Source organism: Pseudomonas sp. S5D5 (assembly GCF_003013355.1).
Taxonomy (GTDB): domain Bacteria; phylum Pseudomonadota; class Gammaproteobacteria; order Pseudomonadales; family Pseudomonadaceae; genus Aquipseudomonas; species Aquipseudomonas aylmerensis.
Genome location: NZ_PTEO01000001.1, coordinates 4085026 through 4200368 on the forward strand (window position 1 = coordinate 4085026; position 115343 = coordinate 4200368).

At 63.9% G+C, this 115343-nt stretch carries 81 protein-coding genes and 1 pseudogene (2 of these 82 only partly in view); 34 read left to right on the top strand and 48 right to left on the bottom strand.

The window, feature by feature from the left end; all coding sequences use genetic code 11:
• Positions 1 to 330: the start of an alpha-ketoacid dehydrogenase subunit beta gene (locus tag C9990_RS18635; RefSeq protein WP_065906247.1), read on the bottom strand. It extends 690 nt beyond the left edge of the window; only the first 330 of its 1020 coding nucleotides appear in the window; its start codon is at positions 328 to 330; the stop codon falls past the left edge of the window.
• Positions 331 to 356: 26 nt separating this feature from the next.
• Entirely contained in the window at positions 357 to 1334 is a 978-nt protein-coding gene (locus C9990_RS18640; protein WP_065906245.1) for a thiamine pyrophosphate-dependent dehydrogenase E1 component subunit alpha, read from the bottom strand.
• A 309-nt stretch (positions 1335 to 1643) separates the two neighbouring features.
• On the opposite strand from C9990_RS18640, the gene C9990_RS18645 reads away from it, so the two are divergent.
• The gene (locus tag C9990_RS18645) at positions 1644 to 3503 is read left to right on the top strand and encodes a sigma-54-dependent Fis family transcriptional regulator (RefSeq protein ID WP_106804241.1); all 1860 of its coding nucleotides are present in this window, start codon (positions 1644 to 1646) and stop codon (positions 3501 to 3503) included.
• 866 nt (positions 3504 to 4369) lie between these two features.
• Here C9990_RS18645 and C9990_RS18650 read toward each other — a convergent pair.
• The gene (locus C9990_RS18650; RefSeq protein ID WP_106804242.1) at positions 4370 to 5149 is read right to left on the bottom strand and encodes an acetoin reductase; all 780 of its coding nucleotides are present in this window, start codon (positions 5147 to 5149) and stop codon (positions 4370 to 4372) included.
• A 193-nt stretch (positions 5150 to 5342) separates the two neighbouring features.
• Here C9990_RS18650 and C9990_RS18655 point away from each other — a divergent pair, with 193 nt between their 5' ends.
• Entirely contained in the window at positions 5343 to 7496 is a 2154-nt protein-coding gene (locus C9990_RS18655) for a TonB-dependent siderophore receptor (RefSeq protein WP_106804243.1), read from the top strand.
• Positions 7497 to 7499: 3 nt separating this feature from the next.
• Here the strand turns inward: C9990_RS18655 and C9990_RS18660 are convergent, their stop codons facing one another.
• Both C9990_RS18660 and C9990_RS18665 read right to left on the bottom strand, forming a co-directional pair.
• Positions 7500 to 7937 carry a carboxymuconolactone decarboxylase family protein gene (locus C9990_RS18660; protein ID WP_065906237.1) on the bottom strand — a complete coding sequence of 146 codons (438 nt, stop codon included), beginning with the start codon at positions 7935 to 7937 and terminating at the stop codon, positions 7500 to 7502.
• 122 nt (positions 7938 to 8059) lie between these two features.
• Complete coding sequence (locus tag C9990_RS18665; RefSeq protein WP_106804244.1) at positions 8060 to 8965, bottom strand: LysR family transcriptional regulator; 906 nt, start codon at positions 8963 to 8965, stop codon at positions 8060 to 8062.
• A gap of 214 nt (positions 8966 to 9179) precedes the next feature.
• Here C9990_RS18665 and C9990_RS18670 point away from each other — a divergent pair, with 214 nt between their 5' ends.
• Both C9990_RS18670 and C9990_RS18675 read left to right on the top strand, forming a co-directional pair.
• Positions 9180 to 9578 carry a helix-turn-helix domain-containing protein gene (locus C9990_RS18670; protein ID WP_065906233.1) on the top strand — a complete coding sequence of 133 codons (399 nt, stop codon included), beginning with the start codon at positions 9180 to 9182 and terminating at the stop codon, positions 9576 to 9578.
• A gap of 58 nt (positions 9579 to 9636) precedes the next feature.
• The gene (locus tag C9990_RS18675) at positions 9637 to 12399 is read left to right on the top strand and encodes a winged helix-turn-helix domain-containing protein (protein WP_106804245.1); all 2763 of its coding nucleotides are present in this window, start codon (positions 9637 to 9639) and stop codon (positions 12397 to 12399) included.
• On the opposite strand, the gene C9990_RS18680 is transcribed toward C9990_RS18675, so the two are convergent.
• The gene (locus tag C9990_RS18680) at positions 12346 to 13869 is read right to left on the bottom strand and encodes a winged helix-turn-helix domain-containing protein (RefSeq protein WP_106804246.1); all 1524 of its coding nucleotides are present in this window, start codon (positions 13867 to 13869) and stop codon (positions 12346 to 12348) included. The genes C9990_RS18675 and C9990_RS18680 overlap by 54 nt on opposite strands.
• Positions 13870 to 13964: 95 nt before the next feature.
• On the bottom strand, positions 13965 to 14915 hold the full coding sequence (locus C9990_RS18685; protein WP_106804247.1) for a GlxA family transcriptional regulator: 951 nt from the start codon (positions 14913 to 14915) through the stop codon (positions 13965 to 13967).
• Between the two features lie 181 nt (positions 14916 to 15096).
• Between C9990_RS18685 and C9990_RS18690 the strand changes: the two genes are divergently transcribed.
• On the top strand, positions 15097 to 15819 hold the full coding sequence (locus C9990_RS18690; RefSeq protein WP_106804248.1) for a pirin family protein: 723 nt from the start codon (positions 15097 to 15099) through the stop codon (positions 15817 to 15819).
• 145 nt (positions 15820 to 15964) lie between these two features.
• Positions 15965 to 16429 (top strand): hypothetical protein, encoded by a 465-nt coding sequence (locus tag C9990_RS18695; protein ID WP_106804249.1) that lies wholly within the window; start codon positions 15965 to 15967, stop codon positions 16427 to 16429.
• Between the two features lie 61 nt (positions 16430 to 16490).
• Here C9990_RS18695 and C9990_RS18700 read toward each other — a convergent pair whose 3' ends face one another.
• Positions 16491 to 17495: a quinone oxidoreductase gene (locus C9990_RS18700; protein ID WP_106804250.1), complete on the bottom strand. Its 1005-nt coding sequence runs from the start codon at positions 17493 to 17495 to the stop codon at positions 16491 to 16493.
• Positions 17496 to 17597: 102 nt separating this feature from the next.
• On the opposite strand from C9990_RS18700, the gene C9990_RS18705 reads away from it, so the two are divergent.
• From C9990_RS18705 to C9990_RS18725, 5 genes are all read left to right on the top strand, one after another.
• Positions 17598 to 18461 carry a LysR family transcriptional regulator gene (locus tag C9990_RS18705; protein WP_106804251.1) on the top strand — a complete coding sequence of 288 codons (864 nt, stop codon included), beginning with the start codon at positions 17598 to 17600 and terminating at the stop codon, positions 18459 to 18461.
• A 355-nt stretch (positions 18462 to 18816) separates the two neighbouring features.
• Complete coding sequence (locus C9990_RS18710; protein WP_106804252.1) at positions 18817 to 19542, top strand: winged helix-turn-helix domain-containing protein; 726 nt, start codon at positions 18817 to 18819, stop codon at positions 19540 to 19542.
• On the top strand, positions 19535 to 20239 hold the full coding sequence (locus C9990_RS18715) for a hypothetical protein (RefSeq protein ID WP_106804253.1): 705 nt from the start codon (positions 19535 to 19537) through the stop codon (positions 20237 to 20239). The genes C9990_RS18710 and C9990_RS18715 overlap by 8 nt, the downstream gene beginning before the upstream one ends.
• A 30-nt stretch (positions 20240 to 20269) precedes the next feature.
• Positions 20270 to 20899 carry a winged helix-turn-helix domain-containing protein gene (locus C9990_RS18720; protein ID WP_106804254.1) on the top strand — a complete coding sequence of 210 codons (630 nt, stop codon included), beginning with the start codon at positions 20270 to 20272 and terminating at the stop codon, positions 20897 to 20899.
• Positions 20900 to 21125: 226 nt separating this feature from the next.
• On the top strand, positions 21126 to 22517 hold the full coding sequence (locus C9990_RS18725; RefSeq protein WP_106804255.1) for an undecaprenyl-phosphate glucose phosphotransferase: 1392 nt from the start codon (positions 21126 to 21128) through the stop codon (positions 22515 to 22517).
• A 37-nt stretch (positions 22518 to 22554) separates the two neighbouring features.
• Here the strand turns inward: C9990_RS18725 and C9990_RS18730 are convergent, their stop codons facing one another.
• The 20 genes from C9990_RS18730 to C9990_RS18825 form a co-directional block, all read right to left on the bottom strand.
• Entirely contained in the window at positions 22555 to 24630 is a 2076-nt protein-coding gene (locus C9990_RS18730; RefSeq protein ID WP_106804256.1) for a YjbH domain-containing protein, read from the bottom strand.
• Positions 24627 to 25394, bottom strand: a complete 768-nt coding sequence (locus tag C9990_RS18735) for a capsule biosynthesis GfcC D2 domain-containing protein (RefSeq protein ID WP_106804257.1) — start codon at positions 25392 to 25394, stop codon at positions 24627 to 24629. The genes C9990_RS18730 and C9990_RS18735 overlap by 4 nt, the downstream gene beginning before the upstream one ends.
• Entirely contained in the window at positions 25391 to 26050 is a 660-nt protein-coding gene (locus C9990_RS18740; RefSeq protein WP_106804258.1) for a YjbF family lipoprotein, read from the bottom strand. The genes C9990_RS18735 and C9990_RS18740 overlap by 4 nt, the downstream gene beginning before the upstream one ends.
• Before the next feature lie 12 nt (positions 26051 to 26062).
• On the bottom strand, positions 26063 to 27175 hold the full coding sequence (locus C9990_RS18745; RefSeq protein ID WP_106804259.1) for a polysaccharide biosynthesis/export family protein: 1113 nt from the start codon (positions 27173 to 27175) through the stop codon (positions 26063 to 26065).
• A gap of 87 nt (positions 27176 to 27262) precedes the next feature.
• Complete coding sequence (locus C9990_RS18750) at positions 27263 to 27502, bottom strand: hypothetical protein (RefSeq protein WP_065906202.1); 240 nt, start codon at positions 27500 to 27502, stop codon at positions 27263 to 27265.
• A gap of 180 nt (positions 27503 to 27682) precedes the next feature.
• Positions 27683 to 29092, bottom strand: a complete 1410-nt coding sequence (locus tag C9990_RS18755) for a mannose-1-phosphate guanylyltransferase/mannose-6-phosphate isomerase (protein ID WP_106804260.1) — start codon at positions 29090 to 29092, stop codon at positions 27683 to 27685.
• Between the two features lie 19 nt (positions 29093 to 29111).
• Positions 29112 to 29570 carry a GDP-mannose mannosyl hydrolase gene (locus tag C9990_RS18760; RefSeq protein ID WP_065906198.1) on the bottom strand — a complete coding sequence of 153 codons (459 nt, stop codon included), beginning with the start codon at positions 29568 to 29570 and terminating at the stop codon, positions 29112 to 29114.
• A 5-nt stretch (positions 29571 to 29575) separates the two neighbouring features.
• Entirely contained in the window at positions 29576 to 30784 is a 1209-nt protein-coding gene (locus tag C9990_RS18765) for a glycosyltransferase WbuB (RefSeq protein ID WP_106804261.1), read from the bottom strand.
• Complete coding sequence (locus tag C9990_RS18770) at positions 30784 to 31761, bottom strand: GDP-L-fucose synthase (protein WP_106804262.1); 978 nt, start codon at positions 31759 to 31761, stop codon at positions 30784 to 30786. Before C9990_RS18770 ends, C9990_RS18765 begins: the two co-directional genes overlap by 1 nt.
• 2 nt (positions 31762 to 31763) lie before the next feature.
• Complete coding sequence (gene gmd / locus C9990_RS18775; protein ID WP_065906193.1) at positions 31764 to 32885, bottom strand: GDP-mannose 4,6-dehydratase; 1122 nt, start codon at positions 32883 to 32885, stop codon at positions 31764 to 31766.
• A gap of 69 nt (positions 32886 to 32954) precedes the next feature.
• Positions 32955 to 33890: a glycosyltransferase family 2 protein gene (locus C9990_RS18780; protein WP_106804263.1), complete on the bottom strand. Its 936-nt coding sequence runs from the start codon at positions 33888 to 33890 to the stop codon at positions 32955 to 32957.
• Complete coding sequence (locus C9990_RS18785; protein WP_065906189.1) at positions 33887 to 34456, bottom strand: acetyltransferase; 570 nt, start codon at positions 34454 to 34456, stop codon at positions 33887 to 33889. Before C9990_RS18785 ends, C9990_RS18780 begins: the two co-directional genes overlap by 4 nt.
• A complete protein-coding gene (locus C9990_RS18790) occupies positions 34453 to 35598 on the bottom strand; it encodes a glycosyltransferase (protein WP_106804264.1) in 1146 nt (381 codons plus the stop codon). The genes C9990_RS18785 and C9990_RS18790 overlap by 4 nt, the downstream gene beginning before the upstream one ends.
• A 31-nt stretch (positions 35599 to 35629) precedes the next feature.
• Entirely contained in the window at positions 35630 to 36952 is a 1323-nt protein-coding gene (locus C9990_RS18795; protein WP_106804265.1) for an O-antigen ligase family protein, read from the bottom strand.
• Entirely contained in the window at positions 36930 to 38162 is a 1233-nt protein-coding gene (locus C9990_RS18800) for a glycosyltransferase family 4 protein (protein ID WP_065906183.1), read from the bottom strand. Before C9990_RS18800 ends, C9990_RS18795 begins: the two co-directional genes overlap by 23 nt.
• Before the next feature lies 1 nt (position 38163).
• Positions 38164 to 38757, bottom strand: a complete 594-nt coding sequence (locus C9990_RS32935) for a DapH/DapD/GlmU-related protein (protein ID WP_305887961.1) — start codon at positions 38755 to 38757, stop codon at positions 38164 to 38166.
• Positions 38744 to 40048 carry a lipopolysaccharide biosynthesis protein gene (locus C9990_RS18810; RefSeq protein ID WP_106804266.1) on the bottom strand — a complete coding sequence of 435 codons (1305 nt, stop codon included), beginning with the start codon at positions 40046 to 40048 and terminating at the stop codon, positions 38744 to 38746. The genes C9990_RS32935 and C9990_RS18810 overlap by 14 nt, the downstream gene beginning before the upstream one ends.
• A gap of 8 nt (positions 40049 to 40056) precedes the next feature.
• A complete protein-coding gene (locus C9990_RS18815) occupies positions 40057 to 41394 on the bottom strand; it encodes a UDP-glucose/GDP-mannose dehydrogenase family protein (protein WP_106804267.1) in 1338 nt (445 codons plus the stop codon).
• A 73-nt stretch (positions 41395 to 41467) separates the two neighbouring features.
• Positions 41468 to 43690, bottom strand: a complete 2223-nt coding sequence (locus C9990_RS18820) for a polysaccharide biosynthesis tyrosine autokinase (protein WP_106804268.1) — start codon at positions 43688 to 43690, stop codon at positions 41468 to 41470.
• Between the two features lie 190 nt (positions 43691 to 43880).
• On the bottom strand, positions 43881 to 44321 hold the full coding sequence (locus C9990_RS18825; RefSeq protein ID WP_065906177.1) for a low molecular weight protein-tyrosine-phosphatase: 441 nt from the start codon (positions 44319 to 44321) through the stop codon (positions 43881 to 43883).
• 243 nt (positions 44322 to 44564) lie between these two features.
• Between C9990_RS18825 and C9990_RS18830 the strand changes: the two genes are divergently transcribed.
• Together C9990_RS18830 and C9990_RS18835 are read left to right on the top strand one after the other, a co-directional pair.
• Positions 44565 to 44873 carry a phosphomannomutase gene (locus C9990_RS18830; RefSeq protein WP_226939989.1) on the top strand — a complete coding sequence of 103 codons (309 nt, stop codon included), beginning with the start codon at positions 44565 to 44567 and terminating at the stop codon, positions 44871 to 44873.
• Complete coding sequence (locus C9990_RS18835; RefSeq protein WP_065906175.1) at positions 44870 to 45202, top strand: hypothetical protein; 333 nt, start codon at positions 44870 to 44872, stop codon at positions 45200 to 45202. Before C9990_RS18830 ends, C9990_RS18835 begins: the two co-directional genes overlap by 4 nt.
• Here the strand turns inward: C9990_RS18835 and C9990_RS18840 are convergent.
• The 3 genes and pseudogenes from C9990_RS18840 to C9990_RS18850 all read right to left on the bottom strand — a co-directional run.
• Positions 45154 to 45777 (bottom strand): hypothetical protein, encoded by a 624-nt coding sequence (locus C9990_RS18840; RefSeq protein ID WP_065906174.1) that lies wholly within the window; start codon positions 45775 to 45777, stop codon positions 45154 to 45156. The two genes, C9990_RS18835 and C9990_RS18840, sit on opposite strands and share 49 nt — an antisense overlap.
• Positions 45778 to 45858: 81 nt before the next feature.
• On the bottom strand, positions 45859 to 46617 hold the full coding sequence (locus C9990_RS18845) for an ABC transporter ATP-binding protein (protein WP_065906173.1): 759 nt from the start codon (positions 46615 to 46617) through the stop codon (positions 45859 to 45861).
• Position 46618: 1 nt separating this feature from the next.
• Positions 46619 to 47383, bottom strand: a pseudogene (locus tag C9990_RS18850) (ABC transporter permease); the annotation flags it as partial.
• Positions 47384 to 47713: 330 nt separating this feature from the next.
• Here C9990_RS18850 and C9990_RS18855 point away from each other — a divergent pair.
• A complete protein-coding gene (locus C9990_RS18855; RefSeq protein ID WP_065906169.1) occupies positions 47714 to 48796 on the top strand; it encodes an LLM class flavin-dependent oxidoreductase in 1083 nt (360 codons plus the stop codon).
• A gap of 61 nt (positions 48797 to 48857) precedes the next feature.
• Here C9990_RS18855 and C9990_RS18860 read toward each other — a convergent pair whose 3' ends face one another.
• A complete protein-coding gene (locus tag C9990_RS18860; RefSeq protein WP_065906167.1) occupies positions 48858 to 49652 on the bottom strand; it encodes a class II aldolase/adducin family protein in 795 nt (264 codons plus the stop codon).
• 224 nt (positions 49653 to 49876) lie between these two features.
• Entirely contained in the window at positions 49877 to 50782 is a 906-nt protein-coding gene (locus C9990_RS18865) for a LysR family transcriptional regulator (RefSeq protein ID WP_065906163.1), read from the bottom strand.
• A gap of 213 nt (positions 50783 to 50995) precedes the next feature.
• On the opposite strand from C9990_RS18865, the gene C9990_RS18870 reads away from it, so the two are divergent.
• The 13 genes from C9990_RS18870 to C9990_RS18935 all read left to right on the top strand — a co-directional run bounded on the left by C9990_RS18870 (position 50996) and on the right by C9990_RS18935 (position 65664).
• A complete protein-coding gene (locus C9990_RS18870) occupies positions 50996 to 51607 on the top strand; it encodes a cysteine dioxygenase (RefSeq protein WP_065906162.1) in 612 nt (203 codons plus the stop codon).
• Positions 51604 to 53187: a rhodanese-related sulfurtransferase gene (locus C9990_RS18875; RefSeq protein WP_065906161.1), complete on the top strand. Its 1584-nt coding sequence runs from the start codon at positions 51604 to 51606 to the stop codon at positions 53185 to 53187. Before C9990_RS18870 ends, C9990_RS18875 begins: the two co-directional genes overlap by 4 nt.
• Positions 53188 to 53282: 95 nt before the next feature.
• Positions 53283 to 54113, top strand: coding sequence for a TauD/TfdA family dioxygenase (locus C9990_RS18880; protein WP_065906160.1), 831 nt, complete (start codon positions 53283 to 53285; stop codon positions 54111 to 54113).
• Positions 54114 to 54271: 158 nt separating this feature from the next.
• Positions 54272 to 56725, top strand: a complete 2454-nt coding sequence (locus C9990_RS18885; protein WP_106804269.1) for a TonB-dependent siderophore receptor — start codon at positions 54272 to 54274, stop codon at positions 56723 to 56725.
• 10 nt (positions 56726 to 56735) lie between these two features.
• Positions 56736 to 58265 carry an FAD-dependent oxidoreductase gene (locus C9990_RS18890; RefSeq protein WP_106804270.1) on the top strand — a complete coding sequence of 510 codons (1530 nt, stop codon included), beginning with the start codon at positions 56736 to 56738 and terminating at the stop codon, positions 58263 to 58265.
• Positions 58262 to 58627 carry a ferredoxin family protein gene (locus C9990_RS18895; protein ID WP_065906152.1) on the top strand — a complete coding sequence of 122 codons (366 nt, stop codon included), beginning with the start codon at positions 58262 to 58264 and terminating at the stop codon, positions 58625 to 58627. The genes C9990_RS18890 and C9990_RS18895 overlap by 4 nt, the downstream gene beginning before the upstream one ends.
• Positions 58628 to 58784: 157 nt before the next feature.
• Entirely contained in the window at positions 58785 to 59759 is a 975-nt protein-coding gene (locus C9990_RS18900; protein WP_106804271.1) for an ABC transporter substrate-binding protein, read from the top strand.
• A 12-nt stretch (positions 59760 to 59771) separates the two neighbouring features.
• The gene (locus tag C9990_RS18905; protein WP_106804272.1) at positions 59772 to 61136 is read left to right on the top strand and encodes an LLM class flavin-dependent oxidoreductase; all 1365 of its coding nucleotides are present in this window, start codon (positions 59772 to 59774) and stop codon (positions 61134 to 61136) included.
• Entirely contained in the window at positions 61133 to 61816 is a 684-nt protein-coding gene (locus C9990_RS18910) for a peroxiredoxin-like family protein (protein ID WP_106804273.1), read from the top strand. Before C9990_RS18905 ends, C9990_RS18910 begins: the two co-directional genes overlap by 4 nt.
• Positions 61817 to 61878: 62 nt before the next feature.
• Positions 61879 to 63048 carry an acyl-CoA dehydrogenase family protein gene (locus C9990_RS18915; RefSeq protein WP_106804274.1) on the top strand — a complete coding sequence of 390 codons (1170 nt, stop codon included), beginning with the start codon at positions 61879 to 61881 and terminating at the stop codon, positions 63046 to 63048.
• Entirely contained in the window at positions 63045 to 63992 is a 948-nt protein-coding gene (locus tag C9990_RS18920; RefSeq protein ID WP_106804275.1) for a D-isomer specific 2-hydroxyacid dehydrogenase family protein, read from the top strand. Before C9990_RS18915 ends, C9990_RS18920 begins: the two co-directional genes overlap by 4 nt.
• A gap of 536 nt (positions 63993 to 64528) precedes the next feature.
• Positions 64529 to 64831 (top strand): IS3 family transposase, encoded by a 303-nt coding sequence (locus C9990_RS32820; RefSeq protein ID WP_065899480.1) that lies wholly within the window; start codon positions 64529 to 64531, stop codon positions 64829 to 64831.
• The gene (locus tag C9990_RS18935) at positions 64828 to 65664 is read left to right on the top strand and encodes an IS3 family transposase (protein ID WP_256595084.1); all 837 of its coding nucleotides are present in this window, start codon (positions 64828 to 64830) and stop codon (positions 65662 to 65664) included. The genes C9990_RS32820 and C9990_RS18935 overlap by 4 nt, the downstream gene beginning before the upstream one ends.
• A gap of 761 nt (positions 65665 to 66425) precedes the next feature.
• Here C9990_RS18935 and C9990_RS18945 read toward each other — a convergent pair.
• From C9990_RS18945 to C9990_RS18965, 5 genes are all read right to left on the bottom strand, one after another.
• Positions 66426 to 67199 (bottom strand): energy transducer TonB, encoded by a 774-nt coding sequence (locus tag C9990_RS18945; RefSeq protein ID WP_106804276.1) that lies wholly within the window; start codon positions 67197 to 67199, stop codon positions 66426 to 66428.
• Positions 67196 to 67642 carry a protein TolR gene (gene tolR / locus C9990_RS18950; protein ID WP_065906140.1) on the bottom strand — a complete coding sequence of 149 codons (447 nt, stop codon included), beginning with the start codon at positions 67640 to 67642 and terminating at the stop codon, positions 67196 to 67198. The genes C9990_RS18945 and tolR overlap by 4 nt, the downstream gene beginning before the upstream one ends.
• Positions 67643 to 67657: 15 nt before the next feature.
• Complete coding sequence (gene tolQ, locus C9990_RS18955) at positions 67658 to 68350, bottom strand: protein TolQ (RefSeq protein WP_106804277.1); 693 nt, start codon at positions 68348 to 68350, stop codon at positions 67658 to 67660.
• A gap of 46 nt (positions 68351 to 68396) precedes the next feature.
• Positions 68397 to 70262: a phytase gene (locus C9990_RS18960; RefSeq protein ID WP_106804278.1), complete on the bottom strand. Its 1866-nt coding sequence runs from the start codon at positions 70260 to 70262 to the stop codon at positions 68397 to 68399.
• 75 nt (positions 70263 to 70337) lie between these two features.
• The gene (locus C9990_RS18965; protein WP_106804279.1) at positions 70338 to 72851 is read right to left on the bottom strand and encodes a TonB-dependent receptor; all 2514 of its coding nucleotides are present in this window, start codon (positions 72849 to 72851) and stop codon (positions 70338 to 70340) included.
• A 388-nt stretch (positions 72852 to 73239) separates the two neighbouring features.
• Between C9990_RS18965 and C9990_RS18970 the strand changes: the two genes are divergently transcribed.
• Entirely contained in the window at positions 73240 to 74154 is a 915-nt protein-coding gene (locus C9990_RS18970; RefSeq protein WP_106804280.1) for a GGDEF domain-containing protein, read from the top strand.
• Between the two features lies 1 nt (position 74155).
• Positions 74156 to 75193: an AraC family transcriptional regulator gene (locus C9990_RS18975; RefSeq protein ID WP_106804281.1), complete on the top strand. Its 1038-nt coding sequence runs from the start codon at positions 74156 to 74158 to the stop codon at positions 75191 to 75193.
• Here the strand turns inward: C9990_RS18975 and C9990_RS18980 are convergent.
• The 5 genes from C9990_RS18980 to C9990_RS19005 form a co-directional block, all read right to left on the bottom strand.
• Entirely contained in the window at positions 75180 to 76061 is an 882-nt protein-coding gene (locus tag C9990_RS18980) for a LysR family transcriptional regulator (protein WP_065906129.1), read from the bottom strand. The two genes, C9990_RS18975 and C9990_RS18980, sit on opposite strands and share 14 nt — an antisense overlap.
• 179 nt (positions 76062 to 76240) lie before the next feature.
• Positions 76241 to 76858, bottom strand: coding sequence for an isochorismate family cysteine hydrolase YcaC (gene ycaC / locus C9990_RS18985; protein ID WP_027607149.1), 618 nt, complete (start codon positions 76856 to 76858; stop codon positions 76241 to 76243).
• A 20-nt stretch (positions 76859 to 76878) separates the two neighbouring features.
• A complete protein-coding gene (locus C9990_RS18990; RefSeq protein ID WP_106804282.1) occupies positions 76879 to 78717 on the bottom strand; it encodes an amidohydrolase in 1839 nt (612 codons plus the stop codon).
• The gene (locus tag C9990_RS18995) at positions 78714 to 79304 is read right to left on the bottom strand and encodes an antibiotic biosynthesis monooxygenase (protein WP_065906127.1); all 591 of its coding nucleotides are present in this window, start codon (positions 79302 to 79304) and stop codon (positions 78714 to 78716) included. The genes C9990_RS18990 and C9990_RS18995 overlap by 4 nt, the downstream gene beginning before the upstream one ends.
• Positions 79305 to 80555: 1251 nt before the next feature.
• Positions 80556 to 81026 (bottom strand): Lrp/AsnC family transcriptional regulator, encoded by a 471-nt coding sequence (locus tag C9990_RS19005; protein ID WP_065910374.1) that lies wholly within the window; start codon positions 81024 to 81026, stop codon positions 80556 to 80558.
• A gap of 123 nt (positions 81027 to 81149) precedes the next feature.
• On the opposite strand from C9990_RS19005, the gene C9990_RS19010 reads away from it, so the two are divergent.
• Entirely contained in the window at positions 81150 to 82394 is a 1245-nt protein-coding gene (locus C9990_RS19010; RefSeq protein ID WP_106804283.1) for a methionine gamma-lyase, read from the top strand.
• A 115-nt stretch (positions 82395 to 82509) separates the two neighbouring features.
• Positions 82510 to 83181, top strand: coding sequence for a helix-turn-helix transcriptional regulator (locus C9990_RS19015; RefSeq protein WP_177410338.1), 672 nt, complete (start codon positions 82510 to 82512; stop codon positions 83179 to 83181).
• A 60-nt stretch (positions 83182 to 83241) separates the two neighbouring features.
• Here C9990_RS19015 and C9990_RS19020 read toward each other — a convergent pair whose 3' ends face one another.
• The 5 genes from C9990_RS19020 to C9990_RS19040 all read right to left on the bottom strand — a co-directional run bounded on the left by C9990_RS19020 (position 83242) and on the right by C9990_RS19040 (position 112425).
• Positions 83242 to 85200, bottom strand: coding sequence for a MacB family efflux pump subunit (locus tag C9990_RS19020; RefSeq protein WP_106804285.1), 1959 nt, complete (start codon positions 85198 to 85200; stop codon positions 83242 to 83244).
• Positions 85201 to 85203: 3 nt separating this feature from the next.
• Entirely contained in the window at positions 85204 to 86325 is a 1122-nt protein-coding gene (gene macA, locus C9990_RS19025; RefSeq protein ID WP_065910375.1) for a macrolide transporter subunit MacA, read from the bottom strand.
• A gap of 17 nt (positions 86326 to 86342) precedes the next feature.
• Positions 86343 to 97610 (bottom strand): non-ribosomal peptide synthetase, encoded by an 11268-nt coding sequence (locus tag C9990_RS19030; RefSeq protein ID WP_106804286.1) that lies wholly within the window; start codon positions 97608 to 97610, stop codon positions 86343 to 86345.
• Positions 97607 to 110518: a non-ribosomal peptide synthetase gene (locus C9990_RS19035; RefSeq protein ID WP_106804287.1), complete on the bottom strand. Its 12912-nt coding sequence runs from the start codon at positions 110516 to 110518 to the stop codon at positions 97607 to 97609. Before C9990_RS19035 ends, C9990_RS19030 begins: the two co-directional genes overlap by 4 nt.
• Before the next feature lie 275 nt (positions 110519 to 110793).
• On the bottom strand, positions 110794 to 112425 hold the full coding sequence (locus C9990_RS19040) for a PvdJ/PvdD/PvdP-like protein (RefSeq protein WP_106804288.1): 1632 nt from the start codon (positions 112423 to 112425) through the stop codon (positions 110794 to 110796).
• Between the two features lie 142 nt (positions 112426 to 112567).
• Between C9990_RS19040 and pvdM the strand changes: the two genes are divergently transcribed.
• The 3 genes in view from pvdM to C9990_RS19055 are tightly spaced (at most 34 nt apart) and all read left to right on the top strand, a layout consistent with a single transcriptional unit that may run on beyond the window.
• Positions 112568 to 113917 (top strand): pyoverdine-tailoring dipeptidase-like protein PvdM, encoded by a 1350-nt coding sequence (gene pvdM, locus C9990_RS19045; RefSeq protein ID WP_065910363.1) that lies wholly within the window; start codon positions 112568 to 112570, stop codon positions 113915 to 113917.
• Positions 113918 to 113935: 18 nt separating this feature from the next.
• Positions 113936 to 115207 (top strand): aminotransferase class V-fold PLP-dependent enzyme, encoded by a 1272-nt coding sequence (locus C9990_RS19050; RefSeq protein ID WP_106804289.1) that lies wholly within the window; start codon positions 113936 to 113938, stop codon positions 115205 to 115207.
• Between the two features lie 34 nt (positions 115208 to 115241).
• Positions 115242 to 115343, top strand: partial view of a formylglycine-generating enzyme family protein gene (locus C9990_RS19055; RefSeq protein WP_106804290.1) — the 5' end (the start) only. It continues 771 nt past the right edge of the window; 102 of the gene's 873 nt are visible here — the first part of the coding sequence; the start codon lies at positions 115242 to 115244; the stop codon falls past the right edge of the window.

Below are 115343 nucleotides of genomic sequence, written 5' to 3' on the forward strand. Positions count from 1 at the left end.
CTTGGCGGCCTGGTTGAGCAACTGGTCGAGGCAGCAGCCGATAAAGTCGACGAACATCAATTCGCACACCGGGCGCATCCCACGGGTCGCGGCGCCGACGGCCATGCCCACGTAGCCGACTTCGGACAATGGCGCATCGAGGACCCGCTCGGGAAATTCGGGGTACAGGCCCTTGGTGACCCCCAGCACACCGCCCCAGGCGTCCTGCTCGCCCGGTGAGCCGGTACCGCCGGAGACGTCCTGGCCGATGATGAACACGCTCTGGTCGCGGCGCATTTCCTGGGCCAGGGCTTCGTTGATTGCCTGCTGATAGCTGATTTTGCGAGCCATGAAATTCTCTCCGAGTATTGTTGTTATTAGCGGTAGGCGACGTACACGTCACTCAACAGATCGGCGGCCAGGGGCTTGGGATCGGACTTGGCCAGGCGCACGGCGTCTTCGATCAACTGTGCGACCTCGCCGTCGATACGCTCGAACTGCGCGGCATCGAGCCAGCCTTCGGCGCTGCACCGCTGGCGGAACAACGCCAGGCAATCGTGGGATTCGCGCAGGTTCTTCACTTCATCCGGGCCGCGATAGGTTTGCGCATCGCCCTCGAAGTGGCCGTAGAAACGGCTCAGCTTGACCTCCACCAGCGTCGGCCCCTCGCCCTTGCGTGCCCGCTCCACCGCGACGCCAAGCGCCGCATGCACGGCGAAGAAATCATTGCCATCGACAATCACCCCCGGCATGCCAAAGCCCACGGCGCGCTCGGCAATGTCCTTGCACGCCACCGACCAGCCGGACCCGGTGGCCTCGGCATAGCCGTTGTTCTCGGCGACGAACAGGCACGGCAGTTTCATGATCGCGGCCAGGTTCATGGCCTCGAAGACCGCGCCTTCGTTGGAGCCACCATCGCCAAAAAACGCCACGGCCACGCCTTGGCTGCCCTTGAGCTTGGAGGCCAGCGCCGCGCCTGCGGCCAGCGGTGCACCGGCGCCGACAATGCCGTTGGCGCCGAGCATGCCCTTCTCCTGGTCGGCGATGTGCATGGAGCCGCCCTTGCCGCCGCACACGCCGGTTTTCTTGCCGTAGATCTCGGCCATCATGCCGAACACATCCACGCCCTTGGCGATGCAATGGCCGTGGCCACGGTGGTTGGAGGCGATGCAATCTTCATCGTTGAGGTGGGCCATGACCCCGGCAGCGCTGGCTTCCTGGCCGGCGTACAGGTGCACGAAACCGGGGATCTCGCCGGTGGCGAATTCCACGTGCAAGCGTTCTTCGAAATCACGGATGGTGCGCATCACGGTGTAGGCATGCAGCAATTGATCGGTGGACAGGTGAGTGGACATCTTGTTGTTCTCCAGGTTGTCTCGACACACAAAAGGCTGGCGTCGGCCAGCTGCAAGCGGTTCAGCACAGCCTGTGCCAAGGCGCGAAAAAACCTGGCAAAGCCTTGATCCAGAGCAGTGCCGTGCGGTTGTACCGGGGCGCGATGCCTGCGCAGAATGAGACGCGCCATTGCAGCCTGCAGGCTGCGTCTCAGGCCTGGTGAGACGCTGCGTCTCACGGCCGGCTGTTGGTCAGGCCGCCCTTGTCCGCCTGCGCCCATAGGCGCTTAATGGCCGGCATAACAACAAAGATCGAGAACCGGAGGCCTTATGCTCGCCGCGAACTCCAGAGAGCACGTCGACTGCGTCAGTCGCGTGGTCCGCAATGCCGATCGCCTGCCCCAGGCGCCGGTGCCGTCGCTGATTTTCGACTCCTGGCGCCGCTCCATGGAGCAACATCACCTGGACCCCGGCTCCCTGCAGGGGCCGCGTATCCTCAGCGAACCCCTGCTCAAGGAATGCCGTGAGCGCGCCGAACTGTTCATGCGCATCGCCGGCGAAGCCGTCGGGCAACTGCACCACCGCGTGCGCCACGCCGACTACTGCGTGATGCTCACCGACGCCCAGGGCCAGACCATCGACCACCGCGTGGACACCGCCATTCGCAGCGACTGCCGCAAGGCCGGCCTGTACCTGGGCACGTGCTGGTCGGAAGCCGAAGAAGGCACCTGCGGCGTGGCCACGGTGCTGACCAGCAAGGCGGCGGTCACGGTGCACAAGCGCGATCACTTTCGCGCGGCCTTCATCGACCTGACCTGCTCGGCCGCACCGATGTTCGACCCGCAGGGCAACCTGCTGGGGGTGCTGGATGCCTCGGCGCTCAAGTCCCCGGACGACCGACGCAGCCAGCACCTGGTGCGGCAGATGGTGGCGCAGAGCGCGCAGGCCATCGAAAACGCCTTCTTCATGCACAGCGCTCCCCAGCACTGGGTGCTGCAGGCCCACAGCACGCCGGGCTATGTCGACAGCCAGCCCGACCTGCTGCTGGCCTGGGACCAGGACGGTCGCCTGCAGGCCCTGAACAGCAAGGCACGCCTGGCGCTGCGTCGGCGCTTTGGCCAGGTGCCGGAGCATATCGGCGAGGTATTCGACCTGGATGCCCTGCGTGCAGTCACTGATCAATCGACCCAGCACCTGCAATGGCTGGGCGAACCCGGCGTGCTGCACGTGCGCGTCAACACGCCGCGTCGCACGCCCGCGCGCGCGGTCGCGATCACCCAGGTCGACCCGCGCGTGGATGAACACCTACGCCTGGCGGTGCGGGTCAAGGACCGTAACCTGCCGGTGCTGGTGCAAGGTGAGACCGGTGCCGGCAAGGAAGTCTTCGCGCGCCAATTGCATGAGCGCAGCGCCCGGCGCGAGGGGCCGTTCGTGGCGGTGAACTGCGCGGCGATCCCGGAAAACCTGATCGAAAGCGAGCTGTTCGGCTATGTCGCCGGGGCGTTTACCGGCGCATCCAGCAAGGGCATGCCGGGGCTGTTGGTGCAGGCCGATGGCGGCACGCTGTTCCTCGATGAAATCGGCGACATGCCGCTGGCCCTGCAGACGCGCCTGCTGCGGGTGATGGCCGAAGGTGAAGTGGCGCCCCTGGGTGCGGCGAAAACCCGTGCAGTGGATATCCAGGTGATCTGCGCCAGCCACCGCGACCTGGCGGCACTGGTGAGTGAAGGACGTTTTCGCGAAGACCTGTACTTTCGCCTCGGCTGCGCGCGTTTCTGCCTGCCGCCGCTGCGCGAACGCACCGACAAACTGGCCCTGATCAATCGGCTGCTGGAACAGGAGGCCCGCCACAGTGGCATCGCGGCTGGCATCAGCCAGGCGGCGCTGGAAGTGCTGTTGGGCTACGCCTGGCCGGGCAATGTGCGGCAACTGCGGCACGTGCTGGCGTATGCCTGTGCGGTGTGCGAAGGCGGCATCCTGCAACTGGCGGATTTGCCGGTGGAAGTGCGGGGGGAACAGGTTGCGCTGCAGGCGCAGGTTCAACTGAGCCCCGAGCGCCAGGTGGTGCTGGATGCGCTGATCCGGCATCGCTGGAAGCCATCGCCGACGGCGCAGGCGCTGGGGATCTCACGGGCGACGCTGTACCGCCGCGTCAACCAACTGGGCATCGATATGCCTGGTAAACAGTGAACCTGTGGGAGCGAGTCCGCACAGTGGAATTGTGGCAGGCACAAGATTCAGTCCAGTCCCTCTAAAAACTGTGGGAACTGTGTCAGGCACAAGATTCAGTCCAGTCCCTCCAAAGACTGTTGGAACTGTGCCAGACACAAGATTCAATCCAGCCACAAATAAGTGTGGGAGCTGGCTTGCCTGCGAAGGCGGTGGGTCAACTGCATCATGGTTGACTGACACACCGCTTTCGCGGGCAAGCCCGCTCCCACAATGGAACTGTGTCAGACACAAGAATCAGGCTAGTCCCTCCAAAACTGTGGGAACTGAGCCAGGCACAAGATTCAGTCCAGCCACAAATCAGTGTGGGAGCTGGCTTGCCTGCGATGGCGGTGGGTCAGCTGCATCATGGTTGACTGACACACCGCTTTCGCGGGCAAGCCCGCTCCCACAGTGGAACTGTGTCAGGCACAAGAATTAGGCCAGTCCCTCCAAAACTGTGGGAACTGAGCCAGGCACAAGACTCAGTCCAGCCACAAATCAGTGTGGGAGCTGGCTTGCCTGTGAAGGCGGTGGATCAGCTGCATCAGGGTTGACTGACACACCGCTTTCGCGGGCAAGCCCGCTCCCACAATGGAACTGTGTCAGGCACAGGAATCAGTCCAGCCCTTCCAAAAACTGTGGGAACTGTGTCAGGCACAAGAATCAGGCCAGCCCCGCCAAAAACTCTGGGAACTGAGCCAGGCATAGGATTCAGTCCAGCCACAAATCAGTGTGGGAGCGGGCTTGCTCGCGAAAGCGGTGGATCAGCTGCATCATGGTTGACTGACACTGCGCCTTCGCGAGCAAGCCCGCTCCCACATTTTTGACCGCGTCAGCCAAGCACGTCAGCGGTAGACGAGCCCGCCGTCGATCAACGGGGCTTGGCCGGTCATGTAGTCCGAATCCGGCCCGGCCAGGAAGGCCACCAGCCCGGCAACGTCTTCCGGCGTTTCCGCGCGGCCCAGGGCAATGCCCTCCACGTACTTCTTGTACATCGCGCCGACGTCAGCGCCGGTAATCTCGGCCATGCGCTTGTCGATCTCGACCCACATATCGGTGCCCACCACGCCCGGGCAGTACGCATTGACCGTGATCCCGGCGCTGGCCAATTCCTTTGCCGCCGCCTGGGTCAAGGCGCGCACGGCAAACTTGGTCGCCGAGTACACCCCAAGCAGCGCGAAGCCTTCATGGCCGGCGATGGAGCACGCGTTGATGATCTTGCCTTTCTGCTCAAGCGCCTTGAATTTCTTGCCGGCGGCCTGGATTCCCCACAATACGCCCTGCACGTTGATGCCCAGCGTGCGTTCGACCTGTTCCGGGCTGACGTCCAGCAGCGAATCGATCTGCGCCACCCCGGCGTTGTTGACGATGATGTCGAAGCCACCCAGGGTCTGGTGCGCATGTTCGACGGCGGCCACCACCTGTTCGCGCTTGGACACGTCGGCGACAAACACCGAGGCCTTGCGTCCCAGGGCGACCACTTCAGCAGCTACGGCTTCGAGCTTGGCGCCATTGATGTCCACCAGGGCGATGTCGGCACCGTCCTGTGCCAGGCGCAGGGCGATGGCCCGGCCAATGCCCTGCCCGGCGCCAGTGACCAGCGCGATTTTTCCAGCAATCCCCATGACGATCTCCTGCAATGATGAGAGAAGCCTTGTCTATCGCAGGTCGCCGGGGCGGCTGTCGAGGCGCGCAGCGATTGGCGTGGGGGCTGAGACGGGATGTCTCAGCGTGCGAATCATTCTCGAAAACTTGTAAAAGTACGCACTTATGCCTAGCTTATGCGCCCCCCGCCCTGCGCTTTAAGGCCCTGCCCCCATGGTTTTGCGTTTTCGTCCCGTCGTCACTTCACGTTTTGCCCTCGGCCTGCTGCTCAGTGGCGGCATCGGTCACAGTCTGGCGGCGGAGCTGGAGCTGCCAGCGGTGCAGGTCCAGGGCAAGGATGAGTCCGGCTATCGCGCTGAAACCGCCTCGGTCGGGGGCTTCGACGAGGCGCCGCTGCTGGACACGCCAGCCTCGATCACGGTGATCAACGCCGCGATGATCAAGGACCAGCAGGCGCGCCTGCTCAGTGAAGTGCTGCGCAACGATGCCTCGGTGGGCGACAGCTATGCGCCCATCGGCTACTACGAAAACTTTGTGGTGCGCGGCTTCTCGCTGAATGCCGCCAGCAGCTACAAGATCAACGGGCGCACCATCACCGGCGAGCAGAACGTCGCCCTGGAAAACAAGCAGCAGGTGGAAGTGCTCAAGGGCCTGGCGGGCCTGCAAAGCGGCATCTCCGAGCCCAGCGGCGTGATCAACTACGTGACCAAGCGCCCGGAGGACGTGCGCCAGGTGACGGTGTCCACCGATGATCGCGGCAGCGGTTATATCGCTACCGATGTCGGCGGCTGGTTCGGCAGCGAGCAGCAATTCGGCCTGCGTGCCAACGTCGCCCATGAAGACCTCAATTCCTATGTGGAACACGCCAATGGCCAGCGCGATTTCGTGTCCCTGGCCTTTGACTGGAACATCAGCCCCGACGCCGTGCTACAGCTGGATGCGGAATACCAGGACAAGCAGCAACGCTCGGTGCCCGGCTACCAGTTGCTGGGCGGCACTGAAGTGCCACACGGCGCATCACCGAAAAAGTTGCTCGGGCACCAGAGCGGTTCCAAGCAGGTGGGCATCGATTCACTGAACCTCAACGGCAAGTTCGAATACCGCTTCAGCGACCAGTGGAAAGGCAACCTCAGCGCGGCGCGCAGCAAAGTGGTGATCGATGACTACAGTTCGTTTGCCTATGGCTGCTTCTACGTGACCGATTGCGGCACCGCCTTCTTCAGCCCCACTGGCGACTACGACGTCTACGACTACCGCAGCCCCGACGACACCCGCCGCGACGACGAAGTGCAGGCGGCCATGACCGGGCTGTTCGACACGGGCAGCCTGGGCCATGAACTGACCTTCGGCACCAGCGCCTTTCGCCGGGTGGTCGACAAACGCAAGTCGGTCAACGAATACATCGGCAGCACCAATATCAACGTCGATGCTCCGACGTTCACCCCCACCGACAAGCCGCTCAACGACAGCCATCGCAACCTCGACAGCCGCCAGTACGGCCTGTTCGTCACCGACCGCATCCGCTTCAACGAGCAATGGCAAACCATCCTCGGCGGCCGTGAAGTGCGCCTGGACGAAAAAGCCTTCGACGGGACCACTGGCAACCAGGTTCGCCACACCCAGCAATACGTGTTCCTGCCGCAGGCTTCGTTGATCTACAAGCCGGTCGAAAACATCTCGCTCTACACCAGTTACAGCAAAGGCCTGTCCCTGGGCGGCCAGGCGCCGTGGACAACCACCAACGACGGTGAAACCCTCGCGCCGACCGTTTCGCGCCAGATCGAAGCCGGGGTGAAATACGACTGGCGCCGCATCAGCTTCGCCGCTGCCGTATTCCAGACGCGCCAGGCCTACCAGTACGCCAAGCCGGAAGGCGCCGATCAGTTCATCTATGTGCAACAGGGCGAGCAGAAGAACACCGGGCTGGAGTTGTCGGCCAACGGCTGGGCCACCGACCGTTTGCAGATCGCGACCAGTGTGGCGGCGATTCGCGCGCGGGTGACCGGCAGCGGTACGCCGGAATACGAAGACCACCAGGCGATCAACGTACCCAAGCTGCGCGCCAGTGTGTACGCCGACTATGCGTTGCCGTGGGTGAATGGATTGGCCGTGCTCGGCGGCGTGCAGTACAGCGCCAAGAAGTACGCGAACCGTACCGGGAATGTGGAGGTCGGGGATTATGCGGTGGTCAATGTCGGCAGCCGCTACACCACCAAGGTCGACGGCTACGAGACGGTGTTTCGCCTGAGCGTCGACAACCTGTTCGACAAGCGCTACTGGCGCGACGCGGGCGAGTACATGGGCGATGACTATCTGTTCCAGGGCGCGCCACTGACGGCGCGCCTGAGTGCTTCGGTGAATTTCTAAGGCTTACTTGGGCATCTTGCGAAAACCCACCGCCAGGCGGTTCCAGCTGTTGATGGTGGCGATGGCCACGCTCAGGTCGACCTGCTCCTGAGCGCTGAACTCAGCGGCGAGTGCATTGAAGTCTTCATCCGGCGCGTGGGTCTGGCTGAGCAGGGTCAGGCTTTCGGCCCAGGCCAGTGCGGCGCGCTCACGCGGGGTGAAGAACGGCGTTTCACGCCAGGCCGACACGGTGTACAGGCGACGCTCGGTCTCACCGCCCTTGCGGGCATCGGCGGTGTGCATGTCGAGGCAGAAGGCACAGCCATTGATCTGCGAAACACGCAGGCGGATCAGTTCCAGCAGGGGCAACTCGATGGACAGTTTGCCGACAGCGGCTTCCAGGGCGAGCATGGCTTTCATAGCGTCTGGGGAGGCGGTGTAGAAATCGGTACGCGCTTGCATGGTGGTTCTCCGGAACGGTGGGGGTTGATGGCTAGGTTAGTGACCGGAGGTAGTGGGAGGAATATCCAATTCCGGGGAAGAATGGGTGACCAATTCCTGGTGGGCTGGGCCCACCTCCTCAATCAAGCCCCCGCCATGTGCTCTGAAATCCTCGCCCGCAACCACCGCTCCGCCGGGTCATTGTCATGCACCCCGCTCCACACCATCGACAGCTCCGCTGCCTCTATCGCGAACGGCGGGTCCTCGGCTCGCAGCGACGTGCCCTCGGTCAACGCGCAGGCCGCGTAATCCGGCACTGTCGCGATAATCTGCGTGCCCGCCAACAGCGCGCGCAACCCACTGAACTGCGGCACCGCCAGCACCACCCGGCGGGCCCGGCCGATACGCGCCAGGTCCAGGTCAATGTTGCCGCTCAAATCCCCCGAGAACGACACCATCGCGTGGGGCCGCTCGCAGTAGTCGTCGAGGGTCAGCGGTGCCACGCCGGCGTCGCCGCGCAGCACCTTGCAGGGAATATCGCGCAGCTTCTTGCGCTTGGCATTCGCCGGCAATTCAGTGGTGTAGCTCACCCCCACCGTGATCTCGCCACTGGCCAGCAGCGACGACATCAACAGGTAGTTGGCGCGACGCACCACCACGATGATGCCCGGCGCCTCTTCGCGCAGTTGGCTGAGCAACGGCGGGAACAGGCCGAACTCGGCGTCGTCGGAGAGGCCGATGCGAAACACCGCGCAACTGGTGGAAGGGTCGAAATCCTTGGCACGGCTGACCGCGCCGGAAATAGTGTCCATGGCCGGTTGCAGCTCCTTGAGTATCGCCAGCGCCCGTGGCGTGGGTTCCATGCCCCGGCCGTTGCGCAGCAGCAACGGGTCGTCGAACAGGTCGCGCAGGCGCCCGAGTGCCGCACTGACCGCCGGTTGGCCCATGAAGAGCTTTTCGGCGACGCGGGTCAGGTTCTTCTCGAACATCAGCGCTTCGAAAATCACCAAGAGGTTCATGTCGACGCGGCGCAGGTCGTTGCGGTTCATGGGGCAATCCAAACGGCTGAAAGGCCCACAGATAAGCACGCGAGCCGCCCGTGGTATTGCATGGCTGTGCTGTCTTTTCCGCCGGTTTTTGCCGCCTGAACTGGCAAAATTAACAACGATTAACTCGTCAGCCAGACGGTCCGGCGCCAAGAATGCAGCGGTCTACACTGCATCCATTCACCGGGAACGCTCCCATCGACTGCGGATATCTGTCATGGCCCGACTTGAGTACTGTGCTCCCCGCTTGCCCGCGACCGGCGGCCTCTGCCCCCGGCGCGAACGCATTGCCAAGCAATTGATCCTCGCCAACCTCGGCGAAAGCCTGGCGATTGCCGACCTGGCCCAGGCCTGCGCGCTGTCACGCAGCCATTTCTCCCGTGCGTTCAAGTGCACCACCGGGCTGTCGCCGCAGGAATGGATTCGCCAGCAGCGCATCCAGCGGGCCAAGGAACTGATCACCGGTTCCGCCCTGAGCCTGACGCAGATCAGCCTCGAATGCGGCTTCTGCGACCAGGCGCATTTCTGCCATATGTTCACCCGCAGCGAAGGCGTCAACCCGATGACCTGGCGAAATCACCAATTGCGTCACAAGCCCGACGTGATCGCGGCCTAGTGGTGGCGGCGCACCTGGCCTATGCTGGCCGCTCTCCTTTTTCCGAGCATGGCGCGCCATGAGCGACCCCAGCGACCAGGCCGTACATTTCGGCCCCTACCGCGTCCATCCGCGACAACGCCTGGTGCTGGAGGCCGGCCAGCCATTGCGCCTGGGCCGGCGCGCGCTGGATATCCTGCTGATCCTGCTGGAGCAGGCCGGCAACGTGGTGAGCAAGCAGGCCTTGATCGCCCGGGTCTGGCCGCACAGCGTGGTGGAAGACGGCAACCTGCGGGTGCACATGGCCGCGTTGCGCAAGGCATTGGGGGACGGCCAGGCCGGGCAGCGCTATATCGTCACGGTGGCCCAGCGTGGCTACAGTTTTGTTGCACCACTGAGCATCGAACCGATGACCTTTCCGGCTGATGGCACCCCGCAAGCCCAGGGCCATAACCTGCCACTGCGGCGCACCCGCGTGATCGGCCGCCAGGCCTTGATCGACCGCCTGGTGCAACAGCTGCCGCAGCAGCGCTTTATCACCTTGACCGGCGCCGGCGGCATCGGCAAGACCACCGTCGCGCTGCGCGTGGCCGAACTGCTGATCGGACATTACCGCGACGGCATCCACCTGCTGGACCTGGCGCCCCTCAGCGCACCGGCACTGATCCTGCCCAACCTCGCCGCCCTGCTCGGCCTCACACACGTCGAGCATGAACCCCTGGACACCTTCGCGCACCGCCTGCAGGAACGCCAGTGGCTGCTGGTGATCGACAATTGCGAGCACCTGCTGGACGACATCGCGCTGATCAGCGAAAGCCTGCTGCGCCATGCGCCCCGGCTGCATATCCTGGCCACCAGCCGCGAAGCCCTGCGCGCCGAGGGCGAGTCGGTGCAACGCCTCGACCCCCTGGCCTGCCCGCCTGCCACCGGCAATCGCGCCCAGGCCATGGGCTACCCGGCCCTGCAATTGCTGATCGAGCGGGCCATGTCGCACCAGGACCGCTTTGAGCTGAGCGAAGCCGAACTGCCGTTGGCGATTGATATTTGCCAGCGCCTCGACGGCATCCCGCTGGCAATCGAGTTGGTGGCGGCGCAGATCGAACGCTTCGGCCTGCCGCGCCTGCTGGTGCAGATGGAAGACAACTTCCGCCTGCTGACCCGTGGCCGGCGCAGCGCCCTGCCCCGTCATCAGACCTTGCGCGCCACGCTGGATTGGAGCTTCGACCTGCTGACCGCGTGCGAGCAGGTGTGCCTGCGTCGCCTCGCGGTGTTTCGTGGCGGTTTCAGCCTGGCCAGCGCGGCGGCGGTGATTGCCGGCGAGCAGATTGCACCGGCCGAGGTGCTGGGCTCGATCACCCAGCTGGTGGCCAAATCCTTGCTCAATGTGGAGCCGGGCGATGACGAGATGGTCTATCGCCTGCTGGACATCACCCGTACCTACGCCCTGGAAAAGCTCAGCCTCGCCAACGAGCTGCACGCCACGCGCGAGCGCCATGCGGTGCGCTGCCTGACGCTGATGGAGCAGGCGCAGGACGACTGGGAGTTGATCGCGACCCAACCGTGGCTCGACCGCTACGCGCCGCTGCGCGAAGACGTGCGTGCCGCGCTCGACTGGGGCCTTGCCGAGGGCGGCGAACACCTGCTGGCGATCCGCCTGACGGTCAGCGCCATGCCGCTGTGGCAAGAATTGTCGCTGGTCAGGGAACATGCGATGTATGTCGACAAGGCGCTGGCGCTGATGGCCGAGGCCAGTGCGCCCTGCACGCAATTGACGATGCAGCTGCAATTGGCCCTGGGCAGCCTGTCCTATCACGCGTTAGGCGGCGCACCGCGGACCATCGCCGCGTTTGCCAGCGCCAGGCACCTGGCCGAGGAACGCCAGGACCTCGCCGGCCAATTGCGCGCGGTCTCCGGCCACATGGCGGTCAACCTGTGCGCAGGCCATTATCGCCAGGCACAGGCACTGAGCGTGCAATTCGACCACCTCGACCCGCGCACCGAACCGCTGCTGGAGCTGAGTACCCAGCGCCTGCACGTGCTGGCGCAGCATTACACCGGCAACCAGGCACTCGCCCGGCACACGGCCGAACAGGTCATCCAGCGCATGGCGCACAGCGGCTCGCTGAATCGCTTTGCCTATCGCTTGGGCGTGCAATATGACCAGAGCGTCGCCTCACTGACGGTATTGGCGCGCATCCTGTGGTTGCAGGGTCTTCCCGAGCGCGCCTGGGCCGTGGCCAGCCAGGCGCTGGAGTTGGCGCTGCAGATCAATCACGGCACGTCGATCTGCTACACCCTGGCCCTGGCCGGCGTGGTCATCGCCCGCTACAACGGCGATGACGAGGCGGCGCAGCGCCTGCAGACGCTGCTGCTGGAGCAGTCCCACAAGCATTCGGTGCAGCTGTTCCAGACCTGGGCGGGGCACTACGCCGGGATTCCCGGCCACCAGGACCTGCAGGGCCTGGGGCTGATAGACGACATCCTGATCACGTTCGGCGCGCGTGTCGTCGATGAGCAAGCGTTCGAACGCGCCCGCACGGGGGCAGCCGGCTGGTGCGCCGCCGAAGTGATCCGCGTGCACGCCGAGGGCATGGCCGACACCCGCACCGCCGAAGCGCTGCTGCTCGAAGCCCTCGGCCTGGCTAACCAGCAAGGCGCGCTGGCCTGGGAACTGCGTTGCGCGACCTCATTGGCACAACGCTGGCAGCAGCAAGGTCGCCTGCAGCCTGCGCGCGATCTGCTCGGTTCAGTCTACGGGCGCTTTACCGAAGGCTTTGCCACCCGCGACCTACTGCGCGTACGCCGCCTGCTCGACGAGTTGCAGGACAAACGTCCGGCCTGAAAACGCCCCCAGATAATGCCCATAGCCCTGCTGCAACCGTGCCACCTGCGCCGGATCGCGCAACTGCGCGAGGGCGTAGCTGCGGGTGCTGTTGAGCAAACGATAACGCGCGGGCCCCGGGCCCGGCTCGACGTTCAGCAACGAGGTACTCACCAGTCGCGCCAGCAGGTAAGCAAGGTCGGCGTGTTCCAGCTCGGTGCCAGCGACCAGCACGCTCAAGGACGGCAAGGTCACGGCCATTTTGAACAAGCCCAATTGCAGGAACAGCCAGCGCTCCGGCAGGCTCAGGCGTTCGTAGCTCCAGTCCAGGGCTGCGGCCAGCGATTGGTGGCGCTCCACGGCCGTGCGTCGACCGCGGCTCAGCGTGTGTATGCCGCTGCGCAGCTGCACCTGTAAACCGCGCACACCCAGGGCGTCGACCTGGGCGGCCGCCAGTTCCAGGGCCAGGGGAAGGCCGTCGAGGCGTCGGCAGATGTCGCGCAGGGGTGCCAGGTCCTGGGGGCGCAAATCATAGTCCTGCTGACTGGCACGTACGCGGGCGACGAACAGTTGCACCGCCGGGCAAGCCATCGCGTGGTCGACGCTGCCCAATACCGCCGGTGCAGGCACCGCCAGCGGCGGCACGCGCAGCACCCATTCGCCCGGCACGTGCAAGGCTTCGCGACTGCTGATCAGCACGCTGACCTGCGGCGCCTGCTCGTGCAGCGCGCGCACCAGATGCCGGCAGGCACCCAGCAGCGGGTCAACGCCGTCGAGCACCAGCAATAACTGCCGGCCCGCCAGTTGGCGGCATAATTCGACGGGGCTACGGGTGGGCACCAGGTGCAGCACTGTGGCCAAGTGCTGTAGCAGCATTGTCGGCGCCTGCACGGTGGCGAGGTCCACCCACCACACGCCGGCGCGATAGCGTGGCAATACGCGCTCGGCCAGCGCCAGGGCCAGGGTGCTCTTGCCGACGCCGGCACAGCCGGTGAGGGTCATCAGACGCTGCCCGGACAGGCGCCGCACCAGCACGCCAAGCAATTCATCGCGCCCCATCACCGGGCTGAGCCGCGTCGCCAAATTGTGCCGGGGCAACTGCGACGACAGCTCGCCGTGCACCGGCGCAATGAAACAGTAGCCGCGCTGGGGATCGTTGAGGATGCAGCGTTGCCCGTCGAGGGCACGGCGCAAGGCGGCGATGTGCACGCGCAGGTTGCTTTCCTCGACCACGCTGCACGGCCAGACGCGCTCGATCAGCGTGGCCTTGCTGATGAACTGCCCGGGCGCCTCGAGCAGCACCGCGAGGATATCCAGCGCGCGGCCACCCAAGGGCACCGGCCACCCAGCCTTGCTGAGCAGCCGCTGTTGCCGGTGAAAGGCATAGGCACCGAAACGCACCGTGCCGCTCGCATCCATCGCCTGAAGGTTGTTCATCGCTGTCATCGCGCTGGAACACCCGGCCTTGGGCGTTTGCGCGTCCTGTTCCATGGGCCTGTGGCTATCTTGCCACTTGGCAATGACAGGACAATGCTGGCACGGGGAGCGACACGGACATTCGAGTGCGCGAGACGGACATCCTGGCGCTAACTGAACTGCTGCCGGTATTGGGTCGGGTTGAGACCGAGCTTTTCACTGAACAGAAAACGCATATGCCGCACGCTGCCAAAACCTGCGTGGAAGGCCACGGTCTTCAGCGGCAGGTCGGTGGCCTCCAGCAACTGGCGCGCGCGGTCGATACGCGCGCCCTGCAGGAAGGTCATGGGCGTCATCTGCACCTCCTTGGCAAACAGCCGCGCGAAGTGGCGCGCACTCATGCCCGCCAGCGTGGCCATCGACTCGATGCTGAAGGGCTGGTCCAGGTGGTCGAGTACGTGCTGCTGCACCCGGGTGATCGCGGTTTCCTGGGGCGCGACGGCGGCTGTCATCGGGCTGAACTGGGCCTGGCCTCCCTGGCGCTTCATGACCACCAGCAGCACCTTGGCCACGTCCACCGCGACCTGCTTGCCGTGGTCCTGGGCCACAATCGACAGCGCCAGGTCGATACCGGCCGTGACCCCACCAGAGGTAATCAATCGCCCGTCCTGCAGGTAGATGCGGTCCGTCTCGACGATGGCCTTGGGGAAGGCCATGATCAGGCGCTCGGTGTAGTGCCAATGGGTGGTCACGCGGTGATGATCGAGCAGACCGGCATGCCCCAGCACAAACGCTCCGGTACAGATCGACCCAAAGCGCCGGGCACGCGGCGCGGCCTCTTGCAGCCAGGGCAACAGCGCGGGATGGCATTCGTTATAGGCACCGGGGCCGCCGGGCACCAGCAGCAGGTCGTAGGCCGCGTGCGCCTGGCCCAGCAGGAGGTCGGCCTGCACCACCACCCCATTGGAGGCGCGCAACGGGCCGGGCTCGGTGCCGATGGTGAGTATCTGGTAGTGGTCGGCCGCAGGCAGGTAGCGGTTGGCGATGGAAAACACCTCGAGCGGCCCCGCCATGTCGAGCAGGAGGAAGTCCGGAAACAGCGCCATGGCCACGGTTTTCATCAAGCGGGAGACCTATAAGGAAGGGAAAGCGTCAGCCATTATGGCACGTCGATTACTGTCAACTCCAAGGCGACAGTCATTCAGGATTCATCTCCTTAATGAATCCAACGGTAACCAGTAACCTTCTTCTCAACGCCAGCGCCCTGCATCTCGCAGCCCGCGCTCACTTGAGGACACCACCATGCTGACCCTTCGCAAAGCTTCGGAACGCGGCGCCGCCAATCACGGTTGGTTGAAGTCGTTCCACACCTTTTCGTTCGCCAACTACTGGAACCCCGCCGAGCAAGGTTTTTCCGACCTGCTGGTGATCAACGATGACCGTGTCGCCGCCGGCAAGGGCTTCGGCCAGCACCCGCACCGCGACATGGAGATTTTCTCCTACGTGCTCGAAGGCGCCCTGGAACACAAGGACACCTTGGGTACCGGTTCGGTGATCCGCCCCGGCGATGTGCAATTGATGAGCGCCGGCAGCGGTGTGGCCCACAGCGAGTTCAACCACAGCCAGAGCCGTGGCGTGCACTTCCTGCAGATCTGGATCGTGCCCGCCGTGGCCGGTGCCGAGCCGCGCTATCAACAAGAGCATTTCAGCGCGGCGCAGAAACGCGGACGCCTGCAGTTGATCATTTCGCCGGACGGCGCCGACGGTTCCCTCAGCGTGCGCCAGGACGCACGGGTGTATGCCGGGCTGTTCAACGCTGACGAAAGCGCCACCCTGGACTTGCCGCCAGATCGCCATGTGTACGTGCATCTGGCCCGAGGCAGCGTTGAGGTCAACGGCCAGCGCTTGCAGGAAGGCGACGGCGCCCGCGTGCGGGATGAGCGGCAGATCCGCCTGGGTCACGGCGAGGATGCCGAGGTGCTGGTGTTCGACCTGCGCCCCAATGAGCTGCCGCAGATGCCATGACCGGCTCGGCGAAGGTCCGCGCAAGCGGGCCATCGCTGGCGTCGATAGTCACCATCAGCCCAATGAAGTTCTCTTAAAAAATCCAACGCGTAACATCAAACCCATACCGGCAACAACCCAACTAAAACACTCGGAGCACACTCACATGAAACGCCAAATCTTGCTTAGCCTCGCTTTCTCGGTACTCGCTGCAAACGCATTTGCCCACCCTGTCGTCGCTGAAGGCGGTTCGGATCGCCTGATCGAAAGCCGTGTTGCAGAGGGTGGCTCCGACCGCCTGCAAGGCAACCGTTTCGCTGAAGGTGGCGCTGATCGCCTGCAGGAACGTGGTTTGGCGGAAGGCGGTGCGGATCGCCTGCAGGAACGCGGCCTGGCGGAAGGCGGCGCGGATCGCCTGCAGGAACGCGGCCTGGCTGAAGGCGGTGCGGATCGTCTGCAGGAACGCGGCCTGGCTGAAGGCGGTGCGGATCGCCTGCAGGAACGTGGCCTGGCGGAAGGCGGTGCGGATCGCCTGCAGGAACGTGGCCTGGCGGAAGGCGGTGCGGATCGCCTGCAGGAACGTGGCCTGGCTGAAGGCGGTGCGGATCGTCTGCAAGGCAACAACGCATAATTCCGCGCTGTTGGCGGGAACCCCAAACCGGCCTGATCAGCCGGTTTTTTTTCGCCTGTCATTAATCCAAGTCGCGGTCCACCCACAGCACCGCCTTGCCGATCTGTTGCCGAGCCTCGATACGCGCATGCACCTGCTGCACGGTTTCCAGGCGGTAGTAGCCTTCGATCTCCACGCTCAACGACCCTTCGAGCATTGCCGCGAACACCGCATTGGCGCGGCGCTGCACCGTCGCCCCGTCGGCCATATGGTCGGCCAGCCGTGGACGGGTCAGGAACAGCGAGCCGGCCTCGCCCAGCTCAATCGGATCGAGGTTGGTCAGCGAGCCCGAGACATTGCCGTAATTGACGATCAGTCCGCGTGTGCGGCAGGCGCGGAAGCTGTCACGCAGGGTACTTTTGCCCAGGGAATCGAACACCACGTCCACGCCCTGCCCGTCGGTGGCTGCCAGGACACGCTCGACAAAGCCGCCGTCATCATAGGTCCAGGCCTGGTGCGCGCCGCGCTGCAGGGCAATCGCGCACTTTTGTGCGGTGCTGCCCGTGGTGAGCACGGTCGCCCCCACGTGCCGGGCCATCTGCACCAGCAACTGGCCGATGCTGCCCGACGCGGCGTGTACCAGGCAGGTGTCGCCCGCCTGCAAACGGGCCACATCCTCAATCAAGTAGTGGGCCGTGCACCCCTGGAACATCGCCGCAGCAGCCTGATCGAAGGTGATCGCGCTGGGTATCTGCGCAATCTTGTCGACCGGCACCAGCGCGTATTCGGCATACGCGCCCCAGGCGATGCACCAGGCCACGCGGTCGCCCACGGCCAAGTGATGCACGTCCGCGCCGACTTCCACCACGACACCGGCGCCTTCCATGCCCAACGTACAGGGCAGGCGCACCGGGTACGTGACTGATTGGGCGTACTTGCCCTGGCGCGTGTGAATGTCCATGAAATTGATCCCGGCGCAGGCCACCTTGATCAACACGTGGCCCGCGCGTATCAGCGGCTTGGCCACATCCAGCTGCAGTTGCGCGACATCCGGGCCGCCGTAGGTTTGCAAGGTGATGGCTTTCATATAGGAATAACTCCATGTGCACGGGGAAGCGGCCATGGTAAAAGAACGCAATCCGTTGGAATATTCCCCAAACCGTCCCAGTCTCTGTGCGGAAATTACCCGATGTTCGATTGGCAGGATCTGTATTACTTCACCGTATTGGCCCGCAGCCAGTCGCTGTCGGCCGCTGCCCGCGAGTTGCAGGTGGAGCACGCCACGGTGGGCCGCCGGGTCGACGCCCTGGAAAAAGCCCTGGGCGTGAAACTGGTCGACCGCTTGCCGCGCAGCCGCCCTCTCACCGCCCAGGGCCTGGCGCTGGCCGAACTGGCCGCCGGCATGGACGAGATGGCGACCCAGGTGCTGCGCCTGTCGCGGGTGGCGTCCATCGAAATGGCTGGCACGGTGCGGGTCAGCTGCCCGCCGTCCATTGCCAATTACTGCATCGCCCCGCATGTGGCGCGCTTGCGTGCCGAGTATCCGCAACTGAACCTGGTGCTGATGCCCTCCACCCACTTGGCCGCGCTGGACAAGGGCGAAGCAGATATCGCCCTGCGCACGCTGCGTCCCGATGAAGACGCGCTGGTGCGCAGGAAGGTCGGCGTGGTGCGCTTCGGGCTGTACGGTCCGCCGGTGCTCCAGCAACTGCCCACCGAACAGTGGACCTTCATCGCCTACGACAGCAGCCGCGACCACCTGCCCCAACAGGCATGGATGCACCAACTGCGCGGCCCGCGCGAGATTGCCTTTGCCGCCAGCGAGCTGATCACCCAGCAAATGGCGGCCAGGGCCGCAGTGGGTGTGGTGGTGCTGCCGACGCTGGTGGGCGATCACGACCCGCAATTGGTCAAGCTGCCGACGGCGACCGAGGGTCCGCAGCGCGATATCTGGCTGACGGTGTACCCCGATATGCGCCGCTCGCCGCTGGTGAAGGTGGTGATGGAGTTTCTGGTGGGGTGCATCGAGGGCGAAATACAGCTAAGACGGTGAGGCACCGACGGTACTGTCGGCGGTCAAACACAAGGGCGCGATGGGAACCCTTCTCACCCCTGGTGCTCGTCTGGCCTGGTGGCGTCGGCGCCTGGGAAAGGCAATGGCCAACCTCGCGTGCAATCAAAAAAATCGTTTGGGCTAAAATACTTATAGGCGATTAAAAATTTGCACTAGCATATGTGTAAGTCCGTACACCCCCTTCACAAACTGTGCCTATTAGCCCTCCTCGCTCGTAAAAACAAAGTGGCGAATGTTAAAATTTGTCACGTTTTAGCGTATTCAATTCGATTAGTATCTAAACGCTAGCAGCGATTGAACTGACGGCCTGCATGCCGGAAAAGGGAGTAGGGTAATGCATTTTTCCAACGTCCTCGCTATTGCCCGGACTCAATCGAAATCGGAGGACTTTCGGGCGTTTTTAGTTCGCACTGTAGCGAATAATTTAAAAGTCGATACACGTTGCTACGGACAACTAATTGACCCTCAGCAATACCACGGACATTACCGTGCCATCATTATAGAAATCGATACACCCTCCGCCAGCCAGCAAACCCTGGACATAATAAGAAAAACCCGCGAAGAGCACCCGGGCTCGACCATATTTGTGGTCGTTACGTTTGCCTCGACCTTGAGCAAAACAAAATATTATCTGGCCGGTGCGGATTATTGCGTCAAGGCCGTGGAAACTTCTGCGGAAAAAAAGATAAGCCTGTTTGATACCTTTCTCAACGAGAGCGAGCGACTTCATCGCGGACTGGTATTGGACCAGGACCGCATGTGCATCTACGGCGATGGCAAGAAGCTGGAAATATCCTTCGTCGAAATGAAAGTACTCGAAGCGCTCATTCATAACCGACTGCTCAGTCATAATGAGATCGCCGCCGTCATGGGCCTTAATACCAAGTACTACGACTCCCGCGCACTGGAAAAATCCATCAGTCGCCTGCGCAGTAAAATCAAGGCGCACTACGGTGAAAACATTATCCAGAATATTCGCGGTTACGGTTACAAACTAAGCCGGGGTCTAATTTGCGTCAGCGACTTCCCGCCCGCCAAGGGGAGTTCGCACGGTGAATAACGAACACCAACCCTGTGCCACTACCACGGGCTACACGCTCATCCGGCAAGCCATCGTCGACCGTCGCCATGCCTTATGGGGCAGTGAAATCAGGGCGGAACATCACGGTGAGGACGCGCTGCCGGAAAGTGCCTGGCGCGAGGCATTGCTGCGCATCAACCCACGACGCAAGACACTCCAGGTCACGGGCCAAGGGGTTCGTCATGCGTTCCTGCGTATCGGGCAAGCGGCCTTGATGAACGAAGACACGTTCAAGGCAATTATCCAGACCGCGCAGTCATTGGAAAAACATCACCAGCCCCTCACCCTCACGCTCGACAACCGCCTGGATGCCCTGCCCAGCCCGGTCGAACGCCGGGCCATGGTGCGCCAGTTATATAAGTTGAAAGATCACAGTGGTATTACGTTGGCCTACAACAACTACAGACTCGACACAAAGCCTGGGGACCTGCTGATCGACCTCAAGTTGTACGACTATATAAAAATGCCTTTTCCGGATTCCGCTCTCAGGCTCAGTCTGAATACGCGCTCGGACCTGTTCGACAGGCTCTACGACCGCATGCTGGCGCTGATCAGTGCCAGCGGGGTGCGCTTCATCGCCGACACGGTCGAGTTTGCCGACAGTGCGATGCTGGCTAAAAACCTGCCGTTCGAATACTTTCAGGGCGGTTATTACTCCCCTGCTGACTGCCTGTAAAACTGCCCCTTCCTGATATCGGTGGACACTATGAGCTCCCTCAAGAAACATGCCTTCACTGCGACACTTCCTGCGATAGCGCTGCAGGACTTCACGCCCAATGCAGAGTTATTCCATTACGAACTCACTGCGCCTAAAACGTCATCCTTCCTCGAACCACAACCGACCCGCACACGGTTCAACACTTATGTGATTACTCACTCCCTCGGTTTGCACGCGCAGCCGGTTAAAGCTGCGCGGCAGGCTTCAAGAATGCCAGCGCCCGAGGCGCCGGACAGTCCGCCAACACCCCACACTCGAACGACGGAGATCAATAGCGAAAGACCCCCACTGCACCCGCAGGATTTCTGGCTGCTGACCCAGCACGACCGCACCCTGGTCAAAGGTGGCCTGCGGATTTCATTGACCACCATTGAGTCGGCTTTAATTAAGAAGATGCTGCACCATGAAGAACGCGTGGTCAGCAAAGAAGAGTTGATCCGTAATATAGGGCGTGAACCCGAGTTATACCGGGGACTCGAAATGTGCTTGAGCCGACTGCAGGAAAAGTTCAAACGGGTCAACGATGGCGAGCGCCTGTTTCGCGCCGTCAGGAACCGTGGTTATTGCCTCACGCAAAAAATCAAGAAGCCGTTAGAGCTGACTCCCGCGCGTCGCTAAAATAAAAAAACACCCGGACTCTATTAAAAACCCTGCCATTTACTGCCTCTCTCAGCTGCCATTTTATAACACCCACTTCTAATAAATGCGCACCTGACCTTGTTATAAGTCGTCAGCCATTGCCCCCGGCCGTTCATTACCATTCATGGGTACGCGCTTGCGCGTGCCTGTTGTTTTTTCATTAAACCCTGCCACCACGTGCGTGGTCACCACCGGGAGCAGAAGTATGCTGAATAACACTAGAATGCATCGCAACCTGACCCCCAAGGGTTTAACCTTCTGGGGCCAGTGGATGCTTGCATCCAGCCTGGTCGTTGCGCTGTTGTTTATGCTGGTTTTCCTCAAGACGGGACAACTTGAATATAACTACCGCGTGCTCGCCGCCTTCACCATTCTGGCCTCGCTCCCGGCGTACAGTGTGTGTGATGTCTACAGTAAAAAAGATGATTACGGCGTAGGCCTGGGACGACTGTTCATGGGGTGGCTGTTGACCGTGGGCATCGTGTTTATTGTCGGCATTGTTTGCAATGCCAGCGAACTGTTTCCGCTGGAAACGTTATTACTGTGGGCGGCGGTCAGTTACCCGTTACTTGCCCTGTGTTATATCCCGCTGCACAGTGCCTCCCGGTATTACCACCGCCAACTTCATGAACGGCACAAGTCACTGATTGTCGGCACCGGCAAGCTCGCCGTGGATCTGGCCAAGACCCTCTCGCGGCAGAAACGCTCGCCGCTGGTGGGCCTCGTCGGTAGCCACAGCGAGATCGCCGCTGACGCACCCGCGCAGATCCTCGGCGACCTGCCGCAATTGCCCCAGCTGATCCGACAGCACGGTATCCGCCGGCTCTATATCACCCACTCACTGCAGGACGCCACGCACATCGAGGCGCTGTACCTCAACCTGCTGGACATCAGCGTGGACGTGATCTGGGTGCCCGACCTGAACAACATGCTGCTGCTCAATCACTGCGTGGCCGAAGTGGACGGGCTGCCGGCGATTTTCCTCAATGAAAGCCCGCTGACCAGCCGCCCCACCGCCGCCTTGAGCAAGTCATTGCTGGACAAGAGCATCGCCCTGCTGGCGATCCTGCTGCTCAGCCCGGTGTTGTTGGTGTTCGCCCTGTTGATCAAGCTCACATCCCCAGGCCCGGTGATTTTTAAACAGGACCGCCACGGCTGGAATGGCGAAGTGATCAAGGTGTGGAAATTCCGCTCGATGCGTGTGCATGACGACCATGAGGTACGCCAGGCCAGCCGCAACGACTCGCGCATTACCCCGGTGGGCCGGTTTATCCGCCGAACCTCAATCGATGAATTGCCGCAGTTGTTCAACGTGCTGCAGGGCAACATGGCCCTGGTCGGGCCGCGCCCTCACGCGATTGCGCACAACGACTACTACTCGGGGAAGATCCACGCCTACATGGCCCGCCATCGCATCAAGCCCGGCATCACCGGCCTGGCCCAGGTCAGCGGTTGCCGGGGCGAGACCGAGACCTTGGAAAAGATGCAACGGCGCGTGGACATCGACCTGCGCTATATCAATACCTGGTCGCTGTGGCTGGACATCAAGATCCTGATCAAGACGCCGTTCACGCTGCTGTCCAAGGACATCTACTGACGCAAAAAAAGGGGGGCATTCTGCCCCCCTTCCCGCCTCACTCAGTGATCTTGTCGATGTTCTTGTAGAACAGGTCACTGTCGCGTCCATCGGTCATCGAATGCAGTGAATACGCGCGGTTCAACCTGGCCCCGCCATCACGGGTCAGCGGCGCCCACACCAGGTTGGCGCGGCGCATCGTCGACAGGCTCATCAACTCATCGAAGGGAACGGACAGGTAGAGGCCCTTATCGAAGCTGCCTTCGCCAAAGTCTTCCTTGGACACGTTGGTGCGCGTGACCCAGGCCCCAATCCGCACGCCATTGTTGAATTCGCGTGACAGGTCCAGGGTGGCCCCCCAGTCCCTGGCCAGGTAGCGGCCGACACTCAATGCGCCCTGCAGGTTGAACGGCAACTCGCTGTAGCCGGTGATGTGGCCGGTCACGGTGCGGTAGTCACGCAGGCTGAAATCCTGCTCGAAACCGCGTTGGCGCACGTAGTTGAGGTCCGCTCCCAATGCCCAGCGCTGGCCCATCGGGCGGTACAGCACTTCACTGCCGACCCCGGCGTACATCGACTCCAGCAGGCCGCCATAGACCATGCCGTACAGGTCCTGGTCGAGTCGCTGCGCATGGTTGAGCTGGAAGGTCGGCAGGGTCACATCGGAGCTGGTCATGTAGCGGCGCAGGTCGGTGCGCACCCTGGGCAGGCCAGTGGGGGCGTCGTAGGTGAAACCGTCGTAGTTGTTCAGCAGGTTGACACTGAGCAGGCCACTCCACCACGTATTGCGGGTGAAGCGGTACTCGGCGTCGAGGTCGGCGGAGACCTGATAGAGCAAGCCATCCGGCCCGCCGACATTCTGCTTGTAGCCCAGGCCCAAGCCATAGCTCAAGGGCTTGGGTGGCTGGGTATAGAGTACGGTCGGTGGAGTGGCGCTGGGCCGATTGACTTCGGCCTGGCGGTGCAGGTTCTCCAGGGGCTCACGGTTGTCGACCACCTCGCGGAAGGTCTTGCGCGGCACACTGGTTTCCTCGATCGGCATGGCGTAGCGCTCGCTGACCAGGGTGAACCAATCGATCTGGTCATTGACGCTGTTGTCGAGGATCCGACTGGCGCGACCCACTGCCTTGGCACTGTAGAAGTAGCGCTGCTGCTCGCCATACACCAGCAACTCCGGCCCGCGCTGGGCGATACGTTGCACGTTGTAGCCGGCGTTGTCGTGCAGGCGCTGGGACACGGCGGCCCAATCGACCTGGTCCATCGGCGTGGTGGGCGGCGGCGTCGGCAGCTTGGGCGGCGGTGGATCGTAGGTCTTGACCGGCGCTTTGCGGCTGACGAAATTAGTGTGCAAGGTGATGCCGAACATGGCGGTGTTGCCACGCTCCCAGGCGGCGCTCACGTCGATGGAGTCAGCGAGCTTGTAGACCATGCCCAGGTTGATCGGCGAGTCCTGGCGAAAGTGGTTGTCGCGGGGCTCGTGCTTGTAGTCGTTGCCCTCCACTTCGAGCTTGAGACTCAGCGGCGCCCAGGGTGTCTGGTAGGCGACACCGCCAAACACTGCGGGGCGCCCGCGAAAGTAGCCGTTGGAAAAACTGCCGGAGCCTTCGGCGGTGGGGCGCGTGTTGAAACTGTCATCCACCGCGCCCAGCGGGTTGCCGAAATCGCCGCGACTGCCCAGGTAGCCCCAGGCGATGCCGGCGCTGAAATCCAGGTCGCCGTAGCGCTTGTTGGCCACCAGGTATTCGCTGGAGAACAGGCCGGTGCCGCCCAGGTCCATCAGCCCCAGCGCCACCTCGGGCAACCAGTGGCTTTCCTGATAGAGGCGCACCTTGGCATCGACCGCCTTGTCCTTGTAACTCTGGCCACCACTGAACGACTCGGCGCCATACGGGCGGTTGGTAATCGCGGTGTAGCGAAAGGTGCCTTCCAGCCAGTCCAGCGGCTGCGCGGAAAAACTGTAGCGGCTGTAGGGCTCGGTCCGGTTGGCGTTCACGCTGAGTTCGCCGGCGGGCGCCATGCGGGCGGTGGGCGTTTGCAGCAGCCCGACGCCGCCGAAATCGCTTTGGGTATAACGGGGATCGCCATGCACGACGCCACACGGCACCAGCAGCACGGCTGCAATACATAATTTCAAGGCGAGACCTCGGCCAGGGGTTGGGTGCCAATAAACTCGGCCAGTTGCGGGTTCAGCTCGGGCGTGGGCGGGTCCAGGTCATCGCTGCGGATCGGCACCAGCAGCGTGCTGCCGGGCGCGAGCGGCAGGCCGTCTGCGCGATTCCAGGGGGCAACGCCCAGGCGCGTGACATGCCCGTCGGGCTGGATCAGCCACACCTGGTCGGCATCCGCCTCTGCCAGCGCCGGACAGGCGCGCAGGTAAGCGCGCGCCAGTTGCATCGGCTGGAATGCCAAGGTGCAGGTGGCGACGACGGCGCCGAACACGCGCACGGTGTCGGGTCGTGACGGGTAGATCAGGCGATCACCCTCACTGACCGGCAGGTTGGGCGCAAAGCCGACCTCCACTGCCACCGGGTCGAGCTTGGCGATCTGGCGACCGGTGACCGGCAGCGCCAGTACCTGTCGATACAGCTGCGCCGCTGCCCGCGCCCGGCTCTCACGCCCGGCCGCCAACGCGGCACGGCGCAGGGTATCCAGGTCAAACAGCACGCCGGCCTTGAGCCGTGCCTGGCGCTCCAGCAAGGGTTGGTGCAGCCAGGCCGCCGCCAGCCAATAGCCCTGGGCATCCGGTTGCGTGGCGGTCATCACGTCGAGCAGGCGCATACCCGGTTGCCAGCTGATGGGCTGCGTGTCACGCACCTCGCCGCTGACGGTCACCGCTGCCTGGCAAGCCGTGGCACAGCTCCACAGCACCGCCAGGGCCCATCTTCTGCGCAGCGTCATGGCGCCTCCTTGCGGGCGGGTTTGAGTTGGGTGATGGTCAGGCTCAAACGGGGGGTGAGGTGCTGCTCGCTCTGCACGATCGCGCCGTCAACCGGGTCGACCCAATAACGGTTGCGCGCATGAAAACCCAGGGCCAGGGCCTCGATGTCCTCATCGATGCGCAGCAAGGCGTAGGGTTTGTCGAGGATCTCCAGGGTCTCGATGCCCCGGCGTTGAAAGCGGCTGGTGACCGTGATCCCCAGCTGATAGCCCTCGACCACATCGATCTGGCGTGTGCTGCGATAGCCGTCGGGCACGCGGTGCAAGCCCTGCTGGAACGGCGACCGGCCTTGCCAGCGCGTGCCATCCAGATCGGCGCCCAGGCCGACCGTACGCACCACCAGGCCATCGCGTATCAGCAGCACCTGTTTGCCGGAGGCGACCCAGAACTGCAGGTCGCCGCGCTGGCGAATCAGCGCCATCACGCCTTCGCTGGACACCGTGGTGACCTTGATCTGGGGAAAGGGCACGGCGTCCACCTGGGCCTGGCTCACTACCAGCGGCGAAGGCCCGCCTGCCGCCGCCTTGAAGGTATCGAGCGAGGCCTGCATCAGTGGATTGCAGGCACACAGTAACCACGCCGTAGACGCGTAAATCGTACGCTTCAGACTGTTCACGCAAGGTCCACCTTATCGGCTGCTGGCTTCGCTCAGGTTGTTTTGAGTGGAAGCGCCGATGCCAATGATCGAAGCGGACGGCAGCAACTGGCTGATAAAACGGTTCCAGCGCGTGATATTGGCGGGGCCGACAAACACCACGTCCTGGGGCTGCACATCAAAGCGCGTGGCCAGGGCCATGGCGGAGGGCGACGCGGCTTCCAGCTGGAACACCTTGGCCGGCTCCACCTCGATGTTCTGTGCGCCACGGATCACGTAGATGGCGTCGGCATTCGAGGTGTTCTGGTTGACCCCGCCCGCCGAGCCCAGCACGTCGGAGAGGTTCATGCTGCGGGTCTTGAAGCTCAGGGCGCGGGGCTGCATGACCTCGCCCATCACGTAGATACGCTTGCGGTCGTTGTAGGGCAGGTACAGCTGGTCGCCGTCCTTGACGTAGATATCGTTGAGGCGCGACGGGTCCTTGTTCAACGTGTCCAGGTCGAGGGTGTAGCGCTTGCCGCCACGGGTCAGGGTCAGGTTGGAGAGGTCGGCATTCTGCGGGTCGATACCCGAGGTGGCCACCGCCTCCATCACGCTCATCGGGATCGTGGTGAGCGGCACCGGCCCGGCCTTGGCGACCGCGCCGGTCACGACCACGCGCTGGCTGGCAAAGCGCAGGACGCTGACATCCACTTGCGGGCTGTCGATGTATTGACGCAGCTTCTCGGTGATCTCGCTGCGCAGCGCGGCCAGGGTCCGGCCCTTGGCAACCACTTCACCGACATACGGGTAGAACAGGTTGCCATCCGGATTGACCAGCCGGCCGTTGGCATCGATCTGCTGTTGCGGGCCGGACGGCGCGGTCAGTTCGGGGTGGTCCCAGACCGTGATATACAACGCGTCATTGGGACCGATCAAATAAGGCGCCGGTTTATAATCCAGTAGTTCTTTGGGTAATGAATAAGGCTCGCGCGTGGCGGCGTCCATGGCCAATAACTTTGGGGTGATCGGAATTAACTCCACGCGGCTACTTTCAGCGCTACCCTCCTGGGTCATTGCCGCGGTATCCATATATTGGCCCGGGGCAAACATGCAACCTTGCAACAATGCAGCGGCCACGGCCGCAACAGGAAAAAGACGCCTCATAGTGCTCGGACACTCGCGATATTCGACAAGAAAAAAAGACCACTTGGACGGGGATTCCAAGCGGCCTGTAAAAGGAAGGTCTACAACTTAGTTGCCGGTGCCCGTGGTACCGGTCGTGCCGGTGGTGCCCGTGGTCGTGCCACCGTTGGAACTGCCGCCGCTGTTGGACGCAGCCGCCACGCCGGCGACAATCGCGCTGCCGATCAGCAGGGTTTCGCCGACCGTCACCGAACCCACCACGGTCGTGTCGAGGCCCAACGGCAACTCGGCAGCCAGCGCCGACGTACTCAAGAGACTGAGCAACATAATAGCCAGTGGTTTTCTCATAACAGACTCCTTATCGTCAGTGAGTAGTCCGGCCGATAGTGCCATTCAACTAAACCGCACACCAGATGGATAAAAACGTGCTCACTCAGTTGAAAATAACGTTTTAGCGATGAAGCGCCCGGCAGTGCGTGCATTGATAGCAATGGGCGTCAGGGCGAATGTTATTAATTGTCGAAAACTTCAGGCCCTGCCGTACTTGTCTTCAAAGCGCACAATATCGTCCTCGCCCAAATAAGCGCCCGACTGCACTTCAATTAACTCGAGTGGGATCACCCCGGGATTTTCCAGCGCATGCACCTGGCCGATGGGGATATACGTCGACTGGTTTTCCGAGACCAGGTAGGTCTGCTCGCCATTGGTCACCCGTGCCGTACCGCTGACCACGATCCAATGCTCGGCGCGGTGGTGGTGCATCTGCACCGACAACTTTGCCCCCGGCTTCACGGTGATGCGCTTGACCTGATAGCGCGGGCCGGCGTCGACCGAGTCGTACATACCCCAGGGCCGGTACACCTCGCGGTGGTTGAGGTGCTCATGGCGGCCGGCCTGCTTGAGCTGGTCGACGATAGCCTTGACCTGCTGCACCTGGTCCTTGTGGGCCACCAGCACCGCGTCCTTGGTCTCGATAATGATCAGGTCCTGCACGCCCACCGTGGCCACCAGCCGACTGTCGGCGTGCACGTAGCTGTCGCGCGTATCCAGGGTCAACCCGTCGCCGCGTATGACGTTGCCACGGGCGTCTTTTTCACTGGCCTCCCACAACGCCGACCAGGAGCCGATATCACTCCAGCCCGCCTGCAGCGGCACCATCACCGCGTCGGCGGTTTTCTCCATCACGGCGTAGTCGATGGAGTCGTCCGGGCAGGCCGCGAAGGTGGCCGCGTGAACCCGGGTAAACGGCTGGTCGTGGCTGCCGCCCTCGAGTGCCACGCGGCAGGCTTCGAGGATCGCCGGTTGAAAGCGCTCCAGCTCCTGCAGGTAACGGCTGGCGCGGAACATGAACATGCCGCTGTTCCAGAAATACCCGCCACTGGCCACATACGTTGCCGCCGTGGCCGCGTCCGGTTTCTCGACAAAGCGCCGGACCTGGTAACCGCCCTCGCCTACCTCGTCCCCCCGCTCGATATAGCCGTAGCCGGTGTGCGCACGGGTGGGTGTGATGCCGAACGTCACCAGCTTGCCAGCGCGGGCCAGCGGCAGCGCCACCTCGAGGCTGGCATGGAACGCCGGGATATCCTCGATCAAGTGGTCAGCGGCCAGCACCAGCAGGATCGGGTCCTCGGCCTCGGCCAGCGCCTTGCACGCCGCCAGCGCAATCGCCGGCGCAGTGTTGCGCCCCACCGGTTCAAGCAGGATGCTCGCGTGCTCCAGGCCCAGCTGGCGCAATTGCTCGGCCACCAGGAAACGGTGCTGTTCGTTGCAGATCAACTGCGGCACGGCGACATTGGCGCCTTCCAGCCGGGCGATGGTCTGCTGCAGCATCGACAGGTGCGCGTCGGTCAGGCGCAGGAACTGTTTGGGGTTCAACTGCCGCGAGAGCGGCCACAGGCGCGACCCCGACCCTCCCGCCATGATCACCGGTAATAACATCAGAGCATCCTCGGGAGAATCAGAAATAGGCGCGGGTGTTTTCGTGCACCCGTGGGCTGAAACGCAGTTCGTCCTGGGGCCACCAGCGATACTGCCGGTGTTGCTCCGTGGGCGGCTGCAGCGTCTGGTGGTCAGCCAGCTCCAGGCAATAGCTGAGCACCACGTAGTGGGTGTCCGGCCCGGCTCCGGCGTTGGCAAATACGCTGTCATCGTAGAAGTGTTCGAACACGCCCAGCAGCCGTGCATGGGCGCGCTCGAACGGGTGTCCCAGCTCGTCGCGGCTGATGCGCCGAAACGCGCTGTCGAGGCTTTCGTTCTTGTAGATACGCCCGCCGGGCACGAACCAGTACCCATAGGCCGGGCGATTGACGCGCAGGCCCAGCAACGCATCGCCTCGGCTGTTGCGCACCACCAGGTCAATCGCCACCAGCGGCGTCGATGCCACGACCGTCTGGAAGGTCGGTAAATCAAGCCACATACACATCAAACCTGTGCCAGGAAACGTTGCAGAATGCGTTCCTTGTCGAGGAACTCCTTGGCGTAGTTCAACGCCACCTCATTGCGCGCGGGCAGTGCCAGCACGCGGTCGATCCCGGCGTTCAGCGCGGCGACCGACTCCGGTTCGATCAGCACGGCAATGCCCTGGTGCTCCTCGCACAGGCGGCCGAGGGTAGTGCCTGGATCGGCGGTGATGATCGCGTTGCCCCCCACCGCCAGAATGTTGGTGAGCTTGGACGGCAGCACCGCGTCCGCCACCCCGCGCTTCTGGATCACCAGGTGCGCGTCCGCCGACGCCAGCAGGGCCGGCAGGTCGGCATACGCCTGCAACGGCGCAAACAGCACATTGCGCAAGCCATCGCGTTCGACGCGCTCCAGCAACCGCGCCTTACCCGTGCCCTCGCCGACGATTAGAAACACCAGCTCCGCACGCTGGGCATGGGCCTTGGCAGCCTCGAGGATCAGTTCCAGCCCCTGCTTCTCACCGATGTTGCCCGAGTACAACAGCACCCGCGCGCCCACCGGCACCCCCAGACGTTGCAGCAATGCGCGGTTGCGCGGCACCTGGCGAAAACGCGCGGTCTCCGACCAGTTGGGAAAAAACAGCAACCGCTGGCTATGCACGCCTTTGCCACGGGCTTTGTCGAGCATACCGGCGGAAATCGTCGACACCCGGTCGAACCGCCGCAGCAACCAGCGTTCAATGCCAAACGCCACGCGCCGCAACAGTGATCTGCCACCGAGGCCGAGGCCGAACATTGCATCGACTTCGTAGTCCTGAATATGCAGCACCGAGCGCGCGCCGCTGAGCTTGGCCAGCAGCAACGCCTGGGGCGCACAAAACAATGTCGGCACTACCAGCATCACCAGGTCCGGCTTCCAGCGCAGCTGCCCCAGCACCGCCAACGACGAGCTGGCGCAAAAGCTGATCAGGTGCAGCAACCGCGTCAGCGCGGTGGGCTGGCGTGGCACATACAGCGGGCAGCGAATCACCGTCACGCCATGGTCTTGTTCAGTGCGATAGCGCCACGGCGAATAGCCCGCGCCCACCTGCCAGTGCGGGTAATACGGCGGCGCCGTCACCACGCGCACGTCATGCCCCTGGCTGGCCAACCAGCGCGCCTGTTCACCGCTGTACTTGCCGATACCGGTGAGTTCCGGGCTGTAATTGATGCCGTACAGAAGGATTTTCATCACTGGCCCCGTGGCTGTTCAAGGGCGGCGAGATAGGCGTTATAGGCATCGCGCAGGCCCTCCTCCAACGGCACATAGGCCTCCCAGCCCAAGGCATTGATGCGGCTCACATCGAGCAATTTACGCGGGGCGCCGTCGGGCTTGCTCGCGTCAAAGCGCAAGCGCCCCTTGAAGCCGGTGACCCGCACCAGCGCCTGGGCCAACTCGGCGATGGTGCAGTCCACGCCGGTGCCGACATTCAAATGCGAGCGCATCAGCTGGGTCTGCTCGCGATAGCGCTCGGGGCTCAGCTCCATGACATGCACGCTGGCCGCGGCCATGTCGTCCACATGAAGAAACTCACGCCGGGGCCGGCCGCTGCCCCAGATCACCACTTCGTCATCGCCACGCTGGGTTGCCTCATGGAAGCGCCGCAACAGCGCCGCGATCACATGGCTGTTTTCGGGGTGGTAATTGTCGCCAGGGCCATACAGGTTGGTCGGCATCACGCTGCGGTAGTCGCGGCCGTGCTGGCGGTTGTAGCTTTCGCACAGCTTGATGCCGGCGATCTTGGCCACCGCGTAGGGTTCGTTGGTGGGCTCCAGCGCGCCGTCGAGCAGCACCGCTTCGATCATCGGCTGCGGTGCATGCACCGGGTAGATGCAGGAGGAGCCGAGGAACAACAGTTTTGCCACGCCATGGCTGTGGGCGGCGTGGATCACGTTGGCCTGGATCATCAGGTTCTGGTAGATGAAATCGGCCGGGTACGTGGCATTCGCATGAATCCCGCCGACCTTGGCAGCCGCCAGGTACACCTGCTCAACCCGCTGCTCGGCGAAGTACGCCTGCACCGCCGCCGGGTCGAGCAGGTCGAGTTGATCACGGCTGGCCGTGAGGATTCGGGTATAGCCCAAGGCCCACAGGCGCCGCACAATGGCCGAGCCGACCATGCCGCGATGGCCGGCGACGAAAATCCGCGCATCCAGATCACGTGCCATGCTCAGTTCTCCACGGCAATCGGTGCGTCATGCCCATGCAGGCGCAACAAGGCATGGCGCTGGGCGACCTTGAGGTCTTCGCGCACCATCTCCGCACACATTTCCTGGGCGCTGATCTCCGGAGTCCAGCCCAGTTTGTGCTTGGCCTTGGACGGGTCGCCCAGCAGCGTCTCGACCTCCGCCGGGCGGAAGTAACGCGGGTCCACCCGCACAATCACATCGCCGACCAGGACGCCCGGTGCCAGGTCACCGTCGATGTGTTCCACCACCGCCACTTCCTCCACGCCTTTGCCGACAAAGCGCAGGCGCACACCCAGTTCCGCCGCCGACCAGCGAATGAAGTCACGCACCGAATACTGCACGCCGGTGGCGATCACAAAGTCCTCGGGGCTGTCCTGCTGCAGCATCATCCACTGCATGCGCACGTAGTCCTTGGCATGGCCCCAGTCGCGCAGCGCGTCCATGTTGCCCATGTACAGGCACTGCTCCAGGCCCAGCGCGATGTTGGTCAGGGCGCGGGTGATCTTGCGCGTCACAAAGGTTTCGCCGCGACGCGGCGACTCGTGGTTGAACAGGATGCCGTTGCACGCGTATAGCCCGTAGGCCTCGCGAAAATTCACGGTGATCCAGTAGGCATACAGCTTGGCCACCGCATACGGCGAGCGCGGGTAGAACGGCGTGGTTTCCTTCTGCGGGGTTTCCTGCACCAGCCCGTACAACTCGGAGGTCGAGGCCTGGTAGAAGCGGGTCTTCTTTTCCAGGCCCAGCAGGCGGATTGCCTCAAGGATGCGCAACGTGCCGAGGGCATCCACGTCGGCGGTGTACTCCGGTGAATCGAAGCTCACGGCGACGTGGGATTGCGCGCCGAGGTTATAGATTTCGTCCGGCTGGATCTGCTGGATGATGCGCGTCAGGTTCGACGAATCCGCCAGGTCGCCATAGTGCAGGATCAGGTTTTTGTGCAGGGCTTGGGGGTCCTGGTAAATATGATCGATGCGCTGGGTATTGAACGACGATGAACGCCGCTTGAGACCGTGCACGGTATAGCCTTTTTCCAGCAGCAGCTCCGCCAGGTACGAGCCGTCCTGACCGGTAATCCCGGTAATAAGCGCAACTTTGTTCATGTCTGTCTCCCGATTGATAGGCGAGCGAAGGCCTTCACCCAAACTTGGGTGTTTGTTAAAAACGGTCAGTTACTTCGGTGTGGGCAGGTTCAAGTTATGGCCGGTCAACTTTGAAAGTTCCCGGACAATGGCTTCCTTGTCGGTTAAGTGAGCAATCGCGGTTTCCAGTTCGAGCACTTTTGCGCCCACCAGGAAGCGGTACCAGTAGCCCTGCAGCAGGTGATAGACCAGGCCACTGCGGCCATCGAGAAACCCCAGCTGGATGATGTAGCGCCACAGGAAATACGCGGTGGAACTCAGGGTGAACGGCACGCGGTTGTACAGGCGGTTCTTCACCAGGCGCTTGGTGCGGGCCTGCAAGGAACTCTGCCCGGTGTGCAGTTCATCGCGGATCGCAAACAACCCCAGCCGTGCGTTCAGCACTTCGATCGCCTCGCGGGTGGCGTACTGGTTGTGCTTGTGGGTGAAGAAGGTCAGGTCATGCAGGTTATGGTCGGCAAATCCGCCGTCCAGGGTGATGGTGCGGCCCTCGGCCACCGAGATGTGCTCATCCATCCAGCGGTCTTCCACGCGCCCCAGCCCGCTGCGCCACAGGCGCAGCATCTTGAGCGGGTAGCGCCCGCCGTGGCGCACCCAGCGCCCCATGAAAATATGCTTGCGCTTGAAGTTGATGCCGGTGATATCGCCGGCCAATGTCGGCAAGCGGGTATTGATCGCGGAGGCCAGGTCGGCCTCGATGATCTCGTCGGCGTCCAGGCGCATCGTCCAGTTGCCGGTAATCGGCAGGTGGTCCAACGCCCACTGGAACTGCTTGGCCTGGTTGACGAAGGGGTGCTGCACCACCAGCGCGCCGTGACGGCGGGCGATGTCGCAGGTGTCGTCGGTGGAGAACGAGTCCACCACCAGCACCTCGTCGCTGAAGGCGCGTGCCGAGTCGATGGCACGGGCGATGTGCAGGCTTTCGTTGTAGGTCAGGATAATGACGCTGACGGTTTCGCGGGTCATGGCCTCGACTCCTGCACGTGTTGGGTGCGCTGGCTGATCTGCCGCGACGGATGCCCGGCATGCACGGTCCATGGCTGCGCGATGCTCTTGATCACCAGGGTGCGCGCGCCCACCACCACGCCATCGGCAATACACACGCCAAGGGTGATAAAGGCCTCGGCACACACCCACACGTGCTCGCCCAGCACGATGGGCTTGGCATACAGCTGGAAATTGCGACTGTTGTAGTCGTGGGAGCCGCCGCACAAATGCGCGCCCTGGGAAATCACGCTGTAGCGCCCGATCCGGATCAACGCCATGTTGTAGAGGGTGGTGCCATCGGCAATCCCGACGTGGTCACCCAGCTCCAGGTTCCACGGTGCCCAGACTTTCGCCCGTGGGTACACGTGCACGCCCTTGCCCAGTCGGGCCCCGAACAGGCGCAGCAAGAACGCCCGCCAGGCATGAAACGGGCGTGGGCTGGTGCGAAACAGCACCACGTACACCATGTTCCACAGCTGACGGCGGATCCGATGGCCGAGTGAAAATGAAGCCGAGCGATGCGGGTCGTTGCCTTGGAGAATCATGGGCAACACTTCCGCACGATTTCCAAAAGGCGCTGGGCGCCGCGGCGGATATGAAAGCGTTGGCTGAAACACACCTTGGCGCGTGCCGACATTTGCGCGTAGCCCGGCACATCGAGCTGCAGCCAGCGTTGCAGGTTAAGCACGGTTCCGGCGGCGGTGTCTTCACTGACAAACCCGACGGCGTCCTGGTCGATTTCACGCCAGATATTCACCTTGTTGCTGATCAGCACCGGCTTGCCGCAGGCCAGGGCTTCAGCCACGACCACGCCAAAATTCTCCTGATGGGAAGGCAGGCAAAACACCTCGGCCGCATAGAACGCCCCCCACTTGGCGGCGCCTTGCAACATGCCAGGCCAGCTCACGCGGTGGGCGATCCCCAACTGCTCGGCCTGCGCCCGCAGCGCCTGGCCCCAACCGCCTTGATCGGGGCCGGCCATCACCAGGTGCAAACGCGCGTCCTGGCCAGCGACCTGGGCAAACGCCTGCAGCAGGTGATCGCAGCCTTTTTTGACGTGGATGCGGCTCAGGAAAAGGATCAGCCGCTTGCCCTGCAACTCGGGGTGATCCTCGATAAAGGCCTGCGCCAGGCGCGCGCCGTCAGCCGGCGGGCTGGCGGTGCCGTAGGCGGTGATCGTCTCGTTGGCGCGATACAGCCAGAACGACTCACGCGCGCGGATTTTCTCTTCCTCGCTGGTAAACACCACGCGCTTGGCATCCCTCAGCACCCGGTACTCACCCCACGGCCAGTACAACCATTTCTTCAAATGCTTGAGCGGGTATTCGTGCTTGAACCAGGGGTCGAGCATGCCGTGGGTATACACAATGTACGGCCTATCCTGCGCGTTCAGCACCTGGCGGGCGACAAAACCGTGGTACTGCCACAACCCGTTGATGATGAAGAAGTCGTACTCGCGCGCGTGCTGCTCCAGCCATTGGCGGATATTGCCGTTCAGCCCGTAGCCGAACCGACTCGGCCCCATGAAGTGCACAGCGCCCGGGTAGTCGACCGCGAAGTGCGCATCCAGCGTCAAGACATCCACCCGATGCCCGTCCTGGACCAGCACTTTGTCAATTTCCCGAGCGGCGTTGATCGGGCCGCCATTTTCCGGTTTAACCGAAGAGATGATTCTTAGTAACTTCAAGTGCTGTCGTCCGCTGATGCGTTGAGTGGATTCAGGATTTCTTGCAGGCCGCGAGAATCAGGCAGGCGTAGAGCACGCCAAACGCCAGGAACGTGCCCTGCATGGTCATCACCCCGTTGAACAAAATCGGCGCGAGGAACCCGCACAGCAGCAACGGCACCCCCGTGCCCTGGCGCACCAGCGCCTTATAGGATTTGAGCAGCAACCAAAGCAGGACAAAGATCCTGAACAGGATGAACATCGCCCCGGCAGGAAGGCCCATCTCCAGGACAATTCGCGACCACTCGTCCTCGGCCAGCAAGAAGCCTGCGCCCTGCTCGCGCCCGGCGCGCAGCAGGGTCGAGGCGGCATTGGTGCCCGACCCGATGCCGTGCCCCCACAGCGGCGCGTCGTCGACCACCCGGGTAAATGCATACAGGCTGGAAAATGCGCGGGTCACCGGTGAGCCTTCACTGGCCACCGCGCTGCGGTTGCGCTCGACCAGGACCTGGTAGCTGTCGGTCGACATGAAGATCAACAGGCTGACAAACAACGCGGCCGCCAGCAGGAACAGCGCCAGCAGGTTGCGCTGCGACTTCTTGATCAAGGCCACCACCAGCGCAGCGAGCAATACGATCGCCGCATAGGCATAGATAGCCCTTGAGCCGGTGAGAAAACACATCACCGCCACCGAGGCCGCAGACACCGCAAAGAGTCCATAGCGCCGCGCAAACACCGCCTGGAACAGCGCCTTGTCGAAGATCGACGCGACCAGGAACGCAAAGCAGGCGGAGACATACACCACGTGCCCGGCGGTAAAGGTAAAGGTCCCATACGGCCTGACGACACCGTCGGCGATCATGAAGATGAAGTCGTCATCGCCGATGCCTTTGTTTACGTACGCCTGGGGCCCGGACGAATATTGCAGCACCACCAGCACGCTGATCGGGATCGCGGCAAACAGTGTGATGCGCGCGAACCGATAGACATCCGTCAGCCTGAGGGTCTTGCCGGCCACGAAGATCAACGGAAAATACAGCAGGTAGTTGCGCACGCCGTAGCCGTAGATGACGAACCCTTCAGGGCTGCTCAATAAAAACGCCGACACCAGCACGAAGAACACCATGACCAGCACCACGAAGTAAGCCGACACCAGGTTTTTCGAAAAGAACCCGAACCTGAAGGCACACCAGTAGATGTAAAGGACAATCGGGTCCTTGATGAAATAGATCACCGAGCTGAGGCCGGGCACCACCCACTTGCGCAAGATCCCTTCGAACAGGATGAGCAGGTAGATGAGCACGAACGCACTGACCACGCGGGTCCGGTAGCGCTCGTGCAGGCTGGGCCGTTCAGGGCTGGCAAAGGATTGCATCCAGCACCTCCCTGGCGTAGCTGTCCCAGGTCGTGCCGCCGGCAGACAGCAGCGCGTTGTGCTTCAACGTCGCGAGTTTTTGCCGATCACTGGCCAGTTCCACCAGGCGGCTGGCAATGGCTTCGGCAGACCTGATCGGCACCACGTAGCCATTGACCCCTTCGACGACCAGGTCGGCCGCGCCACAGTTCTGCGAGACGATCACCGCCGTCCCCGTGGAGAGCGCTTCACCGACCACCAGGCCGAACGCCTCGGCGAGTGACGGCAGGACCAGCACGTCGGCCTCCTGCAGGTGGCGAATCACCTGGTCGTGGGAGGCCGAGCTGAACCACTGGACCTTTTTCAGCTCGGCGTTGAGCGTCGGGTTACGGCCGTTGGCGTAGTCCCCACCGATCACCGTGACGTCGAGGGCAACACTGCTGGCGGCCAGGTTCAGCGCCTCGAAGAAGTACGAGAGGCCTTTCTGCTGGGTCAGCGCGCCGATAAACATCACCTTCAACCGCGCACCGGGGCGCACCGCTGCCGGCGGATGTACCAGCGGCGCAGGTGCACCGTAGGGTGTGATCGAGACCTTGCCCGGGGCGATGCCAAAGTCACCCAGGGTTCGCTTGGCAAACGTGCTCGCGACGATGATCCTGTCCGCCAGCGCCAACTCGGTGGTCTGCTTGCGCACGGTGTCGTCACTGATGTTGGGGATGCTGGCGCGCCACGCGGGGTTGGCCTCGCGCTCATGCTCGAGGACTTTGCACGCGTAGGCGACCGAGCCAAAGGCCGCCTCATAATTGAGGGTGATCCCGCCGATGTCGCGAGCCGCGCGGAACAAGGCCAGGCACTTGCCGTCGTAGCCGTACACGTGCCGGGGTTTGCGCGCGGAGCGGTACAAGAACTGCGCGCTGGACTGGTCAATGTGCTGGTACACATTTTCCGGGCAGAACATTCCGCTGTTGCGCTGCGTGAGGCGAAACCACTTGAGCTTGTCGCAGAGCACGCGCGGCACGTCGTAGCGCGGGTAGCTGTGCAGCAGCGCGCCATCGACCTGGTCAAAGGTGCGGCGCAGGCACTCCTTGCCCACGATAGGCAGGCGGCACAACAGCGAATCCTTGTGCAGCGCCAGCGAGGTATGAAAGGAATGCAGCAGCTGTCGTTGATTCAACGCACGCAGCAACGCACGGACATTCTGGTTACCGACGGGATGGGCGACGAGAATCATTTTATTTCCCCATCCAGGCTTCGACGATGGCACTTGAACGCGCCGGACTGTAGGTGAACGTGCGCGTGGCACGCTGCCTGACGACCCGCGCCGGGTTGCCCGCCACGACCGTGAAGGGTTCCACATCGCGGTTGACCACACTGCCCGCCCCCACCACGGCGCCCTCGCCGATCGTGACGCCCGGCAGGATCATCGCGCCGGTGGCTATCCAGGCGTAATCACCGATCACCACCGCTGCAACCTTCAGGCGCCAGGCGGGGTCATCGATGGCATGGGTACCGGTCAGGATCCTCACGCCCTCATTGATCGCGACGTGGGCGCCGATGCGCACGGGGGCGTGCAATTGAATGAAGCTGCGCTGGCCGATAAAGCTGCCGGTACCAATGCTGAAGCGCTCCAGCGCCCCTTCGAACTCGCAAGCGTTGATCATCACCAGCGAGCCCAGCGTGGCGCCCTGGCGACGCAATGCACGCTGGCGGCGACTGGCCTTGAGCAGCCGGCCCAGCAACAGCACACGCTTGGCCAGGTACTTGAGGCCATCCAGCGTCAGCGGGTTGACTTTCAATCGCTGCCGAATCAAGTCATTGATCAACACGGGCCATCCTCACTTCAAGACGATGAAAACCGTGCCTGGCAAAGCAGAACAACACGACTTCCGTGGCCACCAGCACATAGCAGACGCCAAGCAGGCCGAAGGTTTGTGCCAGGCCGAAAACCGCCAGCACACTGGCTATCGACACCAGCATGAACACCAGTGCGAAGCGCGAGTAGGACGCCGTCGCCATCAACGCGACCCAGTACACCTGCCAGGCCACGTGGGTCAGTGCGCCGAGGGTCAGCACCAACATAATGGTGCTGGAGTAATCGTCCTTCCGGCCCGACCACACATCGAATATGGTGCCGCCAAACACCACCACCAGCACCCCCATCACACAGGCGATGGGCAGTGAAAACTTCAAGGCGTAGCGAATCATCTTCCTGACCAATTGGTTGTCTCCGACCGAAAATGCATAAGAGATCTCCGGCCACAGGGACTGGTTGACCACCGTCGAGAACTGCACCAGCACCCTCGAAATGGTGCGGTACAAGCCAAAGATCGCCGCATGGGACGGCGACAGCAGCACCGACAGCAGGATGATCAAGCCCTGCACGTTCAGCGCCAGGCCGATGGGAAACGCCAGCGAGGCAATCGAAGGCTTGATCAAAGTGGTGAACGCACGCTTGCCGATCGCCGCCGGATCGAAACGCAAGGTGATGCCCAGCCGATTGGCAATCAGGTTTTTGCTGAGGAGGCCGATCAGGCGCACGCCCAGCAACGTCAGGCTGGTAGCGACCAGGCTGTGGGTGAGCGAGGCGCACACCAATGCGGCCGTCCATTCGAGCATCCTGATGACATTCATGATGAAGGCCGACAACGGCAACGCCTTGCTGGCCCGGTAGCGGATCGAGATCATGTTGGTGAACAGGCACAGCAGCGAATAGCCGGTGAGTGCCGACAGGATCAACACCCCATCGTGGCTCCTGATGGCGTGGAGATTGAGCACGCTGAACAGGTCGAAAAACGCCATGGCCCCGAGGGCCAGCACCAGCACGCTGAGCCCCGCCAGGACTAAAAACGCAAAGCTGGTGCTGTAGACCGCACGGGCCACCCTGACCCGACCGCGTTCATGCCAGATCACCACCTTGCTCGACGCCGCCGTGGTCACGCCCAGGTCAGACAGCGCCAGGTAGGTGGGGATCGCCGACAGCACCACCCACTCGCTGTAGGCGCCAAAGCCCCAACTGGCGATCAGTACCGGCACACTCACCAACTGGATCAGCAGGTTGACCACCTGGCCGAACGAGTTGGCACCAATGCCATTGACGATTCTTTTAACTACGCTCATGGGATGACCTATACGGTGTCGAGAGGTCGCCCGATGGATATGTAGTGAATGCCTTTCTTCAGCACACTCGCGGGGTCGTACAGGTTGCGCCCGTCAAAAATCAACGGCTGTTTGAGCTGCTGCTGGATCACCGTGAAGTCCGGTGCCTTGAACACCTGCCATTCGGTGACAATCATCAAGGCGTCGGCGCCCTTGAGGGCGGCCTCCTTGGTCCCGCACAGGCGCAGGTCGTCGCGGTCGCCGTAGAGCCGCTGGGTTTCTTCCATGGCCTGCGGGTCAAACGCCTGCACCTTGGCGCCCGCACGCCAGAGCGCTTCCATCAGCACACGGCTGGGCGCCTCGCGCATGTCATCGGTATTGGGTTTGAAACTCAGCCCCCACAGCGCGAAGGTCTTGCCCACCAGTTCACCCTTGAAGTGACTGGACAGTTTGTTGAACAGGGTATTTTTCTGTTCGGCGTTGCGCCGTTCCACCGCCTTGAGCAGCGTGGCGTCGAAGTCGATGCCATCGGCGGTCTGGATCAACGCCTGGACATCCTTGGGAAAACACGACCCGCCATACCCGACGCCGGCATACAGAAAGTGGTAGCCGATGCGCGGATCGGAGCCGATGCCTTGGCGCACCATCTCGATATCGGCCCCCAGCCTTTCCGCCAGGTTGGCCATCTCGTTCATGAAACTGATCTTGGTGGCGAGCAGGCAATTGGCGGCGTATTTGGTGAGTTCGGCGCTGCGCACATCCATCACGATGATCTTTTCGTGGTTGCGGTTGAACGGCGCATACAGTTCGCGCATCACCGCTTCGGCATGCCGGCTGGCGGTGCCGATGACAATACGGTCCGGGCGTATGCAGTCGGCCACCGCGCAACCTTCCTTGAGAAACTCGGGGTTGGAGACCACGTCGAAGGTCAAGTCGGTACGGTCACGCAAGGCCAGCATGGCAGCCACGCGCGCGCTGACCTTGTCGGCGGTGCCCACCGGCACGGTGGACTTGTCGATGATGGTCAACGGGGCCTGCATGTGCTGGCCGATGGTCTCGGCCACCGTCAGCACGTATTTCAAGTCGGCGGAGCCGTCTTCATCCGGCGGCGTGCCCACCGCGATAAATTGCACTTCACCATGCTTGACCCCGGCGACGGCATCGGTGGTGAAATTCAAGCGGCCCGCCGCGTGGTTTTCCCTGACCAGGGTCTCCAGGCCAGGCTCATAGATCGGGATGTGGCCCTGGTTCAGGCGCTCGACCCGCTGGGCGTCGATATCGACACACAGCACGTCGTGACCGACTTCAGCGAGTACCGCCCCCTGGACCAGGCCCACATAACCGATGCCAAATACTGTTACTTTCATAGCGTTTCTCGTTGAACGTACGGCCAGTGGTAAAGGTGCTGCGCGCAGGGCTTCAAGTGCCGGTGGCCCCGGCTCAAACGCTGTCTGACTTGTATTCGTAGTGGTAGTAGCTGTAGGCGCCGTAGCCGTATTTGGCCGATGAGCGCTTCTCGATACCGTTGAAAATCGCGCCTTTGAGCTCGATGCCGTTTTGCTGGTAGCGGCGCATCGTCAACTCCACCTCGCGCACCGAGTTGAGTTCGAAACGGGCCACGATCAGGTTGGTGCCGGACTGGCGACCGACGATGGTCGCGTCGGTCACCGCCAGGAACGGCGGCGTGTCCAGGATCACCAGGTCATACAGCCCACTGACCCGTTCGAGGAACGCGGTGAAATTGGCGTGCATCAACAGTTCCGAAGGGTTCGGCGGTATCTGCCCACGGCTGATGAGGTGGAGGTTTTCCACCGCCGTGGGGTGGATGGCCGTGCTCAGCTCACAGCGCCTGGCCAAAACGTCAGACAAACCATGCTCCGCCGTCACGCCGAAGACCTTGTGCAAGTAGCCCTTGCGCATGTCCACATCCACCAGCAGCACGCGCTGCCCCGAATGCGCGACCACGGCCGCCAGGTTCGCCGAGACGAACGTCTTGCCCACCTGTGGGCTGGGCCCGGAAATCATCAGGCGATTGTTGCCGGCTTCCAGCATGGCGAAATGCAGGCTGGTGCGCAGGCTGCGCAGCCCCTCGATGGCAAGGTCAGTCGGGTTGGTGAAGGCAAGCAGCTGCGGCGCATCGGCCTTGCGGGTGCGCAGGAGCGTCTGGTCGAAATCCTTCTGAATCGCGCTGAACGGGATGGCCGCGTACACCGGCAGGCCGAGCTTTTCCAGATCGTTGGGGTTGGTGACTCCGCGGTTGAGCGCCTTGCGAAACAGCACCAGGGCAATCGCGACGAAGGCACCCAGCAACGTGGCGATCACCACAATCAGCGCTTTCTGCGGTCGGACGGGGTTGCGCAAGTCGACATCGGCGCTGTCGATCAGGCGCACATTGCCCACGGTGCCGGCGCGCATCACATCCAGCTCCTGATACTTGTTCAGCAGTTGGGTGTAGATCTCAGTGCTGACCTTCAGGTCGCGGGTCAGGCTAAGCAGCTCCTGCTGCGTGGTGGGCAGGCTCTCGACCTTCTTGGCCAACTCATCCTGACGTGCGGTCAGCTCGGCCAATTGGGTCAGCAACGCTCGATACACCGGGTGCTGGGGGGTGAACTTTCGTTCTATTTCCGCCTGCTGCATCTTGAGTTCGGAGATGCTCGCATCCAGCACGACGATCTGGTCGAGAATCGCCTTGGCTTCCAGGCTGATGTCGATGGTTTTATTGCGGATCTGAAACTGGTTCAGCGCGGTTTCCGCCTGCTCGACGTCCTTGCGCACCTGCGGCAACTGATCCTTGAGGAACGCCAGGCTCTGGGCCGCTTCGGCCGAAGTGCGATCAATGTTCTGTCGCACGTAGATCCGCGCCACTTCATTGAGCACCTGGATCGCGGCCGCCGGGCGCATGCTTTCCAGCGCCAGGCCGATGATGCCTGACTCCTTGCCCCGCTCCGCCACATCCAGCAGTTTCTGATAGCGCAGGATAGTGGTCAGGCGCGGCGAACGGACCACGCTGAACTGCGTCCCCGGGTTGGCCTGAAGCGCATCGACCTGCAGCCTGATGCCATTGCTCTCATAGAAGCGCCCGACCTGGCCTGCCAGCAACACCTGGTCATCCGGGTCCGTCAGGGTAAAACTCGCGCCCTCGCCGGCCGTCAAGGTCAGCTCCTGGCCAAGCAGTTCAGCGGGCAGCTGCAACCGCGAAAACGTCAACAGCTCACCGCCCCAGCCGAAGCGGTCCAGGCCGAACCAGGGGCTGGCCACGGCACGCGGCTCGGCAGGTTTGAAACGCCGGGCGATAAAATCCCCCACCAACGGAAAGCGCCGGGGCTTGACCTCAAGGTCCAGGTTCAGGTTATCGACGGCGGTACCGATGGTGATTCGCGAACGGATCAGCTCGATTTCGGTGACGGTGGGCGACTCCTTGCCCAACAGACTGCCGACATCCGAAAACCCCAACATGTCGCTCTTTTTCGGCTCGACCTGCACCAGTGCCGTGGCTTGGTAGACAGGTGTCGACAACACGGCATAGGCCACGCCAAGGGCCATGAAGGCGGCACTGATAACACCAATCAGCCATTTATGATCCAGCAGTGTCCCCACCAGCATCATAAAATCCAGATCAGTTTCTTCAGTGTTATGTGACGTTACAGTGGGTGCTGATTGCATAAGTCAGTTCTTTTTCCTGCAAATAGTCAAGGCATGGCAGAGGGTGCAAGACGCCCGGCTCCCTGCACGTTTAACGACTTCACTCAATACACAAACGCTCACTAGTGCCGGATAAAACACCCCAGGCTTATTTAACTAGGCGTTACTCTTTTTAACAGTGATCAATAGCGTTTTATTGCAGTGACCGTGTTCAGCCGACTAACCGCTGCGCCCAAGCCTGGGCGGCTTGTTCGATCAACGCATAGGCATGCACAAATGCCGGTTTACCCTGGCGATAAGGGTCTTTGATCTCACGGTTCTGCTGCCATTTGCCCAGCAGGAACACCTTGCCCCGCGCTTCGGGCGCAAGGCTCAGCACCCCGTCGATATGCCGTTGCTCCATGACCAGGATCAAGTCCGCATCACTCACCGCATCGCTGGTCAGCTGGCGCGCCTTGTGCAGGCACGGGCCATGCCCATGTTCTTGCAAAACCTGTGAAGCCGTGGGTTCCAGTGGGTGATCGGACAATGCCGCCAACCCCGCCGAACTCACTTCAATAGCGGAAGACGCCAGCGCCGTGCGGAGCAGTTTTTCCGCCGTGGGACTGCGACAGATATTGCCGACACACACGATCAAAATCCTATTGAACAAGGCAACCTCTCACGCGCCGCAGAAGATGAATAGTTAAAGGTAAGTGCCTGCGCCCTGAATAAAACAGCAACACAACCTCAACACAGCAGCCAGGCAATTATGAACACAGGGTTTATTATTCGACCATCTCTTGAGACAGACGAAAAATAACAAGTGTTAATCATCCGACAAAATCTAACATTCACTTACTTCCTCGCAACATCATAATAAAGTGCCACCTGAACAGAACGGCGAGGAGCGGCCATGAACACGTCAAAGTTATTGGTAGAACGTATTGGCTTATTCCCCTCTTCGGGAAACATCCATATTGATGTGAATAATTCGACCAGTGTTGTCGCGCGCATGCAGGTGCTCTACGCCAGCAACTCCCTGGACACCGACGAAACCGGCGCCGGGCTGTCGATGGTGTTCGCCGACTGGCGCTTCAAATTGCAGGTCAGCGACGCGTTGTCGGTGTGCCTGTGCGTGGAAAGTCGCGGTGACAGCCAGTTCATGCAGGTAAAAACCGCCGAATTGCTGGCGAATATCTCCGGCACCGAGGAACGGCCATGAGCCTGTGGGGGGATGTGAAACGCGGGTATGCGCTGCGAAAGCTCACGGGAATGTTCGAAGGGTTTGCGGAGCCGGCCTCGCCAGAACAGTACCAGCGCAACACCCAGGCCATCGGGCACTGGCTGGACCAGTTGCACGGCAGTTCCCCGCAGCAGATCACCCAGGCGTTGTTCGGGCAAATGAAGGGCGCGCGCCGTCGACGTGATGCACGACGCTTTCAGGCACAGACGCAATTGCTGGCGTTGATGGTGGACAGCAACCTGGCGCTGGACCTGGCAGCCTACTCAGCCTGCCTGGGCGCTGCGTCCAGGCGCCAGGCAGGCTCCTGATAAGCACGCTCGGCCCCTGACAGCGTCACCGCAACCCGGTTGAGCAACAGTTCGGCGTTGTATTTGGGCATCAGGGCGCAGACCAGCAGCACCGCCAGGCCGGCACCGATGAACGCCGGGGACACCTTGACCTCGGTGGGTTCAATCCGCCACAGAAAGGCAATCGCCGCGACGCCACCCAGCACCGCACCGGCCAGGGCTTCATTGAGCGGATGGATAAAGGGGGCGACGCAGTAGGCACTGAACCAGATCCCCAGCAGCAGGCCCACCAGCGCCGCCGGCCAGCGCAGGGCCGCGCTGAACTGACGTGCCAGCAGGCTTGAGCCCACGGTCAGCATCAGGCAGGTGTTCATGGCGTGGCCACTGAGTACGGCAATGTCCACGTGTTGAAAGGACAAGCCCCAGCCTTTGAACAGCAACTTGCTGAACGCCACGATCGAATACGTGACACCCACCGTCACGATCCAGCCTCGCAGTGCCCACGGGCTGGAATACCGCAGCCACACAGCAATGATGAGGGCAGCCGGAATCATCACGGTAATCCCGCCAAACTGCGCTAGTTCTGCTCGCATCATTGCCCAACCGTTGACGTGCCCGTTTCGGCGCCCATCAGACCTCAGGCCAGGCGAAATTACAACGTTAGGCTCGGTCAGCCTTTACCCATGCGCCACGCGCCGCAGGTTGATCGCCGGCGGACGCGCCGCCGGTGCATCGACTTCCACGCCGAGCAGGTTCAGCAAGCGCGCCCGGATCGCCTGGAAACCGTCCTGGCCGGTGTCCCGCGAACGCGGCAGATCGATGCGCAGTTGCTCGGCGATCTTGCCGTCGGCCAGCACGATCACCCGGTCGGCCAGCAGGATTGCTTCGTCCACATCGTGGGTCACCAGCAGCACCGCCGGTGTGTGCTTGCGCCACAGTTCGATGATCAGGCGGTGCATCTTGATTCGGGTCAGTGCGTCGAGGGCGGCGAAGGGTTCGTCCAGCAGCAACAGCTTGGGTTCGCGCACCAGTCCACGGGCCAGGGCCACGCGCTGGGCTTCGCCGCCGGAGAGGGTCGCCGGGTAGGCCTCAAGGCGATGGGCCAGGCCGACTTCCGTCAAGGCTTGCACCGCCCGCGCCTTGGCTTCGGGAATGCGCAGGCCGAGGATCACGTTTTTCCAGGCGCGCTTCCAAGGCATCAGGCGCGGCTCCTGGAACACCGCCGCCCGCGCCTTGGGCACCCGCAATTGGCCGCTGTCGATACTGTCGAGCCCGGCCAGGCTGCGCAGCAAGGTGGTCTTGCCCGAGCCGCTGGCGCCGAGCAAGGCGACGAATTCGCCGGGGGCGATGTCCAGGTCAAGCCCATCGATGACCCGTTGCTGGCCGAATTGGCGCACCACATTGCGCAACTGCACCGCAGCTTCAATCGTCGACATATCAGTTCCTCACAAAGGATGGGCGCCAGGCCAGGGCGAAACGTTCGAGGGTGCGGATCAGGCCGTCGATCAACAGGCCGAGCACGCTGTAGATCAGCAGGCAGATCACGATGACATCGGTGCGCATGAAATCGCGGGCATCACTGGCGAGGAAGCCGATGCCGGCGGTGGTGTTGATCTGCTCGACAAACACCAGTGCCAGCCACGAGATGCCCAGGGCATAGCGCAAGCCGACAAAAAACGAGGGCAACGAGCCGGGCAAGATCACATGCCAGATCAGCTCGCGACGGTTCAGGCCCAGAGTGTTGGCAGCCTCGATCAACTTGGGGTCGATGTTGCGGATGCCGGCGAACAGGTTGAGGTACACCGGGAAAGTGGTGCCGGTGACGATCAGCGCGATCTTGGTGAACTCACCAATGCCGAACCACAGGATGAACAGCGGCACCAGGGCCAGCGAAGGAATGGTGCGCAGCATCTGCATGGGCGAATCGAGGATCACCTCGCCGCGCTTGGACAAGCCGGTGATCAAGGCCGCCACCACGCCGATGCTGACGCCGATACTCAAGCCGAACAACGCGCGTTGCAGCGACACCAGCAGGTGCTTGCCGAGTTCGCCGGAGACGATCATCGCCCACAGCGTGCCGCCGATCTGCGAAGGCGCGGCGATCACGCGCGTGGGGATCCAGCCCAGCTGCGAGGCCAGCTCCCAGAGCAGCAACAGCACGATCGGGCTGACCAGCCGCAGCACCGCGTCGGGCGTGCGCCAGCCACGGGTCGCTTTCAGCTGACCCTCGGCTTTATTGAGGGAAATCGTCTCGGTCATTGGCCTTCCTGTTCAAAACGTCACGGCCGGGAGCGCCGTTGCGGGTCCATGCTAAGCGCATAAAAAAACCTGGTGAAAGTCTTTCTGGGAATAACCTAATGCAATCAACATGCAAATTACTGATACATCAAATAATTTATGATTCTGTTTTTTAATAATTAGGTTAGAACCAATCGGCATTTTACAGGCCCCTTCCCTGCCCCTACTTTGGACGCGAATAACCGACCCCCTGCCCGGCGGAGGTGCAACCCGCGAACTCGACAAGGACAGACCATGAGCATTGAATTCATCGGCTACATCGGCGGCCACCACGCTTCCGAGATCCACCCGCGCAGCGGCCCGACCCTGCAACCGGACTACGTGGAAACCGTGGCCCGCGCCCACGAAGAGGCCGGCTTCGACCGCGCCCTGGTGGCCTTCCATTCCAACAGCCCGGACAGCACGCTGATCGCCTCGCATGCCGCCAGCGTGACCAAGAAGCTGCAATTTCTGATCGCGCATCGCCCAGGCTTTGCCCAGCCGACCCTGGCCGCCCGCCAGTTCACCACCCTCGACGTATTCAACGGCGGGCGCACCGCCGTGCATATCATCACCGGCGGCGACGACCGCGAACTGCGCGCCGATGGCAGCCATATCGGCAAGGACGAACGCTACGCGCGCACTGACGAATACTTGAGCGTGGTGCGCCAGGAATGGACCAGCGAGCAACCGTTCGACTTCACGGGCACCTACTACCAGGTCGAAGGCGCGTATTCCACGGTGAAGTCGCCGCAACAGCCGCATATCCCGCTGTACTTCGGCGGTTCCTCCCAGGCCGCGATTGAAGTGGCGGGCAAGCATGCCGACGTGTACGCGCTGTGGGGCGAAACCTATGAGCAAGTGCGCGAGATCGTGACCCAGGTACGCGCCGAGGCGGCCAAGCACGGGCGCACCATCCGCTTCAGCCTGTCGTTGCGGCCGATCCTGGCCGAGACCGAGGAACTGGCGTGGGCACGTGCCGAGACCATCCTGCAGCAGGCTACCGCGCTGGCCGAGAAGAATGGCTTTGTGCGCCGCGAACCACCGAACGAGGGCTCGCGCCGCTTGCTGGCAGCGGCAGCACAAGGCTCGCGCCTGGACAAGCGTCTGTGGACCGGGATTGCGGGCTTGCTCGGGGCCCAGGGGAACTCGACCTCACTGGTCGGGACCGCCGAGCAAGTCGCCGAGGCGCTGGTGGATTACTACGACTTGGGGATCACCACGTTCCTGATCCGTGGGTTCGACCCGCTCAACGATGCGATCGATTACGGCAAGCGGTTGATCCCGCTCACCCGCCAGCTGATCGCCGAGCGCGAGCAAGCACAACAAGTGGCATAAACACACGCCCTGTAGGCGCAGGCAAGCCAGCCCCTGCAGGGGGCTGGCGCTTATATGCAGATCAGTTCTTGTAGTCGGTGTCGGTGCGTTCCAACTGCCGGATCAGCGCATTCCAATGCCGCGCCACCCCCGGTCCATCCCCCGCCTTGAATGCCTCAGCCTGCTTCTCGACCTTGGCCACCACCTCGGCCGGCGGGAAGATCAACTCTGCGTTGCCCGCCGCCTGCGCCGCGATCTGGATATTGCACGCACGCTCCAGCCCCTGCAGTTGCTGGAAGGCGTGTTCAACGCTGATCCCGGCGGTCAACAGGCCGTGATTGCGCAGGATCATCACACTCTTGTCACCCAGGTCGGCGACCAGGCGCTCGCGCTCGTCGAGGTCCAGCGCCACGCCTTCGTAGCCGTGGTAAGCCACGCGCCCGGAGAAACCGATGGAATGCTGGGAGATCGGCAGCAGGCCGTCTTTCTGCGCCGACACCGCGATGCCGTCGCGGGTATGCGTGTGCAGCACTGCTTGCAAGTCGTGACGCGCGCCGTGGATGGCGCTGTGGATCACGTAGCCGGCGTAGTTGATGCCCAGGCCGGTAGGGTCGTCGACGATGGTGCCGTCGAGGTCGACCTTGACCAGGTTGGAGGCGCTGATTTCATCGAACAACAGGCCGAAGGCGTTGATCAGGAAATGCTCCTCCGGGCCCGGTACGCGGGCGGAGAAGTGCGTGTAGATGTGGTCGGTCCACTTGTACAGGGCCGCCAGGCGATAAGCGGCGGCCAGTTTGACGCGCACTTCCCATTCTTCCGGAGTGACGCGCTGGCGAACATTGTTGGAAACGCTGGAGATCGAGGTGACGCTGCTCATGGCAAAACTTCCTGGATGGCCTTAAGGACTTCCAGGCAAGCCTAGGGGATGCAAAAAAATAATAAAAATCACATTTTAATCTAAGCTAATTATCATATTTTTTTATAACCCAACCAACACCATCTCCCCCGCAGGAGCCCGGCTTGCCGGCGATGGCGTCCTTGAGCAATGCCCTGGTCTCGAGGGTCTCATCGCCGGCCAGCCGGGCTCCTGCACCGGGCGGGTCAGGCGGCGTTGCGGATCTTGTGCAGGGAATTTGCCACCAGCTTGCCGAACGCATCCACCGGCCCCTGCAGGTTGCCGAGGAAGTGCGGGTAGATCAGCCACAGGTCCATCACCGGCTTGAAATCCTTGAGCGGCATCACCGCCAGTTGCTCGCGGTGCGCGCTGCGCTCCAGCAGGGGGCGTGGCACCAGGCCCAGGCCGAGGCCGTCCGCCACCAGGCCCAGTTGCAGCTCGGTGCCGAAGGTTTCCAGATTGACCCGCAAGGCCAGGCCCTGGTCCGACAAGGTGCGCTGCAACCCCGCGCGGAAGCCGCAACCGTCCGGGTTGAGGATCCAGCCGCTCTGGTACACGTCCGCCAGCTTGCAGGGTTTCTTCGGCAGTTGTGCCTTGGCACACACCACCACCAATTCCATCTTGCCGATCGACTCGCCCACCACGTTGTCCGGGAAAATCTTGCCGGCCGGGAACAGCGCCGCCGCGGCATCCAACTCACCGCGCTCGATCTTGCCCACCAGTTGGCTGCCCCAGCCGGTGGCGACCTGGGCGCGCAGATCGGGGTATTCGGTGCGCAGGTGCTTGAGCGCATCGAGCAGCACCACGTCGCCGATGGTCTGAGGCACGCCCAGGCGCAGCAGGCCGGTGGGCGGTGCGTCGGTGGCGACCAGCTCGCGCAGGGCATCCATCTCGCGCAGGATCAGCCGGCATTGTTCATAGACGCGGGTGCCGATCAGCGTAGGCTTGAGGGGCTTGGTGTTGCGGTCGAACAACTCCACACCCAGCGCCTGCTCGAAGTTCTGCACACGGCGGGTAATGGCCGGCTGGGTCAGTTGCAACGACTCGGCGGCATGGCTGATGGACTGGCAACGAATCACTTCGACAAAGGCATCGATATCGTCAATTTTCATTTGGGCCGCACATAGAGAACAGTCATTAAGATGTGTGCGAAGCATAGTTGCAGGAACGCTGTCTGGATAGCCCGCGCTGCAATCGATAACGTCTAACGCTATTCAGACCGGTTCTAAATTACCTGCAGCTATAAGCTAATCATTAAAAAATAGCATATTAACTATAAACATTATGCTTAGATAAACCCATCAACACCCACCGATGGAATTGTCATGACCCAGGCCCGACACCCCGAGAGACTCAGAGCCTTCATAGGCGCCCTGGCGGAATTGATCGACGGCAATCCACGCGAAGGCGACCTGTTGCACCGTGGCGGCAAACTGCTCGCGCAACTGGTCAGCCATGATGACTGGCTCCCCGATGAATTTGCCCAACCCGACCCCGAGCGCTACCAGCAATTTTTGCTGCATGCCGATTCGCGCCAGCGCTTCAGCATCGTCAGCTTTGTCTGGGGGCCGGGGCAAAGCACGCCGATCCATGACCACCGAGTGTGGGGCTTGATCGGCATGTTGCGCGGCGCGGAATTTTCCCAAGGCTTCGAGCGCGCGCCTGACGGTCGCCTGGTCGCCGAAGGCAAACCGATCCAGCTGGTGCCGGGCCAGGTCGAGGCGGTGTCGCCCAAGGTCGGCGATATCCATCAGGTCAGCAATGCCCACAGCGACCAGGTGTCCATCAGCATTCATGTGTACGGCGCCAATATCGGCGCCGTGCGCCGCGCGGTGTACCAGCCCGACGGCAGCGAGAAACTGTTTATCTCCGGTTATTCCAACGCCTTCCTCCCGAATATCTGGGATTTGTCCAAAGAAAAGAGCCCTGCCCTATGAGTACCGTATCGACCCGTAGCTTCGCCCGGATTCGCCAGGCCCTGTTGGACCGTGAAGAAGTCGCCCTGGTGGACGTGCGCGAAGAAGCGCCGTTTGCCGAGTCCCACCCGCTGTTCGCCGCGAACATCCCGCTGTCCAAGCTGGAGCTGGAGGTGTATTCGCGCATCCCGCGCCGTGACACCCAGGTCACCGTCTACGACAACGGTGAAGGCCTGGCCGCCCGCGCCGCCGAGCGCCTGGTTGCGCTGGGCTACACCCAGGTGAGCTTGCTGGAAGGCGGGCTGGAAGGTTGGCGCCAGGCCGGTGGCGAGCTGTTTATCGACGTCAACGTGCCCAGCAAGGCATTCGGCGAGCTGGTCGAAAGCGAGCGCCACACACCCTCGCTGGCCGCTGAAGAAGTGCAGGCGCTGCTCGATAACCAAGCCGATGTGGTGGTGCTCGACGCCCGCCGCTTCGACGAATACCAGACCATGAGCATCCCCACCGGCATCAGCGTGCCCGGTGCCGAACTGGTATTGCGCGCCCGTGAACTGGCGCCCGACCCCGCCACCCGCATCATCGTCAACTGCGCCGGGCGGACCCGCAGCATTATCGGCACGCAGTCGCTGATCAACGCCGGCGTGGCCAACCCCGTCTCCGCACTGCGCAACGGCACCATCGGCTGGACATTGGCCGGGCAGAAACTCGCCCATGGCCAATCACGCCGCTTTGCACCGACCTCGGAAGAACACCGCCAGGTCGCCGCCGTCGATGCGCGCCGCGTCGCCGACAAAGCTCGCGTTGGCCGGGCCACCCTCGCCGATCTGCACGCCTGGCAGCAGCAAACCGCGCGCACCACCTACCTGTTCGATGTGCGCACCCCGGAAGAATTCGAAGCCGGCCACCTGCCGGGCGCCCGCTCCACTCCCGGCGGCCAGTTGGTGCAGGAAACCGACCACGTCGCCAGTGTGCGCGGTGCGCGCCTGGTGCTGGCGGATGACGACGGCGTGCGGGCCAACATGTCCGCCTCCTGGCTGGCGCAACTGGGCTGGGAAGTGCACGTGCTGGATGACCTGCAAGCGGCGCACTTCAGCGAAAAAGGCGCCTGGGTCGCGCCGGTGCCCGCGCCGCCCCAGGCCGAATTGATCAGCCCGCAGACCCTCGCCGAATGGCAGGCCCACGGCGATACCGTGGTGCTGGATTTCACTGCCAGCGCCAACTACGTGAAGCGCCATATCCCCGGCGCCTGGTGGGCCCTGCGCGCGCAGTTGCCCGAAGCCCTGGCCAAGGTGCCGGCCGCCCAGCGCTATGTACTCACCTGCGGCAGCAGCCAACTGGCGCGCCTGGCAGTGGCCGAGGTCGAGGCCATCACCGGCAAGCAGGTGTTCCTGCTGCAGGACGGCACCGCCGGCTGGATCAACGCGCAACTGCCGCTGGAAGAAGGCGAGACCCACCTGGCCTCCCCGCGCATCGACCGCTATCGCCGTCCATACGAAGGCACCGACAACCCCAAGGAAGCCATGCAGGCTTACCTGGACTGGGAATTCGGCCTGGTCGAGCAACTGGGCCGCGACGGCACCCACGGTTTCTATGTGATCTGATTGACCTGACCCGCCTGCACCCACTCCGGGTGCAGGCCCCCACATCCGACCCCTCTCCAGGCGGAGGCTGAACCCACACACGAGAGGACACCCGCATGACCCTGCATATCACCCGCCTGGAACCCACCCTCGGCGCCGAAATCGGCGGTATCGACCTGCGCCAGCCGCTGACCTCGGCGCTGCGCGATGAACTGCGTCACCTGCTGCTCACGCACAAGGTGCTGTTCTTCCGCGACCAGGCCATCAACACCGAACAGCAGATCGCCTTCGCCAAGGAATTCGGCGAGCTGTACGTGCACCCCACCACCCAGCAAAACGACCCGTCGCGCCCCCAGGCCCACCTGATCGAAGCCCAGGACGAGCGCAAGCTCTACGGCCCGCGCACCAGCGGCCGTTGGCACACCGACACCAGCTGGTTGCTGCAACCCACGCTTGGCGCCGTGCTGCGCGCGGTGGACTTGCCGGAAGTCGGCGGCGACACCCTGTGGGCCGACACCGGGGCGGTGTACCGCGCCTTGCCGGATGACCTGCGCGCTGAAATCGACAACCTGCATGTGGTCCACGACTTCAAGAAAGCCCTCGACAAGGTCGGCTACGACTACCCGATCCTCGCCCACCCGTTGGTGCGCACCCACCCGGAAACCGGCGAAGACGGGCTGTTCATCAACTTCTCGCAGAACCCTTCGGTGATCGGCTGGACGCCCCAGCAAAGCAAGCAACTGATCGACCGCCTGCTGCAGGAATTCAACAAGCCGGAGCACCAGGTGCGCTTCAAGTGGCGTCCAGGCTCGGTGGCGTTCTGGGACAACCGCTCGACCCTGCACTACCCGGTCTACAACTACGGCGACTACCCGCGTCGCATGGAGCGGGTGCTGATTGCCTATGACGACATTCCGCATCGGGTCAGAGCCGCTGACGCGGCCTGATCACCCTTTAAAAGTCCCACACAGATTCACTGTGGCAGCGGGCTTGCTCGCGAAGGCGGCGGTTCAGCCAGCTCATGGGTAGCTGACACCGCTTTCGCGAGCCAGCCCGCGCCCACACGGGATCTGCGGTGTTCTTTGGTCTCCTGGAATCAGCCCCCATGCCTCCATCCCGCTTTCAATACGGCGCAGTCGCGCTGACCCTGCTCGCCATAAATGTCCCGGCCCAAGCCGAAGACCCGGACAAAACCCTCGGTACCGTGGTGGTCACCGGCAACCGTGGCAATCAGGCGCGGACCATCGCCGACAGCCCCTCGCCCATCGACGTGATCAGTGCCGAACAGCTGCAGGCCAGTGGCAAGGTCGGCCTCAAGGAACTCCTGGCGCGCCTGCTGCCGTCGTTCAACCTGCCGGCGATCAATGGCGGTGGGACGTCGTGGTCGGTGCGCGGAGTGACCATGCGCGGGCTGTCCGGCGACCAGGTGCTGGTCCTGGTCAACGGCAAGCGCCGCCACAACACCGCGCTGATCAACAACCTGGCACGCATCGGCACGGCGGCGGTACCGGTCAACCTCGACCTGATCCCGGTGTCGGCCATCGACCATATCGAAGTGCTGCGCGACGGCGCTTCCGCGCAGTACGGCTCGGACGCAATCGCCGGGGTGATCAATATCATCCTCAAGGAAAACGACAGCGGCGGCAGCGCCGAAACCTCCTTCGGCCGCTACGGCGCGGGCGACGGCGACACCGTGCACCAGACCGTCAACTATGGACTGGCGCTGCCCAACGACGGCTTCGCCAACCTGGCGCTGGACAGCAAGGAACAGGAACCCTTCAACCGCACCGGCAGTGCCACCGGCCGCCTCTACGGCACCGCCGCCGCCCCCGACAGCCGCGACCAGACGGTCAACCGCCACGGCTGGAACCCCAGCTACGGCCTGGGTCGCGAGAAGGTCACCAACGCCAGCTACAACCTTGAACTGCCGCTGCAGGACGACCTCAAGTTCTACTCGTTCTCCACCGCCAGCTACATGGAAACCACCAAGGTCACCGGCAACTACCGCCCCAATGAGGTCACCTCCCTGGCCGGCGACCCGAACACGCCCTACCCCGATGGCATCCACGCGCAACGGCGCAACCGCACCAAGGACTTCCAGGTGGCGGGCGGCTTCAAGGGCCTGGTCGGTGGCTGGGACTACGACATCAGTTCCACCTGGGGTGAAGACGATTCGACCCTCAACGCCAACAACACCCTCAACCCATCCCTGGGGCCGACCAGCCCGACCTCGTTCAACCTGGCCTCGCAGATCTTCGACCAGTGGACCAACAACCTTGACCTCAGCCGCACCTTCGATATCGGCCTGAGCCACCCGCTGCAAACCGCATTCGGCTTCGAGTACCGCTGGGAGAAATACCAGATCGAGGCCGGCGACTACGCGTCCTATACGCCCGGCAACTACGTGCTGCCCAGTGGTCCCTTCGCCGGCCAAACACCGTTGCCGGGCCTGGCGTCGTATAACGGCACCAGCACCGCGGATGCCGGCGAGATCAGTCGCAGCAACGTCGCCAGCTATGTCGACCTGGGCCTGGATGTGACGGACCGCTGGTACATCGGCGCCGCCGCCCGCTATGAGCGCTATACCCAGGACATCGGCAGCACGTGGAGCGGCAAGCTGTCGACGCGCTTCAAGCTCACGCCCGAGTTTGCCCTGCGCGGCACGATCAACAACGGATTCCGGGCGCCGTCGCTGGCACAGACGATCTACGCCTCGTCGACCTTCACCTCCGGCGGCGTGGTCAACGGCCAGCAGGTCTCGGTACCGGTCAAGGTGCTGCCGGTGGACACCCCCGAGGCCCAGGCCCTGGGCGCGGAAAAACTCAAGCCCGAGAAGTCGCTGAACTACAGCCTGGGCTTCACCTACGAGCCGACCGCGAACTACCGGCTGACCACCGACCTGTACCAGATCGGCATTCGCGACCGCATCGTTTCCACCAGTCTGCTGGGCGGGCCGGCGGTGTCGCAGATCCTGGTCGCCAACGGCCTGTCGCCGGGCCTGTACGCGCAGTACTACACCAACGCCGTCGACACCCGCACCCGTGGCATCGACATCATCAACGAATACCGCCAGCAACTCGACCAGTACGGCCAGGTGCGCTGGAGCCTGGCCTACAACTGGAACCAGACCAAGATCGAAAAGCTCCAGGACACCCCACCTGCGCTGGCCAGCCTGGGCTCCAACTACCAGATCTTCGACCGACGCCTGCAAAAGGACCTGACCGTCGCCACCCCGCAATCCAAGTTGATCCTGGCAGCCAACTGGAAGGTCAGCGCCTACACCCTCAACCTCGCCCTGACCCGCTTCGGCAGCTACATCGAAGGTGACAACAACCCGATCAACGATCGCAAGTTCAGCGCCAAATGGATCAGCGATGTCGACGCCGCCTACGACATCACCAAGCATTTCACCGTGGCCCTGGGGGCCAACAACCTGTTCAACGTCTACCCGGATAAAAAAGGCATCAAGGACTGGGCCGGCGGGTACGAGTATGGGCAGTTCTCGCCCTTCGGCTTTGGCGGCGCGTATTACTACACGCGCCTGGCGTACAACTTCTGAGGCGCGGGTGATGACTGAATTGAATAGCGATGTATTGATCATCGGCGGCGGGTTGGCGGGCACCTGGGCCGCCATCGCGGCGGCGCGCGAGGGGGCCAGGGTGATCCTCGTCGACAAGGGCTACTGCGGCACCAGCGGCGTGACCGCCACCGCCGGACCCGGCCACTGGTGGGTGCCACCCGACGCCCGTGAAGCGGCCATCGACAAACGCCTGGGCACCGCCTATGGCCTTGCCGATGCACGCTGGATGGCCCGCGCCATCGACACCACCTGGACCAGCCTGCCGGGGCTGAGCGGCTACTACGACTTCCCGCAGGACGCACATGGCGTGACCCAGTATCGCGGGCTGCGCGGCCCCGAATACCTGCGCGGCCTCAGGCGGCGTGTGCTGGACAGTGGCGTGACGATTCTCGACCACCATCCCGCGCTGGAACTGCTGCGTGACGATCACGGCGCAGTGGTCGGCGCACGCGGCTGGCGCCGCCAGGCCGGCGGTGAATGGCTGATCCGCGCCGGCGCGGTGGTGCTGGCCACGGGTGGCTGCGCGTTCCTGTCGCGCCTGCTGGGCAACCACACCAACACTGGCGACGGCTACCTGATGGCCGCCGAAGCCGGCGCCGAACTGTCGGGCATGGAGTTTTCCAACTACTACTGCATCGCCGCCGCCGGCAGCAGCATGACCCGTTCGATGGTGTACAGCTTTGGCGAGTATTTCGATGCCGCGGATCGGCCGCTGGGGATTGCCACCGGTCCTGGCTTCACCGAAGACCTGGCCAGGGCGCTGCTCAACGGTCCGGTGTATTGCCGCCTGAACCGCGTGCCACCGGATATCCGCGCACAACTGCCGAGTATCCAACCCAACCTGATGCTGCCGTTCGACCGGCGCGGGGTCGACCCTTATCGCCAGCGATTCGCCGTGACCCTGCATCCCGAAGGCACCATTCGCGGCGTCGGCGGTTTACGCCTGGTCGATGACGATTGCCAGACCACCGTGCCCGGCGTCTTCGCTGCCGGGGATGCCGCCAGTCGCGAGCCGATTGCCGGCGCCACCTCCGGCGGCGGCGCGCAGAATTCGGCCTGGGCGCTCTCCACCGGGCAATGGGCCGGTCGCGGCGCCGCGCGGCTGGCCCGCCAAAAAGCGCTGTATCACGGCGCCCTGCGAGGCTTTGACGGCGCGGCAGGCGGCAGTGCCGAACTGATCCAACGCATCCAGGCCGAAGTCCATCCGCTGGACAAGAACCTGTTCCGCAGCGGCGCCCAACTGGCGCGCTCGCTGCGTGAACTGGACAACATCTGGGACCAGATCAGCGACGGCCCACCCTGCGCCGACAACCCATTGCGCGCCCGCGAAACCGTGGCCATGGCCGCCACCGCGCGTTGGTGCTACACCGCCGCCGCGTTGCGCAAGGAAAGCCGCGGCATGCACCAGCGCAGCGACACACCGCGGCAGCATTCGCAGTTTGACGCGCATTTGCGGTTGGCTGGAGTGGGCCAGGTGCAGGCGCGTTTCGACCCCATCCATCAAGGCCAACCACAATGATTGAACTGATCTACTCCGACCTGTGCAACGGCTGTGGCCAATGTGTCGCCGTCTGCCCCACCAACGTGCTTGCCGCCGATGCCCTGGGCAAACCCGTGATTGCCGACCAGCTGGCCTGCCAGACCTGCTTCATGTGCGAACTGTATTGCAGCAGCGATGCGCTGTACGTCGACCCCGACTGCGAACAGCTGCGCCACCCCGATCCCGTGGCAGTCCGCGAAGCCGGGCTGCTCGGCCAATACCGCCGCGACTCGGGCTGGGACGAATGGGCCGATGACCCTGCCCACCGCAACGAGCACTGGCGCATGGATGGCATCTTCGCCCTGGCCCGCAGCGCGCCGCCAAATGCAATTAGAGAATAATCAATTTACACATAATCAAATATTTTAATAATTAACATATAACCAAAAAGAACTTCACAGCGAGTTTTTATGGGCATAACGTTAACCCCACTCACCGACCCCTTCTCCAGGCGGAGGTAACCGAACCCCTTCTTGATCTGCCTGGAGCCTGCATCCCATGGTCTTTACCACCCCCTTCAAACGCTTGCTCCTGGGCGCCGCCCTTGCCCTCGGCCTGAGCGGCGGCGCCCACGCCGCCGACCTGCAGCCACTGCGGGTGGCCAACCAGAAATCCACCATCAAGGCACTCCTGGAAGTCTCCGGCGAAACCAAGAACGTCCCGTATGAAATCCAGTGGTCGGAATTCCCCTCCGCCTCGCCGCTGGGCGAAGCCTTGAATGCCGGCGCCGTGGACATCGGCGCCCTCGGTGATGCGCCCTACGTGTTCGCACTGGGTGCCGGTGCCTCGCTCAAGGTGGTCAGCATCATCCACGCCGAAGGGCGCAATACCACCGCGCTGCTGGTGCCCAAGGACTCGCCGATCAAGACTGTCGCCGACCTCAAGGGCAAGAAGATCGTCACCGGGCGCGGCTCAATCGGTCATTACCTGGCGATCAAGGCCCTGGCCACTGCCGGGCTGACCACCAAGGATGTGCAGTTTATTTTCCTGCTGCCCAGCGAATCACGCCTGGTGCTGGATAACGGCACCGCCGACGCCTGGGCCACCTGGGACCCGTACACCACCGTGGTCACCTCGCAAAGCCAGGCCCGCGTGCTGATCAGTGGCAGCAACCTGCTGAGCAACCACCTGTACCTCGCCGCCACCAGCCAGGCCATCGCCGACAAGCGCCCGCAACTCGACGACTTTGTCGCACGCCTCGACCGCGCCTATGCGTGGGCCAACACCCACCCCAATGAATACGCTGCCGCCCAGGCCAAGATCACCGGCCTGCCGCTGGCAGTCCACGTGGAAGTGGCCAAGGACACCCGCCTGAGCCCGGTCGCCATCGACGACTCGGTGATCAGCGGCCTGCAAGCGACCGCCGACACTTATCAAAAAGAAGGCCTGTTGACCAAGCACATCGACGTGTCGCAAGGCTTCGACAAGAGCTTTAACGCCAAGCGTGTCCCCTTTTCCCAAGCATCGCGCTAACAGGAGCAGAACATGAGCAAGCCACATCCCTCCAAGCCACGCCATTTGAAACTGGGTGCCATGGTCCACGGTGTCGGCCACGGTTGGGGCGAATGGCGCCACCCGAACGCCCAACCGAATGCCAGCACCCACTTCGGGTTCTACAAGCAGCAGACTGAACTGGCCGAAGCTGCCAAGTTCGACTTCGTGTTCATCGCCGACAGCCTGCATATCCATGCCAAATCCAGCCCGCACTACCTCAACCGCTTCGAGCCGCTGACGATCCTCTCGGCCCTCGCCGCCATCACCACGAACATCGGCCTCGTCGCCACGGTGACGGTCAGCTACACCGAGCCCTACCAAGTGGCTCGCCAGTTCTCGTCGCTGGACCATATAAGCGGCGGCCGCGCCGGCTGGAACGTGGTGACCTCGTGGCTCAGCGGCACCGCCGACAACTTCGGCAAGGCCGAGCACCCGCCCCACGCCGTGCGCTACCGCATCGCCAAGGAACACGTGAACGTGGTCAAGGGCCTGTGGGATTCCTGGGAAGACGACGCCTTTGCCTACAACAAGCAAAGCGGCGAATTCTTCACCCCGGACAAGCTGCATGCACTGAATCACAAGGGCGAGTTCTTCGCGGTCAAGGGCCCGCTCAACATCGCACGCTCGCGCCAGGGTCAACCGGTGATTTTCCAGGCCGGCACCTCGGAAGATGGACGCAACTTCGCCGCCGAAAACTCCGACGCGATCTTTGTGCACGTGGAGAGCATCGAGGAAGGCCTGGCCTATTCCCAGGACCTCAAGCGCCGCGCCACAGGCTTTGGGCGTGACGCCGACAGCCTGTCGATCCTGCCGGGTATCCGGCCGATTGTCGGCCGCGATGAAGCCGAAGTGGAACGCCGCTATCAGCAGGCCGTGGAACTGGTCACCGTCGAAGACGCGATTGTCGCCCTCGGCCGCCCGTTCAATGACCATGACTTCAGCAAGTACCCCCTGGACGCGCCCTTCCCGGAACTTGGCGACCTCGGCGCCAACAGCCAGAAAGGCGGCTCCGACCGGATCAAGCAACTGGCCAGGGACGAAGGCCTGACCCTGCGCGAAGTGGCGCTGCGGTTCTCGCGGCCCAAGCGTGATTTTGTCGGCACCCCGGAGCAAGTCGCCGATGCCATCCAGACCTGGTTCGAGCGCGGTGCCAGCGACGGTTTCATCATCAACTCGGTGCTGCCGGACGGCTTGCAGTACTTCACCGAACTGGTGGTGCCCGTGTTGCAACAGCGCGGCCTGTTCCGCACCGAGTACAGCGGCCACACGCTGCGCGACAACCTTGGCCTGGACGTGCCGGCCAACCGCTACAGCGTCGCCGCCGAGGTCGAAGCGCAACAGGAGGCGCTGGCATGAGCGAATCCCTCAACCGTCAATTGGCGGATCTGCACGCCGAACGCGTGGCTTCCTGGGCACCGGCGGCGTTGCAGGTCAACATCGACCAGCGTCAGCGCCTGGTCGATGAAGCACGGCCCGACGACTACGTGCAGGTCGGCGATGAACTGGACCCATTCACCCTGCTCAATGTGGAAGGCGGCGAACTCAACCGCGATCTGCTGCTGGCCGATGGGCCGGCGGTGCTGATCTTCTTCCGCTTTGCCGGCTGCCCGGCGTGCAATCTCGCACTGCCCTATTACGAACGCCAACTCTACCCACGCCTGCGCGAACTGGGGGTGCCGCTGGTGGCGGTCAGCCCGCAGGTGCCTGAGCGGCTGGTGGAAATCAAGACCCGCCATAACCTGCAATTGCTGGTGGCCAGCGACACCGACAACAACCTCGGCCGGCGCCTGGGCATCCTCTACAGTTTCGACGAAGCCTCGCGCAACGCCGCATTGGCCAAGGGCAACCACATCGGCGACACCACCGGCACCGGGACCTGGGAACTGCCGCAACCGACGGTGGTGGTGATCGCAAGGGACGGCACCGTGGCATTCGTCGAAGTGAGCCCGGATTGGCTGGTGCGCACCGAGGCCGAGCCGGTGCTGCAGGTGGTGGAGCGACTGCTGGGCCAACAGCCCGTACGCATCGCTATCTAAGCCCACAACCTCCTGTAGGCGCCGGCTTGCCGGCGCCCACATTTTTGACCGAGTACATTGTTATGACCCAACCGTCTCTGCGCTCCGTGGAAGTCGCCAACTTCGAAGCCCTGCTCGAACGCCTCAGCGCCGAGCTGGCGAGCACCGCGCACCTGTATGACGAAAGCGGCGCGTTCCCGCATGCCAACTTCAAGTTGTTGCATGAACACGGCCTGGTCGCCCTCACCGTGCCCAAGGCCCTGGGCGGCGGCGGCGCCAGCCTGCCGCAGGCGCGCAAGGCGATCAGTGCGATTGCCAGGGGCGAGCCGTCCACTGCGCTGATCCTGGTGATGCAATACCTGCAACACACCCGCCTGCAAGACAGCAAGAGCTGGCCGGTCCACCTGCGTACGCAAGTGGCCGAGGACGCGGTGCGCGACGGTGCCTTGATCAATGCGCTGCGCGTCGAACCCGACCTCGGCACCCCGGCCCGTGGCGGGCTGCCGGCGACCACCGCAGTGCGCACCGCCGAGGGCTGGCGCATCAGCGGGCGCAAGATCTACTCCACCGGCAGCCATGGCTTGAGCTGGTTCAGCGTGTGGGGCCGCAGCGATGATGCCGACCCGCTGGTGGGCGCCTGGCTGGTGCCCAAGGACAGCCCTGGCGTGAGCATTATCGACACCTGGGACCACCTGGGCATGCGCGCCACCTGCAGCCATGAAGTAGTGCTCGACAATGTGCTGGTGCCGCTGGACCACGCCGTCAGCGTCAGCCCCTGGAGTGCCCCGCAGCCGGAGCTGGATGGCGATGGCTTCCTGTGGATGTCGGTGCTGCTGTCATCGGTGTACGACGCGGTGGCCCACGCCGCGCGGGACTGGCTGGTGAACTGGCTGGAGGAACGCAAGCCGTCCAACCTCGGTGCAGCGTTGTCGACGTTGCCGCGTTTTCAGGAAACCGTCGGGCATATCGACACCCTGCTGTTTGCCAACCGCAGCCTGCTGGACGCTGCCGCCGAAGGTCATACCCCGGCGGCCAACGCAGCCCAGTTGAAGTACCTGGTCACCAACAATGCCATCCGCGCGGTGGAACTCGCCATCGAGGCCTCGGGCAACCCCGGCCTGTCGCGTCACAGCCCGCTGCAACGACACTACCGCGACGTGCTCTGCAGTCGCGTGCATACCCCGCAGAATGACGCCGTGCTGCAAGGCGTCGGCAAAGCGGTCTTCGCCCAACGCCAGAAGGAACGCACATGAGTCAGGTGATTATTGCCAGCCAGCTCGACGAGGATTACAACGACGTGATCCGCGAGCGCCTGCGCGCGCTGCACGCCGACGCCGAAGTGATCGGTGTGCCGCCAGGGGTGCCGAGCGACCTGCCGCCGCAGGCGAATATCCTGTTGCTGCGCCCGATCAACGTGCGCGGCTACACCGCCCCGGACACCCCGCCACCGGGCTGGCCCTACGGCGCACAGTGGGTGCACCTGGTGTCATCGGGCATCGATTTCTACCCGCAATGGCTGTTCAACGGGCCACCGGTGACCACCTCCCGAGGCAGCGCGGCCGACAACCTCGCCGAGTTCGCGTTGGCGGCGATCTTTGCCGCGTCCAAGCATTTGCCGGACATCTGGGTGAAGGACGCTCAGTGGCATTTCACCCCGTTGCGCCCGCTCAAAGGCACCACGCTGGGCATCCTCGGCTTCGGCGCAATTGGCGCGAGCCTGGCGCACAAGGCACTGGCCCTGGGCATCCAGGTCGTGGCACTGCGCCAAAGCCAGGCGCCGTTTGGTGTTGCCGGTGTGGAAGCGGCCAAGGACATCCACGACCTGTTCGCCCGCGCCGACCACCTGGTGGTGGCAGCCCCGCTGACCGAATCCACGCGGCATATCATCAACCGCGATGTACTCGGCAGCGCCAAGCCCGGGCTGCACCTGATCAACATCGCGCGCGGTGGCCTGCTGGATCAGGAGGCGCTGCTCGAAGCACTCGACAACGGACAGATCGGGCTGGCATCGCTGGACGTGACCGAACCGGAACCACTGCCGGATGGGCACCCGTTGTATACCCACCCGAGAGTCAGGTTGTCGCCGCACACCTCGGCCATTTCCACCAATAGCCGCAACGAGATTGCGGACACGTTCCTGGCGAATCTGCAGAAGTATGTCGCAGGGGCTGAACTGGCCAACCTGGTCAACACCTGACACGGCCACATTGCAAGGATCTGCTGACTTACACCGTCTAAAAATGTGGGAGCGGGCTTGCCCGCGAAGGCGCCGTGTCAGTCAACACATTCATCGACTGACCCACCGCTTTCGCGAGCAAGCCCGCTCCCACAGGGGGGCCGGTGTTGACTGCGGGATATCACTTGATGCGGTAGCGGAGATTGCAAGGATCTGCAGACTGCACCGATCACAAAGGTGGGAGCGGGCTTGCTCGCGAAGGCGGACTGTCAGTCAACACATTCATCGACTGACCCACCGCTTTCGCGGGCAAGCCCGGTCCCACAGGGGGCCCGGTGTTGACTGCGGGATATCATTTGATGCGGTAGCGGAGATTGCAAGGGTATGCAGACTGCACCGATTACAAAGGTGGGAGCGGGCTTGCTCGCGAAGGCGGACTGTCAGTCAACAAACTCATCGACTGACCCACCGCTTTCGCGGGCAAGCTGAACTGGCCTAATGATTTTGGACACCTCAATCGGGCGCTATGATGGCGTCCAAATCTGAGGTGTTTGGATATGCGTAAATCTTATTCATGTGAGTTCAAACTCAAGGCTGCCAGCATGGTGCTGGACGAGGGGCAGTCAGTTCCCGAGGTCTGTGCCAGCTTGGATATTGGCCCTACGGCCTTGCGCCGCTGGGTCGATCAAGTTCGCAAGGAACGCTTGGGCTCGACTCCGGTGGGAGCCAAGGCGATTACCGCGGATCAGCGAGAGATCCAGGAACTTAAAGCCTTGCTCAGGCAAAGAGACCGGGATATCGAAATCCTAAAAAAGGCCAGTGCTCTCCTGCTTTTGGACGCCAAAGATCACTCTCGTTGATCTGTGAGCTGGGCGAGCAGTACGGCGTTAACGATTGCTGTCGTGTGTTCGGAATAAACCGCAGTAGCTTTTACGCATGGCGTCAGCGCCAAGGCAAGGTGAGCCCTAAGCGAGAGAAACTCAAGGCTATGCTGGTCAAGCACTACAGGGCGTCGAGAGAGTCTGCGGGCGCTCGTACCTTGGCTAAACAGCTGCAAGCCGGCGGGCATGATGTCGGGCGGTTCATGGCTCGCAGCTTGATGCGAGAAGCAGGCATTGTCAGCCGTCAACGCCGGCGCCATAAGTACAAGTCACCTGGCGTGGAGGCTTTGGTGGCACCGCATGTGCTCAAACGCAAGTTTGATGTTGCGACGGTCAATCAGGTGTGGTGTGGGGACGTGACGTACATCAAAGTCGGCAAGCGTTGGCTGTATTTCGCGGCGGTTCTGGACTTGTTCGCTCGCCGGATTGTGGGCTGGTCGTTTTCGATGATCTCTGATGCCACGCTGACCTGCGAAGCCCTGCGCATGGCGATTGAACTGCGCGGTCGCCCAAAAGACGTACTGTTTCACTCCGACCAAGGTTGCCAGTACACCAGCCATAAATTCAGAAATGAACTGCTGGAACATGGACTCCGACAAAGCATGAGCCGTAAAGGCGAATGCTGGGACAACGCTCCGATGGAGCGTTTCTTTGGAAGTTTGAAATCAGAGTGGGTGCCAGAAGCAGGCTACGGGTCGGAACATGAGGCCCGAGCGGATGTGCAGCGCTATGTATCGCGCTACAACATCACCAGGCCGCATAGCTACAACGACTATCGGTCACCAGTCGCCAGGGAGAAGCTGGTGGCGTGAAACCTTAATCGGTGTCCAAGATTACTTGACCAGTTCAAGCCCGCTCCCACAGGGGGCCCGGTGTTGACTGCGGGATATCACTTGATGCGGTAGTGGAGATTGCAAGGATCTGCAGACTGCACCGATCACAAAGGTGGGAGCGGGCTTGCCCGCGAAGGCGGACTGTCAGTCAACACATTCATCGACTGACCCACCGCTTTCGCGAGCAAGCCCGCTCCCACAAGGGGCCCGGTGTTGACTGCGGGATATCACTTGATGCGGTAGTGGAGATTGCAAGGATCTGCAGACTGCACCGATTACAAAGGTGGGAGCGGGCTTGCTCGCGAAGGCGGACTGTCAGTCAACAAATTCATCGACTGATCCACCGCTTTCGCGAGCAAGCCCGCTCCCACAGGGGGGCCGGTGTTGACTGCGGGATATCACTTGATGCGGTAGTGGAGATTGCAAGGACATGCAGACTGCACCGATCACAAAGGTGGGAGCGGGCTTGCCCGCGAAGGCGGACTGTCAGTCAACACATTCATCGACTGACCCACCGCTTTCGCGAGCAAGCCCGCTCCCACAGGGGACCCGGTGTTGACTGCGGGATATCACTTGATGCGGTAGTGGAGATCGCAAGGATCTGCAGACTGCACCGATTACAAAGGTGGGAGCGGGCTTGCCCGCGAAGGCGGACTGTCAGTCAACACATTCATCGACTGACCCACCGCTTTCGCGAGCAAGCCCGCTCCCACAGAGGGCCCGGTGTTGGCTACGGGATATCACTCGATGCGGTAGTGGAAGGTGTTGCGCACCGCCGGCACGGGAACGGCTTTGCCGTCAACGATCCTGGGCTGGTAGCGGAAGGTGTTCGCCGCTGCCAGTGACGGCCGGATAAACAACGGGTGACAGCCATCGAGCACTTTGGGGTTTTCCACGCGGCCCTGGGTGTTCACTGTGTATTCCACCGAGCAGTCACCTTCGATGTTCTTGTCGAGGGCACGCTCGGGGTAGTCCGGCGCTTCCTTGCTCAAGGGCTGGTATTGGCGGCTGTCGAAGGCCGGTGCCGGCGCTGCTGCGGGGGCAGCGACGCGGGCTGTTTCGGCGGCCAGGCGCTGCTGGTCGAGGCGTTGTTGCGCCTGTTCACGGTTGCGCTGCTCGGTGGCCAGGCGCTGCTGTTGTGCCTCGATTTTCTGCTCTTCGACGCGCTTGCGTGCCAACGCGGCCTTCTCGAGTTTCTGCGCCTGGACCTGTGGATCGACCGTGGGTTTGACCGGCATCGGCACGGGCACAGCCACAGGCTCCGGTGGCGTGAAGGCCACCGGCTCAGGTGCGGGAGCAGGCACGGGCGCAGGCGGCAGCATCACCAATTGGGTATGCATGACCCTGGGTGTGTCCTCCGGCACTTTTTCCGCCGACCAACCCAGCATCAGCGCTGCCAGCACCCCTGCGTGCAGCGCTACCGCCAGGCTCGCCGCGACGCTGTTTCTCCAGAACCCGGACGGCTCCCGGGGCGCCAGCGTCAGCGTCTCACTGTGCATGATCATCGCCGTCATTGCGGGGCCTCGGTCACCAACCCCAGGTTGCTCACCCCGCCTTTCTGCAACACCGCCATGGCCGCGACCACACGCCCGTAACCGGCGTTGTCGTCGGCGCGGATGTACACCTGGGTGTCGCTGCGCGCCGCCACCACTTGCATGACCTTGGCGCCCATTTCGTCGAGGGTCACGGCGCTGTCGGTCTGGTGCTGGGTGTCGAGTTCGCCGCCAAGGTTCCAGTAATAGCCGCCGTCAGCCTTCACCGACAGCGTGAGGATCTGCTGGCGCGTGTCGGTGGCCAGCGCCTCGGCGGCGACCTTGGGCAGATCGATCTTCACGCCCTGGGTCAGCATCGGCGCGGTGACCATGAAGATCACCAGCAGCACCAGCATCACGTCGATATACGGCACCACGTTCATCTCGGCCTTGGGCCCGTGCTTGCGTTGCGGCCTGGTTAACATCGGCTTGCTCCTTGTTCAGGCGGCCACGGCCAGGTTGATCGGCGTACCGCGCAGAGTGCGGTGCAGGCGCACTTGCAGCTCGTTGCCGAAGGCGTAGTAGCGCGTGAGCAGCGTCTGGCTGCGCGCGGCAAAACGGTTGTAGGCGATCACTGCGGGGATCGCCGCAAACAGGCCGATGGCCGTTGCAATCAAGGCTTCGGCAATGCCCGGGGCCACCGTGGACAAGGTCGCCTGTTGCACCTGGGACAGGCCGATGAACGAGTTCATGATCCCCCACACTGTGCCGAACAGACCGATATAGGGACTGACCGAGCCCACGGTCGCGAGGAACTGCAAGCCCTTTTCCAGCTCGACTTCCTGCTCGGTGATCGCCACCTGCAAGGCGCGCTCCACACCTTCCAGCACCGCCGGGTCATGACTGTGCAGGTGCTGGTATTCGTGGACCCCGGCGGTAAAGATCGGCGCCACGCCGCCCTCACCTGCCTGCACGGTTTCACGGCACAACGCCTGCAAGTCCGGCGCCGCGCGAAAGCGCTGCACGAAGCCATTCAACTGGCGCTCCAGGCGCCGCAGCACACTGGCGCGCTGGATTATCAGGTACCAGCTGAGCAACGAGGCCAACAGCAAGGTGAGCATTACGGCCTTGACCAACAGGCTGGCGTCGCTGATCAAACCCCAGATCGTCATATGTTCCATCGTCGCGTGCATGGTGATGTCCTATTCGATTAAAAAGTGATGACCGGGTGATGGCGGTTCAGGGCAATTTCAGTGCGCGGGTCACGTCGGCCCAGGGCACGAACTTGAAGTTCTGGGTCTGCTCGGGCATGCGCTTGCGCCCGTCCTGCACCACCAGCATGCCCTGGCTCCATGGCCCGCCGAGGTTGATGGCGGTAACTTCCAGGCCATCGGTTTCCGAGGCGCCATCGATGCCGGCGGCCGCGTTCAGGCCCACGCGGAAAGCGCCGTGCACGGCAAACGGTGGTTCGGCATCCACCACCAGGTAGCTGTCATTGCCTTGGCTGGAGATCACCAGGTAGTCGCGCTTGTCGCTCTGGTACAGCGCCAGGCCTTCGACGTCCGCGTGCAGTTGGGGGCCGACCTTGATCACGTTGGTCAGGGTCGCCGGTTGATCGGCGCGGGCGTCCACCGCCCACACGCCGACATCTTCCTCGCCGATAAACAGGCGCTGGCGCTGGTCGTCGGCCACGCAGCCTTCGGGTTGGCTGTCGACCTTGAACTGGCGCACCAGCTCACCCTGCGCACGGCCATCCGGCGCGCTGAGGCGGTATTGCAGGAAGGTGCCATCCTTGCCGTTGGCGATCGCGTAGATCTCCCCACTGGCCGGCTGGAACAGGCAGATGCCGTAGATTTCCTTGAGCGGCGTCGGCACCTCACCGGCTTCGCGCAACTCGCCGCTCTGGCGGTCGATGCTGAACAGACTCAAGCTGTTGTGATCACGATTGCTCGCCACGGCCAGGTCGACCGTGCGCTGGCCGAGTTTGAAGTTGGGGCGTACATCGACGTTGTTGAGGCGCCCTACGGCCAGCTCCTGCAGCAGCTTGCCGTCGAGGTCATAGGCGAGCAGGCCCTGTTTCTTGTTGGTGCCGAGCACGCGGCTTTTCGCCGGTTGCCCGGGGTGAATCCAGATCGCCGGATCATCCGCTGCATCGCCCTGGCGGCCGACCGGGTCGGTCTGGCGCACGGCGGCGACTTCCGGCAGCACCGGCACCGCCGCCACCGGCTGGGCCTGCCAGTCGAGGGTGGCCTGGTAGAGCGCGCCGGTGTCGTCGTCACGCACCAGCAGTTGCCGGCCGTTGACCGTCAGTTGCTCCGGCTCTTTGAGGCCTGGCAGGCTCAGGCTCGATTGCTCGACCCAACGCTCGCCGGTGTGCTGGAACAGGTGCAGCTGGGCGGTCTTGGGATCCAATGCGACCATCCCGCCGGGCACCGACGCCATGGCCCCGGCTTCCCGCCTGGGCGTGTCGAACAGCGCCACCGGCGTGCGCTTGACCTCGGCTTCCGGGTGCGCCGGATAGGCCCACCAACCGATGTTTTCTTCATTCACCAGCAACTGCTGGGTGGCGTCATCAACCTGGCAGAACTGCGCCGACGGCGGCAGCGGCACCCCGCGCACGCGCTGGGCCTCACTCAATAACGTGGCGCCATTGCCCACCAGCCATTGCTCGCCCTTGCCCTCTTCACCGACCAGGAACACAAACAGGTTGGCTGCTGCATCGCGGTAAAGGCACAGGCCATTTACCGCAAAGTCGCGGGTCGGCAAGTACAGCGGCTTGCCAAAGCGCTTGCCGGCGACATCCAGGTTGATCAACAGCGCCTGCTGGCGGTCGTTGTCGAGACTGGCGGCCACCACCTGGGCGCCGGCGGCGCGGGTGTCGAGGCTGCTGAAATTGCCCTTGAAGCGCGCCAGTTCCGCGCCTTGGCGATCGAGCAATTGCAGGCCGTCGCGGGTGCCGGCGGCCAGGCGCTCGGGGCTGTTGGGCAGGAAGGCCACGGCTTCAGCCTTGAGGCCAGGTGCCCACGGGGTCAGCGCCAGGTCGCCGGCCAGGGCGTGGCCGCAGGTGGCCAGGGCAATCAACAGGTACAGCTTGGACATTCTCATTAACGTGCAAATCCTTCGAATACGATGGAGATCAGCTCCAGGCAAGCCAGCGCCTGCAGCTGGAATGTGTTGAATTCAGAAATGGGTGAAGGTCAGGCCCAGCTTGTAGGTCGGGCCGTACTCTTCGTATTGGCCGTTGTAGCTGCGATGGCCGGTGTAGACGTAGTACGACTCATCGGTGAGGTTCTGCGCCTCGAAGCTGACCTGCAGGTTTTTACTCAGCGAGTAGCGCGCGCTGAAGTCCACGAAGGTCTGCGCGTCGACGTGCAGGTCGTGGGCCTTGTCGTTGATCGAGGCGAGTTCATACAGGTACGCCGACTTGTAGTTGGCCGACACGCGCAGGCTGAGCCTGTCGTTTTCCCAACCGAGCATCAGGTTGCCGACGGTGTCCGACTGGTTCGGCAGGCTGATGTTGCGCTTGCGATTACGGCCGCTGGCACTGTCGAAGCCTTCGATATCGGCGCTGGAGCGGCTGAACGTGCTGTTGGCACCGATCAGCAAGCCGTTCCACGGCGCGGGCAGCCAGTCGAATTTCTGCGAGTAGGCCAGTTCCAGGCCGTAGAGCTTGGCGCTGTCGCCGTTGGCGTAGGTGTGGGCCTCGGCGAAGTTGGTCCAGGCGCCAGTGCCGGCCAGGTCGGTGTTGTAGACGAAATTCTTGATGTCCTTGTAGAACACGAACGCCGACACGGTCCCGGCGCGCCCCATGAAATGCTCGATGCCCAGGTCCAGGTTGCTCGACTCCAGGGGCTTGAGGTCCGGGTTGCCGAAGGTGGCTTCGTCATCGTCGATGACAAACCCCGGCGCCAGCTGGCCGAAGGTCGGGCGCACCACGGATTTGGTCCAGGCGGCGCGCAATTGGGTGTTCTTGTCGATCTGGTAGCGCGCATGCAGGCCGGGCAGCCAGTGGTGATAGCGGCGCTTGGTTTCGGTGGGCGTGAACACTCCATCGGTCGCGCCGGTGCCCTTGGCTTCGAACTCGGTGCCCTCGTAGCGCAGGCCGGCGATAAAGCGCCAGTCGTCGATATCGACGGTGTTCATCAGGTAGCCGGCATTGATGTCCTCGCGGATGGTGAAGTCGTTGACCCGCGATTCAGTCTCGTCATAGAAATCCGCCGGGTTGAGACTGCCGATCAACTGCTTGATCGCGCCGGGGCTGATGCCGGGGCCGTAGTTGCCGAGGCGATAGTCGACAGAGCCCTTCTGAAATTGAGTGAGGTTGAGCTGGTCGGCGGTGAAGCCCAGGGTGTCGAAGTCTTGGTAGACCCAGGCCTCCAGGTCGTTGTCCTTGTTGCGACGGCTGACCTTGCCGCCGAACTTGACCTGGGACGCGTAGCCGCCGAGGTCATAGTCGCGAGCCAGGTCCAGGCGCAGGTTTTTCTCGGTGTCCTTGGTGTTCTGCTTCTCCCAGTCGACCTTGTCGAGGGTGAAGTTGCTCGCGTCGTAGAAACCGGCGCCGATGATCGGACGCGGCTTGTCCTTGTCATAGAAGCCGCTGTTGGCGAAGTCGCCGCCGTCAAAAGTGGCGCCGGCAATGTGCGCCGGGCTGTCTTCGCTGGACTGGCTGTAGCCGGCCTGGCCGCTCAAGGTCCAGAGGCCGAGCATGCGTTCGCCGCCGAACACGTAGGACTGGATCTCCTGGGTTTCCTCGCGATTCTTCAGCTTGCGCTTGCCCTCGGCATCGCCCAGTTCGCCGGGCGCCTGGGGGTCGGCAAACTCGATGCTGGTGGAGTTGCGGGTCTCGCTGTCCTTGTAGCGGCTGTAGAGAGTGCGCAAGTAGTAGCTGCTGAGGTCATCGGGCTTGTAGTCGAAGTTCAGGCCACCCCCGGCGCGTTCGCGGCTGATGTCGTAGTCGCGCTGTTCGAACTCGTTGAGTCTGGCGCCATCGGTGAAGTCCCAGGCGCCGCCGGTCTCGACGTTGTCCGAGCCGAAGTCGCGCTTCTGCCAACTGAGGGCGGCGGCCACGCCAAAGTTGTCGATGCCGTCGCCAAGGCTGAAACGGTTACTGGCGGCGCCGGAGAACTTGGGGCTGGTCTGGCGGGTGTTCTTGTCGTAGCTGGCTTCGCTGCTGCCGGTGTAGAACAGGCCCTTGTGGTCGAAGGCCGACAGGCTTTGCACGTCGACGGTACCGCCGAGGGAGTTGGCGTCCATGTCCGGCGTGAGGGTCTTGATCACCGACAGCGATTGCACCAGTTCCGAGGGCAGCACATCGAGCGCCACCGCGCGGCGCGCGCTTTCCGGCGCGGGCACCAGGGTGCCGTTGATGGTCACGCTGTTGAGGTCCGGGCCCAGGCCGCGCACGCTGACAAAGCGCCCTTCACCCTGGTCGCGCTCGACGCTGATGCCCGGCAGGCGCTGCACCGCTTCGGCGACGTTTTCATCCGGCAACTGGGCCACGCCGTCGGCATGCACCACGCTCTTGATGCTGTCGGAGCGGCGCTGCTCCTTGAGCGCCTGGTCCATGGCGGCCGCCTGGCCAACCACTTCGACGTGCTCGGTGGTGGCCGCCTCGGCAGCGTTGAGCCGCTCGCTGGCCATCGCCAGGGCCAAGGCAGTGAGCGTGAAGCTGACGAGCCCGGTGCGCTTGTACATGCAATCCTCCCCAAGAATCCATTGGCGCCAGGCAAGAGGCCCGGCAACTGGGAGGGCAAGCTAGGGGTGGGGGATGACGGTTCTGTGACAGGGATCGGCACGAAGGCCCGTAAACCGGGCTTTTGAGGCCCTATGCCGGGGCAAATGAGCTGATATGACCTCGATTAAGTGTGGGAGCGGGCTTGCTCGCGAAAGCGGCCGTTCAGGAACAGATGGGCCAACTGACGTAACGCTTTCGCGAGCACGCCCGCTCCCACATTTGTTCGGCGTTTGGCGGGAAATTTTATTTATCCCATGAGCTGATTCGACCCTCCCCCACCGTCATCCAACCGTCACATGCATCTGCTGTGCTGGCGCCCATCGCTCATTTGCCCAAGGACTCGCGGCCATGTTCTCCGTGCTCAAACCCCATCGCTGGAAACTCGCGCTGCTGCTGGTTGCCGCCAACCTCGGGCTGATCCTGCACCTGGCCTGCGGCGAGTTGAAATACGTCAGTGAATGGGCCTGGCTGGACATCTTCGGCGAAGGCGGCTCGGCCCTGTTGGCACTGGTGTGGCTGGGCCTGGTGCTGAAAAGCCGACCCGCCGGGCGCGTCACCAATTACCTCGCGCTGGGGCTGTCGTGCATCTTCTTTTCCTGGTGGATCGACAGCCTCGACGAATTTATCCGCCTGCCCGACAGCATCACCTGGGACCACTGGCTGGAGTCCGGGCCGATGCCGGTCGGCATGATCCTGCTGACCATCGGCATCTACCACTGGCACCGCGAACAACTGGCGATCAGCGCGCAAATGGAGAAGCGCGAACGGCTGTTTCGCGAGCATCGGCTGTTCGACAAACTCACGCCGCTGGCCGGCGCCGACTACCTCAAGCGCCAGTTGGCCGACAGCCTGCAGGACAGCCGCGAGCAACAACAACCGCTGTCACTGCTGGCCCTGGACCTGGATAACTTTGCCGCTATCAACCAGGCTTTCGGGCACGTCGAGGGCGACGCGGTGTTGCAGGCCCTGAGCCATTTGCTGTTGCTCAACCTGCGCCGCCAGGACTTGCTGTGCCGCCTGGCCGGCGACCGTTTTGTGGTGCTGTTGCCCAACACCGGCGAACGCCAGGCCCAGGTGCTGGCGCTGGAGTTGCAACAGGCCGTGCGTGGCCTGGCCCACAAGACCCGCCAACAGGGCGAACGCCTGCAATTGGCCGCGACTACGGCGGTGGTGATGGCCCTGGACGAGTCGCCCCACGACCTGCTCAAGCGCCTCAACCTGGCGCTGGCACGGGCCAAGCAACCGCTGGCGAAAAGTGCCTGAGATGGCCGTCAAGACCAGCTGGTATGAAAGCGACACGCGCTTTATCCCCGGGCATTACCAACCCGCTACCTTGATCGACCTGGCCTTGTCCCGCGACATCGACAGCCATCGCCTGCTGCGCGGCACCGGGCTGTTCCACGAGGACATCCTGGCCGGCAACGCGCGGTTGAGCCCGCAGCAGTTCCTGGCCCTGATCGGCAACAGTCGCAAACTGCTGGATGCCGACGACAGCAGCTTCCTGTTTGGCCAACGCCTGCTGCCCGGCTACTACGGCGCCGCCAGTCACGCCCTGGGCCACGCGCAGAACCTGCACCAGGCACTCGAACTCCTCATCCAGCAGCAAGTGCTGCTCAGCCCATTGGTCAGCCTGCAACTGGAGCTGGATGAGCACCACGCCTACCTGTATTGGCTCGACAGTTGCGGCGCCGGCGAGCACTGGCGTTTCCTGCTGGAGGCCAGCGTGACCTCACTGGTTGCCATGAGCCAATGGCTGAGCGGCCAGCGGCTGCCGTGGGCGTGCAGTTTCAGCCACGCCGAGCCGCGTTATGTCGAGCAGTACTGGGTGAACCTGGGCGAAAGCACGCGCTTTGCGCGCCCGCTGGACATGCTCAGCATTCCGCGCGAATACCTCACCCACCCGTGGCCGGGTGCCTCGGCCACTGCCGGCCAGGTCGCACGTCGCCAGGCCTGCGAGCAGATCGAACACTTGGGCTTTGCCGGCAGCTTTCTCGACTGCCTCTACGACTACCTGCGCGATCAGGTACGCCAGCCGCCGAGCCTGGAACAGGCGGCCCAGGCGTTTGCGATGAGCCCGGCGACCCTCAAGCGCAAACTGCACAAGCACGACACCGGTTTTCAGCAGCAGGTGGACCGCGTGCGCAAGCAGGTGGCGTTGCACCTGTACCAGGTCAAGGGCTACAGCAATGAGGAAGTGGCGGCGTACCTGAATTTCAACGACGCAGCCAACTTCCGACGCTCATTCAAGCGCTGGACCGGCAGCACCCCGAACCTGATCCGCCAGTTGTTCAACAGCCACTAGCCAGGCGTTCGCGCAAGAACTCCACCAGCGCCTGGACGGGTCGTGAGCTTTGCCGGTGCTGCGGGTACACCGCCGACAGGGTCAGGGCTTCGGGGGCGAAGTCGTCCAGTACACTCACCAGGCGCCCGTCCTTCAAGGCCTCGCCGACGATAAAGGTCGGCAAGTAGGTGACGCCCAGCCCGGCAATCGCGGTGTCGCGCAGCAGCTCGCCATTGTTGACGCGCATGCGCCCGCTGACGTTCAGCGCCTGCAGCTTGCCTTTGAAGCGCCACTGCACCTGGCGGCCATGGCCGTAGGGAAGGCAGTCGTGGTCGGCAAGATCGTCGGGTTTCTGCGGGGTGCCGCGCAGGGCCAGGTAATCCGGGCTGGCGCAGTAGACGCGCGGGATGCTGGCGATACGGCGGGCAATCAGGGTGGAATCTTCCAGGGTGCCGATGCGCAGCACCAGGTCGTAGCCTTCGCCGATCAAATCCACCGGGCGGTCGCTGAGGTCGACTTCCACCGACACCTGGGGATAGCGCTGCAAAAACTGCGGCAACAGGCAGCCCAGGTGCGCCATCGCAAACGACAACGGCGCGCTGAGGCGCAGGGTGCCGCGCGGTTCGCTGTTCTGGCCGGCGATGCCCTGCTCCACTTGCTCGACTTCGGTGAGCAGGCGCAAGGCGGATTCGTAGTAACTCTGCCCCAGCGGCGTGACGTCCAGGCGGCGGGTGGAGCGGTTGAGCAGGCGCACGCCGAGGCGGTCTTCCAGCTGGATCAGGCGGCGGCTGACGAACTGCTTGGACAGGCCGAGCTGTTCGGCGGCGGCGGTGAAGCTGCCGGATTCCATGACCTGGCAGAACAGGCGCATGTCTTCGAAGGGGTTCATTGTCGCTTCTCGGTGGACAGTTTGGAGGTTTATAACCGGATGGTCGCAACACCACAAATCAAATGTGGGAGGGGGCTTGCCCCCGATTGCGGTGTGTCAGTCTCAATAGCTTTGACTGATACACCGCTATCGGGGGCAAGCCCCCTCCCACATTGATCACCTACAGGCTTGAAAACCGGTTACTTGGCAGTAAACGCCGAGTAGCTGTTCATCAGGTTGCGGTAGTTGGGGATGCGCGGCGACAGCAGGTTGGCCAGGCCTTCCATGTCGTTGCGCCAGTCCACTTGCAGCTCACAAGCCACGGCGAACCAGTTCACCAGTTGCGCACCGGCGGCGGTCATACGGGCCCAGGCGGCTTGTTGCACAGTTTCGTTGAAAGTACCGGAGGCGTCGGTGACCACGAACACCTCGAAGCCTTCGTCGAGCGCGCACAGGGTCGGGAACGCGACGCACACGTCCGTCACCACGCCGGCAATGATGATCTGCTTACGACCGGTAGCCTTGACCGCCTTGACGAAATCTTCGTTGTCCCAGGCGTTGATCTGGCCAGGGCGGGCGATGTACGGCGCGTCCGGGAACAGTGCCTTGAGCTCTGGCACCAGTGGGCCGTTAGGACCGCCTTCAAAACTGGTGGTCAGGATGGTCGGCAGGTTGAAGAACTTCGCCACATCGGCCAGGGCCAGCACGTTGTTCTTGAATTCGTTGGGGGAGAAATCCTGCACCAGCGAGATCAGGCCGGTCTGGTGATCCACCAACAGCACCACCGCGTCATCTTTGTTCAAGCGCTTGTAAGTCATGGGTTAACTCCTTCGGGGGTTTAAAAAGCAAAACACGAGCAGCCAAACGCGCCCCAGAAACCCTGGAAGTCGCTGACCGGCACGCTGCTGAGGCGGGCCTTTTCATGGCTGTGGGAATGCACGCCGCACGGGCCGCTGCACTGGTGAACCTGAGCCTGCACCGGTGAAGTCGGGCGCCAGTGCCCCGGCACCTTGACCACCGGCGACCAGTCCGGCAGCACCGGCACACGCGGTGGCGCGACATCGTCGAAGTCGCCGGCGCCGTACACCACCTTGCCGCCGACCACGGTCAGCACCGATTCGATCCACTTGATGGCCTCTTCATCGACGCTGAAAAAATCCGCCGACAGCGCCGCCACGTCCGCCAACTGGCCGACCTTGATCTGGCCCTTCTTGCCCTGCTCGGACGAGAACCAGGCGCTGCCATGGGTGAACAGTTCCAGCGCAGTCAGGCGCGGCAGGCCTTCGGCGTGCAGCTCCAGGCCGCCCACGGTGCGGCCGCTGACCATCCAGTACAGCGAGGTCCACGGGTTGTAGCTGGAGACCCGCGTGGCATCGGTACCGGCGCCTACCGGCACGCCTTCGGCGAGCATGCGCTTGATCGGCGGCGTGGCTTCGGCCGCCTTGGCGCCGTAGCGCTCGACAAAGTATTCACCCTGGAACGCCATGCGGTCCTGGATCGCAATACCGCCGCCGAGGGCGCGCACGCGCTCGATATTTTTCGGCGTGATGGTTTCGGCATGGTCGAAAAACCACGGCAGGCCATTGAACGGAATGTCGCGATTGACCTTCTCGAACACGTCGAGCATGCGCGAAATGGACTCGTCATAGGTGGCATGCAGGCGGAACGGCCAGCGCTGCTCCACCAGATGGCGCACCACCGGCTCCAACTCCTGCTCCATGCTCTGCGGCAGGTCGGGACGCGGCTCGAGGAAGTCTTCGAAGTCGGCGGCAGAGAACACCAGCATCTCGCCGGCGCCGTTGTGGCGCAGATAATCGTCGCCCTGATGCAGACTGACGCTGGAGGTCCAGTGCTTGAAGTCGCTGAGTTCTTCCTTGGGCTTCTGGGTGAACAGGTTGTAGGCGATGCGCACCGTCAACTGTTGATCCTTGGCCAGTTGTTCGATCACCGCGTAGTCATCGGGGTAATTCTGGAAGCCGCCACCGGCATCGATGGCGCTGGTCAGGCCGAGGCGATTAAGTTCGCGCATGAACTGACGGGTGGAGTTGACCTGATATTCCAGCGGCAGTTTCGGGCCTTTGGCCAAGGTCGAGTAGAGGATCATCGCGTTGGGACGCGCCACCAGCATGCCGGTGGGGTTGCCGTGACTGTCGCGCACGATCTCACCGCCCGGCGGGTTCGGCGTGTCCTTGGTATAGCCGGCCACGCGCAGTGCAGCGCGGTTGAGCAAGGCACGGTCATACAGGTGCAGCACGAACACCGGCGTGTCGGGCGCGGCCTGGTTGAGTTCGTCGAGGGTGGGCATGCGTTTTTCGGCGAACTGGAATTCGTTCCAGCCGCCGACCACGCGTACCCATTGCGGCGTCGGGGTGCGATCAGCCTGGTCCTTGAGCATGCGCAAGGCATCGGCCAGCGACGGCACGCCTTCCCAGCGCAGTTCGAGGTTGTAGTTGAGCCCGCCACGGATCAGGTGCAGGTGCGAGTCGTTGAGGCCGGGGATCACGGTACGGCCCTTGAGGTCGATGACCTGGGTGCCACTGCCGCGCAGAGCCAGGGCTTCACCGTCGGTGCCGACGACGACAAAGCGGCCTTCATGAATAGCGACGGCGGTGGCGCGCGGGTTTTCACGGTCCACGGTGTGGAACTGGCCATTGAACAGAATCAGATCGGCGTTCATAGGGTTTCCTTTACTGAGGCTTCAAGCCAGGGAGCGAACAGGCGGGTGGCGGCCGGCATCAGCAGGTAGACCACCAGCAGCACGATGGTCAGCGTCACCAGGAAGGTCGCGACCACGTAGTTGGATAAAAACGGGTGCAGGCGCAGGACCGGGCCCCACACGATGGGCACCAGCAGGGTCAGCGGCAGGATCACGCACAGGGTGACCACCGCCTGTTTCCAGCGCGGCGGCTTGGCGGCGCTGTCGGCCAGGGGCGTGAACCAGAACTCGTTGACCGCGCCGATTTCGGTGTTGTCGCCGTCCGCCAGCATGGGTGTGGCTTCGGCGATCAGGGTTTTGCGCTCGGCGGAATCGAGCCAGGTTTGCAGGTCATCGGTGGAGCGGTAGCGCAATACGCAGGTGAACAGCGCCAGGCCGTTCTGTTTGCTGCGCACGACGTCGACACCGAGGTGCCCGGGGCGCGCGCCGGCGATTCGTACGATGTGGCGTAGCCAGGTTTCGTAGTTGGCTTCCTGGCCGGGTTTGATCAGGTGTTTGACGACCAGGGTGACGACTTCGTCGGGTCCGGTTTTGGGTGCTGGGTGCATGGGTGCCCCTCTGCCTTGATGGTTTGGCGGTGAGAGGAGTTTGGGGGGATGGGGGGTGGGGAAAATTGGATGTACGTGCTGTTTGGTGGGGGACGTTGAGATTGAGGTTGAGTGTATATCCGTTATTTGGGTAATGGCCGCGTATGGTTCCGCTCTTACAGCGGGTCACTTTTGAACAGCGCAAAAGTAACCAAAACGCTCTTGCCCCAACACTCGGCACCTCGCCTAGGCTCGGTGTGCCCTCACTCCGGCTTGAATCCGTAGGCCGCCGCAATGGGCCATCCTTGGCCCAGTGCGGCTAACCCGGCGTCCTGCCGGGTTACCCACGGATTCAAGCCTGCGTTCGGCCAGCGTGTTTGATGGGGCGCCTAGATCAAGATCAAGATCAAAAGCGACTCGCTTCGCATCGTGGGTTGTGGTTGTTTACGCCAGGCCGGTATTGAGGCCGACACCGCCGATTCCCTGTGGGAGCCGTCGAGCCCCGGCGAGGCCGCGAAAGCGGTGTGTCAGGCGCGAAATACTTCGGCAATACCACCGCCTTCGCGGCCTCGCTGGGGCTCGACGGCTCCCACATTTGATCCTTTGGGGCGGCGGATTACGGGGTGTGACTCAAGGCTGCTTGCGACAGGCCGGTATCGAGACCAAGACCGCCGATTCCCTGTGGGAGCCGTCGAGCCCCAGCGAGGCCGCGAAAGCGGTGTGTCAGGCACTAAATTCATTGGCAATGCCGCCGCCTTCGCGGCCTCGCTGGGGCTCGACGGCTCCCACATTTGATCTTTGGGGCGGCGGATTATGGGGGGTGACTCAAGGCTGCTTGCGACAGGCCGGTATCGAGGCCAACACCGCCAATCCCCTGTAAGAGCCGGCCCCTACAGATTTCTGCTCTTGATCTAACCACTCAGGCCGGCTGTCAGGCCGCCGTGCTTTTGCTTTTGCTTTTGATCTTGATCTTGATCTTGATCTTGATCTTGATCCTAGGCGCCCCATCAAACACGCTGGCCGGAATTCGATATTGATTTGGGGGGTAAACCGGCAGGGATGCCGGTTTAGCCGCCCCGCGCCATGGATGGCGCGTGGCGGCGGCCCCCCAAATCAATGTCGGATTACGGGCACACCGAGCCTAGGCGAGGTGCCGAGTGTTGGGGCAAGAGCCCTTTTGGTTACTTTTGGGGCTCTTTTCCAAAAGTGACGCGCCGTAAGGGCGCAACCAATAGCAGCCGTTACCCAAATAAAAGAATGCAAACCCGACCGTCACCCCGGCAACGGAATAACCCGCAAAGCCCGCACCGACTTGTAGGAAAAACTCGAATAAATCTCCTTAACACAAGGCAGCGTCTGCAACACCTCCCGCGCAAACTCTCCGAACGATTCAAGGTCCCTGGCCACCACTTCAAGCAAAAAGTCATACCGCCCCGACACGTTATGACACGCCACGATTTCCGGGATTTCAAGCAGCCGCTGCTCAAACGCGCGGGCAATTTCCTGGGTGTGGCTGTCCATCATGATGCTGACAAACGCCGTCACGCCATACCCCAGCGCCTTGGGCGACAGGATCGCCTGGTAACCGCTGATCACGCCGCTCTCTTCGAGGTTGCGCACGCGGCGCCAGCAGGGCGAGGTGGTGAGGGACACCCGCTCGGCCAGTTCGGCTACGGTGAGGCGCGCATTGCCTTGCAGCGCGTTTAAAAGGGCCTTGTCGGTACGATCGAGACTCACGGGCATATCTTGCCTCTGATTGTTGTTTTTATCGGGTTTTCATCCCGGTACGTGGGATTTGGCAGCAAACTTTGCAATGTTCATCTTTGGTTATGAGCATAGCATTGTAGGAAATAAGGAGCGTCCGACATGAACAATAAACACAATGCATTCGGCTTTTCCACCCGCGCCATCCACCACGGCTACGACCCCAAGGACCACCACGGCGCACTTGTCCCGCCCATTTATCTGTCGGCGACGTTCGCCTTTCCCACCGCCGAATACGGTGCTGCGTGTTTTGCCGGCGAAGCCAATGGGCACTTTTATACGCGTATTTCCAACCCGACCCTGGCACTCCTGGAAGCACGCATGGCCAGCCTGGAAAACGGCGAGGCGGCAGTCGCCTTCAGCTCGGGCATGGGCGCGATTGCCGCGACGTTCTGGACCCTGCTGCGCCCCGGTGACGAGGTAATCGTCGGCCAGACCGTCTACGGCTGCACCTTCGCCCTGCTGCACCACGGCATCGGCGAGTTCGGCATCAAGGTGCGGCACGTCGACCTGACTGACCTGGCCGCCCTGCAAGCGGCAATCAGCCCGGCCACGCGCATGATCTACTGCGAGACCCCGGCCAACCCCAACCTGCAACTAGTGGATATCACCGCCGTGGCCGCCCTCGCCCACCAACATGGCGATATCACCGTGGTGGTCGACAACACCTACTGCACGCCCTACCTGCAACGCCCGCTCGACCTCGGCGCCGACGTGGTCGTGCACTCGGCCACCAAGTACCTCAGCGGCCACGGCGATATCACTGCCGGTATCGCCGTGAGCAGCCAGGTCCTGGCCCAGCGCATCCGCCTGCAAGGCCTCAAGGACCTGACCGGCGCGGTGATGTCGCCGCAGGACGCGGCCCTGCTGATGCGTGGCCTCAAGACCCTGGCCCTGCGCATGGACCGTCATTGCAGCAACGCCCAGGCGTTGGCCGAAGCCTTGCAGGCACACCCGGCCGTGGAGTCGGTGACCTACCCGGGCCTGCGCTGTTTCGCACAATACGCACTGGCGCAGCAGCAAATGAAAATGTCCGGCGGCATGATCGCCTTCGAGCTCAAGGGCGGGATCGACACCGGCCGGCGTTTCATGAATGCGCTCAAGGTGTTCACCCGCGCGGTCAGCCTCGGCGACGCCGAGTCACTGGCCCAGCACCCGGCGAGCATGACCCATTCCACCTACACCCCCGAGCAGCGCGCGCACCATGGCATCAGCGAAGGGCTGGTGCGCCTGTCGGTCGGCCTGGAGGATGTCGCCGACCTGCTGGCGGACGTGCAGCAGGCCCTGGCCAAATGCACCCGCGCCCTGCCCCGGCAGCCGGTGTTGGCGTCGCAGTCTGTGAGATAGGGCTTACGCGGGCTGTAGGGGTTTTATTTAATGCGGCTTTTTGCGGATTGGATCCCCATCACCCCGCCAGGCTGTACTAGCATACGTCCTGCACCCGAAACTCATGGACGAACTGATGAACTCACACCTGTTCCCACATATAGGCAAGGTCATCGCAAGCACCGGCAGTCGCCATTTCCCACGCATGCTGCATGACCTGATCCTCACCCAACTGGCAGTGGACGCCACCCATATCACCCAACTGCGCGTCAGTCACGAAGGCCACACCCGTCGCCAGATCAGCCCGGTCTATACCGACTCCGTGGCGACCCTGGGCGTGGAACAACCGGCCGCACAATTGCACCTCACCCGCCACAAGGACGACGTGCGCTACGTGCTCTCGGTGTACCGCTCGCACCAATCCGAAAGCTTTTCGCCGCAGGAACGCAGCATGCTGCAGGACTTCTCCACGCTGCTGCTGCCCATGGTCGAAAAACACATCACCGCGCTCCACCCGTGCCGCCAGGACAGCGACCCGGTGCCCGCGCAGAACCAGGGCATCGACACCCTACGCCGGCGCATCGAAGAACGGCTGGTGCAGTCGGGGCTGACCTTGTCCAACCGTGAACTGGAAGTGTGCGTGGGCCTGCTGGCCGGGCGCACGGCACCGGAACTGGCGGAGCAGTTGGCGTTGAAGGTCAACACCATCGAAAGCTACCTCAAACGCGCGGCGATCAAGCTCGGGATCAGCGGGCGGCACTCGTTGTTGCGGTGGATGTATGCCACCAAGGATGAAACAGCGCCTTAGCCCCCCCCTGTGGCGAGCAGGCTTGCCCTGCCCGCCACAGATCACCGCTACCTCGGGCACTCAATCGCGCGCCAACGCCTCGATCGGATCCAGCCGCGCCGCATTCCTTGCCGGCACGAAGCCAAACACAATGCCGATCAGCGTCGAACAGGCAAACGCGGTGACGATCGAGCCCACCGAAAACACCATCTCCCACTCCTTCACAAACAGCGAAAACAGCAAGCCCAGCCCGTAGGACAGCGAGATCCCGATCACCCCGCCGATCAGGCACACCATCACCGCCTCCACCAGAAACTGCTGGCGAATATCCGACTGTCGCGCGCCCACTGCCATGCGAATACCGATTTCGCGAGTGCGCTCGGTGACCGACACCAGCATGATATTCATCACGCCGATTCCGCCCACCAGCAGGGAAATCACCGCAATCAACGACAGCAGCAACGCCAGCGAGCGGCTGGTTTTCTGCACGGTCTGCATGATGCTGTCGAGGTTGTTGGTGAAAAAATCCTTGGTGCCGTGGCGTTGCAGCATGAGCTTGTTGACGTTCTCCTCCACCACCTTGCTCGGCTGGCCGTCCTTGATGCGCACCGTGATGCTGTCCAGATGGCGCTGGCCCAGCAGCCGCCCCGCGGCGGTTTCATACGGCACCCAGACGTTCAGCGCCTTGCTGGCGGCGAACATGTTTTTATTCTCGGCCGTGACACCGATCACCGTGCACGGCAGGTTGCCCACCAGGATCACCTGGCCCAACGGGTCGACAGTTGGCCCGAACAGGCGCTGGCGGGTGTTGTGGTCGATGACCACCACCTGGGCCTGGCGCCGTGCATCGCTTTCGCTGAAGGCGATCCCGGCCTCGAGCTTCAAGCCCTTGACCTTGAAGTAGCGATCACTGACGCCATTGACCTGCGCATCCAGGTCGATGTTGCCAAAGCGCAGCAACAGGTTGCGGCCCACCACCGGGGTCGCGCTGTCGACGTAATACAGCTGGTTCAACGCGTCCACATCCGACGGCATCAGCGTCTCGATGGCCGACGCGCGACTGTCGCCAAAACTGGTGCCGGAAAAGATATCGATGGTGTTGCTGCCGATCGCCTGGATGTCCTTGAGCACATAGCGCTTGGCGCCCTCGCCGATGGCCGAGATCGACACCACCGAGGTGATGCCGATGACAATGCCGAGCATGGTCAGCAACGTGCGCATGCGATGGGACACCAGCGCGACCCACGCCATGTTGAAAGCTTCCTTGAACAACCCCAGGCTCGCCACCAGGCGCCGCGCACCGCTGCGCCGTGGCTCGACGGGCGCTTCCGCGGGCAGCTCCAGGCCGCTGCTCTGGTTGGCCTTGTCGCTGACAATCTCGCCATCGCAGACCTCGACGATGCGCTGGGCATTCGCCGCCACCTTGGGGTCGTGGGTGACGATAATCACCGTGTGCCCGGCGGCGTGCAGCTCGGCGAGGATACGCATCACCTCCTTGCCGCTGTGGGTGTCGAGGGCACCGGTAGGCTCGTCGGCGAGGATCACTTCGCCGCCGTTCATCAAGGCGCGGGCAATGCTCACCCGTTGCTGCTGCCCGCCGGAAAGCTGGCTGGGCCGGTGGCTGGTGTGGCCGGCCAGGCCCAGCCGTGCGAGCAGCTCCCCCGCGCGGGTATGCCGCTGGGTTTGCGCGGTACCGGCATAAATTGCCGGCATTTCCACGTTGTGCAAGGCACTCAGGTGCGCAAGCAAATGGTAGCGCTGGAAGATAAAGCCGAAGTAGTCGCGGCGCAGTTCCGCCAGTTGCTCATCGCCGAGTGAGCGGGTCTCGATGCCGTTGATCCTGTAACTGCCAGCGGTCGCGTAATCGAGGCCGCCGAGGATGTTCATCAGGGTCGATTTGCCCGAGCCCGAGGCCCCGATGATCGCCACCATCTCGCCGGCTTCGATGGTTAGGTCGATGCCCTTGAGCGCAATGAATTCACGCTCGCCGGCGATAAAACTGCGGGTAATGCCCTTGAGTTCCAACAGTGGCTGGGTCATGGCTCAGTTCCCCGCCACGGCCGGCGAGGCATCGCCGATCACGACTTTATCGCCCTCGGCCAGGCCCTCCAGGATCTGCACCTTGACGTTGTTGTTGATGCCGGTCTTCACCTGCCGCGACAGCGCCTTGCCCTTGGCGTCGAGCACCCGCAGCGGGTAGCTGCCATCGGGGTTGCGCGGGCCCAGCGCGGCCACCGGCACCATCAGCGCGGCCTCGGCGGTGTCGAGCACGATGCGCACCTGGGCGGTCATGGCGATGCGCAGGCGATGGTCAGGGTTGGGCACGTCGAACAGCGCGTTGTAGAACACCGCCGTGTTCTGCTTGGGGGTGCCGGCGGTCTGGGTCTCGAGGAAGTTCTGCGGCGCCGGCTCAGTGCCGCGCAGCTTGGCGTAGTAGCGCTTGTCGGCCTCGCCGAGGATGGTGAAGTACACCTGCTGGCCGGGGCTGATATGAATCACATCGGCCTCCGAGACCTGGGCCTTGACGGTCATGGTGTCCAGGTCCGCCAGCTTGAGCAGCACCGGCGCCAGCTGGTTGGCAATGACCGTCTGGCCTTCCTGGGTGACGATGCCGACCACGTCGCCGTCGATGGGCGCGACGATGCGGGTGTAGGCCAGGTTGACCTTGGCCGTGTCGATCTGGATATGCGCACTCTTGATCTGCGCATCCAGGGACAGCAGGTTGGCCTGCTGCACCTGGAACGTGGACTCGGCGTCTTCGAAATCCTGGCGCGACACCGACTCGTCATCCTGCAGGCCCTTGTAGCGTTCATACACCGACTTGGCCTGCTTGAGCTGGGCCGCCGTGGCACGGCGCTGGGCCTGCAGGTTTTCTTCGTCGACCTGGGCCTTGCGCAGGGTGTTCTGCAGGATCAGCGGGTCGATTTCGGCCAGCCACTGGCCCTTTTTCACCTTGTCGCCGACCTTGACCTTGAGCGACTTCAACTGGCCCGAAACCTGGGCGCCGACGTCGACCTGCTTGATGCCTTCAAGCACGCCGGTGGCCAACACGGCATTCTCGATATCGCCGCGTTCGACGCTAGCCGTGAGGTATTGGGGGGCGTCGGCGGGAGCCTGGACGGCATACACCACCAGGCCAATAGCGGCCGCCAACGCCAGGCACATACCGGTTTTGCGCCACTTCACGACACCACCTCCGCAACCACCACACCGTCCAGCCACCAACGTGCCAGCCCGTGAACATTCGGGGCCTTGAGCAACGTGAAGTGATTGCCGCCGCCGTACCACACCTGCAGCCCGTTGCCCTGGCGTCGCCACCCTTCAATCATCAGGCCCTGCTCACGCTGATTACCCGCTGCATCCAGCGCCGGGTCCTGGGCCAACACCAACCGCACCACCCCCTCGAACCGCCGCGCCGGCCGATACACCGTGCGCAACGCCGCCGCATAGGTACGCGCCGGGCCGTCCATCGCGTCCACACTGGCCCGTGCCGGCAGCAAGCCAACGCCGACCATGCCCGCGTGCAGCCATTGCCGTTGCGCGATGTCATCGCGCACGGCGAAGTCCAGGGGGTCAATGCCCAACGACTTGCCGGCCGACAACTGCATCGCTTCGATCAGGCGCAGCAGTGCCGCCGTGGTGGTATACGGCTTGCCCGCGCCGCCTGGCGCCTCGCTGTCGATCACCGTCAACGACGCCACTTCACGTCCGGCCGCCTGTAACTGCAGCGCCAGCTCCAGCGCCACCCAGCCACCGAAGGAATGCCCGGCCAGGTGCACCGGCCCGTGCGGGTACTCCTGCTCCAGCGCCGCCAGGTAACAGGCCGCCGCCGCTTCGACCTGGCTGTGCGGCACTGCCTCACCGTCGAGGCCACGTGGTTGCAGGCCGAACAGCGGCCAATCGCGCCCGAGCGCATCGCTCAACCCCACGAAGCCGGTGACGCTGTCCCCCGCCCCCGGCACACAGAACAGCGGCGCATGCCCTTCCCGCCCGCTCTGGATGCGCAGCAGCGGCTGGTGCGGCGCCTGCTTCTGTGGCGAACACGTCGCCAGGGCGGCGCTGATCGCCGCGCCCAACGTGCGGATATGCGGGGCCTGCATCATGCTCTGGTGATCGCCAGGCACCTCGATGCGGCGCAGTTGGCCCGGCGCCAGCGCGTCCTCCCAACCCAGCGATTCACTGCGCCGCGACAACTCGGTCGGGCGCTCCAGCGCGCTGAACAGATGCACCGGAATCGGCAGCGGGAACAGGCTGTAATGCGCCAGCGCATGCCCATGCCCGACTTCGCGCTCGATGAAGCTCAAGAGGTCCGCGTCCGTCGCCGCCGCCATTTGCGCGTACAGCAGACCTTGATCGCGACAGCGTTGCAGCAGGCCTGCAAAGTCCAGCTGTCCAATGCCCGCCGCCAACTGTTCAAGACTCGCCAACTCATGTGCACCTCCCTGTGCGTTCCAATAGGCCGTGCACTGCAACAACAGGTGCCGCTTGAGCGCGTCCGGCCCGCTCCAGCGTGCCTTGCCCTGGTCGGTCATGCGCGGCACATAGCTGTCGATCAAGCCGAGAAACGCCACGGGCTCATCCAGCCCCAGCAATTGCATGGCGACCTCATAAGCCAGTACACCGCCAAACGACCAGCCCGCCAGCCGATACGGCCCGTGGGGCTGGCGCTCGCGAATCAGCCCGACCATGCGCGCCGCCAGGCCTTCCATGCTGTGCAGATGCGCTTCACCGAAGGGCACGCCGGGCAGGCCGAAAATCGGATAATCACCGGGCAGGTGCTGGCCCAGCGCCGGGAAATAGACGTCCATGCCACTGAACTCATGGATCAGGAACAATGGTGGTTGCGTACCGCTGCTGCGCACCGTGATCACGCCGATGTCGCGTATGGGTGCCTGGGTGCGTGCGCGCAACAGCGCGGCGACGCACGCCACGCTGGCATGCTGGAACAGCTCGGCGAGGGACACCGGCAGACCCGCTTCCTCCAGCAGGTTTACCAGTCGAATCGCCAGCAGCGAGTGTCCGCCCAATTCGAAGAAGCTGTCATGCCGGCCCACCTGTTCCAGTTTCAACACCTCGGCCCACAGCCGCGCCAGGGTGTGCTCCAGGGCATCGCTGGGGGCTTCGAAGTCGCGGCGGCTCAAGGCGTCCCACTCAGGTGCCGGCAGCGCCTTGCGGTCGACCTTGCCGTTGGCAGTCAACGGCAAGTGCGCGAGCGCCACATAGGCCGAAGGCAGCATGTATTCCGGCAATTGCGCCTGCAGGTGTGCACGCAGGGCGTCGATGGCGGCGGCACCGGTAAAGTACGCCACCAGGCGCTTGTCCCCCGGCGCGTCTTCGCGCGTCAGCACCACCACCTCCTGGACATCGGCAAAGGTTGCCAGGCGCGCTTCAATCTCGCCCAGCTCGATGCGGAAACCGCGGATTTTCACCTGGTCGTCATTGCGCCCGATGCACTCCAGCAACCCGCCCGCCGTCCAGCGACCGAGGTCGCCGGTGCGGTACATCAGGGCGCCTGGGACAAAGGGGTCCTGGACAAATTTTTCCGCGCTCAGCTCAGGGCGATTCAAGTACCCCTTGGCCACGCCATCGCCGCCGATGCAGATTTCACCGCTGATCCCCAGCGGCACCGGCTGCAATTGCGCATCCAGCACATAGATCCGGGTGTTGGCGATCGGCCGTCCCACCGGCACGCTGTCGGCGTCATCGGCCAGCGCGCGCACTTCATAAGTGCTGGCATAGGTGGTGGTTTCCGTCGGCCCGTAACAGTGCACCAGGCGCAGCGCGGGGGCCGCGGCCAGCAGGCGGCGAAACGCGGCCGGGTCGGCCCGCTCGCCGCCGCACAACAGAATGCGCAGGCCCGCCAACGCCTGGGGAATCATCTGCACGTATTGGTTGAACAGCGCCGTGGTCACGAACAGCACCGTCACCTCCTGCAGGGCCGCGCCGAACGCGCTCGGGTCAAGCACGGTGGCATGGTCGATGACCTGCACCTGGCCGCCGTTGAGCAATGCGCCCCAGACGTCCATGGTGCTGGCGTCGAACGCCGGGTTCGAGGCGAAGGCCACGCGGTCGCCGGCATTGAAATCGGCATAGCCGTTGTTGAGCACCAGCCGTGTGATGCCACGATGGGGCACCAATACGCCCTTGGGCGTGCCCGTGGAGCCGGAGGTGTACATGATGTACGCCACGCTGTCCGAGGATTGCGACACGTCCGGGTTATGGCTCGGTTGCGGGTCGAGCACCAGGGTGTCGAGGTCCAGGCGCCGGACCGGGTACCCGACCACCGCATCGCTGTGGGTCAGCAGCCAGCTCGCGCCGCTGTCCTGCACCATGAAGCCCTGGCGTTCGGCCGGCGCGTGGATATCCAGCGGCACATAGGCGCCCGCGCACTTGAGCACTGCAAGCTGGCTGACGAGTAAATCCAGGCAGCGCGGAAGCAGGATCGCCACGCTGTGCCCAGGCCGCACGCCAAGCTCGATAAGGTGATGGGCGAGGCGGTTGGCGCGGCTGTTCAGTTCGCCGTAGCTCAGGCTGAGTTCGCCCTGCAGCGCCGCCACGGCGCCAGGCCGTGCCTGCGCCTGGGCTTCGAACAAGCGCTGCACCGTGTGCTCACGCGGGAATGCCCGGGCAGTGGCATTCAACGCCAACAGCTGCTGGCGCTCGGCAGCGGGCAGGATCGGCAAGCGGCCGATGGCAATCTCCGCCGACCCTTCCAGCGCCTGCACCACCTGCTCCACGGCGATCTGCAGGTAGTCGCACAACCGCCGCGCGCCCGGCCCCACGGCCTTCAGACCGAAGCCGTCGCCGAGGTCGTCCACACTCATCGACAAGCCATAGTTGCTGGATTCCTCGGCCTTGAGCAGTTGAATGCCCTGCCACGCCTCGGCCACACTCGCGCCGCGCGGCGCGCTATGGCGATAGTTGAACAACACGCTGAACAAGGGCGTGCTCGCCGGTACCGCGCTGCACCGCTGGGCCAGCGCCAGCGGCGCATGTTCGTGGCTGAGCAGTTGGGTGAGGCGCACATGCGTGGCCTGCACGGCAGTGCGTACCGACTGTTCACCGAGGTCGACCCGCAGCGGCAAGGTGTTGATAAACACCCCCATGGCGCGCTCGGCACCCTCGCCGCCTTGCAGGCGGCCCAGCAGCACGGTGCCGAAGACCACCGACTCACGCCCACTGACCTTGCCGAGTACATGGGCCCACGCCAGGTGCATCAGGCTCGCAGTGCTGACCCCTGCCTGGCGCGCCTGGGTACGCAGGCGTTGACCCAACGCAGCGTCAAGCGTCATCCGCGCCTGTGCAGCGGGGCCCAGGTCCTGCACCACCGTTGGCTCATCGATGTCCCCCAGCATCGCGCGGAAAAAATCCTCGTGGGTCTCGGCGCCCACGCGGGTCTGCGCCACGTAGTTGCGATACGGCACCGCCGCACCTAGCTGATCCTGGGCACCCAACAGGAAGGCCTGAAGTTCATGCTGCAGGATCTCCAGCGCCAGGTGGTCCATTACCAGGTGGTGGAACAGCAAGGTCGCGACCAGCCGCTGCGGCGTCTCGGTATACACCAGGCGCATCAGCGGCGCCTGCCCGAGGTCGAGGCGCGACGGCACCGGCCCGGTTTCGACGCGCAGGCTCGCCTCACGCCACACCACTTGCAACGGTTCCTCCAGGCCTTGCCAATGGAAGGAAGAGCGCAAAATGTCGTGCCGCTGGATCACCGCCTCCAAGGCCTGGGCAAACGCGTCGAAGCGCTGGCGACTGTCGAAGGCAAATTGCGCCTGCAGCAGATAGGCATCGGCGGCCTGCTCGGCGCGATGGTGATAGAGCATGCCGGCCTGCAACGGCGCCAGAGGGTAGAGGTCCTGCACATTCGCCACGCCACCGGGGATGCCGGCGAAGATACGCGCGATGGCTGGCGAGTCCAGCGGGATCGGCGGCAACTGCGCGGCTTGCGCGCTACCGCCCAGTGCTGCGGCGAAGGCACACAAGGTGGGTTGGCCGAACAGCACTTTCACCGGCGCCGCCAACCCCAGGTGGCGCAAACGGCCCATCAGGCTGACCGCCAGCAGCGAGTGCCCGCCCAGTTCGAAGAAGTGATCATGGCGCCCCACGCGCTCTACACCGAGCAGCTCGGCCCACAGCGCGGCGATGATCATTTCGCGCTCGCCCTGAGGCGCTTCGTACGCGCGCACCGCCACCGCATCCGCCCCCGGCGCCGGCAGTGCCTTGCGGTCGAGCTTGCCGTTGGGGCTCAACGGCAGCGCCTCCAGATGCACGAACACCGCCGGCACCATGAACGCCGGCAGGTGTCGCAGCAGTTGCGCACGCAGTGTGTCGATCGGCGTGCGCACGCCGGTGTAGTACGCCACCAGGCGTTCATCGCGGGCGACCACGGCGGCCTCGCTGACCGCAGCACATTCGGTCAGCCGCGCCTGGATTTCCCCCAGTTCGATACGCAGGCCCCGGATCTTCACCTGGTCGTCGTTGCGTCCCAGGTATTCGAGGGTGCCGTCCGGCCAATAACGGCCGACGTCGCCGGTGCGGTACATGCGCCCCTCGGTAAACGGGTCTTGCAGGAAGCGCTCGGCGGTCAGCTGCGGACGGTTCAAATAACCGCGGGCCACTTGCACGCCGCCAATAAACAGCTCGCCGACCACGCCCAGGGGCACCGGTTGCAACTGCGCGTCGAGCACGTACAGGCGCGTGTTGGCAATCGGCTTGCCGATCGGCGTGTTGTCCGGCGTCACGGCTCCCGCGCAGTTCCAGGCCGTCACGTCGACGGCGGCTTCGGTAGGGCCATACAGGTTATGCAACTCGCTGCCGGGCAGCTGATGCTTGAAGCGCCGCACCAGGCTGCCTGGCAAGGCTTCGCCGCTGCACATTACCCGCACCACGCCGGCGGCCTGGCTCACGTCGCCATGGGCGAGGAAGACGTCGAGCATCGACGGCACGAAATGCAGCGTGGTGATCTGCTCAGCCGCGATCACGGCGCACAAATAGGCCGGATCCTTATGCCCTTCAGGTCGCGCCATCACCAGGCGCGCGCCGGTGGACAGCGGCCAGAAGAACTCCCACACCGACACGTCGAAGCTGAACGGGGTTTTCTGCAGCACCGCGTCGTCGGCCGTCAGCGCATAGGCGTCCTGCATCCACAACAGGCGGTTGACCACCCCGGCATGCTCATTGATCACGCCTTTGGGCTGGCCGGTGGAGCCGGAGGTGTAGATCACGTAGGCGCTGACGGCCGCAACCGTCGGGTTGTCGAGCGGCTGGTGCTGCCAGCACGGCTGGTCGAGGTCGACCACCGCCACGTCCCCCAGCAGCCCACGCGTTGCCGCCTGGGCCAGCACGGCGACCGGCGCGCTGTCCGCGAGCATGTAGGCAAGGCGCTCCAGCGGATACGCCGGGTCCAGCGGCACATAAGCGGCGCCGGCCTTGAGAATCGCGTACAGGCCGATGACCATGTCCAGGCCGCGCTCCACGCAGATCGCCACCCGCGAGCCGGGCTGTACACCCAGCGCCAGCAAGTGGTGCGCCAACTGATTGGCCCGCGCATTCAGTTCGGCATAGGTCAGTTGCAGCTCGCCGGCCTTGAGCGCAATCGCGTGCGGAGTGCGCGCCACCTGCGCTTCGAACATCCCATGCAGGGTCTGTTCGAGGTCGTAGTCGACCGCTGTGGCATTGAAGTCGAACAGCAACTGCTGGCGCTCGCGCTCGTCCACCAGCGGCACCTGCTCCAGGACCGCCTGGTCGTTGTCGACCATGGCCCGCAGCAGGCGGGTGAAGTAGCCGACATAACGGCGCACCGTCGACTCATCGAACAGCGCCACGGCGTATTCCAGCGCGCCGATAATCGTGCCCTGCACTTCGCCCAGGTCCAGCGACAGGTCGAACTTGGCAAAGTGGCTGTGTTCGACAATGCGCTCCAGGGCCAGGTCGCCGAGGGCCAGGGTCGGCGCACTGCTGTCCTGCCAGGTCAGCAGGGTCTGGAACAGCGGGCTGTGGGCCAGGCTGCGCAGCGGCCGGGTGATTTCCACCACTTGTTCGAACGGCAGGTCCTGGTGGTCCTGGGCCGCCAGTGTCAGGCCCTTGACCCGTGCCAGTAACGCCTCGGTGCTCAACGCGCCCGAGGTGTCGATACGCACCGCCAGGGTGTTGACGAACAGGCCGATCAAGCCTTCCACCTCACTGCGCGTGCGATTGGCCACCGGCGAGCCGATCACCACGTCGTGCTGCCCGGACAGCCGCGAGAGCAAGGCAGCCCAAGCGCTCATCAAGGTCATGTACAACGTGCTGCCGTGGCGTTGGCTCAAGGCCTTGAGACCAGCGGTGAGGCGTTCATCCAGGCGTACCTCGACGCTGCTGCCGGCGTAGTCCTGCAGTGCCGGGCGCGGGCGGTCGGTGGGCAGCGTGAGCAAGGCCGGCGCACCGTCCAGGGCCTGCTGCCAATAGCGGCTCTGGCGCTGCAGCACTTCGCCGCTGAGCCACAGGCGCTGCCACACGGCGAAGTCACCATACTGGATCGCCAGCGCCGGCAACGGGTCTGGCAGGCTGTGGCTGAACGCCTGGTACAACGCCGTCAGCTCACGGGTCAGCACGCCCATGGACCAGCCATCCGAGACGATATGGTGCAGGGTCAACAGCAGCACGTGGTGATCGTCGGCCATCACCACCAGGCGCCCGCGCAGCAGCGGGCCGCGCTCCAGGTCAAAGGGGGCCGAAGCCTCGCCCTGGATCAATGCATCCAGCGCCTGCTGGGGTTGCGGGTGGCGGCGCAGGTCCTGCACTTGCAGGGGCAGCACGTCTTCGGCCGGCACACTGAGCACCTGGGCCACGTCACCGTGCTGGGCAAAACGGCTGCGCAGGGTGGCATGCCGCGCGACAATCCGCGCCAGCGCGCGTTGCAACGCCTCGACGTGCAGCTGGCCGCGCAGGCGCAGGCCGATGGGAATGTTGTAGGCGGTGTTGGCGCCTTCCATCAACGCCAGGAACCATAGGCGCTGCTGGGCAAAAGACAGCGGCACCGGCTCATCGCGGTTGGCCGGCAGGATCTGCGGCAAGGTACTGCGGCCGGCCTGGGCCAACCCCTCGGCGACCGCGGCCAGTTCGGCATTGGCGAACACGTCGCTGAGCAGCAACTCCACGCCCAGGCGCTGGCGTACCTGGGAGACCATGCGCATCGCCAGCAACGAGTGCCCGCCCAGCTCGAAGAAGTGATCGCGGCGCCCCACGCGCTCGACCTGCAGCACTTCGGCCCAGATCTGCGCCAGCACACTTTCGATCTCGCCCTCGGGGGCTTCGTATTCACGGGTAAACACCGCGGCCATGTCCGGGGCCGGCAAGGCCTTGCGGTCGAGCTTGCCGTTGGCGGTGAGGGGCAGCGCGTCCAGCTTCACGTAGGCGACCGGGACCATGTAGTCCGGCAGGTGCGTCACCAGGTGGGCGCGGAGGTCGGCCACGGTCAGTGGGTCGAGCTGCGGGTTTTCCGTGTAGTAGGCGACCAGGCGCTCGTCACGCACCAGCACCACCGCTTCCAGGAGACTCGGCAGGTGGTTGAGCTGGGCTTCGATCTCGCCCAATTCGATCCGCACGCCACGGATTTTCACCTGGTCATCGTTGCGCCCCAGGTACTCGAGGGTGCCGTCCGGCAGCCAGCGCGCCATGTCGCCGGTACGGTACATGCGCCCCGCGTTGAACGGGTCGTGCAGGAAACGTTCGGCCGTCAGCTGCGGGCGGTTCAGGTAGCCGCGCGCCACGCCCTTGCCACCCACATACAGCTCGCCCGCCACGCCCAGCGGCACCGGCCGCTGCTGCGCATCCAGCAGGTACACGCGGGCATTGGCGATGGGCTTGCCGATGTGCAGCGGCTGGCCGGCCTCGACCTTGCCCGAGGTGGCGACCACCGTGGCTTCGGTCGGGCCGTAGTTATTGATCAGTTCAAAACGTTGCGCACGCGCGAACTGGCGCAGGCGGTCGCCGCCGATCAGCAGGGTGCGCAAGGTCGGGTGTTCGATCTGCTGGCTGAACGCGTACTCGGCCACCGGGGTCGGCAGGAAGCACACGTCCAGCGGCTGCGCGCACCACCAGGCCAGCAGCGCGTCAATATCCTCGGTGCCGTCCGTGGCCGGCGGCAGGTGCAGGGTCGCCCCCACGCACAGGGCCGGCCAGACCTCCCAGGCCATCGCATCAAAGCCAAACCCGGCGATGCTGGCGGTGTGGCGCCCGGCGCACAGGTCAAACGTGCGGCAGTGCCAGTCCACCAGGTTGGCCACGGTGTGGTGTTCCACCATCACGCCCTTGGGCTGGCCGGTGGAACCGGAGGTGTAGATCACATAGGCGAGGTTCGACGCGGTCATCGCGACCTCTGGGTTGCTCGCCGTGTGGTGCTGCCAGGTGTAGCGGTCAAGGTTGATCACCGGCACGTCGAGCGCCGGCAGGCGGGCAAGCAACGCATGCTGGGCCAATACCGCGACCGGCGCGCTGTCACTGAGCAGGTACTCAAGGCGCTCGGCCGGGTGGGACGGGTCCACGGGCACATAGCAGGCGCCAGCCTTGAGGATCGCCAGCAACCCGGCCAGGGTGTCCAGGCCCCGGCGCGCGACAACCGCCACGCGGTCATCGGGCTTGACCCCCAGGGCCAGCAGGTGATGCGCCAGCAGATTGGCCTGCTGGTTCAGCTCGGCATAGGTCATCTGCCGCCCCTGGTGCACGGCGGCGATGGCGTCGGGCGCCAGCTCGGCCTGGGCTTCGATGCGGGCATGCAGCGTGGTGCCCTGGGGAAAATCCACCTGGGTGGCGTTGAACTGCTGCAACAAGCGCTGCTGCTCGGCGAGCGGCAGCACCGAAACGCGGTTGAGCGCGGTGTCCGGCGCCTGCTCCAGCGCGTCCAGCAGGTTTTCCAACGCGGTCTGCAGGTAGGCACAGACGCGGTGCGGGTCCACCAAGGTGCTGGCGAGCAGGCTCAGGCCAAAGCCTTCACCCAGGTCATCGACACTCAGGGTCAGCGGGTAGTTGGTGCGTTCCTCGGCACTCAGCGCGGCGATACCGTGCCAGGCCGAGACCGCCTCGGCGCTGGCGGCCGGGGCGCTGTGGCGATAATTGAGCAACGCACTGAACAACGGCGTCGGCGCCACCACGCCACTGCAGCGCTGGGCCAGGGCCAGCGGCGCGTGCTCATGGCGCAGCAACGTGGTGAGCCGTGCGTGGGTGGCCTTGACCCCGGCGCGCACGCCCTCGTTGCCCACGTCCACGCGAAACGGCAGCGTGTTGATGAAGATCCCCAGCGCCCGGTCCGTGTCATGGCTGCCCTGCAGGCGGCCCATCAACACGGTGCCGAACACCACCTGCTCCTTGCCGGACAACACCCCCAGCACCTGCGCCCAGCCCATATGGAACAGGCTGGCGGCGCTCACCCCGAGTTGCCGCGCCTGCACCCGCAGCCGTTGCGACAACGCCGGCGCCAGTGCCAGGTGAACCTCGGCAATGCCGCGTGCATCGCCTTGTACATCGTGCAGGCCAAACGGCAAGGTCGGTTCGCTGATGTCGCCGAGCATCTGGCGGAAAAAGCTTTCGTGCTCCTCTTCGCGGGTCCCCAGCCGCGCCTGGGCCACATAGTTGCGAAACGGCACCGCCTGGCCGAGCGCCGCGCCCTGCCCCAGCAGGCACGCCTGCATTTCATGGCACACCACTTCCAGGGCACTGTGGTCGAGGGCCATGTGGTGGAACAACAAGCTGGCGACGATGCGCTGGTTGGCCGGGTCATCCGCGCGCACCAGGCGCAGCAGCGGCGCCTGTGTCACGTCGAGACGATAGTGGCGGGCATCGAACAGCGCATGCAATTGCGCGGCGATATCGCCCTCGGCCGCCGGCAATTGGAGGGCCTGCACCGGCAGGTGCGCGGTGCGCCACACCACTTGCGAGGGCTCTTGCAGGCCGTCCCACACCACGCCGGTGCGCAGGATATCGTGGCGATCCATCACCGCCTGCAGCGCCTGGGCAAAGGCGTCGAAGCGCGCCAGGCTGTCGAACGCGAATTGCGCCTGCATCACGTACGGATCGCCGTGCTCGGCGCTGACGTGGTGAAACAGGATGCCTTCCTGCAACGGTGCCAGCGGGTAGATATCCTGGATATTCGCCACGCCGCCGTCGACGCTGGCGACGACTCGGTCGATCTCTTCCTGGCTCAGGGTCGACAGGCTCAGCATGTCCGGTGTGATGCGCTCGGCGCCGGCCGGAATGCCATTGGCCGGTACCTCGACGGCGCCCGCCTGGGGCGCCGTGTATTCACCGGCCTGGATCAGCGCGATCAACGCCGGTTTGTGTTCACGCAGCGCGGCGATGATCGCCGGGTCACTCAAGGCTTGCCTGTTGCCCTGCACCGACAACTGATCGCCCTTGAGCGCCAGTTGGATGTCCTTGGTTTTCAGCGTCGCCAGCAGTTGGTTGATGCTCACAGGACGATCTCCATTCGTTCGGTCATTGCGGCGTAGCCGGCCAGTGTCGGCTGTTCGAACAGCGCGCGCACATCGGCTTCCATGCCTTCCTGGCGCAGGCGCCCGATCAAGCTCACGGCGAGCAACGAGTGCCCGCCCAATTCAAAGAAATTGTCCTGGCGACCGACCCGCTCGACCTTGAGCAGTTCGGCCCACAGCCGCGCCAGGAGTTTCTCGGTGTCACCTTCTGGCGCCTCGTACTCACGCACCACCAACGCGTCCAGGCCCGGGGTTGGCAGGGCCTTGCGGTCAAGCTTGCCGTTGGGACTCAACGGCAGTGCGTCGAGGTGCACAAACAGCGCGGGCACCATGAAGTCCGGCAAGTGCCGCAACAGCTGTTCACGCAAGCTGTCGACGGGCGTCTGCGTGCCGGTGTAATAGGCCACCAGGCGTTCTTCGCGGGCCACCACCACGGCGTCCTTGACCGCTGCGTGCTCGGTCAGGCGCGCCTGGATTTCCCCCAGCTCGATGCGCAGGCCACGGATTTTCACCTGGTCGTCGTTGCGGCCCAGGTATTCGATGTTGCCGTCGGCCAGGTAACGCCCCACATCCCCGGTGCGGTACAGGCGCCCGTCGCTGAACGGGTCCTTGATAAAGCGCTCGGCGGTCAGCTGCGGACGGTTCAGGTAACCGCGCGCCACCTGCACGCCGCCGATGAACAGTTCGCCGACCACGCCCAGCGGCACCGGCTGCAATTGCTCATCCAGCAGGTACAGGCGCGTGTTGGCAATCGGCTTGCCGATCGGCGTGTTGTCGGGCACCTCGGGGCGCGCGCAGTTCCATGCGCTCACGTCCACCGCGGCTTCGGTCGGACCGTACAGGTTGTACAGGCCGAGGCCCGGCAATTGCTGTTTGAAGCGCCGCACCAGGCTGCCCGGCAAGGCTTCGCCGCTGCACATCACGCGCCGCAAGCCGGCGGCCTGGCTGACGTCGCCATGCGCGAGGAACACGTCAAGCATCGACGGCACGAAATGCACGGTGGTGATCCGCTCGGACTCGATCGCCTCGCACAGGTACGCCGGGTCCTTGTGCCCGCCCGGACGCGCCATCACCAGGCGGGCGCCGGTGAACAGCGGCCAGAAGAACTCCCACACCGACACGTCGAAGCTGAACGGGGTTTTCTGCAACACCGCATCCTCGGCCTTGAGACCGTAGGCGTCCTGCATCCACAACAGGCGGTTGACCACCCCGGCGTGTTCGTTGATCACGCCCTTGGGCTGGCCGGTGGAGCCGGAGGTGTAGATCACGTAGGCCTGATGGCGCGCATTGAGGTCGGCGACGTGGGGATTGGTCGCGGGCTGGTGCTGCCAGGTGCAATGGTCGAGATCGATCACCGGCGCGTCCCCCAGCAGCGCCAGGGTCGCGCCCTCGGCCAGCACCACCACCGGCGCGCTGTCTTGCAGCATGTAGGCGATGCGTTCCTGCGGGTAGGCCGGGTCCAGCGGCACATAACCGCCACCGGCCTTGAGGATCGCAAACAGGCCGACGACCATCTCCAGGCCACGCTCCACACAGATGCCGACCCGCGCGTCTGGTTGGACGCCGCGTTCACGCAGGTGATGGGCCAGGCGATTGGCGCGCTCGTTGAGTGCCTGATAGGTCAAGTGTTGCTCGCCAGCGGTGACCGCCACAGCCTGCGGTGTGCGCACCACCTGAGCTTCGAACAGACTGTGCAGGGTTTGGTCGAGGTTGTACGGCACCTCGGTTGAGTTGAACTCGACCAGCAGCTTTTTACGCTCCTCGGCGTCCAGCACCGGCAGGCGGTCAAGCGCCCGCTGCGGCGCCTGCTCCAACGCGTCGACCAGGCCGGACAAGGCCACTTGCAGATAGCCGCATACCCGCTGCGCGTCGGTGCGCGCCAGGGCGGTGATGGCATAGCCATCGCCCAGGTCATCCACGTTCAAGGTCAGCGGGTAGTTGGTGCGCCCGTCGTTGACCAGGGTCTGCATGCCTTCCCAGGCCTGCTGCGCCTCCTGCGAGCGCGTGGCCGCGCCGCGATGACGGTAGTTGAGCATCGAGCTGAACAGCGGCGCCGGCGCGGCCACCCCACTGCAGCGCTGGGCCAGCGCCAGGGACGCGTGCTCATGCCCGAGCAAGGCGCTGAGGCGCTCATGGGTGGTACGCACGGCAGCGCGGGCGCCCTGCGCGTCGATATCCAGGCGCAGCGGCAAGGTATTGATAAACACACCCAGCGCGCGGTCGGCACCCTCGCCGCCCTGCAGGCGGCCGACCAACACGGTGCCGAAGACTACGCTGCGCCGACCCGAGGTGGCCGCCAGCACCTGCCCCCAGGCCAGGTGGAACAGGCTCGCGGTGCTCACGCCCAGCAGCCGGGCCTGGGCGCGCAGGCGGCGGTTGACGTCGCTGTCCAGGCGCAAGCTGTGTTCCTCGATGGCGCTGCCGTCGCCGCGCACATCCTGCCAGCCGAAAGGCAAGGTCGGCGCGTCGACATCAGCGAGCATGCCGCGAAAGAACGCCTCGTGTTCCTGCTCGCTCACCCCCAGGCGGGCCTGGGCCACGTAGTTGCGGTACGGCATCGGTGCCGTCGTTGGCGCGGGGTGACCCAGCAGGTGGCCCTGCATTTCGCGCAGCACCACGTCGAAGGCGGTGTGGTCGAGGACGATATGGTGATAGAGCAACACCACGACCACACGTTGGTTGGCCGGGTCCTGTGCATACATCAGGCGGATCAGCGGGGCCTGGCTGATATCCAGGCGATAGCGCCGCGCGTCGAAACGCGCATGCAACTCGGCCAGTACGTCGCCGTGCAGGTGCAGTTCCTGCACGCTCAATTCGGCGCTGCGCTGCACCACTTGCAGCGGCTGTACGAGACCTTCCCAGACCACCCCGGTGCGCAGGATATCGTGACGGTCGATCACCTGTTGCAGTGCCTGGGCGAAGGCCTGCAGGCGCTCGACGCTGTCAAATGCCAGGTGCGATTGCAGCAGGTACGGGTCGCCCTGTTCGGCCGTGATGTAGTGGTAGAGGATGCCCTCCTGCAAGGGCGCCAGTGGGTAGATGTCCTGCACATTGGCGGCACCGCCGGGCACACGGCTCACCACGTGATCCAGCGTGGCTTGGTCCAGGCTCACCAACGTGAGCATGTCCGGGGTGATGCGTTGACAGTCGACGGCAATGCGGTTGGCCGGCACCGGCACTTCACGACCACTGCCGACGGCGGCTGCCAGCGCCGCCAGGGTGGGTTGGCTGAACAGCACCCGTACATCGGCGCTGAGGCCAGCCTGGCGCATGCGTTCGATCAGGCTCACGGCAAGTAGCGAATGCCCGCCCAGTTCGAAGAAGTGATCATGCCGACCGACCTGCCCGACCTGCAGCACTTCGGCCCAGATACGCGCCAGGGTGGTTTCGACCGCGCCTTGGGGCGGCGCATAGTCACGATTTGACAAGGCGTTGTGATCGGGCTCCGGCAAGGCCCTGCGGTCGAGCTTGCCGTTGGCGGTCAGCGGCAATGCCTGAAGTTTCACGTACGCGACCGGCACCAGGGCTGCGGGCAATTGCGCTTGCAGCTGCGCACGCAGTGCGTCGATATCCAGCGGCTGCTGTTCGGTGAACCAGGCGATCAAACGGCCCTCGCGCACCAGCACCACGGCATCACCCACGCCGGGCAGCGCAGCCAGGCAGCTTTCGATTTCGCCCAGCTCGACGCGCACGCCGCGCACTTTGACCTGGTCGTCATTGCGGCCCAGGTAGTCGAGGTTGCCATCCGGCAACCAGCGCACCCGGTCGCCGGTGCGGTACATGCGCCCCTGGTTGAACGGGTCCTGCAGGAAGCGCTCGGCGGTCATCTGCGGGCGGTTCAGGTAGCCCCGCGCAATGCCGCTGCCGCCGACATACAGCTCGCCGGCAACCCCCACCGGTACCGGGCGCAAGTGCGCGTCCAGCACATAGACGCTGGCATTGGCGATCGGCCGGCCGATATGCAGCGCCTGCCCGGCGCGCACGCGGCCGGAGGTGGCGACCACCGTGGCTTCGGTGGGGCCGTAGTTGTTGATCACCGCAAAGCGTCGCTCCTGGCTGAACTGACGCAGGCGATCACCGCCGATCAGCAGGATGCGCAGGGTTGGGTGTTGCAGGTTCTGACTGAAGGCGTACTCAGCCACCGGCGTCGGCAGGAAGCTCACGTCCAACGGCTGCGCCAGCCACCAGGCCAGCAGCGCGTCGAGATTTTCATTGCCCACCTGTGCAGGCGGCAGGTGCAGGGTGGCGCCTACGCACAGTGCCGGCCACAGCTCCCAGGCCAGCGCGTCAAAGCCGAACCCGGCGACACTGCTGGTGTGGCTCCGCGCATCCAGGCCAAAGGCTTCGCAGTGCCAGTGCAGCAGGTTTTCGACGCTGCGGTGTTCGACCATCACGCCCTTGGGCTGGCCGGTGGAGCCCGAGGTGTAGATCACGTAGGCCAGGTGCGCCGGGGTCAAGGCGCTGATGTGCGGATTGCTGGCGGCCTGCTGCTGCCAGCGCGGGTCGTGCAGGTCGATGCTGGCGACCGCGCCCAGCAGCTCGCGGGTGCTCGCCTCGGCCAGCACCGCCACCGGGGCACTGTCCTGCAGCAGGTAGGCGATGCGCTCGGCGGGGTACGCCGGGTCGATGGGTACATAGCCGGCGCCGGCCTTGAGAATACCCAGCAGCCCCACCAGCATCTGCGGGCCACGTCGGCAGCAGAGCGCGACGCGGTCGTCCGGTTGCACACCAACTTGCAGCAGGTGATGGGCCAACTGGTTGGCGCGACGGTTGAGTTGCGCATAGGTCAGCGATTCGTCGCCCTGCACCACGGCAATCGCCTCGGGTTGGCGTTCGGCCTGTACCTCAAAGGCGCCGTGCAGCGTCTGGCCCCGGGGGAAATCGTGGGCGGTGGCATTGAAGTCGCGCAGCAGGGTGTCGCGCTCCGTCACCGACAGAATCGGCAGCCGGTTGAGCGGCGTATCTGGCGCACTTTCCAAGGTCGCGACCAACTGCTCCACCGCGCCGAGCATGTAGCTGCACAGGCGCTCGGCACCGATCTGCGGCAGCGCCAGGACATTCAGGCCAAAGCCGTCACCCAGGTCATCCACGCTCAAGGTCAGCGGGTAGTTGCTGCGTTCTTCACCGCCGAGCAACTGCACGCCTGTCCAGATGCCATGGCCGTCGCGCGCAATTTCGTCCGGCGTGGTGTGACGGTAATTGAGCAAGGCGCTGAACAACGGCGTGGAGGCCGCCACGCCGCTGCAACGCTGGGCCAGCGCCAACGATGCGTGCTCATGACCGAGCAAGGCACTCAAGCGCGCATGCGTGGCCCTGACCGCCACGGCGGCGCTGGCCGCGACATCTACCCGCAGCGGCAAGGTGTTGATAAACATTCCCAGCGCCCGGTCGGCACCTTCGCCGGCCTGCAGGCGGCCCATCAACACGGTGCCGAACACCACGTCGTCACGCCCGGACACCAGCCCCAGCACCTGCGCCCAGGCCAGGTGCATCAGGCTCGCCGCGCTGACGCCCAACTGCCGGGCCTGCCCGCGCAAGCGCCGGGCCAACGCTGCGTCCAGGGCTTGCTCGGCCTCCTCGATCGCACGGCCATCGCCCTGCACATCCTGTATGCCAAAGGGCAAGGTCGGTTCGTCGACATCGCCGAGCATGGCGCGAAAGAAGTGTTCGTGCTCTTGCGCGCTGACACCCAGGCGAGCCTGGGCGACGTAGTTGCGAAACGGTGCGGGCGCCGGCAAGTCCTGCGCCTGGTTGAACAGGAACGCGCGCATTTCCTGGCCGACCACGGCCATGGCGGTGTGGTCCAGCGCCAGGTGGTGAAACAGCAGGATCGCCGCCACCCGCGCGTTGTCCGGGTCCTCGGCGTAGACCATGCGCAGCAACGGCGCCTGGGTGATATCCAGGCGGTAGTGACGGGCATCGAAACGCCCGTGCAACTGCTCGATGATGGCGCCGTCCGCCGGGTCCATCTCGACAGCCTGCACGCTCAGCCGTGCCTCGCGCCACACCACTTGCACCGGGCTGTCCAGGCCTTCCCAGACCACGCCGGTACGCAGGATGTCGTGACGCGCCACCACCTGCTGCAACGCGCCCATAAATGCCTGCAGACGCTCGACGCTGTCGAATGCCAGGCGCGATTGCAGCAGGTACGGGTCGCCCTGCTCGGCGCTGATGTGGTGGTAGAGAATGCCTTCCTGCAACGGCGCCAGCGGGTAGATATCCTGCACATTGGCCGCGCCCCCCGGCACGCTGGCGACGATACGGTCGATGGCGTCCTGGTCGAGTTGCACCAGGCTCAGCATCGACGGGGTGATACGCGTACATCCCAATGGAATGCCGTTGGCCGGCACCCGCACTTCGCGCCCCTCGCCCACCGCTGCCGCCAACGCGGCCAGGCTCGGCTGGCTGAACAGCACGCGCACGTCGGCGCTGAGGCCAACCTGGCGCATGCGCTCGATCAAACTGACTGCCAGCAACGAATGCCCGCCCAGCTCGAAGAAATGATCATGGCGACCCACGCGCTCGAGCTTGAGCACGTCCTGCCAGATCTGCGCCAGCAGGGTTTCCACTGCGCCCTCCGGCGCCTCGTAGCCACGGCTGAGCAGCGCGCTGTGGTCGGGCACCGGCAGGCCTTTGCGATCGAGCTTGCCGTTGGCGGTCAGCGGCAACAGCGCCAGCCAGACATAGGCCGACGGTACCATGTAATCCGGCAACCGGCCTTGCAGATGGGCCCGCAGCGCTTCGATCTCCAGCGCCGCCTCGGCGGTGTAGTAGGCCACCAGGCGCTTGTCACCGGGCGCATCTTCGCGCACCACGACCACGGCGTCGTTCACGCCGGGGAAACTCGCCAGGCAGGTTTCGATTTCGCCGGGTTCGATCCGATAACCACGGATCTTCACTTGCAGGTCATTGCGGCCCTGGTACAACAGGATGCCGTCGGCCCGCCAGCTCGCCAGGTCACCGGTGCGGTACAGCAAGCCCTCGCCGAAGGGATTGGGGATAAATTTTTCGGCGGTCAAGTGCGGCTGGTTCACGTAGCCCGTGGCCAGGCCCGCGCCGCCGATATACAGCTCGCCGACCGCGCCCAGCGGGAGCAAGTGCTGGTGCGCATCCAGCACAAAGGCCTGGGCGTTGGCGATCGGCCGGCCGATGGGAATACTGCCCTCGCCCGGCGCCGTGATCTCATAGGTGGTGGAAAAGGTGGTCGCCTCGGTCGGGCCGTAACCGTTGAGCAGGTGTTGCGGTTTGCCGTGCGCGAGCACGCGGCCAATCACCAGCGGGTCAAGCACATCGCCGCCGACGATCAGGTAACGCAACTGGCGGAACACCGGCATCAGCGCATCGGCATACTGGTGGAACAGCCCGGCGGTCATCCACAACACGCTGACGGCCTGCTCCTGCAAGAGTGCGCCAAACGCAGCCTGGGACAACAGTTCTGCCGGCTCGACCACCACCACGCAACCGCCATTGAGCAGCGGCGCCCAGACTTCCAGGGTGCTGGCGTCGAACGCCGGGTTGGAGGCGAACGCCACGCGGTCCCGGGCGTTGAAGTCGGCATAGCCATTGTTGAGCACCAGGCGCGTGATCGCACGGTGCGGCACTTGCACGCCCTTCGGCGCGCCGGTGGAGCCGGACGTGTAGAGGATGTACGCCACACACTGGGCGGTCTGGAACAGGTCGGGATTGCGCGGCGACTGCGCGTCCAGATTCAGCTCGGCGAGATCGCCAAGCACCCGGTGCGCACCGCTGTCCTGCACAATGAACGCCTGGCGCTCGGCCGGCGCGTTGATGTCCAGCGGCACATAGACTGCCGCGCATTTGAGGATGGCCAGCTGGCAGATCAGCAAGTCGATGCTGCGCGGCAGCGCGATGGCCACGCTTTCCCCCGGCTGTACACCCAGGGTGATCAGGTGGTGGGCCAGGCGATTGGCGCGGCGATTGAGGTCGCGGTAGCTCAGGGACACACTGCCCTGCACCGCCGCCACCGCTTCAGGACGTGCCAGCACCTGGGCTTCGAACAACTGGTGTACGGTCAATTGCGACGGGTAGGCGCGCGTCGTGGCGTTGAATTCCACCAGCAGTTGGTGGCGCTCGGCCGCCGGGATGATCGACACCGCCTGCAACGGCGTGGTCGGCGCCTGTTGCAACGCACTCACCAGGTGGCGCAGCGCGGTCAGCAGGTAGTCGCCCACTCGCTGCACATCCAGGCTGGCTACGCCTTGCACCGTCAGGGCAAAACCGCTGCCGAGGTCATCGACATTGAGCACCAGCGGGTAGTTGCTGCGCTCTTCGGAACTGAGGATCTGGATGCCGCTGGCCGCAAACGGGTTATCCCCCGGCGCTTGGTCCGCAGCGCTGTGACGGTAGTTGAGCAAGGTGCTGAACAACGGCAGTGAGCCCGGCACGCCACTGCAGCGCTGGGCCAGGGACAACGACGCGTGCTCATGCCCGAGCAAGTGTGCGAGCCGTGCATGGGTGGCGCGCACACCGGCCAGCACCCCGGTGTTGCCGAGGCTGACCCGCAGCGGCAAGGTGTTGATGAACATCCCCAGCGCGCGGTCGGCGCCCGCGCCGCCTTGCATGCGGCCCAGCAGTACCGTGCCGAACACCACCTCTTGCTGGCCCGACACCTGCCCCAACACCTGGGCCCAGGCCAGGTGCACCAGGCTTGCGGTGCTCACCCCGAGTTGCCGCGCCTGTTCACGCAGGCCCAGGTTCAAGGCCGGTTCCAACGGCAGGCGTGCCTCGAGAATGCCGCTGCCGTCGCGGTTCACATCCTGTAAGCCGAAGGCCAGGGTCGGTTCGTCAATGTCGCCGAGCATCTCAGTGAAGAACGCTTCGTGTTGCGCCTGGCTGACCCCGAGGCGCGCCTGCGCCACGTAGTTGCGGTACTGCACGGCCTCCGGCAGTTGCGCGCTGCTGCCGGACAGGCTGGCGCTCATCTCTTGCACCAGCACTTGCAGGGCGGTGTGGTCGAGCAGGATGTGGTGCAGCAGCAGGATGCCGACGAGGCGACCCGGTTCTGCGCAGTAGGCGAAGTGCATCAGCGAGGCGCACGTGAGGTCGAGACGGAAGTGCCGTGGGTCGAAGCGCTGTTGCAACTGCGCCAAGGCATCGGCGCCCAGCCCCTCTATGCGCTCGACCGCCAGTGGCGCCTGGCGACACACCACTTGCACCGGCTCGTCGAGGCCTTCCCAGAGGATCGCGGTGCGCAGGATGTCATTGCGCTCGATCACGCTGTGCAGCGCCTGGATAAAGGCATCGACCGCCGCTTGATCGTTGAAGCCGAACTGCACCTGCAACACGTAGGGATCGCCTTCGCGGGTCGCCAGGTGGTGGTACAGAATGCCCGCCTGCAGCGGAGCCAGGCCGTAGATGTCCTGCACATTGCTGATGCCGCCGGGCACGCGCTGGATGATGTGGTCGAGGGCGGCCTGGCTCAGCTCCACCAGCGGCACCATGTCCGGGGTGATGTGCTGCGTGGCCGCCGTGATCAGGTTGGCCGGCACCTGCACCTGCTGCTGCCCGCCGACTGCGGCAGCGAGTGCCGCCAGGGTCGGCTGGCCGAACAGCACGCGGACGTCGGCGCCCAGCTCGACCTGGCGCATGCGCTCAATCAGCTTGACCGCCAGCAGCGAATGGCCGCCCAGTTCGAAAAAGTTATCGTCACGGCCGACGCGCTCGAGCTTGAGCAGGTCCTGCCAGATCGCGGCGATGGCGTTTTCCACCGCGCCCCGGGGCGCCTGGTAGCCCCGCCGCGCCAGGGCTGTGGCATCGGGCACGGGCAAGGCGTTGCGGTCGAGCTTGCCGTTGGCGGTCAGCGTAAAACGGTCCAGCAACACGAAGGCGCTGGGCACCATATGTTCGGCCAGACTCAGCAGCAGGTGGTCGCGCAAATCCGCGATATTCGGTGCGCCGTCGGCGATCACGTAGGCCACCAGGCGCTTGTCACCCGGTTCGTCTTCACGGGCAATCACCACCGCGTCACGCACACCCGGAGCGCTGGCGAGGCGCGCCTGGATCTCGCCGAGTTCGATGCGGAATCCGCGGATTTTCACCTGGTCATCGTTACGCCCCAGGTATTCGACGCTGCCGTCGGCGAGCATTCGGCCGAGGTCACCGGTCTTGTACAAACGCAAGCCGGTGGCCGGATCAACCAGGAAGCGCTCGGCGGTCAGCGCATCGCGGTTCAGGTAACCGCGCGCCACACCGGCGCCGCCTACGTACAACTCACCGACCACACCGAACGGCAGCGGCTCGCGGCGCTCGTCCAACACATACAGCTGCAGGTCGGGAATACGCACACCAATCGGGCTGGCGCCGACCCGGTGCGCATCCGCCGCCTGCAATGCACGGTAGGTGACGTGCACGGTGGTTTCGGTGATGCCATACATGTTCACCAATTGCGTGCCGGCATTGATCGCACGGGCATACCAGGGCTTGAGCATCCCCGGTTCCAGCGCTTCGCCGCCGAAAATCACCTGGCGCAGGGAATGCGCCTGGGGGCTCTGGCCCTGGGCGGCGATCAGTTGACGGAAGGCGCTGGGGGTCTGGTTGAGAATGCTCACCCCCGCTTCGCAGAGCAGCGTGTAGCACTCGTCCGGCGAGCGGCTGACCCGCTGCGGCACGATCAGCAGTTGCCCGCCATGCATCAGCGCGCCCCAGATTTCCCACACCGAGAAGTCGAACGCGAAGGAGTGGAACAGCGCCCACACGTCGGTGGGGTTGAAGCCGAACCAGTGTTCGGTGGCGGTGAACAACCGCGCGACCTGGCGATGCTCGATCATCACGCCCTTGGGCTGGCCCGTGGAGCCGGAGGTGTAGATCACATAGGCCAGGCTCGCTGGGCTCAGCGTGATCCGCGGGTTGACGATGGACTCGCCCCGCAGGCCGTTGAGATCGATCTGCGCCCGGTCACCCACCCGATGACGGGTGTTGGCCTGCACCAGTACGGCCACCGGGTCGCTGTCGGCCAGGGTGTAGGCGATGCGCTCAAGCGGATAAGCCGGATCGATCGGCACATAGCCCGCGCCGGCCTTGAGGATGCCCAGCAGGCCGATAATCATCTCCACACCGCGTTCCACGCAGATCGCCACCCGATCATCCGGGCGCACGCCTTGGGCGAGCAAGCGATGGGCAACCTGGTTGGCACGTTCGTTGAGCTGGCGATAGTTGAGGCGTTGGTTGTCGAAGCGCAAGGCAATGGCTTCGGGCTGGGCGGCGGCGTGGGCTTCGACCTGCTGGTGGATCAGCGCGCTGTCGGCGAAGGTCTGCGGGGTGTGGTTGAGGGTGTGCAACAGGGCATGGCGTTCGGGGTCAGGCAGGATGTTCAGGCCGCTCAGCGGCATCTCCGGTCGTTGCTCCAGGGCCTCGGCCAGACTCGCCAGCGCCGTGTGCAGGTAGCCCGCCACACGCTGCGCGCCGATGGCCGCCGCGACCATCACCGTCAGTGCAAACGCTTCGCCGAGATCGTCCACGTTCACCGTCAGCGGGTAGTTGGTGCGTTCCTCGGCACCAAGGACCTGGATCCCCTCGGCGACGTCAATCACCTCGGCCATATCACCCGCAGCGCTGTGCCGGTAGTTGAGTATCGCGCTGAACAACGGCGTCGGCGCGGCCACGCCGCTGCAACGCTGGGCCAGCGCCAGGGACGCGTGCTCATGCTGGAGCAACGCGGTCAGCCGTGCATGGGTGGCCTTGACGCCGGCCCGCACACCCTGCGCGCCCAGGTCCACGCGCAGTGGCAGGGTGTTGATGAACATGCCCAGCGCCCGTTCACCGCCCTCACCCGCGCCCATGCGGCCGAGCATCACCGTACCGAACACCACTGACTCGCGCCCGGACACCACGCCCAGGACCCGCGCCAACGCCAGGTGCAGCAGGCTCGCCACACTCACGCCCTGCGCCCGCGCCAGGCTGCGCAAGCGCAGGCCCAGAGCGGCGTCGACGGGGATGCGTACCTCGTCGATACCCTGGCCGTCGCCCTGCACATCCTGCAAGCCGAACGGCAGTGTGGGCGCCTCGATATCCGCCAGCATCTCGCGGAAGAACTGCTCATGGGCCTGCTCGCTGACGCCGTGGCGCACCTGGGCGATATAGCTGCGAAACGGCACCGGCGCCGTGGCCTGGTCCTGCTGGCCCGCCAGGTACAACTGGATTTCATCGCGCACCACATCCAGCGCGGTGTGGTCGAGAATGGTGTGGTGAAACAGCAACATGGCAACCACGCGCTGGTGGGTCGGGTCCTCGGCAAATACCAGGCGCAGCAGCGGCGCCTGGCCCAGGTCGAGGCGGAACGTGCGCGCGTCATAGCGGTTCAGCAAACGGTCGAACGCGTCGCCCCCACTGAAATGCGCCTCTTCACAGGCCAGGGTCGCCGTGCGCCACACCACTTGCAAGGGCTCGTCGAGGCGCTCCCAGGCCATCGACGTACGCAGAATATCGTGGCGGTCGATGACCCATTGCAGCGCCTCGGCAAACGCGTGCAGGCGAGGACGGCTGTCGAATACAAACTGCGCGTGCAGCACATACGGATCGCCCTGCTGCGCCGACAGATGGTGATAGAGCATGCCCTCCTGCAACGGCGCCAGCGGGTAGATGTCCTGCACGTTCGCCGCACCACCGGGGATCGCCGCGACGATCCGGTCGATGGCCGCCTGGTCGAGGCTGACCAGCGGCAACATGGCCGGCGTGATCCGATAGGCCGGGCTCAGCCAGTCACCGCCATGCTCGGCCACCAGCGCGAGCAACCGGGGTTTGTGGGCGATCAATTGATCCCACAGCGCGTCATCCAATGCCTCATCGTCACCCAGGACAATCAGGTCGTCTGCTTCCCTTTGCAGACGGATCGCGTGGGTGGAAATCGCTGCCAATAATTCGCTGAACTGCATGGAGGTAACCTGCCTGATAAGTCACGGTGGAGAAGAAAGTCCGTTTTCAGCTGCCGTTTGCAATCGTCTGTGCTGGGCGCCCGGTGAAAGAAACACGGGCACAGCCGGGGGCCTGGAAGGCTTCCGGCAGGGTTGGGAAATTAAGGGATTTGACCGCAGGGAGGTGACATGGGAAGCGGGGACAAGGGCGCCAGCCCTGGGATCGGGCTGAGCAGCGGTGTGGTTTTAACGCGCAGGCGCGCCAGCGATGGCGCGGTGTCAGGCAGCGACGAGGGTCAGGCCTCGCGCGCCTTGACCTTTAAATGCCGGGCATACCAGGGCCGCTTCGGCACGCGCTTGAACAAACCCAGCAGCGCATCGTCCTCGGCACCGAAGGTGATGCGCAGCGCGAGCTTCATGGTCTCCGGATCCATCTCCATCGACTTGCCCATCTGCAACCCCGGCGTGGTGCTGCAGCCATGGGTGTCCGGGCCCAGCCACGGGTCAGCGACTTCGACCCAGCGCCCCGGCGCAAACCAGGCCACGCCGTTGACCTGCATGCGGCTGACCTCGCCGGGATTGAAACGCTCATGGGCACGAAACCAGTCTTCGATGCGGTCGTCGATCCAGCCGTGGAAGTGCCAGAACACCGGGTTCACGTGGGACGAAAACGGGTCGCCGAGGAAGTCGTTTTCCGCCGCATACCAACGCGGGGCGAAGTCTGCCGGGTCGCGGGCCAGGGGCACGGGCGCACCGTTGGAAGGGTCACGGGGCACCGAGGCCCAGCGCATGTGCAGCCAGTCATGCAGGCCCAGCTCCATCTCCGAGCCCAACTGGCCGAGGCTCAACTTGGCCAGGTAACGCGGGTCGCGGTACTGGGATTCCCAGACCTGGAAGTTGCTGTGGTAGGTTTCGGCGGCCTTGATGTCGCTGACCCACTGGGTGTATTCGCTGTCATCTGCGGCCCACCAGGTGGGCGGCAGGGCGAAACCATCGTGGTTGTCGAAGTACCGCAGGAAGCCCAGGCGATCGCGCTCAAGGGGCGGTTGCGGCGCGGGGAATTGCGGCCATGAGGGCAAATCCTGCATTGAGCGCGCGGTGCCGAGCATGTGCCGGTGCATGAAGAAGAAGTCGATGCCCGAGCCGTTGCGGTCCTTGTGCTTGCCACGCGCATCACGTTCCTTGCCCCGTGGGCCGGGTTGCCAGCCGATACCGCGCAGGGCCTCGCGCTTTTCTTCGGAGAGCTTGTGCCACTGGTCCCGGGTGGCGTGCCACAGCTGATGGAACAGGCGGTGCTCGGGCGCGATCAGCCAGGCCAGTAGCGTCGGGTTGAGGCCGATGCGTTGGCGCGCTTCGGGAAACCAGTGCTTGTGGGCAATGAAGCGGTTGTCGCGCTCGGTCAATGCCAGCGGGCGATCCAGATCAAGGATCTGCCCGCTGAGGGTGCTGCTGCCGGCGTTGGCAAAGTCCGCCCAGACCTGGTCGAGGGTCATCTTGAATTCATAGGCGGGCCTGCCGTCGGCGGAATCGCGGTCGATCAGGCGCCAATAGAGCAAGGCGCTGTCGCCGCTCACCAGGTCACCGAGTACGCGATAGCGCGGCTCGCCTTCGGCGCGCAGGTTGGCGGCAGTGTCCAGGTAGCCACGCACGCCGCGGCCACGCGGGGCGATGTCGAGCAGCAGTTCCAGGCCTTGCAACGGCAGGCCCTTGAGGCCGGCGTCGCGACCTTCCAGGCGCAGGCTCCACACGCCACGCAAGGTGTTTGCCAGGTGCTGGCCGGCAGTATCGGCCAGCGCCACCGTGGCTTCGCCGGGGGTGATGGGGAATTCTTCTTCGCGCGTCAGCTCGCGATGGGCATAAAAGGCCGCCGGCACAGCGGCGCCGGTGAGCGCCAGGCCTGCGATGAACCCACGTCGAGAGATGGTCATTGTCTACCTTAGGAAACGGCTTTATCAGAGCTAGAACGTTTGCAGCCCGGGGAAATTTACCGCGCTGTCGGCGGCGCCTAAATTTGCGCGCCCATCACTCGTTCTTCCCTGATAGCGAAGGCCTCAACTGACTGAGATGGCAATGACAAAACCACGTTCGAAAAAGGCGCTGTATATCGGCCTGCCGCTGGCACTGGCCATTGGTGCCGGGGCCGGTTTCCTGGTCTGGGATCACTGGTTCAAGGGCAATGCCGGCTATCCGCTGGAGGTCATCAAGCAGGCCAATGAAATGCAGGACCGGCTGCTGTCGTTCGACAGCCATATCACCGTGCCGGTGGATTTCGGCACCGCCGGCAACGAGGCCGACAAGGACGGCAGTGGCCAGTTCGACCTGGCCAAGGCCGCACGCGGCCGCCTGTCCGGTGCCGCCCTGACGATCTTCGGCTGGCCGGAAATCTGGAACGGCCCCAACGCACCGCACAAACCCACCGACGGTTTTGTCGAAGCCGCGCGCAATGAACAGGAAGTGCGCTACAAAATCATCAGTGGCATGGTCCGCGACTACCCCAACCAGGTCGGCATCGCCTACACCCCGGACGACTTCCGGCGCCTGCATGGCGAGGGCAAGTTCGCGATCTTCATCAGCATGCTCAACGCCTACCCGCTGGGCAACGACCTCAACCAACTGGACCTGTGGACCGCACGCGGCATGCGCATGTTCGGCTTCAGCTATGTGGGCAACAACGCCTGGTCCGACTCGTCGCGCCCGCTACCGTTTTTCAATGACTCGGTGGATGCCCTCGACGGCCTCTCGGACATCGGCAAGCAAGCGGTGCACCGCCTGAATGACCTCGGCGTGATCATCGACGTGTCGCAGATGTCGACCAAGGCCCTGGAGCAGGTGGCGCAGTTGAGCCGTACGCCGATGGTGGCATCGCACTCGGCGCCACGCGCGGCGGTGGATATCCCGCGCAACCTCAGCGACAAGGAACTGCAACTGATCAAGCAGAGCGGCGGCGTGGTGCAGATTGTCGGGTTTTCCGCCTACCTGCGCCCGCTGAGCCAGCCGACCCAGGACAAGCTCAACGCCCTGCGCGCCCGTTTCGACCTGCCACCGCTGCCCAACCTGGCCGTGGCCTTGATGCCGGGCGACGCGATCATCGCCGCCTGGCCCGAACACAAGTTCGGCGAGTACGCCGGCGCGCTGTACGCGATCCTCGACGAAGAGCCCAAGGCCACCCTCAAGGACCTGGGTGACGCCATCGACTACACCGTGCGCAAGATTGGTATCGATCACGTCGGCCTGGCGTCGGACTTCAACGATGGCGGCGGCATCCAGGGCTGGAACAACGTCGGGGAAGTGCGCAACGTCACCGCCGAACTGATTCAGCGTGGGTATTCCGAAGCCGATATCGCCAAGCTGTGGGGAGGCAACTTCCTGCGCGTGTGGGACCAGGTCCAAAAAGCTGCCAAACCCTTGGCCAACCGCTAATCACCTAGAAGTATGTCCATGACCGACCGCCGTACTTTTCTCAAGCAGGCCGGTGTTTTCGCCGCGAGCCTGCCGCTGGGCACCGCCCTGCTCCCCCAGGCAATGGCTGCCGACAGCACGAACGACCCATGGACGGGATTCAAGCAACTGTTCAACCAGGACCCGAGCTACCTGCACTTTTCCAACTTCCTCGTAGCCTCGCACCCCAGGCCGGTGCGCGAGGCCATTGAACGTTACCGCGCACAGATCGACCGCAACCCTGGCCTGGCGATGGACTGGGACCTGCAGGAGACCTGGAAGCGCGAAGGCCAGGTCCGCGAATGGGCCGGCCGCTACCTGAAGGCCACGCCCGCGCAGATCGCCCTCACCGGCAGCACCTCCGAAGGCCTGGCGATGATCTATGGCGGGATCAAGGTGCGCGCCGACCAGGAGATCCTGACCACGATGCACGAGCATTACGCTACCGAGTTCAGCCTGGATTTCCGGGTACGCAAGGAGCAGACCCAGGTCCGCAAGATTCGACTGTTCGACGATGCCCACCGGGTGTCCGCCGATGAAGTGCTGGGCAATATCCAACGCAATATCCGCCCCAACACCCGCGTGCTCGGCATGACCTGGGTACAGTCCGGCAGCGGTGTGAAGCTGCCCATCGGTGAGATCGGCAAGCTGGTCGAGGAACACAACCGCGAGCGCGATGACAAGGACCGTATCCTCTATATCGTCGACGGTGTGCATGGTTTTGGTGTGGAGAACCTCGATTTCCCGGACATGCACTGCGACTTCTTCATCGCCGGCACCCACAAGTGGATGTTCGGGCCGCGCGGCACCGGCCTGGTGTGCGCCCGCGACCCCGAGAACAAGTACGTGACGCCGATGGTGCCGACCTTCTCCGAGGACAAGGACTTCGCCACCATCATGACCCCTGGCGGCTTCCACGCCTTCGAGCATCGCTGGGCGGCGGACGAGGCCTTCAGGCTGCACTTGCAACTGGGCAAGGCACAGGTGCAGGCGCGCATCCATGCGCTGAACAGCGAATTGAAAGATCAACTGCTAACGCACCCGAAGATCGAACTGGTTACCCCACGCAGCCCCGAGCTGTCGGCCGGCTTTACCTTCTTCCGGGTCAAGGGCCAGGACAGTGATGCCGTGGCGGCCTACATGATGAAAAACCGTGTGGTCATCGACGCGGTGGACCGTGATGTCGGTCCGGTGATCCGTACCTCCCCGGGCCTGCTCAATTCCAGCGAAGAGATCCAGCGCTTCATGACCCTACTGAACCAGCGGGCGTGAGGCCCGCCCTTTTTCCTTTGAACGAGATGCCCACATGAATCCATCCCGACTCAAGCCCCTGGGCGCCCTGGCGCTCACCGCCCTGTGCGCCACGCTGCTGCCCAACCTGGCCCAGGCCGCCACGCCGCAACCCGGC

What these genes read in the sequence shown, in the direction of transcription:
- C9990_RS18640 (WP_065906245.1), bottom strand. Translation starts at nt 1,334, where the DNA reads ATGTCCACTCACCTGTCCACCGATCAATTGCTGCATGCCTACACCGTG.
- C9990_RS18645 (WP_106804241.1), top strand. Translation starts at nt 1,644, where the DNA reads ATGCTCGCCGCGAACTCCAGAGAGCACGTCGACTGCGTCAGTCGCGTG.
- C9990_RS18650 (WP_106804242.1), bottom strand. Translation starts at nt 5,149, where the DNA reads ATGGGGATTGCTGGAAAAATCGCGCTGGTCACTGGCGCCGGGCAGGGC.
- C9990_RS18655 (WP_106804243.1), top strand. Translation starts at nt 5,343, where the DNA reads ATGGTTTTGCGTTTTCGTCCCGTCGTCACTTCACGTTTTGCCCTCGGC.
- C9990_RS18660 (WP_065906237.1), bottom strand. Translation starts at nt 7,937, where the DNA reads ATGCAAGCGCGTACCGATTTCTACACCGCCTCCCCAGACGCTATGAAA.
- C9990_RS18665 (WP_106804244.1), bottom strand. Translation starts at nt 8,965, where the DNA reads ATGAACCGCAACGACCTGCGCCGCGTCGACATGAACCTCTTGGTGATT.
- C9990_RS18670 (WP_065906233.1), top strand. Translation starts at nt 9,180, where the DNA reads ATGGCCCGACTTGAGTACTGTGCTCCCCGCTTGCCCGCGACCGGCGGC.
- C9990_RS18675 (WP_106804245.1), top strand. Translation starts at nt 9,637, where the DNA reads ATGAGCGACCCCAGCGACCAGGCCGTACATTTCGGCCCCTACCGCGTC.
- C9990_RS18680 (WP_106804246.1), bottom strand. Translation starts at nt 13,869, where the DNA reads ATGGAACAGGACGCGCAAACGCCCAAGGCCGGGTGTTCCAGCGCGATG.
- C9990_RS18685 (WP_106804247.1), bottom strand. Translation starts at nt 14,915, where the DNA reads ATGAAAACCGTGGCCATGGCGCTGTTTCCGGACTTCCTCCTGCTCGAC.
- C9990_RS18690 (WP_106804248.1), top strand. Translation starts at nt 15,097, where the DNA reads ATGCTGACCCTTCGCAAAGCTTCGGAACGCGGCGCCGCCAATCACGGT.
- C9990_RS18695 (WP_106804249.1), top strand. Translation starts at nt 15,965, where the DNA reads ATGAAACGCCAAATCTTGCTTAGCCTCGCTTTCTCGGTACTCGCTGCA.
- C9990_RS18700 (WP_106804250.1), bottom strand. Translation starts at nt 17,495, where the DNA reads ATGAAAGCCATCACCTTGCAAACCTACGGCGGCCCGGATGTCGCGCAA.
- C9990_RS18705 (WP_106804251.1), top strand. Translation starts at nt 17,598, where the DNA reads ATGTTCGATTGGCAGGATCTGTATTACTTCACCGTATTGGCCCGCAGC.
- C9990_RS18710 (WP_106804252.1), top strand. Translation starts at nt 18,817, where the DNA reads ATGCATTTTTCCAACGTCCTCGCTATTGCCCGGACTCAATCGAAATCG.
- C9990_RS18720 (WP_106804254.1), top strand. Translation starts at nt 20,270, where the DNA reads ATGAGCTCCCTCAAGAAACATGCCTTCACTGCGACACTTCCTGCGATA.
- C9990_RS18725 (WP_106804255.1), top strand. Translation starts at nt 21,126, where the DNA reads ATGCTGAATAACACTAGAATGCATCGCAACCTGACCCCCAAGGGTTTA.
- C9990_RS18735 (WP_106804257.1), bottom strand. Translation starts at nt 25,394, where the DNA reads ATGACGCTGCGCAGAAGATGGGCCCTGGCGGTGCTGTGGAGCTGTGCC.
- C9990_RS18745 (WP_106804259.1), bottom strand. Translation starts at nt 27,175, where the DNA reads ATGAGGCGTCTTTTTCCTGTTGCGGCCGTGGCCGCTGCATTGTTGCAA.
- C9990_RS18750 (WP_065906202.1), bottom strand. Translation starts at nt 27,502, where the DNA reads ATGAGAAAACCACTGGCTATTATGTTGCTCAGTCTCTTGAGTACGTCG.
- C9990_RS18755 (WP_106804260.1), bottom strand. Translation starts at nt 29,092, where the DNA reads ATGTTATTACCGGTGATCATGGCGGGAGGGTCGGGGTCGCGCCTGTGG.
- C9990_RS18760 (WP_065906198.1), bottom strand. Translation starts at nt 29,570, where the DNA reads ATGTGGCTTGATTTACCGACCTTCCAGACGGTCGTGGCATCGACGCCG.
- C9990_RS18765 (WP_106804261.1), bottom strand. Translation starts at nt 30,784, where the DNA reads ATGAAAATCCTTCTGTACGGCATCAATTACAGCCCGGAACTCACCGGT.
- C9990_RS18770 (WP_106804262.1), bottom strand. Translation starts at nt 31,761, where the DNA reads ATGGCACGTGATCTGGATGCGCGGATTTTCGTCGCCGGCCATCGCGGC.
- gmd (WP_065906193.1), bottom strand. Translation starts at nt 32,885, where the DNA reads ATGAACAAAGTTGCGCTTATTACCGGGATTACCGGTCAGGACGGCTCG.
- C9990_RS18780 (WP_106804263.1), bottom strand. Translation starts at nt 33,890, where the DNA reads ATGACCCGCGAAACCGTCAGCGTCATTATCCTGACCTACAACGAAAGC.
- C9990_RS18785 (WP_065906189.1), bottom strand. Translation starts at nt 34,456, where the DNA reads ATGATTCTCCAAGGCAACGACCCGCATCGCTCGGCTTCATTTTCACTC.
- C9990_RS18795 (WP_106804265.1), bottom strand. Translation starts at nt 36,952, where the DNA reads ATGCAATCCTTTGCCAGCCCTGAACGGCCCAGCCTGCACGAGCGCTAC.
- C9990_RS18800 (WP_065906183.1), bottom strand. Translation starts at nt 38,162, where the DNA reads ATGATTCTCGTCGCCCATCCCGTCGGTAACCAGAATGTCCGTGCGTTG.
- C9990_RS18810 (WP_106804266.1), bottom strand. Translation starts at nt 40,048, where the DNA reads ATGAGCGTAGTTAAAAGAATCGTCAATGGCATTGGTGCCAACTCGTTC.
- C9990_RS18815 (WP_106804267.1), bottom strand. Translation starts at nt 41,394, where the DNA reads ATGAAAGTAACAGTATTTGGCATCGGTTATGTGGGCCTGGTCCAGGGG.
- C9990_RS18820 (WP_106804268.1), bottom strand. Translation starts at nt 43,690, where the DNA reads ATGCAATCAGCACCCACTGTAACGTCACATAACACTGAAGAAACTGAT.
- C9990_RS18830 (WP_226939989.1), top strand. Translation starts at nt 44,565, where the DNA reads ATGAACACGTCAAAGTTATTGGTAGAACGTATTGGCTTATTCCCCTCT.
- C9990_RS18835 (WP_065906175.1), top strand. Translation starts at nt 44,870, where the DNA reads ATGAGCCTGTGGGGGGATGTGAAACGCGGGTATGCGCTGCGAAAGCTC.
- C9990_RS18840 (WP_065906174.1), bottom strand. Translation starts at nt 45,777, where the DNA reads ATGATGCGAGCAGAACTAGCGCAGTTTGGCGGGATTACCGTGATGATT.
- C9990_RS18845 (WP_065906173.1), bottom strand. Translation starts at nt 46,617, where the DNA reads ATGTCGACGATTGAAGCTGCGGTGCAGTTGCGCAATGTGGTGCGCCAA.
- C9990_RS18855 (WP_065906169.1), top strand. Translation starts at nt 47,714, where the DNA reads ATGAGCATTGAATTCATCGGCTACATCGGCGGCCACCACGCTTCCGAG.
- C9990_RS18860 (WP_065906167.1), bottom strand. Translation starts at nt 49,652, where the DNA reads ATGAGCAGCGTCACCTCGATCTCCAGCGTTTCCAACAATGTTCGCCAG.
- C9990_RS18865 (WP_065906163.1), bottom strand. Translation starts at nt 50,782, where the DNA reads ATGAAAATTGACGATATCGATGCCTTTGTCGAAGTGATTCGTTGCCAG.
- C9990_RS18870 (WP_065906162.1), top strand. Translation starts at nt 50,996, where the DNA reads ATGACCCAGGCCCGACACCCCGAGAGACTCAGAGCCTTCATAGGCGCC.
- C9990_RS18875 (WP_065906161.1), top strand. Translation starts at nt 51,604, where the DNA reads ATGAGTACCGTATCGACCCGTAGCTTCGCCCGGATTCGCCAGGCCCTG.
- C9990_RS18880 (WP_065906160.1), top strand. Translation starts at nt 53,283, where the DNA reads ATGACCCTGCATATCACCCGCCTGGAACCCACCCTCGGCGCCGAAATC.
- C9990_RS18885 (WP_106804269.1), top strand. Translation starts at nt 54,272, where the DNA reads ATGCCTCCATCCCGCTTTCAATACGGCGCAGTCGCGCTGACCCTGCTC.
- C9990_RS18890 (WP_106804270.1), top strand. Translation starts at nt 56,736, where the DNA reads ATGACTGAATTGAATAGCGATGTATTGATCATCGGCGGCGGGTTGGCG.
- C9990_RS18895 (WP_065906152.1), top strand. Translation starts at nt 58,262, where the DNA reads ATGATTGAACTGATCTACTCCGACCTGTGCAACGGCTGTGGCCAATGT.
- C9990_RS18900 (WP_106804271.1), top strand. Translation starts at nt 58,785, where the DNA reads ATGGTCTTTACCACCCCCTTCAAACGCTTGCTCCTGGGCGCCGCCCTT.
- C9990_RS18905 (WP_106804272.1), top strand. Translation starts at nt 59,772, where the DNA reads ATGAGCAAGCCACATCCCTCCAAGCCACGCCATTTGAAACTGGGTGCC.
- C9990_RS18910 (WP_106804273.1), top strand. Translation starts at nt 61,133, where the DNA reads ATGAGCGAATCCCTCAACCGTCAATTGGCGGATCTGCACGCCGAACGC.
- C9990_RS18915 (WP_106804274.1), top strand. Translation starts at nt 61,879, where the DNA reads ATGACCCAACCGTCTCTGCGCTCCGTGGAAGTCGCCAACTTCGAAGCC.
- C9990_RS18920 (WP_106804275.1), top strand. Translation starts at nt 63,045, where the DNA reads ATGAGTCAGGTGATTATTGCCAGCCAGCTCGACGAGGATTACAACGAC.
- C9990_RS32820 (WP_065899480.1), top strand. Translation starts at nt 64,529, where the DNA reads ATGCGTAAATCTTATTCATGTGAGTTCAAACTCAAGGCTGCCAGCATG.
- C9990_RS18945 (WP_106804276.1), bottom strand. Translation starts at nt 67,199, where the DNA reads ATGACGGCGATGATCATGCACAGTGAGACGCTGACGCTGGCGCCCCGG.
- tolR (WP_065906140.1), bottom strand. Translation starts at nt 67,642, where the DNA reads ATGTTAACCAGGCCGCAACGCAAGCACGGGCCCAAGGCCGAGATGAAC.
- tolQ (WP_106804277.1), bottom strand. Translation starts at nt 68,350, where the DNA reads ATGCACGCGACGATGGAACATATGACGATCTGGGGTTTGATCAGCGAC.
- C9990_RS18960 (WP_106804278.1), bottom strand. Translation starts at nt 70,262, where the DNA reads ATGAGAATGTCCAAGCTGTACCTGTTGATTGCCCTGGCCACCTGCGGC.
- C9990_RS18965 (WP_106804279.1), bottom strand. Translation starts at nt 72,851, where the DNA reads ATGTACAAGCGCACCGGGCTCGTCAGCTTCACGCTCACTGCCTTGGCC.
- C9990_RS18970 (WP_106804280.1), top strand. Translation starts at nt 73,240, where the DNA reads ATGTTCTCCGTGCTCAAACCCCATCGCTGGAAACTCGCGCTGCTGCTG.
- C9990_RS18975 (WP_106804281.1), top strand. Translation starts at nt 74,156, where the DNA reads ATGGCCGTCAAGACCAGCTGGTATGAAAGCGACACGCGCTTTATCCCC.
- C9990_RS18980 (WP_065906129.1), bottom strand. Translation starts at nt 76,061, where the DNA reads ATGAACCCCTTCGAAGACATGCGCCTGTTCTGCCAGGTCATGGAATCC.
- ycaC (WP_027607149.1), bottom strand. Translation starts at nt 76,858, where the DNA reads ATGACTTACAAGCGCTTGAACAAAGATGACGCGGTGGTGCTGTTGGTG.
- C9990_RS18990 (WP_106804282.1), bottom strand. Translation starts at nt 78,717, where the DNA reads ATGAACGCCGATCTGATTCTGTTCAATGGCCAGTTCCACACCGTGGAC.
- C9990_RS18995 (WP_065906127.1), bottom strand. Translation starts at nt 79,304, where the DNA reads ATGCACCCAGCACCCAAAACCGGACCCGACGAAGTCGTCACCCTGGTC.
- C9990_RS19005 (WP_065910374.1), bottom strand. Translation starts at nt 81,026, where the DNA reads ATGCCCGTGAGTCTCGATCGTACCGACAAGGCCCTTTTAAACGCGCTG.
- C9990_RS19010 (WP_106804283.1), top strand. Translation starts at nt 81,150, where the DNA reads ATGAACAATAAACACAATGCATTCGGCTTTTCCACCCGCGCCATCCAC.
- C9990_RS19015 (WP_177410338.1), top strand. Translation starts at nt 82,510, where the DNA reads ATGAACTCACACCTGTTCCCACATATAGGCAAGGTCATCGCAAGCACC.
- C9990_RS19020 (WP_106804285.1), bottom strand. Translation starts at nt 85,200, where the DNA reads ATGACCCAGCCACTGTTGGAACTCAAGGGCATTACCCGCAGTTTTATC.
- macA (WP_065910375.1), bottom strand. Translation starts at nt 86,325, where the DNA reads ATGTGCCTGGCGTTGGCGGCCGCTATTGGCCTGGTGGTGTATGCCGTC.
- C9990_RS19035 (WP_106804287.1), bottom strand. Translation starts at nt 110,518, where the DNA reads ATGCAGTTCAGCGAATTATTGGCAGCGATTTCCACCCACGCGATCCGT.
- C9990_RS19040 (WP_106804288.1), bottom strand. Translation starts at nt 112,425, where the DNA reads ATGACCATCTCTCGACGTGGGTTCATCGCAGGCCTGGCGCTCACCGGC.
- pvdM (WP_065910363.1), top strand. Translation starts at nt 112,568, where the DNA reads ATGACAAAACCACGTTCGAAAAAGGCGCTGTATATCGGCCTGCCGCTG.
- C9990_RS19050 (WP_106804289.1), top strand. Translation starts at nt 113,936, where the DNA reads ATGACCGACCGCCGTACTTTTCTCAAGCAGGCCGGTGTTTTCGCCGCG.